General features: G+C 70.7%; 92 protein-coding genes, 5 pseudogenes and 1 riboswitch (1 of these 98 running past the window's edge). Of the genes and pseudogenes, 51 read left to right on the top strand and 46 right to left on the bottom strand.

Annotated elements, in window-relative coordinates; genetic code table 11:
- Positions 1-74 precede the first annotated feature (74 nt).
- The 3 genes from MDN94_RS26705 (at position 75) to MDN94_RS26695 (ending at position 12,601) form a co-directional block, all read left to right on the top strand.
- On the top strand, positions 75-5,345 hold the full coding sequence (locus MDN94_RS26705) for a DEAD/DEAH box helicase (protein ID WP_482728451.1): 5,271 nt from the start codon (positions 75-77) through the stop codon (positions 5,343-5,345).
- 123 nt (positions 5,346-5,468) lie between these two features.
- Positions 5,469-8,435, top strand: coding sequence for a helicase-related protein (locus MDN94_RS26700; RefSeq protein ID WP_482728450.1), 2,967 nt, complete (start codon positions 5,469-5,471; stop codon positions 8,433-8,435).
- Positions 8,432-12,601 (top strand): Eco57I restriction-modification methylase domain-containing protein, encoded by a 4,170-nt coding sequence (locus MDN94_RS26695; RefSeq protein WP_482728449.1) that lies wholly within the window; start codon positions 8,432-8,434, stop codon positions 12,599-12,601. The genes MDN94_RS26700 and MDN94_RS26695 overlap by 4 nt, the downstream gene beginning before the upstream one ends.
- 24 nt (positions 12,602-12,625) lie before the next feature.
- On the opposite strand, the gene MDN94_RS26690 is transcribed toward MDN94_RS26695, so the two are convergent.
- A complete protein-coding gene (locus tag MDN94_RS26690) occupies positions 12,626-12,826 on the bottom strand; it encodes a DUF397 domain-containing protein (protein WP_482728448.1) in 201 nt (66 codons plus the stop codon).
- The gene (locus tag MDN94_RS26685; RefSeq protein WP_482728447.1) at positions 12,823-13,698 is read right to left on the bottom strand and encodes a helix-turn-helix domain-containing protein; all 876 of its coding nucleotides are present in this window, start codon (positions 13,696-13,698) and stop codon (positions 12,823-12,825) included. Before MDN94_RS26685 ends, MDN94_RS26690 begins: the two co-directional genes overlap by 4 nt.
- Positions 13,699-13,861: 163 nt before the next feature.
- Between MDN94_RS26685 and MDN94_RS26680 the strand changes: the two genes are divergently transcribed.
- Genes MDN94_RS26680 through MDN94_RS26670 form a run of 3 tightly spaced genes read left to right on the top strand, consistent with a single transcriptional unit; the run spans position 13,862 to position 16,061 of the window.
- On the top strand, positions 13,862-14,410 hold the full coding sequence (locus MDN94_RS26680; protein ID WP_482728446.1) for an ATP-binding protein: 549 nt from the start codon (positions 13,862-13,864) through the stop codon (positions 14,408-14,410).
- Complete coding sequence (locus MDN94_RS26675) at positions 14,371-15,516, top strand: ParA family protein (protein WP_482728445.1); 1,146 nt, start codon at positions 14,371-14,373, stop codon at positions 15,514-15,516. Before MDN94_RS26680 ends, MDN94_RS26675 begins: the two co-directional genes overlap by 40 nt.
- Positions 15,513-16,061, top strand: coding sequence for a hypothetical protein (locus tag MDN94_RS26670; protein WP_482728444.1), 549 nt, complete (start codon positions 15,513-15,515; stop codon positions 16,059-16,061). The genes MDN94_RS26675 and MDN94_RS26670 overlap by 4 nt, the downstream gene beginning before the upstream one ends.
- Positions 16,062-16,312: 251 nt before the next feature.
- Here MDN94_RS26670 and MDN94_RS26665 read toward each other — a convergent pair whose 3' ends face one another.
- Together MDN94_RS26665 and MDN94_RS26660 are read right to left on the bottom strand one after the other, a co-directional pair.
- A complete protein-coding gene (locus MDN94_RS26665; RefSeq protein WP_482728443.1) occupies positions 16,313-18,916 on the bottom strand; it encodes a GmrSD restriction endonuclease domain-containing protein in 2,604 nt (867 codons plus the stop codon).
- Between the two features lie 78 nt (positions 18,917-18,994).
- Positions 18,995-19,693: a hypothetical protein gene (locus MDN94_RS26660; RefSeq protein ID WP_482728442.1), complete on the bottom strand. Its 699-nt coding sequence runs from the start codon at positions 19,691-19,693 to the stop codon at positions 18,995-18,997.
- 128 nt (positions 19,694-19,821) lie between these two features.
- Between MDN94_RS26660 and MDN94_RS26655 the strand changes: the two genes are divergently transcribed.
- Positions 19,822-21,978, top strand: coding sequence for a UvrD-helicase domain-containing protein (locus MDN94_RS26655; RefSeq protein ID WP_482728441.1), 2,157 nt, complete (start codon positions 19,822-19,824; stop codon positions 21,976-21,978).
- A 26-nt stretch (positions 21,979-22,004) separates the two neighbouring features.
- Here the strand turns inward: MDN94_RS26655 and MDN94_RS26650 are convergent, their stop codons facing one another.
- Positions 22,005-23,765, bottom strand: a complete 1,761-nt coding sequence (locus tag MDN94_RS26650) for a sigma-70 family RNA polymerase sigma factor (RefSeq protein WP_482728440.1) — start codon at positions 23,763-23,765, stop codon at positions 22,005-22,007.
- A gap of 202 nt (positions 23,766-23,967) precedes the next feature.
- Here MDN94_RS26650 and MDN94_RS26645 point away from each other — a divergent pair, with 202 nt between their 5' ends.
- Together MDN94_RS26645 and MDN94_RS26640 are read left to right on the top strand one after the other, a co-directional pair.
- Complete coding sequence (locus MDN94_RS26645; protein ID WP_482728439.1) at positions 23,968-26,958, top strand: hypothetical protein; 2,991 nt, start codon at positions 23,968-23,970, stop codon at positions 26,956-26,958.
- 81 nt (positions 26,959-27,039) lie between these two features.
- A complete protein-coding gene (locus MDN94_RS26640) occupies positions 27,040-31,734 on the top strand; it encodes a DEAD/DEAH box helicase (protein WP_482728438.1) in 4,695 nt (1,564 codons plus the stop codon).
- A 2,116-nt stretch (positions 31,735-33,850) separates the two neighbouring features.
- Here the strand turns inward: MDN94_RS26640 and MDN94_RS26635 are convergent.
- From MDN94_RS26635 to MDN94_RS26620, 4 genes are all read right to left on the bottom strand, one after another.
- Complete coding sequence (locus MDN94_RS26635; protein WP_482728437.1) at positions 33,851-34,561, bottom strand: hypothetical protein; 711 nt, start codon at positions 34,559-34,561, stop codon at positions 33,851-33,853.
- Positions 34,545-34,832, bottom strand: coding sequence for a hypothetical protein (locus MDN94_RS26630; RefSeq protein WP_482728436.1), 288 nt, complete (start codon positions 34,830-34,832; stop codon positions 34,545-34,547). The genes MDN94_RS26635 and MDN94_RS26630 overlap by 17 nt, the downstream gene beginning before the upstream one ends.
- Before the next feature lie 398 nt (positions 34,833-35,230).
- Positions 35,231-36,370: a PP2C family protein-serine/threonine phosphatase gene (locus MDN94_RS26625; protein WP_482728435.1), complete on the bottom strand. Its 1,140-nt coding sequence runs from the start codon at positions 36,368-36,370 to the stop codon at positions 35,231-35,233.
- Between the two features lie 302 nt (positions 36,371-36,672).
- The gene (locus MDN94_RS26620) at positions 36,673-37,290 is read right to left on the bottom strand and encodes a TetR/AcrR family transcriptional regulator (protein ID WP_482728434.1); all 618 of its coding nucleotides are present in this window, start codon (positions 37,288-37,290) and stop codon (positions 36,673-36,675) included.
- Between the two features lie 96 nt (positions 37,291-37,386).
- Here MDN94_RS26620 and MDN94_RS26615 point away from each other — a divergent pair, with 96 nt between their 5' ends.
- From MDN94_RS26615 to MDN94_RS26600, 4 genes are all read left to right on the top strand, one after another.
- The gene (locus MDN94_RS26615; protein WP_482728433.1) at positions 37,387-38,088 is read left to right on the top strand and encodes an SDR family oxidoreductase; all 702 of its coding nucleotides are present in this window, start codon (positions 37,387-37,389) and stop codon (positions 38,086-38,088) included.
- A gap of 43 nt (positions 38,089-38,131) precedes the next feature.
- Positions 38,132-38,947, top strand: a complete 816-nt coding sequence (locus tag MDN94_RS26610) for an oxidoreductase (protein ID WP_482728432.1) — start codon at positions 38,132-38,134, stop codon at positions 38,945-38,947.
- 581 nt (positions 38,948-39,528) lie between these two features.
- On the top strand, positions 39,529-39,912 hold the full coding sequence (locus tag MDN94_RS26605) for a hypothetical protein (RefSeq protein WP_482728431.1): 384 nt from the start codon (positions 39,529-39,531) through the stop codon (positions 39,910-39,912).
- A 70-nt stretch (positions 39,913-39,982) separates the two neighbouring features.
- Positions 39,983-42,187 carry an ATP-binding protein gene (locus MDN94_RS26600; protein WP_482728430.1) on the top strand — a complete coding sequence of 735 codons (2,205 nt, stop codon included), beginning with the start codon at positions 39,983-39,985 and terminating at the stop codon, positions 42,185-42,187.
- 193 nt (positions 42,188-42,380) lie between these two features.
- Here the strand turns inward: MDN94_RS26600 and MDN94_RS26595 are convergent, their stop codons facing one another.
- Positions 42,381-44,282, bottom strand: a complete 1,902-nt coding sequence (locus tag MDN94_RS26595) for an ATP-binding cassette domain-containing protein (protein ID WP_482728429.1) — start codon at positions 44,280-44,282, stop codon at positions 42,381-42,383.
- Positions 44,283-44,491: 209 nt separating this feature from the next.
- On the opposite strand from MDN94_RS26595, the pseudogene MDN94_RS26590 reads away from it, so the two are divergent.
- Positions 44,492-45,141, top strand: a pseudogene (locus tag MDN94_RS26590) (GlxA family transcriptional regulator); the annotation flags it as partial.
- Here MDN94_RS26590 and MDN94_RS26585 read toward each other — a convergent pair.
- A pseudogene (locus tag MDN94_RS26585) lies at positions 45,102-45,374 on the bottom strand (dihydrofolate reductase family protein); the annotation flags it as partial. The pseudogenes MDN94_RS26590 and MDN94_RS26585 sit on opposite strands and share 40 nt — an antisense overlap.
- 248 nt (positions 45,375-45,622) lie before the next feature.
- The gene (locus tag MDN94_RS26580; RefSeq protein WP_482729091.1) at positions 45,623-46,444 is read right to left on the bottom strand and encodes an endonuclease/exonuclease/phosphatase family protein; all 822 of its coding nucleotides are present in this window, start codon (positions 46,442-46,444) and stop codon (positions 45,623-45,625) included.
- A gap of 445 nt (positions 46,445-46,889) precedes the next feature.
- On the opposite strand from MDN94_RS26580, the gene MDN94_RS26575 reads away from it, so the two are divergent.
- Positions 46,890-47,255, top strand: a complete 366-nt coding sequence (locus tag MDN94_RS26575) for a hypothetical protein (RefSeq protein ID WP_482728428.1) — start codon at positions 46,890-46,892, stop codon at positions 47,253-47,255.
- Positions 47,256-47,473: 218 nt separating this feature from the next.
- Here MDN94_RS26575 and MDN94_RS26570 read toward each other — a convergent pair whose 3' ends face one another.
- Positions 47,474-47,653 (bottom strand): hypothetical protein, encoded by a 180-nt coding sequence (locus tag MDN94_RS26570; RefSeq protein WP_482728427.1) that lies wholly within the window; start codon positions 47,651-47,653, stop codon positions 47,474-47,476.
- Between the two features lie 247 nt (positions 47,654-47,900).
- Between MDN94_RS26570 and MDN94_RS26565 the strand changes: the two genes are divergently transcribed.
- Positions 47,901-49,244, top strand: a complete 1,344-nt coding sequence (locus MDN94_RS26565; protein WP_482728426.1) for a TrkH family potassium uptake protein — start codon at positions 47,901-47,903, stop codon at positions 49,242-49,244.
- The gene (locus tag MDN94_RS26560) at positions 49,237-49,923 is read left to right on the top strand and encodes a potassium channel family protein (RefSeq protein WP_482728425.1); all 687 of its coding nucleotides are present in this window, start codon (positions 49,237-49,239) and stop codon (positions 49,921-49,923) included. Before MDN94_RS26565 ends, MDN94_RS26560 begins: the two co-directional genes overlap by 8 nt.
- 398 nt (positions 49,924-50,321) lie before the next feature.
- Here MDN94_RS26560 and MDN94_RS26555 read toward each other — a convergent pair whose 3' ends face one another.
- Positions 50,322-50,729: an SHOCT domain-containing protein gene (locus tag MDN94_RS26555; protein ID WP_482728424.1), complete on the bottom strand. Its 408-nt coding sequence runs from the start codon at positions 50,727-50,729 to the stop codon at positions 50,322-50,324.
- A gap of 508 nt (positions 50,730-51,237) precedes the next feature.
- Between MDN94_RS26555 and MDN94_RS26550 the strand changes: the two genes are divergently transcribed.
- Both MDN94_RS26550 and MDN94_RS26545 read left to right on the top strand, forming a co-directional pair.
- Positions 51,238-51,690: a DUF7144 family membrane protein gene (locus MDN94_RS26550; protein ID WP_482728423.1), complete on the top strand. Its 453-nt coding sequence runs from the start codon at positions 51,238-51,240 to the stop codon at positions 51,688-51,690.
- Positions 51,691-52,254: 564 nt separating this feature from the next.
- Positions 52,255-52,524 (top strand): LapA family protein, encoded by a 270-nt coding sequence (locus MDN94_RS26545; protein ID WP_482728422.1) that lies wholly within the window; start codon positions 52,255-52,257, stop codon positions 52,522-52,524.
- A 134-nt stretch (positions 52,525-52,658) separates the two neighbouring features.
- Here the strand turns inward: MDN94_RS26545 and MDN94_RS26540 are convergent, their stop codons facing one another.
- Complete coding sequence (locus MDN94_RS26540) at positions 52,659-55,217, bottom strand: GH32 C-terminal domain-containing protein (RefSeq protein WP_482728421.1); 2,559 nt, start codon at positions 55,215-55,217, stop codon at positions 52,659-52,661.
- 221 nt (positions 55,218-55,438) lie between these two features.
- The gene (locus MDN94_RS26535) at positions 55,439-56,401 is read right to left on the bottom strand and encodes a carbohydrate kinase family protein (protein WP_482728420.1); all 963 of its coding nucleotides are present in this window, start codon (positions 56,399-56,401) and stop codon (positions 55,439-55,441) included.
- Between the two features lie 277 nt (positions 56,402-56,678).
- On the opposite strand from MDN94_RS26535, the gene MDN94_RS26530 reads away from it, so the two are divergent.
- From MDN94_RS26530 to MDN94_RS26515, 4 genes are all read left to right on the top strand, one after another.
- A complete protein-coding gene (locus MDN94_RS26530; protein WP_482728419.1) occupies positions 56,679-57,689 on the top strand; it encodes a substrate-binding domain-containing protein in 1,011 nt (336 codons plus the stop codon).
- A gap of 101 nt (positions 57,690-57,790) precedes the next feature.
- On the top strand, positions 57,791-58,786 hold the full coding sequence (locus MDN94_RS26525) for an ABC transporter permease (RefSeq protein ID WP_482728418.1): 996 nt from the start codon (positions 57,791-57,793) through the stop codon (positions 58,784-58,786).
- A complete protein-coding gene (locus tag MDN94_RS26520) occupies positions 58,783-59,619 on the top strand; it encodes an ATP-binding cassette domain-containing protein (RefSeq protein ID WP_482728417.1) in 837 nt (278 codons plus the stop codon). Before MDN94_RS26525 ends, MDN94_RS26520 begins: the two co-directional genes overlap by 4 nt.
- Before the next feature lie 74 nt (positions 59,620-59,693).
- Positions 59,694-60,737, top strand: a complete 1,044-nt coding sequence (locus MDN94_RS26515) for a LacI family DNA-binding transcriptional regulator (protein ID WP_482728416.1) — start codon at positions 59,694-59,696, stop codon at positions 60,735-60,737.
- Positions 60,738-60,921: 184 nt separating this feature from the next.
- Here MDN94_RS26515 and MDN94_RS26510 read toward each other — a convergent pair whose 3' ends face one another.
- From MDN94_RS26510 to MDN94_RS26500, 3 genes are all read right to left on the bottom strand, one after another.
- Entirely contained in the window at positions 60,922-61,323 is a 402-nt protein-coding gene (locus tag MDN94_RS26510) for a hypothetical protein (protein WP_482728415.1), read from the bottom strand.
- 142 nt (positions 61,324-61,465) lie between these two features.
- Positions 61,466-61,921, bottom strand: a complete 456-nt coding sequence (locus MDN94_RS26505; protein WP_482728414.1) for a CBS domain-containing protein — start codon at positions 61,919-61,921, stop codon at positions 61,466-61,468.
- A gap of 95 nt (positions 61,922-62,016) precedes the next feature.
- The gene (locus MDN94_RS26500; RefSeq protein ID WP_364589450.1) at positions 62,017-62,241 is read right to left on the bottom strand and encodes a hypothetical protein; all 225 of its coding nucleotides are present in this window, start codon (positions 62,239-62,241) and stop codon (positions 62,017-62,019) included.
- 423 nt (positions 62,242-62,664) lie between these two features.
- On the opposite strand from MDN94_RS26500, the gene MDN94_RS26495 reads away from it, so the two are divergent.
- A complete protein-coding gene (locus tag MDN94_RS26495) occupies positions 62,665-63,150 on the top strand; it encodes a cupin domain-containing protein (RefSeq protein ID WP_482728413.1) in 486 nt (161 codons plus the stop codon).
- A 76-nt stretch (positions 63,151-63,226) separates the two neighbouring features.
- On the opposite strand, the gene MDN94_RS26490 is transcribed toward MDN94_RS26495, so the two are convergent.
- Complete coding sequence (locus MDN94_RS26490; protein ID WP_482728412.1) at positions 63,227-65,866, bottom strand: AfsR/SARP family transcriptional regulator; 2,640 nt, start codon at positions 65,864-65,866, stop codon at positions 63,227-63,229.
- A gap of 245 nt (positions 65,867-66,111) precedes the next feature.
- Between MDN94_RS26490 and MDN94_RS26485 the strand changes: the two genes are divergently transcribed.
- Both MDN94_RS26485 and MDN94_RS26480 read left to right on the top strand, forming a co-directional pair.
- Entirely contained in the window at positions 66,112-67,038 is a 927-nt protein-coding gene (locus MDN94_RS26485) for a Crystal protein ET79 (RefSeq protein WP_482728411.1), read from the top strand.
- A gap of 8 nt (positions 67,039-67,046) precedes the next feature.
- Positions 67,047-67,553, top strand: coding sequence for a hypothetical protein (locus MDN94_RS26480; RefSeq protein ID WP_482728410.1), 507 nt, complete (start codon positions 67,047-67,049; stop codon positions 67,551-67,553).
- A 223-nt stretch (positions 67,554-67,776) separates the two neighbouring features.
- On the opposite strand, the gene MDN94_RS26475 is transcribed toward MDN94_RS26480, so the two are convergent.
- The 4 genes from MDN94_RS26475 to MDN94_RS26460 form a co-directional block, all read right to left on the bottom strand.
- Positions 67,777-68,286: a DinB family protein gene (locus MDN94_RS26475; RefSeq protein WP_482728409.1), complete on the bottom strand. Its 510-nt coding sequence runs from the start codon at positions 68,284-68,286 to the stop codon at positions 67,777-67,779.
- A 116-nt stretch (positions 68,287-68,402) separates the two neighbouring features.
- On the bottom strand, positions 68,403-69,185 hold the full coding sequence (locus MDN94_RS26470; RefSeq protein WP_482728408.1) for an ABC transporter ATP-binding protein: 783 nt from the start codon (positions 69,183-69,185) through the stop codon (positions 68,403-68,405).
- On the bottom strand, positions 69,182-70,147 hold the full coding sequence (locus MDN94_RS26465; RefSeq protein ID WP_482729090.1) for a FecCD family ABC transporter permease: 966 nt from the start codon (positions 70,145-70,147) through the stop codon (positions 69,182-69,184). The genes MDN94_RS26470 and MDN94_RS26465 overlap by 4 nt, the downstream gene beginning before the upstream one ends.
- 44 nt (positions 70,148-70,191) lie before the next feature.
- A complete protein-coding gene (locus MDN94_RS26460) occupies positions 70,192-71,172 on the bottom strand; it encodes an ABC transporter substrate-binding protein (RefSeq protein WP_482729089.1) in 981 nt (326 codons plus the stop codon).
- 86 nt (positions 71,173-71,258) lie between these two features.
- Positions 71,259-71,455: riboswitch (cobalamin riboswitch) on the bottom strand.
- A gap of 104 nt (positions 71,456-71,559) precedes the next feature.
- On the opposite strand from MDN94_RS26460, the pseudogene MDN94_RS26455 reads away from it, so the two are divergent.
- The 5 genes and pseudogenes from MDN94_RS26455 to MDN94_RS26435 form a co-directional block, all read left to right on the top strand.
- Positions 71,560-71,801 (top strand): annotated as a pseudogene (locus MDN94_RS26455) (iron chelate uptake ABC transporter family permease subunit); the annotation flags it as partial.
- A gap of 138 nt (positions 71,802-71,939) precedes the next feature.
- A complete protein-coding gene (locus tag MDN94_RS26450) occupies positions 71,940-72,386 on the top strand; it encodes an SRPBCC domain-containing protein (protein ID WP_469644570.1) in 447 nt (148 codons plus the stop codon).
- Complete coding sequence (locus MDN94_RS26445; protein WP_482728407.1) at positions 72,383-72,745, top strand: ArsR/SmtB family transcription factor; 363 nt, start codon at positions 72,383-72,385, stop codon at positions 72,743-72,745. Before MDN94_RS26450 ends, MDN94_RS26445 begins: the two co-directional genes overlap by 4 nt.
- 388 nt (positions 72,746-73,133) lie before the next feature.
- The gene (locus MDN94_RS26440) at positions 73,134-73,553 is read left to right on the top strand and encodes a DUF6153 family protein (protein WP_482728406.1); all 420 of its coding nucleotides are present in this window, start codon (positions 73,134-73,136) and stop codon (positions 73,551-73,553) included.
- Positions 73,554-73,641: 88 nt separating this feature from the next.
- Complete coding sequence (locus MDN94_RS26435) at positions 73,642-74,277, top strand: DUF305 domain-containing protein (protein ID WP_482728405.1); 636 nt, start codon at positions 73,642-73,644, stop codon at positions 74,275-74,277.
- Between the two features lie 137 nt (positions 74,278-74,414).
- Here MDN94_RS26435 and MDN94_RS26430 read toward each other — a convergent pair whose 3' ends face one another.
- Positions 74,415-75,311: an RNA polymerase sigma-70 factor gene (locus MDN94_RS26430; RefSeq protein WP_482728404.1), complete on the bottom strand. Its 897-nt coding sequence runs from the start codon at positions 75,309-75,311 to the stop codon at positions 74,415-74,417.
- 285 nt (positions 75,312-75,596) lie between these two features.
- Here MDN94_RS26430 and MDN94_RS26425 point away from each other — a divergent pair, with 285 nt between their 5' ends.
- Together MDN94_RS26425 and MDN94_RS26420 are read left to right on the top strand one after the other, a co-directional pair.
- Positions 75,597-76,037 carry a hypothetical protein gene (locus MDN94_RS26425; RefSeq protein ID WP_482728403.1) on the top strand — a complete coding sequence of 147 codons (441 nt, stop codon included), beginning with the start codon at positions 75,597-75,599 and terminating at the stop codon, positions 76,035-76,037.
- Positions 76,038-76,728: 691 nt separating this feature from the next.
- Entirely contained in the window at positions 76,729-77,319 is a 591-nt protein-coding gene (locus tag MDN94_RS26420) for a class I SAM-dependent methyltransferase (RefSeq protein WP_482728402.1), read from the top strand.
- Between the two features lie 117 nt (positions 77,320-77,436).
- Here MDN94_RS26420 and MDN94_RS26415 read toward each other — a convergent pair whose 3' ends face one another.
- The gene (locus MDN94_RS26415; protein ID WP_482728401.1) at positions 77,437-77,853 is read right to left on the bottom strand and encodes an arsenate reductase ArsC; all 417 of its coding nucleotides are present in this window, start codon (positions 77,851-77,853) and stop codon (positions 77,437-77,439) included.
- Positions 77,854-78,052: 199 nt separating this feature from the next.
- Between MDN94_RS26415 and MDN94_RS26410 the strand changes: the two genes are divergently transcribed.
- The 6 genes and pseudogenes from MDN94_RS26410 to MDN94_RS26385 all read left to right on the top strand — a co-directional run bounded on the left by MDN94_RS26410 (position 78,053) and on the right by MDN94_RS26385 (position 82,462).
- Entirely contained in the window at positions 78,053-78,361 is a 309-nt protein-coding gene (locus MDN94_RS26410) for an ArsR/SmtB family transcription factor (RefSeq protein WP_482728400.1), read from the top strand.
- A 194-nt stretch (positions 78,362-78,555) separates the two neighbouring features.
- Positions 78,556-78,780: pseudogene (locus MDN94_RS26405) on the top strand (arsenic resistance protein); the annotation flags it as partial.
- Entirely contained in the window at positions 78,777-79,835 is a 1,059-nt protein-coding gene (locus tag MDN94_RS26400; protein ID WP_482728399.1) for an ArsO family NAD(P)H-dependent flavin-containing monooxygenase, read from the top strand. The pseudogene MDN94_RS26405 and the gene MDN94_RS26400, both read left to right, overlap by 4 nt.
- 144 nt (positions 79,836-79,979) lie before the next feature.
- Complete coding sequence (locus MDN94_RS26395; RefSeq protein WP_482728398.1) at positions 79,980-80,162, top strand: hypothetical protein; 183 nt, start codon at positions 79,980-79,982, stop codon at positions 80,160-80,162.
- Positions 80,159-80,998, top strand: coding sequence for an aldo/keto reductase (locus MDN94_RS26390; protein ID WP_482728397.1), 840 nt, complete (start codon positions 80,159-80,161; stop codon positions 80,996-80,998). Before MDN94_RS26395 ends, MDN94_RS26390 begins: the two co-directional genes overlap by 4 nt.
- 342 nt (positions 80,999-81,340) lie before the next feature.
- A complete protein-coding gene (locus MDN94_RS26385; RefSeq protein ID WP_482728396.1) occupies positions 81,341-82,462 on the top strand; it encodes an amidinotransferase in 1,122 nt (373 codons plus the stop codon).
- A 16-nt stretch (positions 82,463-82,478) separates the two neighbouring features.
- Here MDN94_RS26385 and MDN94_RS26380 read toward each other — a convergent pair whose 3' ends face one another.
- A complete protein-coding gene (locus tag MDN94_RS26380) occupies positions 82,479-84,602 on the bottom strand; it encodes a SpoIIE family protein phosphatase (RefSeq protein ID WP_482728395.1) in 2,124 nt (707 codons plus the stop codon).
- A 584-nt stretch (positions 84,603-85,186) separates the two neighbouring features.
- On the opposite strand from MDN94_RS26380, the gene MDN94_RS26375 reads away from it, so the two are divergent.
- Positions 85,187-85,564, top strand: a complete 378-nt coding sequence (locus MDN94_RS26375; protein ID WP_482729088.1) for a hypothetical protein — start codon at positions 85,187-85,189, stop codon at positions 85,562-85,564.
- Here MDN94_RS26375 and MDN94_RS26370 read toward each other — a convergent pair.
- Entirely contained in the window at positions 85,512-86,438 is a 927-nt protein-coding gene (locus MDN94_RS26370) for a LysR family transcriptional regulator (RefSeq protein ID WP_482728394.1), read from the bottom strand. The two genes, MDN94_RS26375 and MDN94_RS26370, sit on opposite strands and share 53 nt — an antisense overlap.
- Positions 86,439-86,539: 101 nt before the next feature.
- Between MDN94_RS26370 and MDN94_RS26365 the strand changes: the two genes are divergently transcribed.
- Both MDN94_RS26365 and MDN94_RS26360 read left to right on the top strand, forming a co-directional pair.
- Positions 86,540-87,547 (top strand): NADP-dependent oxidoreductase, encoded by a 1,008-nt coding sequence (locus MDN94_RS26365; RefSeq protein ID WP_482728393.1) that lies wholly within the window; start codon positions 86,540-86,542, stop codon positions 87,545-87,547.
- 162 nt (positions 87,548-87,709) lie between these two features.
- On the top strand, positions 87,710-88,780 hold the full coding sequence (locus tag MDN94_RS26360; protein ID WP_482728392.1) for a zinc-dependent alcohol dehydrogenase family protein: 1,071 nt from the start codon (positions 87,710-87,712) through the stop codon (positions 88,778-88,780).
- Between the two features lie 52 nt (positions 88,781-88,832).
- On the opposite strand, the gene MDN94_RS26355 is transcribed toward MDN94_RS26360, so the two are convergent.
- Positions 88,833-89,972, bottom strand: a complete 1,140-nt coding sequence (locus MDN94_RS26355; protein ID WP_482728391.1) for an isoafricanol synthase — start codon at positions 89,970-89,972, stop codon at positions 88,833-88,835.
- Positions 89,973-90,329: 357 nt separating this feature from the next.
- Between MDN94_RS26355 and MDN94_RS26350 the strand changes: the two genes are divergently transcribed.
- Complete coding sequence (locus MDN94_RS26350; protein ID WP_482728390.1) at positions 90,330-93,290, top strand: ATP-binding protein; 2,961 nt, start codon at positions 90,330-90,332, stop codon at positions 93,288-93,290.
- 20 nt (positions 93,291-93,310) lie between these two features.
- Here MDN94_RS26350 and MDN94_RS26345 read toward each other — a convergent pair whose 3' ends face one another.
- A complete protein-coding gene (locus MDN94_RS26345) occupies positions 93,311-94,261 on the bottom strand; it encodes a GNAT family N-acetyltransferase (RefSeq protein ID WP_482728389.1) in 951 nt (316 codons plus the stop codon).
- Positions 94,262-94,439: 178 nt separating this feature from the next.
- On the opposite strand from MDN94_RS26345, the gene MDN94_RS26340 reads away from it, so the two are divergent.
- The 4 genes from MDN94_RS26340 (at position 94,440) to MDN94_RS26325 (ending at position 98,493) form a co-directional block, all read left to right on the top strand.
- The gene (locus MDN94_RS26340) at positions 94,440-95,444 is read left to right on the top strand and encodes a glutathione S-transferase family protein (protein ID WP_482728388.1); all 1,005 of its coding nucleotides are present in this window, start codon (positions 94,440-94,442) and stop codon (positions 95,442-95,444) included.
- Positions 95,445-95,676: 232 nt separating this feature from the next.
- Positions 95,677-95,880: a cold-shock protein gene (locus MDN94_RS26335; RefSeq protein ID WP_005320750.1), complete on the top strand. Its 204-nt coding sequence runs from the start codon at positions 95,677-95,679 to the stop codon at positions 95,878-95,880.
- Positions 95,881-96,001: 121 nt separating this feature from the next.
- Positions 96,002-97,132 carry a PP2C family protein-serine/threonine phosphatase gene (locus MDN94_RS26330; RefSeq protein ID WP_482728387.1) on the top strand — a complete coding sequence of 377 codons (1,131 nt, stop codon included), beginning with the start codon at positions 96,002-96,004 and terminating at the stop codon, positions 97,130-97,132.
- 305 nt (positions 97,133-97,437) lie between these two features.
- The gene (locus MDN94_RS26325) at positions 97,438-98,493 is read left to right on the top strand and encodes a maleylacetate reductase (RefSeq protein WP_482728386.1); all 1,056 of its coding nucleotides are present in this window, start codon (positions 97,438-97,440) and stop codon (positions 98,491-98,493) included.
- 64 nt (positions 98,494-98,557) lie between these two features.
- On the opposite strand, the gene MDN94_RS26320 is transcribed toward MDN94_RS26325, so the two are convergent.
- The 3 genes from MDN94_RS26320 to MDN94_RS26310 all read right to left on the bottom strand — a co-directional run bounded on the left by MDN94_RS26320 (position 98,558) and on the right by MDN94_RS26310 (position 102,146).
- The gene (locus tag MDN94_RS26320) at positions 98,558-100,003 is read right to left on the bottom strand and encodes a glyceraldehyde-3-phosphate dehydrogenase (RefSeq protein WP_482728385.1); all 1,446 of its coding nucleotides are present in this window, start codon (positions 100,001-100,003) and stop codon (positions 98,558-98,560) included.
- Between the two features lie 81 nt (positions 100,004-100,084).
- Positions 100,085-101,266: a low temperature requirement protein A gene (locus MDN94_RS26315; protein WP_482728384.1), complete on the bottom strand. Its 1,182-nt coding sequence runs from the start codon at positions 101,264-101,266 to the stop codon at positions 100,085-100,087.
- 661 nt (positions 101,267-101,927) lie between these two features.
- Entirely contained in the window at positions 101,928-102,146 is a 219-nt protein-coding gene (locus tag MDN94_RS26310; protein ID WP_482728383.1) for a heavy-metal-associated domain-containing protein, read from the bottom strand.
- A gap of 152 nt (positions 102,147-102,298) precedes the next feature.
- Here MDN94_RS26310 and MDN94_RS26305 point away from each other — a divergent pair, with 152 nt between their 5' ends.
- Together MDN94_RS26305 and MDN94_RS26300 are read left to right on the top strand one after the other, a co-directional pair.
- Positions 102,299-102,607, top strand: coding sequence for a hypothetical protein (locus tag MDN94_RS26305; protein WP_482728382.1), 309 nt, complete (start codon positions 102,299-102,301; stop codon positions 102,605-102,607).
- 43 nt (positions 102,608-102,650) lie between these two features.
- Positions 102,651-103,514 (top strand): class II glutamine amidotransferase, encoded by an 864-nt coding sequence (locus MDN94_RS26300; RefSeq protein WP_482728381.1) that lies wholly within the window; start codon positions 102,651-102,653, stop codon positions 103,512-103,514.
- Positions 103,515-103,579: 65 nt separating this feature from the next.
- Here MDN94_RS26300 and MDN94_RS26295 read toward each other — a convergent pair whose 3' ends face one another.
- From MDN94_RS26295 to MDN94_RS26245, 11 genes are all read right to left on the bottom strand, one after another.
- Positions 103,580-104,068, bottom strand: a complete 489-nt coding sequence (locus MDN94_RS26295) for a flavin reductase family protein (protein WP_482728380.1) — start codon at positions 104,066-104,068, stop codon at positions 103,580-103,582.
- Positions 104,069-104,475: 407 nt separating this feature from the next.
- Positions 104,476-105,264: an Fpg/Nei family DNA glycosylase gene (locus tag MDN94_RS26290; RefSeq protein ID WP_482728379.1), complete on the bottom strand. Its 789-nt coding sequence runs from the start codon at positions 105,262-105,264 to the stop codon at positions 104,476-104,478.
- 449 nt (positions 105,265-105,713) lie between these two features.
- The gene (locus MDN94_RS26285; RefSeq protein WP_482728378.1) at positions 105,714-106,916 is read right to left on the bottom strand and encodes a D-alanyl-D-alanine carboxypeptidase family protein; all 1,203 of its coding nucleotides are present in this window, start codon (positions 106,914-106,916) and stop codon (positions 105,714-105,716) included.
- 680 nt (positions 106,917-107,596) lie between these two features.
- Positions 107,597-108,484 carry a cytochrome c biogenesis CcdA family protein gene (locus MDN94_RS26280; protein WP_482728377.1) on the bottom strand — a complete coding sequence of 296 codons (888 nt, stop codon included), beginning with the start codon at positions 108,482-108,484 and terminating at the stop codon, positions 107,597-107,599.
- Between the two features lie 12 nt (positions 108,485-108,496).
- On the bottom strand, positions 108,497-109,087 hold the full coding sequence (locus tag MDN94_RS26275; protein ID WP_482728376.1) for a redoxin family protein: 591 nt from the start codon (positions 109,085-109,087) through the stop codon (positions 108,497-108,499).
- Between the two features lie 88 nt (positions 109,088-109,175).
- Positions 109,176-109,328: a helix-turn-helix domain-containing protein gene (locus MDN94_RS26270; protein ID WP_482729087.1), complete on the bottom strand. Its 153-nt coding sequence runs from the start codon at positions 109,326-109,328 to the stop codon at positions 109,176-109,178.
- A complete protein-coding gene (locus tag MDN94_RS26265) occupies positions 109,325-109,843 on the bottom strand; it encodes a Crp/Fnr family transcriptional regulator (protein ID WP_482728375.1) in 519 nt (172 codons plus the stop codon). Before MDN94_RS26265 ends, MDN94_RS26270 begins: the two co-directional genes overlap by 4 nt.
- Positions 109,840-109,989: a hypothetical protein gene (locus MDN94_RS26260; RefSeq protein ID WP_482728374.1), complete on the bottom strand. Its 150-nt coding sequence runs from the start codon at positions 109,987-109,989 to the stop codon at positions 109,840-109,842. The genes MDN94_RS26265 and MDN94_RS26260 overlap by 4 nt, the downstream gene beginning before the upstream one ends.
- Positions 109,990-110,102: 113 nt before the next feature.
- Complete coding sequence (locus MDN94_RS26255) at positions 110,103-110,894, bottom strand: class I SAM-dependent methyltransferase (RefSeq protein ID WP_482728373.1); 792 nt, start codon at positions 110,892-110,894, stop codon at positions 110,103-110,105.
- Positions 110,891-112,459, bottom strand: a complete 1,569-nt coding sequence (locus MDN94_RS26250; protein WP_482728372.1) for a radical SAM protein — start codon at positions 112,457-112,459, stop codon at positions 110,891-110,893. Before MDN94_RS26250 ends, MDN94_RS26255 begins: the two co-directional genes overlap by 4 nt.
- Before the next feature lie 155 nt (positions 112,460-112,614).
- The gene (locus MDN94_RS26245) at positions 112,615-113,073 is read right to left on the bottom strand and encodes a MauE/DoxX family redox-associated membrane protein (RefSeq protein WP_482728371.1); all 459 of its coding nucleotides are present in this window, start codon (positions 113,071-113,073) and stop codon (positions 112,615-112,617) included.
- A gap of 259 nt (positions 113,074-113,332) precedes the next feature.
- Between MDN94_RS26245 and MDN94_RS26240 the strand changes: the two are divergent.
- Positions 113,333-113,551: pseudogene (locus MDN94_RS26240) on the top strand (DUF3179 domain-containing (seleno)protein); the annotation flags it as partial.
- Between the two features lie 58 nt (positions 113,552-113,609).
- Here the strand turns inward: MDN94_RS26240 and MDN94_RS26235 are convergent.
- On the bottom strand, positions 113,610-114,179 hold the full coding sequence (locus MDN94_RS26235) for an SRPBCC family protein (protein ID WP_482728370.1): 570 nt from the start codon (positions 114,177-114,179) through the stop codon (positions 113,610-113,612).
- A 144-nt stretch (positions 114,180-114,323) separates the two neighbouring features.
- Between MDN94_RS26235 and MDN94_RS26230 the strand changes: the two genes are divergently transcribed.
- Positions 114,324-114,992, top strand: coding sequence for a CDP-alcohol phosphatidyltransferase family protein (locus tag MDN94_RS26230; protein ID WP_482728369.1), 669 nt, complete (start codon positions 114,324-114,326; stop codon positions 114,990-114,992).
- A 140-nt stretch (positions 114,993-115,132) separates the two neighbouring features.
- Here MDN94_RS26230 and MDN94_RS26225 read toward each other — a convergent pair whose 3' ends face one another.
- Positions 115,133-115,343 carry the 3' portion of an Rv1733c family protein gene (locus MDN94_RS26225; RefSeq protein WP_482728368.1) on the bottom strand. The gene runs 410 nt beyond the window's last position, so the window shows 211 of its 621 coding nt (coding positions 411-621); the start codon falls outside the window, past its right edge; its stop codon occupies positions 115,133-115,135.

Raw genomic sequence — 115,343 nt, 5'->3', positions numbered from 1 at the left:
GCGGGGCGGTTCGTCCCGTGCGCCTCACCCACTACGGTGATGCGTGGATCGCGTCGGGAGCTAGTGAGGATCACGTGGACGTCTTCGAGGTGCACCGTCGGCTCATCCGGGACTACAAGGAGTACACGTCCGGATCGGTGGTGATCGACGACCCGCGGATCGGCGACAAGGTGTCCAAGTCCCTTGCCGACGGCGACCAGTGGCCCGACCCCTGGCTCTCGCTCAACCCGAGCTTCGCGAGCGGCGGCACCGTCGACCACCTCGCCGACGACCTCGGCCTCCTCCATCCCGAGTGCAAGCGGATCTTCCGCACCGGCAAGGACAAGCGGGGCGCGACGATCCGTCCCATCCGCTTCCACCGGCACCAGCGCGACGCGATCGAGGCCGCCGACTCGAAGGACTCGTACGTCCTGACGACCGGCACCGGCTCAGGAAAGAGCCTCGGCTACATCGTGCCCATCGTCAGCCGGATCCTGAGCGAGAAGCGGCCCGGAGACCCCCCGAGCATCAAGGCGATCATCGTCTACCCGATGAACGCGTTGGCCAACAGTCAGCGGGGCGAGCTGAGGAAGTTCCTCACTGCCGGATACGGCGAGGGTGACGAGCCCGTCACGTACGCCCGTTACACCGGCCAGGAGAAGCAGTCCGAGAAGGACGCGGTCCTCGACACCCCCCCGGACATCCTGCTCACCAACTACGTGATGCTGGAGCTGATGCTCACCCGCCCCGAGGAGCGCAAGCGGCTCATCGGCCGGGCCAAGGGCCTGCGCTTCCTCGTCCTGGACGAACTGCACACCTACCGCGGTCGCCAGGGCGCCGACGTCGCCCTGCTGGTCCGGCGCGTGCGTGAGGCGTGCGAGTCGCCCGCCCTGCAGTGCGTCGGCACCTCCGCCACCATGTCCACCAAGGGCACCCCCGCCGCCCGCCGCCGTGAGGTCGCCGAGGTCGCCTCCACCCTGTTCGACACGGAGATCTCCCCGGACCGGGTGGTGGGCGAGACCCTGGTCCGCGCGACCGGCGACACGATCCCCACACGTGCCGAACTCGCCACCCGTGTAAGGGAGAACAACCCTCCGCTGGAGTACGACGCACTCAAGGCCGACCCGCTGGCCCGTTGGGTGGAGACGGCCTTCGGCCTCACCGAGACCACAGACGAGGACGGCACCCGCCTGCTGGTGCGCGCCAAGCCCACCACCGTGGAGCTCGCCGCGCGCGCCCTGCGCGAGGACGCCTTCGAGATCCCGCGCGACGCACCCGAGGACGAGCCGTACACCGCCTGCGCCAAGGCCATCCGGTCCACCCTCCGGGCCGGCACGCAGGTCCGCGACGCCGAAGACCGCGCGCTGTTCGCGTTCCGCCTCCACCAGTTCCTCTCCAAGGGCGGCTCGGCGTACGTCTCCCTGGAGCCGGCGGACAGCCGCCACATCACCCGCACCTACCAGCAGCGGGTGCCCGGAGAGCCGGAGAAGCTTCTGCTGCCGCTGTCCTTCTGCCGTGAGTGCGGCCAGGAGTACCTCACCGTGGCCCGCGAGCAGAGCGACGACGGCAAGGTCTCCTTCCGCACCCGTGAGGACGCGGACGACGAGCAGGGCTATCTCTACCTCTCGGCCGCCAACCCGTGGCCCGAGCGGGTCACGGACGCGATCGACCAGCGCCGCTTCCCCGACAGCTGGCTCACCCTCGACCCGAAGAAGGGCACGCCCGCCCTCACCACGAGCCGCAGGAAGCGCGCCCCGCAGCCTGTGTGGGTGAGGCCCGACGGCACGGCGGTGAACAAGGACGGGGAGGGCCTGTACGCCGCCTACGTGCCCGCCCCGTTCCTGTTCTGCCTTGAGTGCGGGGTCAGCTACGAGGAAGTGCGGGAGCGGGATTTCGCCAAGCTGATGACGCTCGACCAGGAGGGCCGGTCCACGGCCACGTCTGTCGTCAGCGCTTCCATCGTGCGCCACCTGAAGAGTCTGCCGGAGAAGGAACTCGGCGAGGACGCACGCAAGTTGCTCACCTTCGTCGACAACCGGCAGGACGCCAGCCTGCAGTCCGGGCACTTCAACGACTTCGTGATGGTCACCCAGCTGCGGGGTGCGCTGTACCGCGCGATGCTGAAGGCGGGGGGGAAGGGGCTGCGCTGGAAGCGGCTGGGCGAGGAGGTCGTCGAGGCCCTGGGACTGGCCCCGCACGAGTACGCCAACAACCCCACCGAAGTGGAGGCGCTCGCCGAGGAGACGCGGGACGCGCTGGCCCAGGTGGCCGAGTACCGGCTCTTCCTGGACCTGGAGCGCGGCTGGCGGATCACCATGCCCAACCTGGAGCAGACCGGCCTGCTCGGCCTGGAGTACGCGGGGCTCGACCAGATCGCCGAGGACGAGGAGCGCTGGCAGCGGGCGGCCGGGCCGCTGCGCACCGCCACTCCCGCCACCCGGCTCGATCTCGCCCGGGTCCTCATGGACGAGCTGCGCCGCCAGCGGGCCGTGGACACCCCGTACTTCACCGAGGCGAAGTTCAACGAGCTCCGCAAGGAGTCGGCGAAGCTCAACGACGCCTGGGGGATCGCCGACACCGAGGCGGCGCCCCCCACACCGACCGTCGCCCTGCCGCGCGCGGGGCGGCCCGGCCGCAGCCGCAGCGAGAAGAACCTCACCGGCCGCGGCGCCTTCGGCCGCCACGTCCGCAAGCCGGACACCTTCCCGGGCTGGGACCACGACCTCTCCCTCGACGACGCCCAGGACGTGATCCGCGACCTGCTGGAGATCCTCGCCGACGGCGGTGTCCTGAGCCGGATCACCCAGGGCCGGGGCGAGGACCCCGGCTACCAGATCCACCACCCGGTGATCCGCTGGCACGCCCGCGACGACGAGCACGGCACGGTGGACCGGCTGCGCCGCACCTACCGCACCGGCCAGGGCCCCCGCGTCAACGCCTTCTTCAAGGGGCTCTACAAGGAGGTCGCGTCCACCTTCGCCGGACTGCACGCCGCCGAGCACACCGCCCAGGTCCACCCCGACGTCCGCGAGGAGCGGGAGAAGCTGTTCAGCAAGGGCCTGCCGCTGCCCCTGCTGTACTGCTCGCCCACCATGGAGCTCGGCGTCGACATCGCCAGCCTCAACGCCGTCAACCTCCGCAACGTCCCGCCGACCCCCGCGAACTACGCCCAGCGCTCCGGCCGCGCGGGCCGCTCCGGCCAGCCCGCGCTGGTCACCACGTACTGCGCGACCGGCAACAGCCACGACCAGTACTACTTCACCCGCTCCGACCAGATGGTCGCGGGTACCGTCGCCGCGCCCCGCCTCGACCTGGCCAACGAGGACCTGCTCGCCTCCCACGTGCACGCCATCTGGCTCGCCGAGACCCGTCTGGAACTCGGCCGCACCATGACCAAGATCCTCGACACCCACGGCAAGACCCCCTCGCTGGAGCTGCTGCCCGAGGTGCGGGAGCAGATCGGCACGCCGGCCGCCCAGCAGCGCGCCCTCGTGCGGGCCCGCACCGTCCTCGCGGGCTGCGTCGACGCCCTGCGCGAGACGTCCTGGTGGCACGAGCAGTGGCTGGAGGACACCGTCGCCAAGGCCCCTGGGCTTTTCTACGAGAAGTGCGGACGGTGGCGGGACCTCTACCGCAAGGCCCTGGAGGAGCGGGAGATCCAGCACGACAACATCCGCAACCGCACGGCGACCGGCCGTTCCCAGGCCCAGGCCGTCCGCCGCCGCGCCCAGGCGGAGAACCAGATCGCCCTCCTGGAGAACAGGCAGGGAGGCGAGCGCACGGTGCTGTCCGACTTCTACCCGTACCGCTACTTCGCCTCCGAGGGCTTCCTGCCCGGCTACTCCTTCCCCCGGCTGCCGCTCGCCGCGTACATCCCCGGCACCGGCCGCACCAGCCGCGGCTACGACGGCGACTACCTCCAGCGGTCCCGCTTCATCGCGATCCGCGAGTTCGGGCCGGGCGCGCTGATCTACCACGAGGGCAGCCGGTTCAAGGTGGACCGGGTGCAGCTGCCCCCGGACACCAGCGGCGAACTGACCACCGAGAGCGCCAAGGTGTGCCAGGGCTGCGGCTATCTGTCCCCCGAGGAGCGGCGCGAGGACACCTGCCTGGGCTGCGGCAGCGCGTACGGCGACCCCCGCACCGGGCTGCTGCACCTGCACACCGTCTTCACCCACCGCCGCGACCGGATCTCCTCCGACGAGGAGGAGCGCCAGCGCACGGGCTACGCGGTGGAGATCTCCTACCGTTTCAAGCAGCGCGAGGACGGCCGGGACGGTTCGCTGCGCGCCGAGGCGAAGGCCGCCGCCGGCCGTCTCCTCGCCGAACTGGCCTACGGCGACAGTGCCACCGTCCGGCTCACCAACCTGGGCTACCGCCGCTCGGTCGCCAAGGGCGACATCGGCTTCTGGCTCGACCCGGCCACCGGCCAGTGGCTGGCCGGCTCCACCGGCAGGCCGAGCACGAGCGGACCCGGCCGGGAGACCCCGGTGGAGGACGAGGGCCTTGCCGACGCGGAGAAGGTCGTGCGCAAGGTCCCCGTCATCCCGTACGTCCAGGACACCCGCAACATCCTTGTCCTCAAGCTCGCGGCCCCAGTCGACAAGGACACCGCGATCACCCTCCAGTACGCGCTGGAGCGGGGCATCGAGGCGGAGTTCCAGCTGGAGGACTCCGAGCTGGACACCGAGGAGCTGCCGCCGCACGACGGTCCCCGCGAGCGGCTGCTGTTCATCGAGAGCGCCGAGGGCGGCGCGGGCGTCCTGCGCCGCCTCCAGGCCGAGCCCGACGCGCTCGCCCGCGCCGCCCGCCGGGCCCTGGAGATCGCGCACTTCGACCAGGTCGGGCGCGACCGGGGAGCCGAGAAGCGCAATGGCGACCCGTGCGAGAAGGGCTGCTACGACTGCCTGCTCTCCTTCGGTAACCAGCGCCACCACCGGATGATCGACCGCCACCTGGTGAAGGAGCTCCTGATGGACTTCGCGGGCGGTGAGGTCGGCTCCAGCCACGCGGGCCGCACCCGCGACGAGCAGGCCGCCGCGCTCATCGAGGGCGCCGACTCCTCCCTGGAGGAGCGGTTCGTCGCCTACCTGAGGACCCACGGCCACCGCCTGCCCGACCACCAGCAGGTGAGGCTGAGCGCGGCCCTGTCCAAGCCGGACTTCGTCTACGACACCTCCTTCGGCCCCGTCGCGGTCTTCGTCGACGGCCCGCACCACGACCACGCTGAGACGACGCTGCGCGACGAGGAGGCCGCCGAGCGGCTGAAGGAGATCGGCTGGGAGGTTATCCGCATCCGCTACGACGACGACTGGTCGAAGGCCGTGGCCGACTACCCTTCGGTGTTCGGCGAGGCGCGCCGCTGATCTCAGGGACCGGGCGGACTGCTTCGGTCCGCCCCGGTCCCACGGCCTGCACGCGCTCCGCCCGGCCACCGCCCCGGCCGACCCGCCCGAACGACCCCTACCGCCCCGACCCGGAAGGCCCGCATGACCACCGCCGCCCAGCCGACCCGGCAGTACGCCGTCGGCTCCCTCGTCCATGCCCGGGGCCGTGAGTGGGTCGTGCTGCCCGACTCCACACCCGAGCTGCTGGTCCTGCGCCCGCTCGGCGGCGCCGACGACGACATCGCGGGCGTCCTGCCCGGCCTGGAGACCGTCGTCCCCGCCACCTTCGCCCCGCCCACCCCCTCCGACCTCGGCGACCAGCAGGCCGCCGGGCTGCTGCGCACCGCCCTGCGCATCGGCTTCCGCTCCGGCGCGGGCCCCTTCCGGTCGCTCGCCTCGATCGCCGTCGACCCCCGCCCCTACCAGCTGGTCCCGCTGTTGATGGCGCTGCGTCAGGACACCGTCCGGCTGCTGATCGCCGACGACGTCGGTATCGGCAAGACCGTGGAGGCCGGGCTGATCGCCGCCGAGCTGCTGGCGCAGGGCGACGCCCGAGGGCTGGTCGTGCTGTGCTCGCCCGCCCTGGCCGAGCAGTGGCGGGCCGAGCTGTACGGCAAGTTCGGCGTCGACGCCCGTCTCGTGCTGCCGTCCACGATCGGCCGTCTGGAGCGTGAGACCCCGTACGGCCAGTCGGTGTTCCGCCCGGACGGCGCGTACGTCGTCTCCACCGACTTCATCAAGTCCCCCCGCCACCGCGAGGACTTCCTGCGCCACTGCCCCGACCTGGTGATCGTCGACGAGGCGCACTCCTGCGTCTCCGACACCACGGTCGGCGCGTCCGCCCGCTCCTCCCAGCAGCGGTACGCGCTGCTGCGCGCCCTCGCCGACCGGACCGACCGCCACCTCCTGCTGGTCACGGCCACCCCGCACAGCGGCAAGGAGGAGCCCTTCCGCCGCCTGATCGGCCTGCTCGACGACCGCCTGGCTGCCATCCCCCTCGACACCGACGCGGGCCGCAAGCTGCTCGCCGAGTTCTTCGTGCAGCGCCGCCGCGCCGACATCCGCGAGGATTTCCAGGACGGCGCGCACTTCCCGTCCTCCCGGGACACCGCCGAGACCGCCTACACCCTGCACCGCGAGAACAAGAAGCTCCTCGACGAGGTCCTGTCGTACGCCCGCGAGACCGTACGCGCGGCCGACGGCGCCCTCCAGCAGCGCCAGCGCTGGTGGTCCACCCTCGCCCTGCTGCGCACCCTGTCCTCCTCCCCGGCCGCCGCCGTGCAGTCCCTGAACACGCGCGCCGGCGTCGAGGAGGCGGATACCCCCGCCGAGGCGGACCGCACCGGGGAGCGCACCGTCTCCGACCCGGCCGACAGCGAGACCCCCGAGTCCGCGGACGCTGTACCGGGCACCCGCCTGCCCACGGCCACCGGCACCGAGGCCACCAGCACCGACGTCGACGCCGAGGCCGACGACGAGGAGAAGGCCCGCCTGGTCGCCATGGCCGAAGCGGCCAAGAAGCTCTACGGCCCGACCCGCGACGCCAAGCTGAAGAAGCTGATCACCACCGTCTCCGACCTCCTCGACCAGGGCTACCGCCCCATCGTCTTCTGCCGCTATATCGCGACCGCCGACTACGTGGCCGACCACCTCAAGAAAATCCTCAACAAGAAGGGCACCGAACACCCGGTCGCGGTCGCCTCCGTCACCGGCGAACTCTCGCCCGACCAGCGTGTCACCCGCATCGCCGAGCTGACCGGCACCGACGAGGAGGGCAACCCCGCGCCCGAGCGCCGCGTCCTGGTCGCCACCGACTGCCTCTCCGAGGGCGTCAACCTCCAGGAGTCCTTCGACGCTGTCCTCCACTACGACCTCGCCTGGAACCCGACCCGCCACGAGCAGCGCGAGGGCCGCGTGGACCGCTTCGGCCAGCGCACCGACGTCGTCAAGGCGCTCACCCTGTACGGCGCCGACAACCCCGTCGACGGCATTGTCCTCAACGTTCTGCTCCGCAAGCACGAACGCATCCGCCGCGTCACCGGCATCTCCGTGCCCGTGCCGAAGGAGTCCGAGAGCGCCATGCAGGCCGTCTTCGAGGGACTGATCCTGCGCGGTGAGCGGTCGCCGTACGAGCAGGAGGGGCTGTTCGCGCAGGAGGAGGTGGCCGAGCAGCTGGAGATCGCCTGGCAGTCCTCCGCTGACCGGGAGAAGCGCCACCGCTCCCGCTACGCCCAGCTCACCATCAAGAAGGACGAGGTGGCTGCCGAGGTCGACGAGGTCCGTGCCGCGCTGGGCACCGGCGAGGAGGTGCGGGACTTCACCCGCCGCGCCCTGGGCGCCCTGCGCGGTATGCCCGCTCCCACGAAGCAGGGCGGCTTCACCGCGCACACCGACGCCCTCCCGCAGGGCCTGCGGGACACCATCGCGCACGCGCTCGGCCCCCGCCACCCCCGCCCGGTCGTCTTCCACGACTCCCCCAGCGCTCCGCGCGGCGAGGCCGCCCTCACCCGCACCGACCCGGTGGTCGCCGCCGTCGCCCGCTTCGTCCTCGACGCGGCCCTCGACGACGCCGGCAAGGTCCCCGAGTGGCAGCGCCCGGCCCGCCGCTGCGGAGTCGTCCGTACGAAGGCCGTGGAGCGGAACACCACGCTCCTGCTGGTGCGCCACCGCTTCCAGCTGAACCTGCCCGCGCGCGACGGCTCGGTGCGCGAGCAGCTCGCCGAGGACGCCCGCGTGGTCGCCTACCGAGGCCGGCCCGACGCACCCGAGTGGCTGCCGGAGAAAGAGGCCGTGGCCCTCCTCGAAGCCCGCGCCACACAGAACACCGACCCCAGGTTTGCCACCGAGCACATCGCCGAGATCCTGGCCGCCCTGCCCGCGATCATGCCCGAACTGCGGGACCAGTCGGCCGAGTTGGGCCGCACCCTGGAGGCCTCGCACCGCAGGGTCCGCACCGCCTCCCGCGCCCGCCTCGCGGGCCTGAAGGTCGTCCCCCAGGGCGACCCGGACATCCTGGGCGTGTACCACTACCGCCCGGCCCCGACGTTCCCCCAGGGAGTGGGCGCATGAGTACCGCCAGGACCCTCGTCACCGACTCCGTCGCCACCGTCGGCGGCCTCCTGCCCTACGACCTCCTGGTCCGGATCAAGGAGGGCAAGGAGCAGACCGGCTCCAAGCCCGCCGACTACCGCCTGTACGCCAGGGGCGACTCGGTACGGGACGCCGCCGAACGCTCCTGGGGCTATCTGCGCGGCGTGTGGGCCTCCTACCAGGACGCCCTGGCCCGCGACGGCGCCGACGCCGACCCCGGCGTGCACGCGGTCGGCGTCACCACCGAACGCTGGCTGCTGCCCCTCTTCGAGCAGTTCGGCTTCGGTGCCCTCACCCCAGTCCCCGCGCCCGGCCTGCCCTCCCACGACGCCGAGAAGGACTTCGAGGTCAGCCACCACTGGGCGCACGTCCCCGTCCACCTCACCGGCTGGAACGTCCCCCTCGACACGCGCACCACCGAACTGGCCAAGCAGGCCCCGCAGTCGATGGTGCAGGAGTACCTCAACCGCTCGGCGGACTCCACCCTCTGGGGCGTCCTCTCCAACGGCCGCCAGCTGCGCCTGCTGCGCGAGTCCGCCTCCCTCACCGGCGCCGCCTTCATCGAGTTCGACCTCCAGGCGATCTTCGACGGCGACCGCTCCGACGACTTCGTCCTCCTGTGGCGGCTGCTGCACCGCACCCGCTTCGAGCCCCGCGCCGAGGGCGAGCCGGCCGCGACCTGCCCGCTGGAGAAGTGGCGCACCGAGGCCATCGACAGCGGCACCCGCGCGCTGAAGGAACTCCGCAAGGGCGTCGAGAAGGCCCTGACCGTGATCGGTACGGGCCTCATCGCCCACCCCGACAACGCCGACCTGCGCGACGCCCTGCGCACCACCCGCGACAAGAACGTCCGCGACGACCTCCACCCGGCCCTGCTGCGCCTCGCCTACCGCCTGCTGTTCCTCTTCGTCACCGAGGACCGCGACCTGCTCCTGCACCCCGACGCCACCGAGCAGGCCCGCGAGACGTACGAGAAGTACTTCTCCACGGCCCGCCTGCGCCGCGTCGCCCGCCGCACCGGCACCCTCCACGGCGACCAGTGGCAGGCGTTGCGGCTGGTCATCGAGGGCCTCGGCACCCCCGGCGGCCGCCCCGAACTCGGACTCCCGGCGCTGGGCGGCCTGTTCGAGCCCACCGCCACGGACGCGATCCTGGACGGCCTCAGCCTGTCCAACCAGTCCCTGTACGAGGCCGTACGCGCCCTGTCCGAGGTGTACGACGCCAAGCTGGGCCGCCCCCGCAAGGTCGACTACCGCCACCTCGGCGCCGACGAGCTCGGCTCGGTCTACGAGTCCCTGCTCGAACTGGAGCCGCGCCTCGGCGAGGGCAACGAGTACGTCCTGGCCAAGCTGGACGGCAACGACCGCAAGACCTCCGGCTCCTACTACACCCCGTCCCCCCTCATCGACTGCCTCCTCGACTCCACCCTCGACCCGGTCATCGACCAGGCCGTCAAGTCCGGTACGACGCGGAAGGAGCGCGAGGACGCCCTGCTCGCCCTGACGGTGTGCGACCCCGCCTGCGGCTCCGGCCACTTCCTGGTCGCCGCGGCCCGCCGTATCGCCCGCCGCCTCGCCGAGATCCGCACGGACGACCCCGAGCCGAGCGCCGAGGACGTACGGCACGCGCTGCGGGACGTCATCGCGCGGTGCGTGTACGGCGTCGACCTCAACGAGATGGCCGTGGAGCTGGCCAAGGTGTCGTTGTGGATCGAGGCGATGAGGCCGGGCCGTCCGCTCACGTTCCTCGACGCCCACATCAAGCACGGCAACGGGCTGCTGGGCACCACGCCAAAGCTGCTGGCCGAGGGCCTGCCCGACGACGCGTTCAAGCCGCTGGAGGGCGACGAGCCGAAGCACGTCACCGATCTGAGGAAGCGCAACGCGGCGGAGCGGATGTCGTGGAAGATCGCGCTGCGCCACGGGGCGAACCAGGACGCCCTGTTCGCGGAGGAGGAGGTGCTGGCCGAGTCCAACGCGGAGTTCGGTGAGACGGTCTCGGCGATCACGGGGACGGACTCGCAGGAACTGGAGGACGTCCGGAACCAGGCCAAGGCGTATCGGGAGCTGACCACCTCCCCGGACTACATCCGGGCACTGGAGCTGGCCGACGCGTGGTGCGCGGCGTTCGTCTGGAAGAAGACGAAGACGGCGACGCCGCCCGCGCTGACGACGAAGTCGCTGCTGACCCTGCACTCCGAGGACGGCGGCGCGAGCCTGCCGCGCGGGACGGTGGAAGAGGTCGTGCGGCTGCGGGAGGAGTATCACTTCTTCCACTGGCACCTGGAGTTCCCGGAGGTGTTCCGGGTCCCGGCGGATGCGAAGGCGCCAGGGGTGGACGAGCGGACCGGGTGGAAGGGCGGGTTCAGTTGTGTGCTGGGGAATCCGCCGTGGGAGCGGGTCAAGCTCCAGGAGCAGGAGTTCTTCGCCACCCGTGACGAGAAGATCGCGAACGCCGCGAACAAGGCGGCCCGCGAGCGCATGATCGACGCGCTGGCCGAGAGCGAGGAGGAGACGGACCGCACGCTGCACACCGAGTTCATCGATGCCCGCCGCCTCTCCGAGGGCATCAGCCATCTGCTGCGCGACTCGGGCCGCTTCCCGCTGGCCGGACGCGGCGACGTCAACACGTACGCCGTCTTCGCCGAGGCCGCCTCCTTGGGCATCGCGCCGACGGGGCGGCTGGGCCTGGTCCTGCCGACCGGCATCGCCACCGACGCGACGACGGCGCCGTTTTTCTCGGACCTGGTGCGTACGGCCCGCCTCGCGTCGTTCCTGGACTTCGAGAACGAGGCGTTCATCCTCAGCCGGGACGTGCACCACTCGGTGCGTTTCTCCCTGTTCACCGTCACCGGCGTCGGCGCGCGCGTCGACGAGGCGTCCTTCGCCTTCGGTACCCGGTACATGGAGGACCTGGACGGCCGGCGGTTCGCCATGCCCCCGGAGGAGATCCTGCTGGTCAACCCCAATACGGGCACACTTCCGGTGTTCCGCACCCGTCGGGACGCCGAGATCACCCTCGGGATCTACCGCCGGGTCCCGGTGCTGATGAAGGAGCCGGACGAGAACGGCTGGGGCGGGACCAACCCGTGGGGTCTGACGTTCATGCGCATGTTCGACATGTCCAACGACTCCCACCTGTTCGAGGGCAAACAGGAATTGGCGGACGAGGGCTGGCAGTTGACCGGCAACGTCTTCACGCGCATCGACGAAGAGGGGAAGACGCGCCGCTATCTCCCGCTGTACGAGGCGAAGATGCTCCACCACTTCGACCACCGCCTCGGCACGTACGAGGGCCAAACCCAGGCCCAGGCCAACGTCGGCACCCTCCCGCGCGTGACGCCGGAACAGCACGACGATCCCGACTTCGCTCCGATGCCCCGGTACTGGGTGCCGGCGCAGGATGTGGACTCCGGCAAGCGGGACAAGAAGGGCAACCGGATCATGTGGGCGGGGGTGGAGACGCGGCTGGCGGAGCGGGATTGGTACAGCCCTTGGTTGATGGGCTTCCGTAAGATCTGCCGGTCCACCGACCGCCGGACTGTGCTCTCGTTCCTTTTCCCGGCGGTGGGACTTGGCGACTCGGCGAACCTAATGTTGCCGACGGCCGAGGGCCACGCTGCTGCTCTCTACGCCAACACCACATCGTTCGTACTGGACTACGTGCTGCGGCAGAAGCTCGCCGGGACCAACCTGAACTTCTTCCAGTTTCAGCAGCTCGCCCTCTTGCCTCCGAGCGCATACGAAGAGACTGCCCCGGATGGCGCCGGGTCGGTTGGCGACTGGCTTGACCAGCGCGTGTTGGAGCTCACCTACACGGCGACCGACATGGCGCCGCTGGCGCGTGCCCTCGGAGACCAGGGCGCACCGTTCCAATGGGGTGAAGGGCGCCGTGAGCTCCTGCGCGCCGAAGTGGACGCTGCCTTCTTCCACCTCTACGGGGTCAGCCGGGCGGACGTGGAATACATCATGGACACCTTCCCCGTGGTCAGGCGCGAGGACGAGGCCGCCCACGGCGGCGCCTACCGCACCAAGGACCTCATCCTCGACATCTACGACCGAATGGAGGAGGCCCGGGTGACCGGCGACGAGTACCGAACGGTGCTGGACCCGCCGCCGGGCAAGGGCCCGCGCCACGAAGCCTGAGTACCGCCACCTCGGGCACGTCGGTCAGAACCCGTCCCGCCCGAGGTCCGTGACGAACCCGGCCCACGCGCCCCGCGTGAACGCGAGCTGCGGGCCGCCCCGTTCTTTGGAGTCCCGTACGCGGACGGCGGCCATGTCGGCGGCAACCTCGACGCACGCACCCCCTTCGCCGCTGCTGTAGCTGCTCTTGAACCAGTCCAGCCGTGTGGGCTGTTCGGCGTTCATCGGTCTCCCAGCATCTTCTCGATCAGGGTCAGTGACTCTTCTGGCGTGAGCGCCTGCGCCCTGATGCTGCCGTAGCGTGCGGCAAGGATACGGACCTCGTCCGGGTCGGTGATCAGACGGCTGATGTGCTGCACCTCCAGATAGGCCACCTGTGGCTTACCCTTCGGTGTGAGCATGATGAACGGCCCGCCCAGGCTGGGGTGTTCCTTTCGGTCCATCGGCAGCACCTGGAGTTCGACGCTGCGCAGTCTGCCGAACCTCAGCAGTGCTTCAAGTTGCTCGTAATGAACGTCCCACCCACCGAGCGGGCGGCGCAAGACTGATTCCTCGATGGTGAACGTCGTGAACGGCGGCGGCCAACGCTTGAAGATCTCCTGGCGGTCCAACCGTGCGGCCACGCGCTGTTCGACGGTCTCCTCGTCCAACAGGGGTTGCCGCGTCCGGAACACCACCTGAGCGTGCGCCTTGGTCTGCAAGAGCCCGGGAACGGCGAGCGCGCTGTAGTCGTGGAGCTCAACCGCCTCCGCCTCCAACCGCGCATAATCCCTGAACCACTCCGGATGCCGCACCCTCCTCCGCGCCCGCGCCCGCTCCACATCCTCCGCAGCCGAAGCCAGCAGCCCTCCGCACTCCAGCGACTCATCCACCGCGACCAGCAGTTCAGGCTGAGGCGTCCGACGCCCCCGCTCCACGGACGAGATCGTCTCCTCCCCGTACCCGAGCTGGTCGCCCAGCTCCTTCTGGCTCATCCCGGCCCGTACCCGCGCGACCTTGATCTGCCGCCCGAGCGCCCGGAACAGGTCGGCCACCTCGTCCGTACCGTCCGCCTCACCGCCGGTGGGAACCCCCGAACCGCCCGCCTGTGCCGCCATCCCGCACCACCGCCCACTTCCGTCGCACCAGGGGCGAACCGCCGAACGTCCGGCCAGGTCATGGCCGTACGCCCGGACATCCCGCCCTCCGCCCCGGGACAGTCACCCTCCGTACCGTCCCGCACCCTCCCCACGGTAGAAGCACTCCGTCACTCTCGGTGAGGTGATCCAGCAAACCGTCACCGTCACCGGTGAACCGACCGCCACCACCCACCACTTCCGCGTCACGTTCCCCACCAGCAGACACGGCGCCCACACCGCCCGCCACGCTGCCGAACGCTGGCTCGCCGACCAGCGGGACTGCCCGGAGGCCGCAGTCGGCGGCGAGGACGCGGCCACGGCCTCCCTCCTCATCGCGGAACTCACTGCGAACGCCGCCCTGCACGGCCGCGTACGGGGCCGCCACGCCCGCCTCGCCCTGACCCTCACGTCCGGCACCCTGGGCATCGAGGTCACGGACGCCCGGGGTGACCGCCTGCCCGAACCGGCACCGGGCAGAGACGGCTACGGGGATGGGGACGGCGAGTTGGGGCGCGGCCTGCTCCTCGTCGCCTCGCTTGCCGATGCGAGCCCCACCATCCCGGCGGCAAGACAGTCTGGGCCGAGTGCGGCCGGCGTGAACCCGCGCTCAAGGGGGGCGCGTGAACTCAACTATGCATCCATTCGCAGGAGTTGGGGATTGACGGTGATCGTGAACAGCCTTCACGCTTAACAGGTAATCGTGAAGGCCGTTCACGGGGAGATGTCATGGAAGGCATACCCGAGGCGGATGACCAACTCGTCGGACTGTTCGAAGTGGCGGAGATGGCGGGGGTCGGTCGGACGGTCGTAGCGAATTGGCGCGCCCGTGACAAACACTTCCCCGCTCCCGTCGCGGACCTGCGGAGCGGGCCGGTTTTCCGGGCGAGTCAGATTCAGCGCTACCTCAAGCGGAGGAAGAAGCACATGGCCCCAAAAGCCCATGTCATCTCGACCATCAATCTGAAGGGCGGTGTCGGGAAGACCACCACCACGGCCGGACTCGCGGAGTTCCTCTCCGCGGAGTTCCGCAAGCGGGTCCTGGTGGTCGATCTCGACCCGCAGACCAATCTGACCACGGTCCTGATCGGGGAGGAGAAGTGGGAGGAGCTCAACGACGAGGGGTACACCCTGGCGACCCTGTTCAAGGACGCACTGCGGCCCGAGGACGAGCCTCTCGAGTTCGACCTGGAGAAAACACTCCAGCGCAATGTCTCATCGGTCGATGCGGTGACGAAGGTGGACCTCCTGCCTTCTTCGCTGGACCTCATCGATGTTCAGGACCGCCTGGCGTCCATGCCCAGGGGGCGTTTCCACGCCAACAACCCCACCGATCTCCTGCGCAAGGCGATCCGAAAGATCATTGATGATTATGACTACGTGCTCGTCGATTGCCCTCCCAACCTCGGCATCGTCACTCTGAACGGTCTGCGCATCTCCGAGGGATATATCATCCCGACCATTCCCGATGTCCTGTCCACCTACGGAATCCCTCAGATCCAGCGGCGTGTGCGGGCCTTCGCGGAAGACCTGGGGGAGACCATCAAAGAGATCGGCATCGTCATCACGAAATACAAGGCCAATTCGACGGTCCACTGGAACACCGTCAGGCGACTTCAGGGCGACAAGAAGCTCCCCGCCGTGCTGCCGACCTTCATCCCCGAGAAGAACGACATCGCCGGTTCGGCGGAGTTCGTCGGTCGCGGTACCCTGCGGCAGAAGTACGGCTACCAGGGCGGGTTCGACGCTTTCCGTGGCATGACGCAGGAGTTCATCGAACTGGTCGAGGAGAAGGCGTGACCGAGCAGAGCGACAGTCGGCCCGACGAGAACGGTCTCCTGAATGCCCAGGTGCGGCAGGCCGAAGAAGCCCTGACCAAGCTCGGCGCCTCCGACCCGGAGCTCGCGGCGACGCTCGCACGTGTCCTCGGCGTGGTGGCGTCCGAAGCCGCACGCACGACACGCTTCGCCCGAGCACTTGCCAAGGCGCTGACGCCTCCCGATGCGCAGACCGCACCTCGGCCGGCAGAACGCCCGAGGCGTAGCCGGCGAGCTCCGGGAGTGATCGACCCGTTCGCGGTGTTCGCCGAAACCGGCGAGACGGGACTCCGTTCGAGCCTGAGCGAGCTCGGCCTCGAACAATTGCGGGACATCGTCTCCGAACACGGCATGGACCACGACCGGCTGGCGCTGAAGTGGAAGGACCCTCAACGGGTCATCGACCGCATCGTGGAACGCGTCGAATCGCGGACAGCCAAGGGAGCCGCCTTCCGGGGGCGGCCGGAACAGCCCGCTCTGCGGCACGATGAGGCCGCCGGCCCGGCGGCCGAGGACTCGTCGCCCTGAGGCAACCGGGCGCGATGCGGCAAACGCCTCGCGGCCGCCGCCCATGCCAAGGCCATCCGCATCGAGCGCCGTGTCGAGGACCGGACCATCCTCCTCTTCGACGACCTGTTCACCACCGGCCAGCAGCTGCAGGGCGTCGCCCGCCTGTTACGCGGGCTGAGGTAAGGGCTCTCGTCCTTGCTCGCGCCCCTTGGCGAGGGGCGGACCGCCAGGGGGGCACTGTTCGACTCGTGACGATCAACCTGGGCCCCTCAGTCCGTGCCCCAACTCTCCCAGCGGTCCCGGAACCACGTCAGAGTCTCGACGAGCAGCTCACGGTTGCGGTCCTTCTCCAGCACGGACAACTGGAAGCTGGGGTCCGGCCCCGGCTTTCTCTCCTGGAGGTCGACACCTTCAAGTTCGTTCAGGCGCCTGAGAAATTCGGCACGCAGGGCGTGGTCGGTGAAAGGCTCATGTACGGCCAGAGCCTGGAAGGCGACGTGCGCCGAGCCGGCCCACCCACTGCCCGGCATGAGGCTCATCGGCGAGGTCCAGCGGTTCGGGGCGATCGTTTCATCCAGTGTGAGGAACGCGCTGCTCATGGTGTCGTTTCCTACCCATTGGATTGAGCCGCCGAGTTCCTCCCAGTGGGCGAAGAGCGCGCGCACCGCATCCACGGTCTCGGGGGAGTCGTGCGCCGCGAGCCGCCGGAAGAACCGCCTCTCGTCGGAGTTCTCCGCCACGAGCTGAGCGTAGAACTGGTCGGCGCGCGTCTCCTCACCCTGACTCTCCGGGGCGCGCTGCGCAGCGTCCTCCTCGCCGTCGGCTTCCCCGACCAGCGAGGCAAGCTCGTCGGCGGAGAGACGCTGCGCCGGATCGGCGGCCCCGTTGGCCGTGAAGCGCACGCCGTCGGCGCTCAGCCGGGCGCGGACGTCTCCTCCCGCGTCCTGAGGCGTCCAGCGGAAGCCGTCGGAGACCTTGCCCTCGGCAGTGAGCACCCGGTACGCGTTGGCCACCCCCGGCGTATTGGCCAGATGATTGCCCACGGCCTGGGCGCCGGAGCCGATGAACGCCGCGAGATCGCCGTACGACGTCCAGGTGCCGTGGGGGAGCGCGGCGAGCACCTGGTGGGCCAAGTTCCAGTCCCGGCTCCGCTCCGCTCGGCCGACTCCGCGCAGCGGGGCCGGCCACAGCGCGATCGCGCGGTCGGCGAGTTCGTCGGCACGGGCGCGGATCTCGTCCGCGCCCCACCGCTCTGTGGTGGCGATGCGGCGGTTCATCTCCAGGTGGCTGCCCTGAAGCAGGCCCTGCTTGCGCTCGAAGGGGTGATTGGACAACTCCGCGTTGACCGCGGTGAGCGTTAGGTTCCCGAGCGTGTGCTGGAGTCGGGAGTGCAGGTCCTTCGCGCTCTCGCCGTCGACCACGTCCTCGCTCAACATCCGGAGCCACTCGTCGCCTGGCGACTGCGGCATGACGTGCTCGATGGTGAGCTGCGCGGTGGCGAAGTCGACCGGTTCGGGATGCTCGTAGCTCTCCTCCAACCGCTGGAGCACCATCTTGCGCTGGTGCCCGCGGCCGAACTTGTAGAAGGGCGCCGTCCGGACCTTCTCGCGCAGCTCGTCGTCATCGGGCCAGAAGCGGTTCTCGGCGGAGAGGAGCTGGTGCAGCCCGTCGGCGACAGCCACGTCCAGCGGGAGCTGTCCGGGCACTGCCTGGAAGATCCTGTTGAGGTTGTTCGTCGGCACCCGGCACATCATCCGGCGCACCAGGAAGCTCTCGACGTACGACATCGCGCGGGCCGTATCCGTGGAGTCGAGCTCCCCGCTCTCGCGCCGGTCGAGCAGCAGCATCAGCGCGGGATAGGTGACCTGGGCCTGCCAGGTGTCCAGCCGGTGCAGATGGGCGCGGACCGCTTCGTTCGCCTCCTCCTCGGGGTGGAGCAGCCGACGGAAGAGGGCGCCGCGCCGGTACAACTCCCTGATGTACGCCTCGATCTCCGCCTCGCTGACCTCACCCCGCTCGAAGCGCTGCTGCTGAGCCGCGTACAGGTCCTGGCGGCGGACCCGGTCGTCCCCGTCGAGCACCAACTGAAGCCACATGAGCTGTTCCAGCTCGTCGTTGCTCAGACTGTCCTGCAGCGGAAGCCAGTAGGTCTCGTAGATGTGCTCACCGCGGGTGGGCAGCCGCATGAACAGGTAGTTGCGCAGCAGGTCGGCCTGGCTCAGCTTGAGGCCGGTGTTGTTGAGGGACTCGAAGATGCGGTGCACGTTGTCCGCGCGCTCGGCTGTCACCGCCACCAGCGTGAGCCGGGAGGTGATGGCCTCCTCGATGCGGAGCACGTCCTGCGGGGCGGCCGGATCGGCGGCCTCGACGAGCTTGCGGCGGAAGAAGCCGTAGGCGGCGGCGACGGCTCCGCCGGCGGCCTGCTCCGAGAGCGGCCCGCGAACGTATGCCGCGAACTGCGCCCGGTCAGCCTGGGTCGGCAGTAGCCGGAAGCGATCGCTGCCGTTCTTGCGCTTGTTGATGAGGTATTCCTCATCGATGCGCTCGGCCTCGTCCGGCTCGCCGTCCGCTATGTGGTCGCGGATCGCGGCCAGGGCGAGCGACAGCGTGGTCAGCCGCTGCTGACCGTCGACGACGAGCCAGCGGGGGAACGTCGCTTCATTCTGCGGCGACGGCGCGAGCACCACGGACCCCAGGAAGTGTGTGCTCGCCTTCTCCCCGGACTCCAGCAGCTCGGCCTGCTCCAGGATGTCGGTCCACAACTGTCTGAGCTGCTTCTCCGTCCAGGAGTACGTCCGCTGATAGAGCGGCACCTGGAACTGCTGTGCCCTGCCCTGGACGAGATCGGCGAACAGTGTCTCCTTCGCCTGCACGGCGTCCCCCTCGGTGATCGGTCCGGTCGTAGCGCGTGAGAAGGACCTTAGGGCTTCCCGCTGACAGCCAGGGGCGCTTCAGCCCTCGTCCAGGCCCGCACACCACAGCGCGTAGGCCCGGTCCATCTCCTCCAGTGCCGCCCGGGTGAACCGGGCGTCCAGGAAGGCCCGGTCGACGATCCGCTCCGCGAGTGCGACCAGATGCGCCGCGACGTGCTCCACCCGCTCCCCGCGCACCCGGTCCTGAACCCGCTCCAGGCGCTCCTGACGCTCCCACAGGTCGGCGAGGCTCGCGCCCGGCTCCTCCTCGTCGTCGTACACGGACGGCACGCGGGGCAGCAGGTCGGCGGTGAGAGCGGGGACGGAGTCCAGGGCGGCCGGTTCGTCCGGTCCGCCGTTGCCGAGGATGCGGTTGGCGATCGTACGGACGGCCTCGGAGCGTTCGACGCGCGCCGCCTGGGCCCGCAGGGCGCCGAGCAGTGCCGGGACCTCGGCCCGGGCACGGCGCCGCAGGGTCTCCGCGAGAGCGGTCGTCAGGTCCTCGCCCAGGTCCGAGGCGTCGTCCAGTACGTCGTTCGCCGCGCCGACCTCCTCGAAGGCGCGCTGCGCGGTGCGAGCCGCCTCGGTGAGCATGGCGATGTCCTCGGCGGTCGGCTTCACGCCCGCCTGCAGCCGGGCCACGGCCGCGTCCAGAGGGTCACCGGCCAGATCGAAGAGGTCCACGCAGTCGTCTTCCAGGGCGAGTTGGCCGTCCGTATCGGGTTCCAGCAGTGTCATCTCCCCAACAACCCCCGCGCTCGCGATGCCGCTGTGTCGTGCGGCAACTCCTGCGACGCATCATGGAGGTTTTCGTAAACTGAGTCAACAGATAGTCTGTCGGTCGGTGTTGTCGAAGGGTGGGGAACATGCCGCAGATCGCGATCACCAACACGTTCTGGGAGGGCGTCGACCGGCTGGACAAGCCGGCCCGCGCCCGCGTCCACAAGGCGATGGCCAAGTTCCAGCAGCTGACGGTCCCGCAACTCCACGCGGACAAGGGGCTGCACCTGGAGTCGGTGGTCAGTTCGCGTGACCCGCGGATGCGGACCATCCGTGTTGACGACGGCCTGCGCATAGTGCTGCTCGCGCCCGACGACGGCAGCGACCTCTTCGTCTTCGTCCACGTCGTCCCCCACGACAAGGCCTACTCCTGGGCCCGCCGACGGCTCTACACGGTCAACTCCGTGACCCGCTGCCTCGAAGTACGCGACCTGACCGCCATGGAGCAGATCACCCCGCTCTTCGCGCAGGAGGCCGCCGCGGCCCCCCAACTCCTGTTCGCCCCCTGGTCGGACACCGTCCTGCGGCACCTCGGCGTCGACGACGTCACCCTGCGGGCGGCCCGCACCGTCACCAGTAAGGCGCAGCTTGAGGCGTTCGGGTCGCTGATGCCGGAGGACCAGTACGAGGCGCTGTGGCTGCTCGCCGAGGGCCTCGACCCCGACGACATCTACCGGGACCTCGTCGCCGTACGCCAGAAGACGACCGTCGCCGAGAGCGCGGCGAGGGAGGACACCGCCGGGGACGACCTGGCCTCTGCCGTCACCCGCACCCGCAGCCGCATCGCGCTCGTCACCGGCCCCGACGAACTCGCCGACATCCTGACCAAGCCCTTCGCCGCCTGGCGGATCTTCCTCCACCCCACCCAGCGGCGCATCGCCTACCGGCCCGCCTATGCCGGTCCCGCCCAGATCACCGGAGGCCCCGGCACCGGAAAGACGGTCGTCGCCCTGCACCGGGTCAAGCACCTCCTGGACCGGGCACCCGACACGCGCGTCCTCCTCACCACCTACACCGGAGCCCTGGCCCGCTCCCTGCAGAGCAGCCTCGCCCTGCTGCTCGACCACGACCCGGCGCTGCTCGCCCGCGTCGACGTCACCACCATCGACGCCGTCGCCCACCGCGTAGTACGGCAACTGCGCGGCAACCCGGGGACCGCGCTCGGCGACCGGGACGAGCGCACCCGCTGGCAGCGCGTGGCCCGCCGCCTCGAACTGCCCTGGAACGAGGCGTTCCTGTCCCAGGAGTACCGGCACGTGGTCCTCGCCCAGGATTTGCGGAGCGAGGAGGAGTACCTGGCCTGCGAACGGCGTGGACGCGGCAGCGCGCTCGGGCAGACCCAGCGGCGGCGCGTCTGGCAGGCCGTGACCCTGTTCGAGGAGGGCCTGACCCGTGACCGGGCGCACACCTGGCTCCAGGTTTGCGCCGAGGCCACCCGGCTGCTGCGCGACAAGCCGGGTGCGGGACCGTCGTACGACCATGTCGTCGTGGACGAGGCGCAGGACCTGCACCCTGCGCAGTGGCGCCTGCTGCGGGTCCTGGCCCCCGACGGACCCGACGACCTGTTCGTCACCGGCGACCCGCACCAGCGGATCTACGACGCCCGGGTCTCGCTGCGCTCCCTCGGTATCTCCGTCGCGGGACGCAGCGGACGACTGCGCGTCAACTACCGTTCCACCGAGGAGATCCTGCGCTGGGCCCGCGGCCTGCTCGACAGTGAGCCCGTCGCCGACCTGACCGGCGACGCCCACGACACCCTCACCGGATACCGCTCGCTGCTACACGGCGCACAGCCCGTGTGTGAGGGTCACGGGAGTGAGAACGACGAGGCCGACGCCGTCGTGCGCCGAGTGCGCGACTGGATGGACGCCGGCGTCGCGCCCTCGGACATCGCCGTCTGCGCCCGCTTCAACACCCTGGCGGGCAAGCTCGGCGACCGCCTCGCCGCGGCCGGCATCCCCGTGGTGCGGGTGCGGGACGGGGAACCGGAGAGCGCGGTCGGGGTACGGGTGTCGACGCTGCACAGCATGAAGGGCCTGGAGTACCGGTGCGTCGCCGTCGCCGGGGTCACCCGCTCCGCCTTCCCGTTCGCACCGGCCGTCACCCCGGCCGAGGTGGACCGCATCCAACACACCACCGACCTGGCCGCAGAGCGATGCCTGCTGTTCGTCGCCTGCACCCGGGCGCGGGAGGCGCTGTACGTGTCGTACAGCGGGCGGGCCAGTGAGTTCCTCGCGGCGTGATGCCGAGTGTGGGCTCCGGCACCGCCTCAGTCCGGAGCCCCATGGATCTTGTCGACCCCCGTGCGGCGGCGACGCACCGTCGTGATCTCGCGCCCGTCGTGAACCACTCGGAACCACTCGTCCGCCACCAGGACGGTGACGGTTCTCGCGTGCCATTGCAGGCCCACGTGGATCGTCTGATGGCCGACCACGATGAATCCTCCGGGCCGGTAGACCCTTCGGCGCACACAGGGGGCGTCGGAAGCGAAGCCGGTGGGAGGCCCCTCCACGCCGCTGGGATGCCCGTCCATGTCACTCGGTACGGCGCGCGACGGCTCGCGGACCGGACGGGCGGCGCGGATGCGGTTCTCGTCGATCCGCCCCCGCAGCTTGCCCAGGGCCTTGGACTCGATCTGGCGGATCCGCTCCCGGGTGCGGTTCAGCTCAGCCCCGATTGCTTCGAGGGTGAGCTCAGGGCCGTCGTCGAGTCCGAGCCGGAGGGTCATCACCTGGCGCTCTCGTTCGGAGAGGCAGCTGAGCAGATCACGGACTTCTTCCGGAGACAGGTCACCGTAGTAGAAGTCCGGTTCGGTCCAGTGCGGTCCCTGAATGCTCCGGTCCGCTTCCTCGTGCAAGGCGTCGTCACCGATGGACTCGGTCAGGTCTTCCAGGGGGAGTACTCGGCGGACCCGGGCCAGTAGGACCTGCGCCTCGTCGACGGTGACACCCGCGCGGGCGGCCACCGAGGGGAGGGCGTCGGTGGGTGACTCGTGCCCCGACTCCCGTGCCGCCTTCCGCAGCGCGGCCAGGGTTTCGTACGCGTGGACGGGGATCCGTATCGTGCGGCCTTTGTCCGCCAGGGCCCGTGTGATCGCCTGCCGGATCCACGGGACGGCGTACGTCGAGAACCTGTGCCCCTTGAGGTGGTCGAACTTCTCGATGGCGCGCAGCAGACCGAGGTTGCCCTCCTGGATCAGATCCATGAGGTCCACCCCGCGGCCCGTGTACCAGGTGGCCATGCTGATAACCAGCCGGAGGTTCGCCTGGGCGAAGTCCGTGAACGCCAGTTCCCCGAGCCGGACCAGCTGTTCCAGCTCATGCCGCAGCTTAGGAGCGACCTTCCGGCCGGCCTCGTCCAACTTCTCGCGAGCCAGTAGTCCCGCCTCGATGGTCTGGGCCAGTTCCGCCTCCTGTTGCCGGGAGAGCAGCGGGAACCTGCCGATCTCCTTGCGGTAGTGCGTGAAAGAGTCGCCCACGGCCTGACGTGGGGAAGCGTCTTCCTCCGGGGACTCGGCGACGGGCTCGGGGCGGGGGCGGGGCAAAGGCGGCACGGTGAGTGCGGTGGTAGGACCGACGGGCGTTTCGTACGGCTTCTCGGCCCGCAGGGGCGGCCGGGACGCGGAGGGAACGCCGGGACCGAGCGCTCGCACGGTCAACGCGGAAAGGTCCAGCCTGCTGCCCTGCTCCAGCTCAAGGGTGAAGCGCGGTGGTCGGTGTGGTTCCGGCTCCGGCCCCGCCGGAACGCTGCGTTCACCTTGGGTGTCGCTCAACGGCTCGGCCGTCGCGGGAAGCTCTGGCGCGGCCGGGACCGCCGAACCGCCTCCCAGGCCGAACGCGGCCACCGCGGCCGGAGGCAGTGCGACCCCCTCCGCCATCACCCGGCCCAGCACCTCGGCCACCACCGCGGGGTCCACGCCGGCCAGCAGTCCCCGCAAGGCCACCGGGGTCAGGGCTCGCTGTGGCCCCGCGGCAGTTACCAGCGCCTCGCGCAGCACGGCCGGCGTCCCGGCCTCGGTGTCCGTCGTCATCAGCGTGCCCCCATGTGCCGTACTGCGGTGCAACGAGCCTCTGGCATTGCACCACCCACCACTGACAGTCAGTCACGCCCTGGGTGGAACGCGCCGTTCACTTGCGGATTCCCCCTGCTCCTTATGTGAAGGAATGGTAGAACGTACAACGATGGTCGGTCCCGGGCGAGATCGGTACGTCCGAGACGGGGAGGGGCGGGGCATGCTGGTCGATCCCACACAGTTGCTGGACGACTGCGAGCGGGCCTGGCGCGAGGCGGGGGAGCCGTCTGCCGGCGCGGTGGAGTCGGCCGCCGTACGTACCGCGCTCGTCCTGGAAGCGTTGGTGGCGTACCGGCTGCTCGCGGACCACTCCGACCTCCCGCGCGACACGGTCTTCGCACGCTGGCCCGCCTGCGCGGTCCACACCGTGGCGCTGGCCAACGGTCCGGAACTCCCGCGCCTGGTGGCTGAAGCCCGCGCGCGCGTGCTCGCGGCGCGCCCCGACCTGGGGTCACACGGAGCCACCCCGGAGAGCGCCGACGAATGGAGTCGCGCCGCGCAGGAGGCCGCCCGCTCGCTGGGCTGGACATGGCGCGTGCCGACCGCGGCGGACGGTTCGGTCACTCCGTCCCGCGGCGCTACCTCCGCTCCCGAGGTCCGTCTCGGGCCCGGCGCGGGCAGCGTGCTCCTGACCCTGCCCGGCGAGCCGGACGCGGGGGGCTGGCAACTGTCCGCCGACGGTGAGGTGTTCGCAGCCCTGCCGCCCTACTGGGTATTGCCGGGCCCCGTGCGCCGTGTCGAGGCGACAGACCCGACGGGAACCACTCATGTCTCGGCGATCGCGGACCCGGACGACGCCCTCCTGGCCTTCGGCGCCGACGGCCACCGCATCCCCCCGGACGAGCCCCTGCCCGCCGCCGAGATTTGCCTTCTCCACGCCGGCACCCTGCAGACCGAGGGCGCCGACCCCGGCATCGTGGAACTGCCCACCCCGTACGGCTGGAACGGCTGGACGCTGAGCAGGGTGTCACTGACCGGGGTGACGCGGGTGCGGGCCGCCGCCGCGGTTCCGGGAAACTGGCTGGACGTAGCCGCCGGACGGCCGCTCGGGTGGGAGGGCGGTGCGACGCTGCCCTGGATCACGGGCGACGACGGGGCACCCGTGTGGCACCGTCCGCCCGCTCTCCGGCTTCCGCGGCGCGCCGGTGAGCCGGACGCGCGACTCTGGCAGGCCGAAGTGCGCCGCCGCGGCCACGAGAAGCCTCTCGCCCGTCAGACCGGTGCTCCCGGGGCGCTCCTCGATCCCTGGAAGGACGTACCCCGCCCGCTTCTGGGACCGTACCAAATCCTCGTCCACCGCGTCGGTTCCCGGAGCAGCCGCCGACTGGCGGCCTTCCTCGCCGAGGGCATCACGGCCGAACCGACCGCCGAGTGGCGGCTGCTCGCCCCGCACGGAGGCCTGGCCCACGCTCGGCTGACGCTCGGCGCCGGCGGACCGGTCACCGCCTCCGAGCGCGTCGTCGCGTTCTCCCCGTACGAGATCACCAAGGGGCTGGTGCTGGGCGACGGGATCCGTCAGTTCGCCGTCGAGGCGTGCATCCCGCACTCCGAGGTCCGCCTCGAACTCGGCGGCCACCCCCTGACCTGGTCCATCCGGCCGCTCGACATCAACGCGGCTGACCTGGTCGGCGAGAGCGCCCTGACCGTTCGCCTGCCGGAACAGGCGGTGGCGGTGACACCCTTGCTGGCACTGGTCGTCGAAGGGACGACCCTGCTCACGCTGCGTCCAGAACGCCGCACTCGCACGCGCAGAGGAGACCTCCGGTACTCACTGGCGGCCCTGGCGGACACCGTGCGCGACTGCGTGAAAGCCGAGATACGGCTGCTGGTCGCGGGGGAGAGCGTCCATGTCGCGACCGCGCGCACCCAGCCCATCGCGGAAAACGTCGTACCCGACGGCGGCGGACTGCTGCTGCGGGGGCTGCGCCACCCGGGCGAACTGACCGCCCGCCTGCACGCCGTCTTCGCCCCGTGGGAACAGCCGTTGACGGCCACCGTCGACCAGAGCGGCCGTATCCAGCTGCCCGCGGCCTGGCGGTCGCTCGGCCCCCTGATCGTGCACCTGAACGCGGGCGCCCCCACACCCACAGCTCCCGGATGGCCCCGCCTGCGCGATCGCGACACCCTCGTGCTGCGCCGCTCCCCGTGGACCTCCGCCGCCGGCCACGGATCCGGCGCCAGGGTCTCGGAGTACCTGGCTGGGCACGGCGCGCTGCCGCGCGACACCGACGCGATCCCCTACCAGTGGATCGTGGCCGCCCGCGGACGCGACCTGCAGGCGTGCGGAGCCAGAGAGACGGCACCGGCGGAATGCCGCAGCGCCCTCGTGGACGCCGGGCCCACCGCCCTCACGGGAGCGGCCGACAGCGCACTGCGCTCCGGCGAACTCGCCTCCGTGCTCGCGGGCAGCGGTCTCGCCGCCCTGCGGATACGGGAGGTGGCGGACCCTGCCACCGTACGTCGCATCTGGCGGCAGGCTCCTTTGTGTGCGCTGCTGCTCACGGCCCCGTTGCTGCCGTATCTCTCCGGTCACCCCGCTTATGACGTCGGCGAGCTCTACTCGGGGGAGGCGGAACTCCTCGGCGAGGTCGGCCAGTTTCTGGGCGACGCCAGCGCGGCGTTGCTGGCGGGGCAGGCGGATCCGAGCGGCGCGGTCGGCCGGTTCGACGCCCAGACCCGTGCCCTCGACCAGCTCCCCGAACTCCAGCAGCAGGCCGTGTGGCGCAGCGCCCGTGTCGTCCCTCGGGGCCTTCTGGACCCCGACACCCGTGCCGACGCCGCCTGGCAGGCGTTCCGTGCCCGCAAGGACCTCCAGTACCACGCCACGCGTGAGGAGTTCTCCGAAGCACTGGACGCCGTATCGATCTTCCTGGACGACGGACACCCCGACCTGGCCCAGGCCTTCCGCGGACGGGACCCAGGCCGGTTGCACGGGCCGGGCGAAGCCTGGATGCGGTTCCCTCACCTGTCTCTGGGATGCGCGCTGATCGCGAGGCTCGCCGCCGCCGGTGACGCCCGTGCCGCCGGCCTGGAACGGGGACTTCGCCACCTCTGGGCGCCCGTCGCGTCTCACGCACCGGATCTCACCGCCGTCGACATCGCCCTCGCGGAATGCCTGGTCACGGCGGAGGCCGTGCACAGCACCGGCTGACCACCGATTCCCGTCCAGCCCGTACCGCAGCGTTACCGCCCCGCCGCTCGTCCGAAGCCGACCGTCACATCGGAGCCTCCCGTGCACAGCCTCGACCCGCTCGCCACCTCCCGCATGATCAGCGACACCTACCGCCGCTATCTGCGTTCCCTGCTGCCCCTGCGCGAGCCCCGCCTGGCCGAGGCCCTCGCCCAGGCCATCGACACCAGCCCGCTGCTCACCAAGGGTCCGCTGTTGGAGACCACCCCCGCCTACGCGCCGGGCGCCACCCTGAACGAGCTCGTCGCAGAGGGCGTACTCGACGCCGCGTTCCAGCAGCTGACCGGTCCCGCACTGCCCGCCGACCGTCCCCTGTACCGGCATCAGGAGCAGGCGCTGCGCAAGGCCGTCGCCGGACGCAACCTCGTCGTGGCCACCGGCACCGGCTCCGGCAAGACCGAGAGTTTCCTCCTGCCCGTCCTCAACGCCCTCGCCGCCGAACACACCCGCGGCACCCTCGGGCCCGGCGTCCGCGCCCTGTTGCTCTACCCGATGAACGCCCTGGCCAACGACCAGATGAAGCGACTGCGCCGGCTGCTCGCCGACACCCCCCACATCACCTTCGGCCGCTACACCGGCGACACCAAGGACGATCCCCAGCGCGCCGCCGACACCTTCGAGCAGCTCAACCCCGGCGAACCGCGCCTGCCCAACGAACTGCTCAGCCGACGCGAGATGCGCGCCACACCGCCCCACATCCTCCTCACCAACTACGCCATGCTGGAGTACCTGCTGCTCCGCCCCCAGGACATGGACCTCTTCGAGGGAGAGCAGGCGGGTTCCTGGCGGTTCGTCGTCGTCGACGAGGCCCACGTCTACGACGGAGCACGCGGCGCGGAACTCGCCATGCTGCTGCGCCGCTTGAAGGACCGGGTGGGGCAGGGGCGGGAGATCCAGGCCATCGCCACCAGTGCAACCGTCGGCGCGGAGGAGAACCCGGCCGCCGTCACCGCCTTCGCCCAGGCCCTCTTCGACGTTCCCTTCCGCTGGGACGCGAGCGACCCGGCCGCCCAGGACCTGGTCACCGCCACCCGGGTCGCCACACCCGATGGCCCGCACTGGGGGCCGCTGCCGACCACCGAGTACCTGCGCCTGGCCACGACCGCCGACCCCGAACCGGAGATCGTGTCGGCCGCGCGCATGCACGGCCTGCCCGCCGGCACGACCGCGGCCACCGCCCTCGCCGCAGAGGCCGGCACCGCGGCTCTGCGCCGGGCTCTCGCCGACGGACCCCGGCCCGTGAACGAGATCGCCCGCGACGTCTTCCCCGGTGACCCCGTCGGACCCGCGGCGGTCACCGCGCTCATCCAACTCGCCAGCCAGATGACCGACACCGACGGCGCTCCCGTGCTCTCCGCCCGTTACCACCTCTTCGCACGCGCCACGGAAGGCGCCTTCACCTGCCTCGATCCGACAGGTCCCCACCTCGACCTGGCCCGCCACGAGACCTGCGCGCGGTGTGCCCGCCCTTCCTTCGAGCTGGGTGCCTGCCGCCGCTGCGGTGCCGTACACCTGCACGGCACCCTCACCGGCAAGGGGGCACAAGCCCGCCTCGCACACCGTAAGTCTCCCGACAGCCCCCACACCTGGCTGCTGCTCGACGGGGACGGCTCGGACACCGGTGCCGACGAGGACGACGAGACACTCGGCGACAGTGCCAAGGGCGGCCTCAAGGAACGCAGACTGTGCACCCGCTGCGCGGCCGTGCACCCCGCGGCCACGGCATCCTGCACCGCTCCCGGATGTGATGGCACCGAACTGCGCCGCGTCCACCAGCTCGACACCCACGAGGGCACCCCGGCCGCATGCCTCGCCTGCGGAGCGCGCGGTCACGGCATGATCCGCCTGTTCGAGGCGGGCAACGAGGCTTCGGCTGCCGTTCTCAGCACCGCCCTCTACCAGGCGCTGCCTCCGGTGACCGACGGCCCGGCCGCCGCACTGCCCGGACAGGGCCGCAAGCTGCTGTTCTTCAGCGACAGCCGACAGGCCGCCGCGTACTTCGCGCCCTACCTGGAGGACTCCTACACCCGCATCCAGCACCGGCGCCTGATCACCCAGGCCGTCCGGCAGGGTTGCCCCGACCCTGACGAGCCCCTGCACATCGACGACCTCGTCGCCCATACCATCCGCGCCGCCGACCGTGCCGGAGTATTCCGACGCAACGACTCCCGCCAGGCCAAGCAGCGCGAAGTGGCCCTGTGGGTGATGCAGGAAGTGCTCAGCCTCGACGACCGGCAGTCACTCGAAGGCCTCGGCCTGCTCCGGATCGACATCGACCGCGAGCCCTTCTGGCAGCCGCCCGCCGCCCTCACCTCACTCGGCCTCACGGACGACGAGGCATGGCTGCTGCTGCAGGAACTCCTGCGCACGCTGCGCAACCAGGGCGCGCTCACCATGCCCGAGGACGTCGACGCTGGCGACGAGGCGTTCGCCCCGCGCAAGGGGCCCATCTGGGTCCGCTCCCAGGGCTCCGAGGCCAAGCGCAGGGTGATCAGCTGGCTGCCCAGAGCCGCGAGCGCCTCGAACCGGCGTGTCGACTACCTCGTACGCGTACTCGACGCCCTCGGCCACCAGGGTGAACGACGGGCCGCTGCTCTCGACGTCCTGAACCGCCTGTGGACCGACCTCACGACAGGTCATCTCGCCGACTGGCTGCCGTCCGAGAGCCAACCGGGGATCGGCGTCGTCCGCCGACTCGACCACGCCTGGCTGCGGTTGCGACCGGTGACGGCGGACGGCGATCCGCTGTACGCCTGCGACCGCTGCCGCCGCATCACCGCGGTGTCCGTGCGCGGTGTGTGCCCGACGCTGCGCTGCACAGGACGCCTGGAGGACTTCAAGCCGTCGCCCGAGACGGACGAGCATCTGCGGCGCCTCTACCTGACCTTCGACCCCGTCCCGCTGCGCGCTCAGGAGCACACCGCGCAGTGGACGGGGGAGAAGGCCGCCGAGATCCAGGGGGAGTTCGTCCGAGGGCAGGTCAACGCCCTGTCCTGCTCCACCACCTTCGAACTCGGTGTCGATGTCGGTGAACTTCAGGCCGTCGTCCTTCGCAACATGCCGCCCTCCACCGCCAACTACGTCCAGCGCGCTGGCCGCGCCGGCCGCCGAGCCGACTCGGCCGCGCTGGTCCTCACCTACGCACAGCGGCGCCCCCACGACCTTTCCCGGTTCGCGGAGCCCGAGCGGATGATCGCCGGGGAGGTGAGGGCCCCGATCGTCCCCGTCGACAACGTCCGAATCGACCGCCGCCACGCCCACTCCATCGCGCTCGCCGCCTTCTTCCGTGCCATGAAGGACGAGCGGGGCCGGATCTGGCGCAAGGCGGGAGAGTTCTTCCTTCCCGACGACACCACCGGTGAGATCGCCGCCCACACGGTCTGCGACTGGCTGACCCCCGTCCCGGACAGCGTCATGGCCTCCCTGCGCCGGGTTCTCCCCGGCCAGGTCCAGAAAGAGATCGGCATCGACTCCGGCGACTGGGTCGGCGAACTGGACCGGCTCCTGCGTGCCGCACAGCAGATCCTCGACCAGGACGTCACCTCGTACAGCGAACGCCGCGACCACGCCGCGGCCGCCCGCAAGTACCGGCAGGCGGAGATGTACGAGAAGGTCATCCGCAACCTCACCCAGCGCGAACTGCTCGGTGTCCTCGCCAACCGCAACGTGCTGCCCAAGTACGGCTTCCCCGTGGACACCGTTGAACTACGCATTCCCCAGGAGGGTGGTGCCGTCTCGGGACAACTCGAACTCACCCGTGACCTGAGCGCCGCCGTCTACGAGTACGCCCCGGGGTCCGAGATCGTGGCGGGTGGCCACCTGTGGGCGTCAGCCGGCGTCTACCGGCTGCCGGACCGCGAACTGATCAGCCGCCACTACGCCGTGTGCGCGGCCTGCGGCCGCTACCGGGAGGCCACCGAACCCGTGGACCCCTTCTGCGCCGCCTGCGGCACGCAGTCCGCAGCCGCGCAACGTCGGTACGTCGAACCGGTCTACGGTTTCGTCGCCGCGCGCGGCACACAGCGCCGCCCGGGGCAGACGCCGCCACGAAGGTCCTGGTACGGCGACGTCCACATGTCCACCGACACTGCCGACCTCCAGGAAGGCGCGACCGCCTTCGTCTCCGGCCACACCACGCTCTGGTCGGCGGGCACCAGGGGAGAGATGGTGGTCGTCTCCGAGGGACCGGCCGGCGCCGGATACCAGATCTGCGACTGGTGCGGCTGGGGCCGTCCGCACGCCCAGGCCGGGCCTCCACGCGGCGGGCACCCGCATCTGCTGAAAGACACCCAGTGCACGGGCCCCCTCCGTGTCGTCTCTCTCGCTCACCGATACCAGACCGACTTCCTCCAGATCCATCTGGACCCCCTCACAGCCCTGACCGCCACCGCGGCCCGTCTGCGCTCCGGCCTGTACGCACTGCTCGAAGGCGCTGCCGCGCACCTGGAGATCAGCCGCGACGACATCGACGGAACGGTGCACACCGGCACCGACGGCATGCCGTCCCTGCTGCTCTTCGACACCACTCCGGGGGGCGCGGGCAACGCCGTGTCCATGGGCGAGCGGCTCGAACCGGTTGTCTCTGCCGCGCTTGCCCGGGTGCATGCCTGCGAATGCGGCCCGGAGAGCAGCTGCTACGCGTGCCTGCGGAACTTCCGCAACGAGCGCTTCCACGAGCTGCTGAGCCGCCGTGAGGCCGTCACACTCCTCGACGCCCTGACCGGCAAGGTGAGCTGACGGGATGGGACAAGTTGGACAGTCACGGAATCAGGAAGTCAACCGTTTGACGCCTGGACACCGGTGCCCTTGCTGCTGCGCTTTGGGCGGAGGACGAATGCCGGTGCCGGTTCTTGGCCCGTCCAGGGTGCGACCGGTGCGGCGGGCCGGGGGCTTCGATCGCACGGTCATGCCGTCACTTCTTCATCAGCTCGGCGTACTCGCTCAGCTCGGTCGGGATCTCGCCGAAGGCCTCTATGAAGTGCACCCACGAGTGGATGACGGTCGGCGGGCCGAGACGAGTCGACAGCCAGGGTCAGGCGAGGGTGGCAGACATGGTCAGCTTCTCCGACGGGTCCGGGCCGGCGCCTTCGGCCGTGTACGTGGAGCGCGAACTGCCGCCGGGAGGCACGCCCGCGTACCCTGCGGCCCGGGGCGGCGGGGTCCGTTCCTTCGCCCTGTGCGCCGACGATCAACGCCGGGAGCGGGTGGCCACCGTGGTGACCCTCTCGGCCGGCGGCGGCGTCACGGGGTTTCGGTGGTGGCTCTTGCTGCCCCTGAGCACCGTCGTCCTCGCAATCAGTGTCTTCGACAGCGTCCCTGGCAACGAGGGCGGCTTCGCACGCGCACCCCGGCGCATCCGGTGGCGCGCGAACGGGCAGGTCCCGCTGGAGTTCAGATCCGGGGCGACAGATTGCACGTACACGCACCGGTGTGGACTGGCGGCTCGGGGCCGTCCTGATCGCCCTCCTGCGCAGCTTCAACGCCGGTGCGTGGGACTCGGTGAAGTAGAGATCCGGGGAACGACGCTCCGGTGCGTGCTGTGGCGGCGGCAGTCGGTGTTCCGAGGCCGCGCACCGTAGAAGTGGGCCGCATGTCTGATCAGCGGCTGGCCCGACGCCCGGCGCCAAGGCCGTTGCCCGGTCCGCCCGGCGGGTGCGGGCGGCCGCGGTTCTCGTAAGGCAGTGCCGGTTACCGGCGTCGGGCCGGCAGCCTGCTCCGGCTCGCGATCGCCGTCGCGGTTCTCATGGTGGTCGCTTTCGAGGCCGGCATCGTGTTCTTGGTGAAGGCGGACGCGGACGTGGACCCGCTCATCGGAGGCAACCCCGTTGCGCAGTAGGTGGGTTTCCGGTGGGAGGGGCTACTCGACGGCGGCAACGGCGATGCGGTCAACGCGCCGAACCGCGACTACACCTGGACGATCGAGGCCAAGCCCACGAACGGCATCGGACCGGCCGCGACCGCGTCCGGCAACTTCACGTGTCCGCAAACCGGCCCCCACAACTACAGCGACAACGGCTCCCCGGACCTGCTGGCCGGGACCCCTCGGGGCGCTTGTGGCGGGAGGACACCGCCGCCTCCTCGCCCTCAGCGAGACGCACCGCACCTCGTGGGCAGCGGCTGGCAGCAGTTCAACAGCATCGAAGCCGCAGGCAGCCTGGCCGGCGGCGCGGCTGGGGATCTGGTGGCGCGGACAAGGCCGGTGTGCAGTGGCTCTACCAGGGCAAGGGTGACGGCACCTTCATCACACGGTCAGGATCGGTGGCGTCGGCAATGCCCTACAACCACCTCGTCGGCATCGGCGACGCCAACCGCGACGGGCGCCCCGACCTGTATGCCGCGGGACCGGACGGCAGGACCTGGGTGTACGAGATCACCGGAACACTGTCGCACCCTTACGAACATGAAGGTCCACCCACGTCCTCTTCGGCACCGCACCGACCTGCAACCACATAAGCCTGACGCACCCGGTTCCGACCCCCGCCGCACCCTGCGAAAGGGGCACGTTGTACCGTATCGGAGGAAGTCGCGTTCCGCCGCCGACTGTTCGCGCCCCAAAGGCATCCAGGCGCACCGTCCGCGATGCTCTCAACGAGACGACGGACGTGCAGGAGAGCGAGACCGCGACCGTACTCACCGGCACGCGATCGTGACCACCGCTGCCTTCCGTCGACACCATCGGTGGAGGACGCCCGCGCCCGGTGCCCCAACTCTTGAACGGACTCACCACCGCGGCCAGGCGCAGGCGGAGCGCACCACGTGGAGCGGGCCACTCAGGTGGACACCAGTCTCACCCGTGCGGCCCGAGGAAGCGGATGCAAAGCGTCATTCCCGTCCCCATCGACTGACTTCACCATCAGCTCCGCGTCAGCGGATCCCGCACCGCCGCTGCTGCCTCGTGGTGCAGTGGTCTTGGAACCGAAGGTCCTCTATGAGGAAGCGCTGTAGCGCAGCGAGACGCCGGTCCGGACATCGTGTCGTCGTGCCCGCATCTGCAGAGACGTTCGGACAAGATGCCCACGGATCGGTAGGCCCGCTGGCGGCCTCTATGGAAGGCTGTCGTGTACAGAGTCCGGCCACGGCTCGAGGTGTCCTGCCCACGGGTCATGGTCGCCGTGAATGACGGTCTGGTTATCCACACCGGCGAAAAGGTTCGGGTCCGGTTGTGAGGGCTCGGGTAGCGGGAGGTGTCCTGGCCCCAGGCGGCGAGTCGGTCGATGGCGTACCAGCGGTGGGGAGTATGGCGGGCGGCGAGTTCGTGAACTGCGTCGGTCAGGGCGGGGATGTGGTGGGCCAGCGCCGGGTCGGCCCGCAGAGGCAGGATCGCAGAGAGGGCGGCGTCGCGGACCTGCTGCGCACTGTCGCCGAGGAACGGGTGCACCGCGTCGTAGAGGGCTGGCCGGGTCGCAAGGAAGGCGTCGATGTCTTCCTGCTCGCCGGGCGGCCACTCGGGCGGATAGTCCGTGTCCTGGGCGGTGTCCCCGAGCCAGTGGAGCAGAAGCACGCGCAGCGAGGACGGCTTCTCGCCGTGCTGGTCGATCTCCCAGGGCCTATGCTCGGTCACCATTGCCCAGGGTCCGCGGATCGCCCAGGATCGCTGCGACGAACAATGCGGCCGGCGCCATGGCGCTGTAGAAGGTTTCCTGGTGCGTCACCGCGTCGAACAGATCTCGCACCGCGGTGCCCTGGCCTCGCGGATCGTCATCGAGCAGTTGCCGAAGGATCACCGGCGTCATCGGCGCCACATTCGGGCAGCAGTGCTCCACAGCATTCCAGTCCGTCCGCAGCAACAACGCCCGCACGTCCACAAAACCCGCTCTCACACCCTCGTTCGTCATCCAGCAGTGCGACAGCCACCTCGGACACGCGAGCTCTGAGGCTGCGATACGAGAAACCAGCACGGGAACAGCGCACGCTTGGAATGACGCTCCCGCCAGGTGGAACCTCCGCCTGGAGCGGGCGAGCGGGGGGCTCCCGTACGCGGCGGCCCGGATCAGCGGATGCCGCCCCGGCTGCGCTCGACGAGCCGGGTGCCGCCGGCGGTCGCCGGCGTAAAGCGGGGTCGCTGCCGATGTGCCGGGCGACGTCCCGCGGAAGTGACCGGCGGGGTCCGGCTGAGGGCAGCGAGTCCGTTGCGGTACGTCCCACGACGAGCCCGCGACCATGAGGGAAGCTGCCGGTATGAGACCTGGGGGTTTGAGACGGCGGCCGGCTGCTCTGATCCACCTGCGCGGATCTACGCGCCGGTCTCGCCGTCGAGTCGGTCGATGAGGATCATCGCCACATCGTCCGCGAGGTGGCCTTCGGTGTGGCGGAGCAGTTGCTGGTGCAGCCCGTCCATGAACGCGGGCGGGGTGAGCGCGGGGGCTGCTTCCATGGCCTCACCCAGGGGGAAGAAGTTGTTGTCCCGGTTGCGGGCTTCGATCACGCCGTCGGTGTACAGCAGCAGACGGTCACCGGGTACGAACGGGTAGGTCTCGGGCTTTTCGGCAGGGCCGGTGACGAGGTCCTCCAGGCCGAGAGGCGGCAGCGGCGAGGCGGGCATCAGGGCCTGGACCTTGCCCTGGTGCAGCAGCAGCGGAGGCGGATGCCCTCGATTGACCAGGTGCACCACGGGTTCGTCCGAAACCTGGGCGATCAGCGCAGTGGTGAATCCCTCCATCCGTACTTCCTGATTGTAGGCACCGGGCAAGGCGGCTTCCCGGCGCAGCGCCGCCGCGCAGAGGTCCATGACCACCACCAGGTCGTCCTCGTAGTGGGCGAACTGCCGGAACGCACCCAGCGCCACGGCTACCGCGCGGATGGCGTTCAGTCCCTTGCCGCGGACGTCGCCCACGATCATCCGGACGCCGTACGGGGTCTGCACGGCTTCATAGAGGTCTCCGCCGACCTGTGCGCCGGTCCCGGCCGCGAGGCACAGGCTGGCCGCCCTCAGCGGGCCCAGCCGGGCGGGGACAGGCCGCAGTATGACGTCCTGTGCCGCCACGGCGATGCGGCGCACCTGGTCCAGCTCGCTCTGCTTACGAGACTGTGCCGCGCTGCTCAGGATGAAACCGGCCGTGGTCACCAGGCCGAGGGCCAGAAAATTGGTGTAGACCTGCAAGGTGCCCCAGGCCTGGTTGTAGGAGGCCGTGGTCGTGCTGATCACCAGCGCTAGAGCCGCCGCCGACAGTGTGCCCCTGGGGCCCACCGTCACCGCTGCCAGCGCCGGTATCGCGGTGAGCAGCGGACCGGTATAGATGAAATGCGCGGGCGTGAGTTCGATGACCAGCACCGCCAGCCCGAGCGCGAACGGTACGCACTGCGCCAGCGTGAACCGGACCGGGCCAAGGTCGCCTGCCCTTGGCCGAGCGGGCGAGTGGAAGAGCCACTGCATGGGTCCAGCCTGCCTCGCGGAGACTCTTGTGGCCTCTCGGGAGCTTGTGACCGGGACCGGGACCCCGTGGCGCTACTGTGTCCGCCGTGTCGACGGCGCCCTCATCACGGACGCCGACCGTGTGCCCGGTGGGGGACGGCAGGGCTTGACCAGCGGCTCATTCGCCTGTGAACGTTGCCCTTGTCCGGCGCTGCGCGCCTCTTTCATCCTGTGACGGTTCGCGACCAGGCCTTCCCGTCGGGGCCGCCTGCGACGCGCTGGTACGCGACTCCGTTCGCCCCGCCCGGGCTCGGCGGCCGGTGTCAGCCGGACCCTGCCCGTGTCGTGCCTGTGATGCCTGCCGTGTCGAGGAGCGTGGTGGCCATCGAGATGGCGAGGCCGTCCGTACCGGTGCCCTGGACGACGCCCCATGAGTTGGCCCCGTCGAAGACGACCGTGAGATGTCGTGAAAGTGTCGCGGGGTCGTGGGCCCCGCCGGCCTCGGCCTCGTTGCGGAAGTAGCCGACCAGCGCGTCCTTGTGGCGGCGCGCGGCTCTGCTCCCCGGATGCTCGGGGTGTTTAAGCTCAACGGCAGCGGCAACGAACGGGCAGCCGTGGAAGTCGGTCTCCGCGGACAGCTCCTCCAGGCGTCGGAAGACGTGGAGGATCCGTTCCCGGGCCGACCGCCCGTCGTCGGCTGCGGGGAACAGGGCTGCGCGGTAGGCGGTCGCCGTGCGTTCCAGACTCGCGGCGATCACTTCGTCCTTGCTGTCGAACAGCTGGTACATCGAGCGCTTGGACACGCCCGCGGCGCGGCACAGCGCCTCGACGCCGATGTGCATGCCTTCCCGGTAGAAGAGGTCCGCCGCGGCGTCGAGGAGGCGGTCGCGGGTCGAGGGTGCTGCGGGAGCTGTGACGGGGGCGGAGGTCGCTTCGGTCATGCGGCCAGCTTACGTCTCCGCTTGCCTTGTGGAAACCGATCGGTTTACCGTGCGGAAACCGATCGGTTTCCATTGCTGTTTGTGAAAGGTCTCTCAATGACTCACATCAAGAACTCGGTCGCGCTCGTCACCGGCGGCAGCCGCGGCATCGGCAAGGAGCTTGTGGAGCAGCTGCTCGAGCGCGGTGCGAGCAAGGTCTACGCAACGGCCCGCGACCCCCGCACCGTGACTCACCCCGACGCCGTGCCGCTGGCCCTGGAGGTCACGGATCCGGCGTCCGTAGCGGCCATGGCCGAGCGGGCACCGGACATAACGCTCCTGATCAACAACGCCGGCGCCTCCGTCGGCGGCTCCCTCCTTCACGCCCCCGTCGAGGGCATACGCCAGGACTTCGAGATCAACTTCTACGGTCCGCTGCTCGTGACCAGGGCCCTGGCCCCGGCCATCGAACGCAACGGCGGCGGGCACGTCCTGAACGTCCACTCCGTGCTCTCGTGGCTGGGCATCGCAGGCTCCTACAGCGCCTCCAAGGCCGCCCTGTGGCAGCAGAGCAACGCCCTGCGGCTGGAACTGGCCCCGCTTGGCATCACGGTCACGGGCCTGCACGTCGCCTACGTCGACACGGACTTGACGGCCGGCGTGGAAGCCCCCAAGTCCAGCCCCCGCGATGTCGCCGCGCAGGCGCTCGACGGCATGGAGCAGGGCGCTTACGAAGTCCTCGCCGACGGCATCACGCGGCAGGTCAAGGCCGCACTGGCCGGCGATGTTGCCGCGCTGTACCGCCAGTTCGCGGCGTGAACGATCAACGCCCGATCCCCCGTCAATCTGCAAAGGAGCCCTGATGGCGACGACTCGACCGGTGGCACTGGTGACAGGTGCGTCCTCCGGCATCGGCGAAGCAGCCTCACAAGCGCTGGCCAAGGCGGGTTACGAGGTGATCGGAACCAGTCGCAGCACAGCGAAGATCATTCCGTGCGGCGGCGTGACCTTCCTCGACCTCGACGTGACCAGCGACGAATCCGTCACCACCGTGGTCAAGCAGGTGATCGACAGGTTCGGCCGGATCGACGTCCTGGTCAACAACGCCGGCATCGGCTCCTCGGGTGCCGCCGAGGAAAGCTCCGTAGCGCAGGCGCAGGGCGTCTACGACGTCAACGTCTTCGGCGTCATCCGCATGACGAACGCCGTTCTGCCGCACATGCGGGCCCGCAACAGCGGCCGCGTCATCAACATCTCGTCCGTCCTCGGGTTCGTGCCGCAGCCCTACATGGCTGTCTACGCATCCACGAAACACGCCATCGAGGGCTACTCGGAGTCCCTGGACCACGAGGTCCGCGAGCACGGTGTACGGATCCTGCTGGTCGAGCCGGCCTGGACCAGCACCGCGTTCGACGCGAACAGCGCGCAGCCGGACCAGCCACTGCAGGTCTACGCCGGGCAGCGGCAGGTCTTCGAGGAGTACATGGCCCAGGCGGTCAAGGACGGCGACGACCCCACCATCGTCGCCAAAGCGATCATCGCCGCGGCGACCGACTCCAAGCCGAAGCTGCGCTACGCCGCCGGCGCGCTGACCGGACGCGTCCGCACCATGCGGCGCCTCGTCCCCGCTCGGATGTTCGACCAGCGGCTGCGCAAGCTCAACAAGTTGCCCGCCTGAGGCCCCGCCTCCGCGCACCGGGGCCCAGCGGCAAGAGAGCGAAGGTCGTCATGAACTCCCGCACGGCAGGCGCGTGCGAGAACCTTTCCGTGGACGGTCCCTCCGCGAAGTTCGCCTACCGGCCCACGGCCCGCGGGGAGACAGCCCGCTGGTCCTGATGAACCGTGTCCGCACCACCACCTCACTGGTAACGAGAGGTGCCCGATACGGCGGCTCCAACGTTCACTGCTTCAGACATGACAGGCAACACAGCCGGTACCACTCCGCCGGGGCCTGGCCGTCGACGAGGCGGAACTCGACGCGCTCAAGACCTTCGCCGACGGCCCTGTGAGGAGACAGTCATCGACACATCACCCAGTGGAGTAGAGCTCCAGCACCGTCAGGCCGTGCGGCGGCGGCTTTCTGCACCACCGAGCGAATTCCACCTGCCGTCAAGGCGCTCAAGGTCCGCGTGCGGTTCCGGTGCCGCAGGGGCAGGCTCCCGTGGTTCCGCGAGGAGCACCGCGGGCCTTGTGCTGTGTTCCCACGCCGGCCGGGGCCTGGAACACTCGAACCACCGGGACCACGAGAGGAGTTCCGCTGTGGCGCGAACGGTTCGGTGGGCAGTGGCGGCAACGGCATCGGTCGTGGGCTTCGGAATCGGCCTGTGGCTGGCCGGATCGGTGTTCTCCGGCTGGCTGCCGCGCGGTGAGGCCGAACGCTGGGCGGTCGCCGCCGCGTTCGCCACCGTCGCCGCGGGTGCGGTTGGGGCGCCGCTCGGCTGGTGGGCCGGGCGCGAAACGCGGACAGGAGGCCGGGTGGTCCAGCGGGCGACGGTGAGGGGCGCCTCGCGGACGACACAGATCGGCGGCAGCCTGGGTGGCTCGGCCTCCCGGCCCTCTGGGGATGTGGAGCAGCAGGCCGAATCGTCGGGCACTGCGCGCATCACCCAGATAGGCGGCGATCAGCACACCGGTGGGCGGTAGCCGGATGGCGGGGGAGAAGCGGCGTACCCTCCGCGCAGAGCAGCACGCGCGCGCCCAGGGAGCGGGACGCGTGGACCAGTTCGCCGGCGACCAGTACAACATCATCTCCACGGGCTCGGGCCCCGTACCCCAGGCAACGGCGGCGCTTCCGGCCCCACCGGCGCACCTCGTAGGCCGCACGTCCGAGGCCGAACAACTGCTGGAACTCCTCGATCCCGAAGGGCAGGGCCCCTCGGCCGTCGTGGTCTCCGCCGTCTCCGGGCTCGCGGGGATCGGCAAGACCGCACTGGCGCTGCATGTTGCCCACGAAGCAGCGATCGTACGCAACTGGTACCCCGGCGGGGTGCTGTTTGTGAATCTGCGCGGTTACGACCCAGAGGGCCAGGTCACGGGCGGGCAGGCACTTGCCGCGATGCTGCGGGCACTCGGCGTGCGGGACAAGGACCTGCCGTCCGCGACCGACGAACAGGCGGCCGTCTACCGATCCGAGCTGGCCCGCATGGCCGACCAGGGCCGACGCGTGCTGCTGGTGGCGGACAACGCCTCAACGGCTGCGCAGGTGAGCCCGCTGATTCCGGCGCGTCGCGAACACCGGTTGGTGGTGACCTCACGGGACATCCTCGCGGCCCTCCCCGCGCGTCAGCTCGCCCTCTACGAACTGGCGCCCGGCCCGGCCCGGGAACTCATCAGCGACAGCCTCACCCGCGCGCGCCCCGACGACGCCCGTCCCTCGCGCGAGCGTGAGGCACTGGACGAGGTCGTGCGCCACTGCGGCAGGCTCCCGCTCGCCCTGGAGATCGCCGCAGCCCGCCTCACCGGCGACCCGGGCCTCTCCCTCGCCGCTTTCGCCGCCGAACTTGCGGACACCCGCAGCCGCCTGGAGCACTTGCGCTACGACGACGGCGGCCACTCCCTCGCCGTACGGGCCGCCTTCGAGGGCTCGTACCGTCGTTTGGACCCCGCACAGGCCCTGCTCTTCCGTCTGTTGTCCGTCAACCCCGGCCCGGACCTGGCCACGGACGCGGCGGAAGCCCTGATCGGCCGCCGGGCCCGGGGCCTGCTGGCGGACCTCGCCCGCACGGCGTTGCTGAGTGAGCAGCCGGTGGGTGCAGGGCGGTGGCGGATGCACGACCTGATCAGGCTGTACGCGGCGGAACTGGCGGAGGGGGACGACGCGGGGGCTCGGGCGGAGGCGGCGGACCGGCTGCTGGAGCACTACTCCACGACGTTCGAAGCCGCGACCGCGCTCCTGGTGGACCTGCCGGAGGAGCGTATCCGTCAGCGGTTCGTCAGCCGCAGTGAAGCGCTCGGCTGGCTCAAGGACGAGCGCGCGAACCTCACCGCTGCCGCCCGGACCTTCGCCGGGAGCCACCCGGACATCGTGGTTCGCATCGCTTTCGACCTCGTGTATCGCCTCTTCCAGTGGCGCTATTTCGATGACGGAACCGCTGTGGCGGAAGCGGCGCTGGCAGTGGTCGACGGTCACGGAACGACGAGCGACAGGGGCGGGCTCCACACCATCCTCGGTATGGCGCTGTTCGGGGCCGGGCGGCGGGCAGAGGCTGTCGCCGCGACACAAGAGTCCATCAGGATCTACCGGGAACTCGCCCGGTACCAGCCTGATGCCGAACCCCTGGTAGGACGTTCCCTTGCGAACCTCGCCATTCAGGAGCGCGATCCGGAAAGGCGCCGGGTGGCCGCCGAGGAGGCCGTGTCCATCGGACGCCGATGGGCACGCGGGGACGACCCCGCACTCCCCAATGTGGAACTCGCGGGAGCACTGCACAACCTCAGCGTCGCGCTCGCGGACCTGGGCCGGCACTCGGAGGCCGTCGCCCCCGCTCAGGAAGCCATGGAGATCCGCAGACGCCAGGCGCAGGCGGCCCCGGGAGCCTTCCAGAGGTACTACGCCGATCTGTTGATCCACCTCAGTGCCAAGTTGTTGGAGGCGGGCAGACCGGAAGACGCCGTGCTGCGGGCCTCGGAGGGCGTGGAGGTCTTCAGGCAACTGGCCGAAGAGGACCTCAGGGCGCACGAGCACGCTCTTTGCGACGCCCTCGCAAGGCTCGGGCTCGCTTTCGTCGCCGTCGGGCGCACCGAGGAGGCTCGCGAACTCCACACACAGGCGCTGGCTTTGGCGGCGCGGCTCGATGGGGATCCCGAGGTAACCGCGGTGCTGACCGAAATCACCCGTGCTCTGGCGACCCCTGCCGACAGAGGCGGACCATGGCACCGCATTGCCAAGATGCGCCGAGGCAGAGGACGGAGTACGTGATCCTCACCGATCCCCATGGGCGTCACCGTGCTCGGCACAGGGACGAGCTCGTCGAATTCGAAGCCGTAGCCGCCTTGCTCGACTCTTGAGACCCATTGACACACCCCCGGAATCACCGACGTGCACGTTGTCCTCGGCGGGTACGGCTTCGTCCGGTCCCAGCAGCCGGAGTCGATCTCCCCGTACGGAACACCTAGCGGTCCTGGGAGAGTTCCAGGAGCTCTGCGAAGGTCCCGCCTGCGTTGACCAAGTCGTCGTAGTGGCCCTGTTCGGTGATGCGGCCCTGTTCCATGACCACGATGTGGTCGGCGACCTTGGTGTTCTCGAGCCGGTGGGTGACCACGATCGTGATGCGGTCGCCGGCGATGGCCTTGATCTCCTCGAAGATCCGGTGTTCCCCGCGCGGGTCCATCTGTGAGGTCGGCTCGTCCAGGATCAGCAGCGCCGGGCGGCGGTACAGGGCCCTGGAACAGGCCAGCCTCTGCCACTGGCCGCCGGACAGTTCCGCGCCACCGAAGATCTCGCGGGCGAGGAGGGTGTCCAGGCCGGCCGACAAGTCGGCAATGGGCTCTCGCATGCCGACCGCGTCGACGGCTTCCCACACGGGCCCGTCGTCGAGGGTGCGGGGCTGGCCGAGGGTGATGTTCTCGCGGACGCGCAGCGGCCATTGCGCGAAGATCTGCGGGACCAGGCCGGTGGCGTTCCAGACGGTGGCCGGGTCGACCTCGGCCAGGTCCGAGCCGTTCCAGCTGACATGGCCCTTGTCGGCCAGGTAGATGCCTGTGATCAGACGCGTCAGGGTCGACTTCCCGGAGCCGTTGACTCCGACGATTGCGAGAATCTGCCCCCGCCTCAAGGTCAGGGAGACGCCGTCGACGGCCGGCTGCTCCTTGCCGGGGTACTGGTAGACGACCTCATCGAGGCGGATCTCCTCCACGGGCGGGCTGATCGGCACACTGCCGCGCCTGGGCGCCCTCGCGCCGGCATCGTCGAGGAACGTCTGCATGTCGGTGAGGTAGAGGCTGGTGTGGAAGACGGCGGCGCCGTTGATGACGACCTGGGACAGGGCCGCGAGCGTCGTCTGGACCGCGACGACCGCGGTCGCGGCGATGGCGAGCTCGATCCGGCCGGTCACGGCCAGCCAGGCCAGTGCGGCCCACGTCGCGACGAGGAATACGCCGCCGGCCAGTGAGGAGAGCAGGGCGATGCGGAGGGTCCGAGGGGCAGCGGAAAGAGTCCGGCGGTCGCACCGTTCGGACAGGGAGCGGTACCAGAACAGGAGGTAGTCCGTCATGCCGTTGGCCCGGACCTCGTCGCCGTACTTGGGGGTGGTCGACCACCAGCGCATCATGCCGCGCACGTTGCGGTCGGCGACGTTCGCGTAGTGGATCTCGTAGTCGACGCGGGCGCTGAGGACGGCGCCGACCCCGGCCGGCAGGACGGCGAGCAGCAGCAGCGGCAGCATGAGGACGTTCAGTACCGACAGGACGCTTCCGGCGCTGATCATGCGGATCAGGGCCGACATGAAGCGTTGGGCGTCTGTGACCATCACATGGGTGCGGAGCACTCCCATCTCAGCGGCTTCCTGCCGGTCCGCGAACCCGTCCACCGCGTATGCCGACGCCTCGACCCGGCAGACCGCCTCGACCAGGGCGACGTCCGTCCGGGTAGTGAGCTTGGGGGTGATCCGCCGTTCGGCATAGGTGGCCACGGCAACCGCACCGCGGGCGAACGCGGCTGCCACGGCCACGACCACGAGCGCCGGCAGCGCCGTGCGCAGCCGTTCGCTCACGGCACCGGCGCCGAGGATCGGTTCCATCGCCCGGGCGGTCGCGGCCAGCAGGATCGCCGCGGCCACGCCTGTCACCACCTGGCAGGCCACCAGCAGTTGAACCCCCCGGCGGTCGATGTCCCAGGACATCCGGGCGATCCGTCGCAGTACGGCGGGAATCCGGGCGCCCATCTTCCGCAAGGACGCTTTGCCGAGCGGGTTCACCGAGTACTGCCCGCTGTACGTGATCTCGGCCGGTGGCGGTGGCGGTGGCGGTGGGGGAGGGGCGGTGTTCTGTTTGCTGTGAGTGTCGGCCGAGGTCAACTGGTCCCCCTGGATGTCGGTTGCCGATCGGGTGCTGTCGCGAGGTCAACGACAGGGCACGGAATTTCGAACACACGTGTTTCGGACGCGACGAAATCCTTATGACCACGGGAGATACGGAGCATGCGCGATGCACCGACCCGCGCCGTGCACGGGTGTCGTCCAGGGAGTGGATGGCCGAAACGCCGAGTCTCCACGCTGCGTCAGACCTGCTGGTCACAGCGGGGCTGGAGGCGGTGGGACGCGGACACCGTGCTGATCCCCGGCCGGCAGCAGGCGCCCGGCACCGAAGTGCCGTCGGTGGTGGTCGAGGTGGTCCGCCGGGCCCACCGGCGCGGCGCGCGGATCGTCGGCATCTGCTCGGGTGCCTTCGTGCTCGCCGCCGCCGGGCTGCTGGACGGCCGACGGGCCGCACCCACTGGGCCCGTCCGCCGAGTTGGCCTCCCTGTTCCCGCTGGTCCGGGTCTATCCCGCGGTGCTCTACGTGGACCAAGGCGACGTCGCCACGAGTGCCGGATCGGAGGCCGCCGTGGACCTCTGCCTCCACCTGGTGAGCGCCGACCACGGCGCCGCGTACGCGATGCGGATCGCCCGGCAGATGGTGATGCCACCGCACCGCGAGGGCTGTCAGCTGCCGTACACCGAACAGCTGGGCATCAGTCCCGGACGCTGGCTGCTCGCCCGGCGGATCGCCGCCACGCGCGCGCTGCTGGAGGAGACCGACCTGCCGGTGGAGTCCATCGCCCGCCGGGTCGGCCTCTCCTCGGCAGTCAACCTGCGCAGGCGCTTCCATGAGGCCCTGCGCACCACCCCCGCCGCCTACCGGCGCGCCTTCCGCGTGGACACCGGCAACTCCTGAGGCGCGGCCCGGCGCGCCACGCGGTAGCGCAGGTAGACGACTCGAGAGCTGAAGGTACGGGTCTCGACGAGTTCGAGATCCACCCGGCGCTCCCGCTGGGGAAAGAAGGAAATGCCACCGCCGACCAGCACCGGGTGGACCATGGCCCGGTACTCGTCGATCAGACCCGACGCGGCCGCCTCGGCCGCGAGCGTCGCGCCGCCGATCGCGATCTCACCCTCCCCCGGCTCGGCCGCTGCGCATCAGCAGTCCTCCTCTGTAACGGTTTCGACAGTACGACCGCCGGCTACCGGGGAATCATCACGGCTCGCGGGTTCCTGTCCGATCTCCCTGCCGCACGTGCGGGCATTCGAGAGCTCGATGTGTCGACGTCGGTGCCGCCCGGCGTGGATCGAACGGCGGGGCGGCGGCGACGGGTTGCCGTGGTGTCACCAGTTCTTGCACTGGATGTCGCCGAGGCCGGGCCCGCGGGGATGCCGCTTCAAGCGAGGTCCAGGTCGGCGTGCAGCAGGTGGTGGTCCGAGTGCGCGGTGGGATGCACACCGTGCTCGAGCGAGGTGATGCCTCGCAGGAAGACGTAGTCGAACTTGCGCTGCCAGTCGGTGGTGGCCTCGCAGGCGCCGGGGGACGAGGGAAGGCACTCAGGGTCCGTATCCGAGGCGAGTGCCTGCATCCCGGTGATCTCGGGCGCGTCCGGCACGGCGTTGAAGTCGCCGAGAACGATCGCGCGGTCGTGCCGGGCCACTTGGGCGGCGATCACGCCGGTCTGATCTGCCCGGACTGCCTCTTGACGTCGTTCGGCGAGGTGTGTGTTGAAGACCCGGACCGGCTTGCCGCCCACCATGGTGGTGACCGCCATGTACCCGCGGTCCTCGGATCCCCCGTCGGGATATTCCACGCTGACGCGGTCCGTCATCGGTGCCGCAGAGAGGACCGCCTGGCCGTAGGCCCCCGGGCTCCACGGCACTCCACCGCAGCGGCCCCAGTTCTGGAGAACCGAGCCGTACTCGACGTGGTACACCAGCCCGTGACGGCGCCTCAGATGGTCCCGGATGCTCTCGACGTCACGCACGCACGCTTCTTGCAGGCCGATCACCTGGGGCGCGTACGTGGCGATCTCCGCTGCCCGGTCGACGTTGCTCGTGTCGCAGGGGTTGCAGATGTTCCACGTCATGACCCGGTTCGGTACGACGTCCTTGACGGCTTCGGCGGGCGTCGGCCCGGCGAAGAGGGTGCCACTCGGTGCACCGAGGCCGATGAGCACCGCGCAGGCCACGATCGCGGCGCCCGCGAGCAACCGCATGCCCCTTCCGAGCACCCTTGCCTCCTCGCAGTGGATACACAGGGCATCTGACGTCTTCACCCAAAGGTTATGGGACAGGGGTTGTCGGCAGTGCATGAGTGTCCCGCATGTCCTGCGCCCGGACGAAGCAGCCACCTCGAACAGGTCGGGCGGTCCGTGCCGCAGCCCGTGCGCACGGGTCGCTGCGCTTTCCGTGCGGCGCGACCGGCCGGATTCCGCACCGGTCGGTCCTGTGATCGCCACGCCACCATGAACGGCCGTGCCGTTCCCCACCACCATGCCGCGGGCTTCCTCGGTCCTGGTGCCCATGTCGTCGAAACGGGCTGTGCGGAAGGCGAACCCGGCCGTCACGGTCTCTTGGTCCTGGAGCCCGCCGCTCCGCTGCGGACCTCCGCCTGCTTACGCTGGGACCACAGCGTCTCGTGGCAAACGCAGGAGGCACTTCATGGCGCGCGGCTGGCGCTTTCACCTGGACCAGGACGGCCACTCCGTCACGGTTCAGGTCCGCCGCGCACATGGCGAGGCCGAAGTGCTGGTGGACGGCAAGGTGGTGGCGTACCGGAGGAGACTCGGCAAGGACACCACGGCGCTCACCGCCGAACTGCCCGGCGATCCGGCGCGTCCGTTCCGCATCCTGCTCGCCCCCGTGGAAGGCGCCGACGGAGCGCCGCTCTGCGCGATGGAAAGTGCCGGCATGCGCTACCTGATGCCGCTGGTGCCGCTCCGCGGCACCGACCGCCCGCCGCAGCGGGACCTGTCGCACGTCCCCTTCCTGAAGCGCCTCCGCAGAGGACTGCTGCGCGGCCGCTAGGGCCCTGATCCGGAGTGGGCGAGCCGAGAGCCGGGCGCCGCCCCGGGCCGTGCTGCTCCGCGGCTCGCCCGGCCGGGCCATGCCCTGCCGCCCCGGGCCGCGAGCCTGCCGCTGACCGTCCTCGCCGTGCCCGACGGCATGCCGGGCAGAACCGCGCCGCCCGGCTCGTGCGACTCGCACGGTCCGAGCCCGGTCCGCGGCGCGCCGCCCCCTTTCGGTCACCGCTCGCCCGGATACCGTCCCGGCCGGTAGATCATTTCGAGCAGGAAGGCAGCGATCACCAGCCAGGCGCCGATGCCGATGAGCCACACGGTCCGGGCGAGAAAGCCACCGATGATCAGGGCCGTCGCGGTCAAGGTCAGCGCGAGAACGGCCCATCGGATGCGGCGGTCGGTCACGGACACTCTCTCCGGGGACTTTGCCGAACCCCTTGGCCGTGGGACGTCACCGGAGGGTCTGCGGTCTTCGGCCGGGTGTGCGAACGAGGCATGACGCAACGGTAGGGGCGGCACCACGCACACGGTGGCGCTACGACGTCAGGGCCGCGTATGAGAGTGCGGCGTTCGCGTAAAGATCGCGTTTGGATGGCTATCGTCGTCCGGTGCGAGCGATCGAACCGTGTTCCGGCGCCGGTGTGGAGCTGCCGTGGTGAGTCGGCGGTGGCCGCGTCTGCGGCATCCCGCACAGGTCGTCGTGGCCGGGTTCGCGGTCGCGGCCGGCCTCGGTACGGCGCTGCTGATGCTCCCGGTGGCCAGAAGAGGGCCCGGCGGCGCGAGTCTGCTCGAAGCCCTGTTCACGTCGGTTTCCGCCGTGTGCGTGACCGGGCTGAGCGTGGTCGACACCCCGGGGCACTGGACCGGGTTCGGGCAGGTCGTGATCCTCGGCCTGATCCAGCTCGGCGGCCTGGGCATCATGACGTTCGCCTCCTTGCTGGTGGTTCTCGTCTCCCGGCGGCTCGGGCTGAGGGCCCGTCTGACCGCGGTGGCCGAGACCAAGACACTGGGGCTGGGAGAGGTCAGGTCGGTCGTCCTCGGCGTGGTCAAGGTCAGTCTGCTGCTGGAGGCGGTCACGGCCTTGGTGCTGGTGCTGCGCTTCGCCACCGGCTACGACAATTCGTGGCCGCGGGCCCTGTGGCTGGGCGTGTTCCACGCGGTCTCCGCGTTCAACAACGCGGGCTTCGCCCTCTACTCGGACAGCCTGATGGGGTTCGTCACCGACCCGTGGATCTGCCTGCCGATCGCCTGCGCGGTCATCGCCGGCGGTCTGGGTTTCCCTGTGCTGTTCGAGCTCCGGCGCCGCTGGCGCAGGCCGATGTCGTGGTCGTTGCACACCAAGATCGTGATGTGGGCGAGCGCGACCTTCCTGGTCGGCGGCAGCGCGTTCATCACCGGGATCGAATGGACCAACCCGGCGACCCTCGGACCGCTCGACGTTCCCGGCAAGCTCCTGGCCGGCTTCTTCCAGGGCGTGATGCCCCGTTCCGGGGGCTTCAACAGCATCGACACCGCCCAGATGAATCCCGCGAGCTGGCTCGGCGTGGACGTCCTGATGTTCGTCGGCGGCGCCAGCGCCGGCACTGCGGGCGGCATCAAGGTCACCACCTTCGCCGTGCTGTTCTTCGTCCTGTACGCCGAAGTACGCGGTGAGAGCGCGGTCAACATCTTCCACCGGCGTCTGCACGGCGACACCCAGCGCCAAGCGCTGACGGTGGTGCTGCTGTCGGTGGCCGCCGTCGTCGGATCCACGGTGGTGTTCATGGTCTTCACCGACATCAACCTCGACCAGTCACTGTTCGAGGTCATCTCCGCCTTCGCCACTGTCGGCCTGTCCACCGGTATCACCGCGGATCTGCCCTCCGCCGAACAGGTCCTGCTGATCGTGCTGATGTTCATCGGCCGCCTCGGACCCATCACGGTGGCCTCCGCGCTCGCCCTGCGCCGGCGCGTCCGCCTGTACGACCTGCCCGAGGAGCGACCCGTCATTGGCTAGGAAACGCAGCCACCTCACCCGCCGCGCCCACAACGACTCCGTCGTGGTCATCGGTCTGGGCCGCTTCGGTCGCGCCCTGGCGCTCGAGCTCGTCGACGAGGACGCCGAGGTCCTCGGCATCGACGAGAACGGCGAGGTCGTCCAGCAGTTGTCGGGGTCCCTCACCCATGTCGTTCGGGCGGACTCCACCAAGGAGGACGTACTGAGGCAACTGGCCGTCCACGAGTTCAACCGCGCCGTCGTGGCCATCGGCGGCGACCTCGAGGCCAGCATCCTGACCGCCTCGCTGCTCGTCTCCTTCGGCATCCAGGACGTGTGGGCCAAGGCGATCAGCGACGCCCACGGCCGCATCCTCACCCAGCTCGGCGTGCACCACGTCGTCTACCCCGAGCACGACATGGGCCAGCGCGTGGCGCACCTGGTGCGTGGCCGCATGCTCGACTACATCGAGTTCGAGGACGACTTCGCCATGGCCAAGACCAATCCGCCCGCGGACGTCATCGGCAAGCGGCTCGGTGACAGCGCCATCCGCAGCCGCTTCGGCCTGACCGTCGTCGCCATCAAACGCCCGGGCGAAGGCTTCACCTACGCGACGGCTGACACCGTCGTCCGTGCCGACGACACCATCATCGTCGCGGGCCGCACCCGGGACACCGAACGCTTCAGCGAACTGCAATAACTGCCCCAGCCCGGCCTGCTCCTCGGCGCGGTCCCCGGGGCGGCGTCGCTCCACGCCGGACCTCGTCGCCACCGTCGCGGCCCCAGTCACCCGTTGACGGGCGGTACGGGCGACGCACCGCTCTCCCGGAGCTCGCGCTTGACGCCTTGCCAGTGGTGTCGGCGGGCACAGCGGGCCGCGGAAACCGCTGGAGGCCGACCGGATCAGCGGGTGGGGTTCGTCCGGTCGGCCGACCCTGGCGCCGCTCCCGTAGCGGGACCCGAAGGGAGCGCTTTGCCGGACGGTCCACGACGGCGCCGGAGCCCCCTCCCCACAGCCGCGGAGTCCGACGAGGCGGAACGGCTGCGGGACCTCCTGCGTACGCCGGCGTACAGCAGGGTCCTGCGGCCGACGCCGCGTCAGTGCAGGATCTTCTCCTTGGCCTTCTGGAACTCCGACTCGGTGATGTCTCCCTTTGCCTTGAGCTCGGACAGCCTGGCCAGCTCGTCCGTGCTGCTGCGGGCTCCCGCAGTCTCGCGGATGTAGGCGTCGACGGCGGCCTTCTGCTCCCGGGTGTGATGCAGCTCCCGCTCGCCCATACCCCTGCCTCGGACGATCACATAAGCCAGCGCGCCGAGGAAGGGCACGACGAGCACGAAGATCAACCAGGCCGCCTTCACCCATCCGTTCATCCTGTCGTCGCGGAAGACGTCGACGATGATGCGGAACAGCAGCAGCAGCCACATCACCCACAGAAAGATCCACATCACGGTCCAGAACGCGCCGAGCACCGGGTAGTCGTACGCCAGGAACAGATGGCTGTCCATCGTCACTCCTCGTGGCCCTGCGGTGCCTGCCGGAGTGCGGCACCGGTCGTTGCCCCAGCTTCGGCACGCACACCGGCGACGCCATCACCCGCCCCGGGTGATTCACGAACCCCACCGCGGCCATCAGGGGCCGCGCACGCGACGCCCCCGTAGCTCGGCACCCTTGCGAACGCCTCGTCTCTGTATGGCTCGTCGCGCCGGCTCTGCGACGTCCTGGGAATTCGTGATCGGAAAGGGCGCGTCGCCGGTGGGGCGGGACCGCTCCGCGGTGAACACCGGGCCACAGTGCCGGGGTCACAGGTCGTTGTCCCATCACTCACCCCTTGCGGGTGAAGCGCCTTCGCGCCCCACGCACCATGATGACTGCACGTGAGCCGGCATCGGCTCGCGCGGCGGATCTCGGACAGGTCCACCGCCAGGAAGGCGATTCGGCGCTGACTCCCGGTCGCCGCCACGCCGGGCCGTGTGCTCAGCACCGATCGCCGGCGAGAACCCGAATCGAGGCACCATGACCAGTACTCTTCAGCGGGACACCCACAGGTCGACAGCGGTGGCGAGCGGACTGGTGGTGTTCGCCGCCGTCCTGCTGCTGATCGCCGGAGTCCTCGATGTCCTGCGCGGCATCATGGCCGTCGCCGAGGACGAGGTCTTCGTCAACACCCCGAACTACGTCTTCGAGTTCGACCTCACCACGTGGGGCTGGCTGCATCTGATCATCGGTGCACTGGCAATCATCGTCAGTCTCGGCCTGTTCAAGGCCGCCGCCTGGGCGCGTGTCCTCGGTGTGGCACTGGCCGGCCTGCTCATCATCGCCAACTTCCTGTCGCTGCCGTACTACCCGGTCTGGTCGATCGTGGCCATCGCCCTGTACGCCCTCGTCATCTGGGGACTGTGCACGGTCCACACGGACGACTTCGGCCCGACAGGGGGCACCGGCGGCCGCAGCACTCACCACATGTGACTCCGGTACGCGGTGAGCAGCCGACGAGGAGCGAGAAGACGTCGATCCCGGGCGGGAGCCGCGCGAAGTCGCTGGTTGAATCGGGATCCGACCCGTGCCGCCGGCCCTCCCCGCCGCAGGCCGGGGCGGGGCCGGCGACCTGCGGTTCCGTTTGCGATCGCGCGACGGCGGGGTGAGCATCAAAGGGTGAACTGCGACCCGTCACGCGCGACGGCCACCAGCGGGTCCCCTGGGCCGGGTGATGCCGGGCCCGCGGGCGCGCGAGCAGTCCGTACAGGTGCGCTTCGTCGGTGACGGGGCCGATCAGGACCGTCTGTTGAGGCGCGAGTCCGTCCGGCGGCCGAGCACGCCACAACCGCCCTGCCGCACCTTCCCCGGCGGTACTTGCCCTGTGTCCGAATGACCCTCTGCGGGTGAGGCCGCCACGGTCGCCCGGGGCGAACCTCTGAGAGAGCAAGGGAGCCCGTTGCCCGACGTGCCGTGGCACGCGTCCCGACCCCTTGCGGCAAGCAACGTGCCGCAAGGGGAAGCCGGTGACGGAGCCACCTGATGGAGAGGGATCTCATGGCTCGGAGCAGAACAGACGACCAGCAGCCGCATACACCGTTCCTTTCCCGCCCCGGCGTCCGCCGCCTCGCACCGTTCGCTCTGATCACCGCGATCGCGCTGGTCTTCATCTTCGAGAACCGCGAGAGCGTCAAGATCCGCCTGCTCGTCCCCGAGGTGACCATGCCGCTGTGGGGCGCCCTGTTGATTGCCTGGGTCCTCGGCATCCTGGCTGCTGTGATCATCCTGCGTCGACGCACGGACCGGCACCCACCACGACGGCGGTGACGGCGAGGTACGCAGGCTCGAACTCATCGATGTCGGCGACGAGGCAAAGGCCTTCCCCTTCACGGGCCAGGCACGGGCCGGTGCGACGGGAAGCGGGCGGGGCGGTCGCCGCCCCGCCCGCTTCGCCGTGAGCGTCAGTCGCGGTAGGACCGCAGCTGCCAGACCTTGATCCGGTCCACGCCGACGGAGCCGCCTTCCGCGAAGACCTGGATGCCGTCGCTGTCCGGAGCGGGGAAGATCTGGTCGGTGATCACGGCCTGGCCGTCGCCGCCGAACACCTCCACCGACGACCAGTCGACCAGGATCCGGAGTCTGACCTTGCCGTCCTCGGCAGCCAGCGGCGCGCGCTGGACGCCGGGGAAGTCGTGATGGAAGTCCACCGCGCCCGACTTCGTGCGGTCGACGTACAGCTCCTGGGTCTTCGTGTCGTACCCGATGACGGTCTCCTGCCCTTCACCGGTACGAACCTTGAGCCCGAAGCGCTCCGCGTCGCCGACGGAGAAGGTGGCCTCGAGGTCGAGGGACTTTCCGTCCGCCCGACCATCGGCCAGCGGCGTGGAGCCGTCGGTCACGGTGAGCCCGCGGACACCGACAGCCTGCCCGGTACGGAGCGATCGGACGGACGTCACCGGCTGCTGCGTCAGCCGGATCCGCCGGTCCACGGTCCGCAGCGCCATCTCTCGAGGGATGCTCTGCGCGCTGCGCCAGGGAGAGGTGGGGATGCTGTTGCCGTACTGCCAGTTGTTCATCCAGCCGATCATTCGGCGCTTGCCGTCCGGCGCGTCCTCCCAGGAGACGGCCGCGTAGTAGTCCTTGCCGTGGTCGACCCAGTGGGCCCGCTGGACGCTGGAGGTCGCGGGCTCGTCCGCGGCGACGAAGTGGTCGGCCATGATGTGGCCCCAGCCGCCCTTGTTCATGTCGACCAGCTGGACGGCGGCCTGCTCGCCCTGGTGGGCGCGGAGGTCGAACGACGCCCAGTCCAGGCTTCCGCTGTCCGCACCGGACACGCTCTGGACGACCTTGCCGTCGACGACGAGATTGACCGCCGTCTCGGTCGAACGCGGCCGTGCCGGGCTGTCGGAGAGCATGACCTGGTCGAGCAGGATGTGCCCCCAGCCGCCGGTGTTCTCGTCGACGACCTCGATGTGCGCCTTGCGGCCGGTGAGGTCGCCGACGTCCCAGGAGGCCCAGTTGAGCGCCTCCGAGTCGGCGCCGGTGGCGCTGCGTACGGTCCGGCCGTCGACGACGAGGCGTACGGCGGTGGGCGCTTCGGCTCCGGACGGGTGCCTGCCGCCGCCGACGAGGAAGTTGAGGTACTTCGCCGTGACGGTGAACTCGGGCGAGGTGAGCGTGCCCGTGGTCGAGTCGCCGCCCAGGAAGCTGTTCACCAGCCGGTCGCCGGTGTGCCCGGACACCTGCTGCTGGCCGGGGAGCGTTCCCGCGGCGGGGCCGTTGCCGAAGGCGGTGCCGGTGGCGGTCCAGGATCCGTAGCCGTCCTGCTCGAAGTCGGCGAGGACCGTGCCCTCGGGCGCCGGTGCGTCACCCAGGACCGAGCCGGGGACGTGCGGGTGACGGCCGCCGGCCACCTTGAAGTTGAGGTACGCGCTGTCCACGGTGAACGGCTGTGAAGTGAGCGTGCCGGTCTCGGCGTCGTCACCGTGGAAGCTGTCGACGAACGCCCGGCCCTCGACGCCGCTCGTGCCCGAAGAGCCGGGTGCCGGCGCGGGGACCGGTCCTCCACCGAAGGCCGTACCGGTCGTGGTCCAGCTTCCGTAGTCGGATGACTCGAAGTCCTGTACGACATGCCCGGGGGGAGGCGTGTACGAGCCGTCGTCGTCCGGGGTGAAGCGGGTGCCGTCGAAGTCGCCGACGAAGTACTGGGCGGCCGAACCGCCCGCGATGCCACCGGGGTTGATGTTCACCACCAGGACCCACTTGGTGCGCCCGCTGTCGCCGTCGACGGGCAGCGGGAACAGGTCGGGGCACTCCCATACGCCCCCGACGGCGCCGGCCGGGCCGAAGTCGCTCAGGTGCGTCCAGCTCTTGAGGTCCTTCGAGGAGTAGAAGCGGACCTTGTGCTCGGTGGACAGGGACACCGTCATCAGCCAGCTCTTCGTCGGCGCGTACCACTGCACCTTCGGGTCGCGGAACTCCTTCGAGCCGATGTCGAGGGCCGGGTTGCCCTCGTATTTGGTCCAGGTGCGGCCCCGGTCGGTGCTGTACGCCAGCGACTGTGCCTGCCTGCCGTCCTTCTTGTAGGCACTGGTGTAGACGGCCACCATCGCGGGGTCGTCCCTGGTCCCGAAGCCGCTGGTGTTCTCGTTGTCGACGACCGCGCTGCCGGAGAAGACCATCTCCTCGTCGTCGTGCGGGATGGCGAGCGGCAGCTCCTCCCAGTGCACCAGGTCCGTACTGACCGCGTGGCCCCAGGACATGTTGCCCCAGGTGTTGCCGCTCGGGTTGTACTGGTAGAAGAGGTGGTACTCGCCCTTGAAGTACACCAGCCCGTTGGGGTCGTTCATCCAGTTCTTCTCCGGTGAGAAGTGGAACTGGGGCCGGTAGATCTCGGTGTGGGGCGCCGTGCCGGTCGCCGCCGCCGGGGGGACTACGGCGGTGACGGCGAGCGCGCATGTCGCGGCTGCCGCGGCGGCAAGGCGCAGCCGGGCACGTCGGTACGCGGGGCCTGGGCTCATGGTCTCTCCTGCGCTGTGGGCGGCGGCGTCCTGCCCGCGTCCGCTCCGGGGCCACGACGCCGAGGGGATTCGCAGTGCCGGGCGGCGAAGTGGCCCGGAACCTCGGTGTCATCGCTGACATATGTCAGCGATGACACCCGCTGGCGAGTGATGATGGGCGCGCTCGGGGCGGTCCGTCAATGGTTCCGGCAGAGCCGCCGAAACGGGAAAGGATCACGGCCCTACGTCCCGACCGAAGCCGCCGCCTGCCGCAACTCACGTTCCCACGGCGGGTTCGGGCCGCTGACCGAGCAGGTCAGGGCCGCGACCCTGGCCGCGTACACACACGCCAGCGTGACATCTTCGATGCACAGGTCCGTCAGTCGGCCGCCGAGCAGTCCCTTGGCCCCGAGGTGGTGGAGAAGTCCCGCCGTGAAGGAGTCGCCGGCTCCGACGGTGTCGACCACGGCGGTCGGCGGCGCCGGGACCGTCACCCGCTCACCGTCCAGCGAGGCGATCGCGCCGCGTCCCCCGAGGGTGACGACCACGAGCCGGGCGCCCGCCGCGTGCCAGATGTCGCATGCCCGGTCGATCGGGTGACCGGGCAGCAGCAGCTCCAAGTCGTCCTCGCTCACGCGCAGGACGTCGGCGAGCGCGCACCAGCGCGGCAGGCGTTCCCGGTAGACGTCGGGCGCCACGAGCAGCGGCCGGACGTTGGGGTCGAGGGAGATCGTGGCGGTGGCCGAGGCGCGGGCCAGGAACTCCTCGACGGCCGGGCCGCCGGGTTCGCGGACGAGGGCCAGCGATCCGGAGTGCACGCAGGTGGTGGTCGCCAGGTCCGTCGCGGCCAGTTCGTCCGCCGTCCACTGCCAGTCCGCGGTGCCCTGCGCGTGGAAGGAGTACGCCGCCCGGCCCGCCGCGTCGAGCTCGGCGACGGCCAGGGTGCTCGGCTCCCCGGCGCGTACGGCCTGCGACAGATCGACGCCCGACGATTCCAGGCGGGCCCGGAAGAGCCGGCCGAACACGTCGTCCGACAGCCGGGCCAGCAGGCGGGCGGGCGTGCCCAGCCGGGCGAGGGCGACAGCCGTGTTCGCCGGGCCGCCGCCCGGCAGAACCCGCAGGCCGAGCTCGTCCGGTGCGGGTGCGGGGACGGTGAAGGCGTCGGCGACGCATTCACCGAGGACGGTGATCTGAGGCAGGCGCATGACTGCTTCTCTCCGGGTAGGGCGGCGCGGGGGCGGCGTGCCGCGGAGGGGGAGCCGAGGGCCGGCGCCGCCGAAGTGCGGTGGCCGGCTCTGCTTTGCGGATTTGTGACGGCGTCAAGGCATTGACGTTGCCGGGAGCCGGAGTCCATCATCCTCCGCAAGTAGTGTCAACGATGACATAGGTCAACGATGACACCGCCGAAGCAAGCAATCTCCTCGCGCCGCAGAGCCTTTGGGCAGCGCGGCCGCTCCGCCCCGAACCAGCAGGAGTTCAGTCATGCCCAGAAACAACCGTGCCGTTACCACCCTGATCAGAGTCGCAGCCGGCACCACCGCCGCGACCCTCGCACTGACGGCCTGCGGCTCCGGAGCACAGGGCGGCTCCGGCGGCGGGGTGAAGGTCGGCCTGATCACCAAGACGGACACCAATCCCTTCTTCGTGAAGATGAAGGAGGGCGCGGAGCAGGCCGCGAAGGAGAGCGGCGTCGAACTGGTCAGCGCCGCGGGCAAGTTCGACGGCGACAACGCGGGCCAGGTCACCGCGGTCGAGAACATGGTCAACTCCGGCGTGAAGGGCATCCTCATCACGCCCAACGACTCGAAGGCGATCGTGCCGGCGCTCGAGAAGGCCCGCGCCAAGGGCGTACTGGTCATCGCCCTGGACAGCCCCACCGAGCCCCAGGACGCCACCGACGCCCTGTTCGCGACCGACAACGTCAAGGCCGGCGAACTCATCGGCCGGTATGCGAAGGCAGCCATGGCCGGCAAGGAGGCGAAGATCGCCACACTCGACCTGGCCCCGGGAGTCGCGGTGGGCGTGCAGCGGCACGAGGGCTTCCTCAAGGGCTTCGGCGTCCCCGAGGGAGACCCTTCCATCGTGTGCAGCCAGGACACCGGCGGCGACCAGGCCAAGGGCCAGACCGCCATGGAGAACTGCCTCCAGAAGGCACCCGGAATCAACGTCGTCTACACGATCAACGAACCGGCCGCGCTCGGCGCCTACACGGCGCTGAAGGCCAAGGGCCTGGAGAAGAAGGTTCTCGTCGTCTCCGTCGACGGGGGCTGCACCGGCACCGAGGCAGTCAAAGCAGGCAAGATCGCCGCCACTTCGCAGCAGTACCCGCTCAAGATGGCGTCCCTCGGCGTCAAGGCCGTCGCGGACTTCGCCGTGGACGGCAAGAAGGCCTCCGGCTACACCGACACCGGCGTCACCTTGGTCACCGACCAGGAGCAGACCGGGATCGACGCCAAGGACACCGCGTACGGCCTGGAGAACTGCTGGGGCTGAGCCCCGCAGCGGCACCACGCACCGGCGACGACTTCCAGCACCCGCCTCGCGTACCGGCTTTCGGCACGCATCCGCGGCACCCATCACCGGCAAGGACCACCATGACTGCCACGACCACACCCTACGGCCAGCTGAAAGGACCGACCGCGGTCCGCCGGCTGATCGCCACACCTACCGCGGGCCCTCTGGCCGCGCTCCTGCTCGCCTGCGTCTTCTTCTCACTGACGACCGAGCAGTTCCTGTCCGGCGGCAACTTCTCCCTGATCGTCCAGCAGGTCATGGTCGTGGGCACCCTCGCCATCGGCCAGACCCTCATCATCCTGACCGCCGGCATCGACCTCTCCTGCGGCGCCGTCATGGCGTTCGGCAGCATCGTCATCGCCAAGACGGCAGCTCATGGAACGCTTCCCCCGCTCGCCGCGATCGCCCTCGGACTGGTGGTCTGCGGCGGCTTCGGGCTCCTCAACGGCCTGCTCGTGCAACTGATCCCGCTGCCGCCCTTCATCGTGACGCTGGGCATGCTCAACGTGGCGTTCGCGCTGACGCACATCTACTCCGCGGAGCAGACGGTGACCGATCTGCCCGCCCCGCTCACCGCCCTCGGCGAGACCTTCCCCCTGGGCGGGACGGACATCACCTACGGCTCCCTCGTCACCATCGCCCTGTTCCTCGCCTTCGCCTACGCACTCAGCAGCACCTCATGGGGCCGCCACGTCTACGCCCTGGGCAACAGCCCGGAAAGCGCGCGGCTGAACGGCATCCGCACCTCCCGGCTGACCATCGGCGTCTACACGCTCGCCGGGCTCGTGTACGGCGTCGCGGCCCTCCTGCTCGTATCCCGTACCGGCGTGGGCGATCCGCAGGCCGGACAGACCGACAACCTCGACAGCATCACCGCTGTCGTCCTCGGCGGGACCAGCCTCTTCGGTGGCAGGGGCGCCGTCCTCGGCACCTTCATCGGCGTTCTGATCGTCGGCGTCTTCCGCAACGGGCTCCAGCTGATGGGCGTCGCTTCGATCTACCAGACGCTGATCACCGGAATCCTCGTCATTCTCGCCGTGACCGTCGACCAGATCTCCCGGAAGAAGGCGCGATGAGCACCGATACGTCCGCGACGCCCGTCCTCCAGGCCCGCGGCCTGGTCAAGAAGTACGGCCATGTGACCGCCGTCGACGGCGCCGACTTCGACCTCATGCCCGGCGAGGTCCTCGCCGTCATCGGTGACAACGGAGCCGGCAAGACCAGTCTGATCAAGGCGCTGACCGGCGCCATCGTCCCCGACGAGGGCGAGATCAGACTGGGCGGGAAGCCCATCCGGTTCAACGGCCCGCAGAGCGCACGCGAGCACGGCATCGAAACGGTCTACCAGGACCTCGCTGTCGCGGCCTCCATGGACATCGCCTCCAACATGTTCCTCGGGCGCGAACTGCGGCGCCCCGGCGTCCTCGGCAGTGCGTTCCGCCTGCTCGACAAGAAGCGGATGCGGGAGGAGGCCGCCGCACACATGGCCGATCTGAAGATCGGCCTGCGGTCGCTCACCCAGGCGGTGGAGACTCTCTCCGGCGGCCAGCGCCAGGCCGTCGCCGTCGCCCGCGCCGTGGCCTGGGCAAGGAGCGTCGTCGTGATGGACGAGCCCACAGCGGCGCTCGGCGTCAGGGAGTCGGGACAGGTGCTCGACCTCATCCGCCGGGTCCGCGACAAGGGCATGCCCGTGGTCCTGATCAGTCACAACATGCCGCATGTGTTCGAGATCGCCGACCGGATCCATGTCCACCGGCTCGGGCGGCGCGAGGCACTGATCAAGCCCTCCGACCACTCCATGGCCGAAGTGGTCGCCATCATGACCGGGGCTCTCACGGTGAAGAGCGACGGAGGTACCGTCGTCACCGACGCCGACGCCGCCAAGGCGGCAGGCGTGTCGGCCCACTGAGCCGACAGGTCACCGAAGACAGCCGGCCCGGCCCGGACGGGCCGGGCCCGGCGAACGCACAGGAACGGTGGTACATGGCCGCGACCCGCCGCCCCACACTGGCCGACGTCGCCCGAGAAGTGGGCGTCAGCGCCAAGACGGTCTCACGGGTGCTCAACGAGGACGGTCCGAGTTCCCCGCGGACCCGGGAGCGCGTCCTCGCGGCGGTGGCGAAACTCGGGTTCCAGCCCAACCTGATGGCCCGGAACATCCGCGTCGGAGGCCCCGACACCACCGTGGGCCTGGTCGTGCCCGACCTCGGCAACCCGTTCTTCGGAACCGTCGCCGGTGGAATCGAGGACGCGGTGCGTACCCGTGGACTGACCCTGCTCATGGGATCGTCCGCCGAAGACCCCGAACGGGAACGAATGCTGACCGAGACCTTCCTGGCCCGCCGTGTCAGCATCCTGATGGTGGTCCCGGCGTTCGGAGCGGACCACCGCCACCTCAAGGTGCCACGCGCGGCCGGCCTGCCGGTGGTGTTCCTCGACCGCCCCGGGGTCGGCCTGTCCACCGACTGCGTCGTCAGCTCCAACCGGAGCGGTGTCCACGAGGGCGTCTCGCACCTCATCGCGCAAGGCCACCGGCGTATCGGGTTCATCGGCGACCTGCCCGCGAAGCTGTACACCCGGCGTGAGCGGCTCGCCGGCTACACCTCGGCGCTCGAGGAGGGGGGTCTGCCCCACGACCGCGCTCTGGTGACCGGCGCTCACGGCCAGGAGTCGGCCGCTGCCGCGACCACCGCACTGCTGGGCCTTCCCGATCCGCCCACCGCGCTGTTCGCGGGCAACAACATCGTGGCCATGGGTGTGGTCGCCCAACTGACCCGCGCCGGCCGGAAGGACGTCGCCCTGGTCGGCTTCGACGACCTCCCGATGGCGGAGGTGCTCGAACCGGCTCCGACCGTCGTGGCGCAGGATCCGGCAGCCATCGGTGAAGCGGCGGCCAGGACCGCGCTCGCCCGCCTGGACGGCGACCGCTCCCGGGCCCGTACCGTCACCGTCCCCACGCGCCTGGTCGTCCGCGGCTCCAGCAGGCCGCCACGGCGGGCCCGTACCTCGGCGGAAGCGGGCACCTGAACAAGTGCGCGGCCGACGGGGGAGTACGCGGGACTGCCACGGAGGCGGCCGGACTCGCGGGAGGACCGGATCCGTCGACCCGGCCCTCCTGGGGCTGCCCGCTGATCCGGTTGTCACCTGTGTGAGCGTGCGTCGGTGTCCAGGCGCCGGCGGCGGCAGATTGCCCGGCCCGTCCGGGCGCCGACTACGCCCGAGGCGACGTGGTGAAGCGGTCGAAGCCCGCGATACGGGGAGAGTACCTGAGCGCGCCATGCTCGCCGAGCGCTGAGCGCAGTCCGGCCGCCACGTCGGCGTCCGGCTCACCGAACACCTCGAAGTGCTCCACCCGGCAGTGCTCCATGACCTCCTGGATGTACGGGTCCGCGAGCTTCCAGTGCAGGCGGACCGCGTCGGAGTCCCGATAGAGCTGGAAGCTGTGCGCGAGCATCCGCTCCTCGTCGACGAACGTCTGGACCGTCAGTTGCGGTCCATGCCGCTCTGCGAAGTCCACGGCTCTGGCGATGGCGCCGCGGAAGCTCTCCAGGTGGCCGTCGGTGATACGCATGGTGTTGCGGAAGAGAAGGATTCCATCGTCATGTCGGCTCATGGGTCGATCCTGGAACCTCAACCACGCTCGAGGTCAAGTGGTCCGGCCCGCCGCTGCACGTCGAGCGGGCGCACCGGCGGTGGCGCAGCGGGCGCGATGCGGACGGTCTCCACGCGTGCGTGAAAAGGCCCGTCCGTACGGTTCACATGTCCCCGATGAAGTGCGCCATGAGACGCGCCGCAGTGACCGTGCCCAGCAGGCGCACGCCCTCGGCGTCGCGCTCGATGACCGCGACCAGCGGGCTTCGCGTGCGGGCCATCAGCGCGGCGACCTCCATCGGCCGGGCGTCAGGTCCTACGACCGGCGGCGGGAACGCACTCCGGGGTGCCCATTCCGCGGCGGTGAGCCCTGCCAGCCGCTCGGCCACATCGACGTCGGACCGCTCGTTGACGGCCGCGAGCCGCGGATCGTCGAGGATGTAGGGGGGCACGAGCTGCCGCACGAGCTGAGAGCCGGGCACGATGGCGTAGGGATGCCCGTCGGCATCGAGGACGAGCAGGGCCGGCAGTACCCGCTCGGCCAGCATCCTGGCCGCGTCCATCGCGCCGTCGTCGGTGGTCACGAACGGATACGCCTCCGCAAGATCCCGCGCACGCACGGCCGTCCTCCTTCGCCCTTGCCTGCGAGTCGAGGCCGTGTCCGAATCTCTCGGAGCCGCGTCCGCCTCGCAGTTCCAGGTCAGCGGGCTGTGGGTCAGGCGGCGGTCCACTCGTGGGCCCGGCCGCCGCGCCACTCCACCATGCCCGGGTCGTCGATCACCGTGTCCGGGTCGTCGATCCCGGCGGCCTCGAGGAAGACCACCAGATCGTGATCGGAGTAGGCGGTGCCCAGGATCTCGTCCCTGCCGGACAGGTGCACCGTCACTCGCCGGCCGCCCGACGGCGACGGCCGGTGCACGACGATCGGCGCTCTACCCACACCTCAAGACTGCCGTCTCGTGGGCACGGCAGCCACTCACAGCGGGCAATTTTCTGCTCGTTGTTGCTGAGCGTCGCTGTCGGTCGCCGCGTGACCCGGAAGGAGCCGGTCCGCTCACCCGGAGCGCGGCGTGGAGCGGCAGTTTGAGCGGTCCAAGGCTCCCGGTCCCGACGGTCGTGCGGACGTGGTCGGCGAGTGTCCGCGAGGGGCGGCGCCTTCTCCACATCACCGGTCGCCGAGCGGAGTGGACCGGAGCGTGATCGCGGGGCCCCGGACACCGAAACGGCTTGATCATTTACCCGGGCGGCGTCCGCGCCGTCCGGGACGGCGGGGCACCGGTCCGGTGCGTCTGTCACGGTCCCGGGCGTGCGCGTATGGTCGAGGTGGACGGCCCGAGGGTCCCTTCGAGAGGGAGTGGGCGCCATGATCCAGCGCCGGATTCTGGCTCCTGAAGCCGGCGAGCTCTATCAGCCGGAGCGGGCGTGCGGTGACCGCTTTCTGATCAACAGCCGCGACTGGGGCGGTCGTTTCGCGCTGGTCGAACACCGTCTGCCTCCGAAGGTGCTCGCGGCCCCCGTGCACAAACACACCAAGGAGGACGAATTCAGTTTCGTCCTCGAGGGGTCGGTCGGTGCGAGGTTCGGGGACGAGGAGGTTGTCGCCGGGCCCGGCCACCTCGTCTTCAAGCCACGCGACGAGTGGCACACGTTCTGGAACGCGGGGAACACCCCGGCCCGGTTGCTGGAGATCATCTCCCCAGGTGGCTTGGAGGAAATGTTCCGGTGGCTCGACCAACTGGGCGGCGAACCGAGCCCCGAGGACTTGGAGCAGAAGATCGGTCCCTACGGTTGTGAGGCGGACATGGCGGCGACCATGGCGCTCGTCGCACAGCACGGGCTGATCTTCTGACGAAGCGCCGCGGGTCCTAAGACCGTGTCCTACGTGATGAGGCGGACGTATCGCTTGTCGACGAGTGCTCGTACGGCTACCGCCAGGTCGCCGGTGCCCGGTGAGAGCCGCCGTCCTGGTCCAGGCGGGCCTTCGCACCGCGGCCGAGGGCGCGCAGGGCCTTGCCGCAGGTCTCGAGGAGCAGGGTACGGCGCTCGTCCGAGAGCTCGTCCGAGGCGAGTGCCAGGCCCCGTTGGCTGTGGGCCATCGCCTCGGCGGGGCGCCCGGTGGTGAGGCAGTGGGCGGCCAGGTGGTAGAGGGCCAGGGCCTCGGTGTGGGGGTGACCGAGGTTCTGGGCCATCCGGGCGGCCTGTTCGCGGCGGTCCCCGGCGGCGGACAGGTCACCCGCGCGCTCCAGCGCGACCGCCCAGTTGATCAGGGCGATGACCTGACCGAGCGGGTCCCCGGCCCGTTCGGCCAGCTCCGGTGCGCGGCGCAAATGCTCCAGCGCCTCGAGGTGCTGCCCGTTCTCGGTGAGGACCCAGCCAAGCAGCGAGCGCAGCCGCGACTGCGCGTCCGGATCGCCGAGGCCGATGGCGGCGGTGAGGGCGTGCTGGAGGACCGACTCCCATCCGTCGTGCACCTGCCGCACGACGAGCGGCCACAACTGTACGGCGATGCGCCAGGCCAGCTCCGGGTGCCCGGCCCGAGCCGCGGCGGCGACCGCCGCCGTGAGGTTTGCCCTCTCAGTACCCAACCAGGCCATCGCCTCGGCGCAGTCGGCGAACACGGGCGGCGGTCCGGGCGGGAACACATCAGAGGGAAGGGTGCAGCAGGGCTGGCTGCCCGGTTCGGCCGCCGCCGTTGCCGCCTGGGCGGCGCACAGATAATGCACCAAGAGCCGCCGCAGGCCGGCGCTGTCGGCCCGGTCCGCGAAGGAACGGGCGTACAGACGGGTCAGGTCGTGCATCAGGTACCGGTCGCTGGTCCGCTCCTCGACGAGGTGGGCCGCGGCCAGGACCTCCAGGGCGCCGCGGGCGGCCAGCGGCGGCAGGCCGCTGAGGGCGGCAGCAGCCCGGTCGTCCAGCTCGGACCCCACGTGCAGGGCGAGTTGACGGAAGAGCAGCTTGGCGTCCGGCGGTAACTGCTGCGCGCTCATCCGCAGCGTCGCCTCGACACCGATGTCCTCGCCGTCCAGCAGCGAAAGCCGCTGCTGTTCGTCGACCAGGTCGTCGGCCATGGCGCGTAGCGCGAGCCGGGGCCGTGCGGCGAGCCGGGCGGCGGCCAGCCGCAGGGCCAGCGGAAGGCCGTCGCACAGGACAGACAGTTCTGCTGCGGCTGCGGGCTCCGCGTCCACCCGGCCATCGCCGATAACGGTGCGCAGGACCCGCACCCCGTCCGCAGGCGCCAACCGTTCAAGCGGCAGCAGCCGCGCGCAGTCCGTGGCCACGATCCCTTCCAGCCGGTTGCGGCTGGTGACCAGCACTGTTGTGCCGGGCGTCCCTGGCAGCAGCGGGCGCACCTGGCCCGAGTCGCCGACGTTGTCGAGCAGGATGAGGGTGCGGCGGCCGGTCAGAGTGGCGCGATACAGGTTCTCGGTCGCGCGTGCTGTCGGCGGCAGGTCTTCCTCAGGGACACCAAAGGCCTGGAGAAAGTCGTGCAGGACACCGGTCGTCCGGGAGCCCGTGCCTTCCGGTTCACCGGCCCGCAGGTCGGCGTAGAGAACACCGTCCGGGAAGTCGGCGGCGTGGGCGTATGCCCAGTGGACTGCGAGCGAAGTCTTGCCGACGCCGGCCGGGCCGGTGAGCACACTCAACGGCGCCCGGTCCGACAGCGCGGTCGAGGTGAGCCGCGCCAGGTCGTCCTTGCGGCTGACGAAGCCGACTGGGGCGCGCGGCAGCATGAAGGGCGAGGGCGGCGCGGGCTCTTTTGCGGCGATGGAGGGCCGGTGGTCCGAGGTTCGCGGCGCCGTGGTACGGCGGGCGGCGGTCTCGGCGGGGTGCTGCGGGGGCCGGGCGCGCAGCAGCGCCAGGTATGCCTCGGAGAGCGCGGCGCCGGGGTCGACGCCGAGTTCCTGGGCGAGTCGTCGCTGCGTGCGGCGGTAGAGCGCGACGGCGTCGGCCTGACGGTCCGCGTGATGCAGCGCACGGATGACGGCCGCGATCAGGGACTCGCGCAGGGGGTTCCGTTCCGCGGCGCGCCGCAGCATCGGCAGGGCCTCCACGCCCCGTCCGCACGCGTGCAGGGCGGCGGCGAACTGCTCCAGTGCGGCCAGGTGTTCCTCCCCCAGCTGAGCGGCGGCCGAGGTTATCAGCGGTGTGTCGCCCGCTCCATCGAGCGCCCGTCCGCGCCACAGCTTCAGGGCCTGTCGCAGCAGTGCCGCCGGCTGCTCCCCCGACGCGGGGGCCCCGGCCCGGCGCACCAGCTCGCGGAAGCGCCACAAGTCCGCCGCGGCCAATGCGGCATCCAGGGCGTACCCGCCGTTTCTCGTAACGACGTTGGTCTCCGGCTCGGAGCGCAGCAGCCCGCGCAAGGCGGACACATGGCCGTAGACGACAGTCCGGGCGTGCGTCGGCGGCCGGTCGTCCCACAACGCCTCGATGATGCGATCGGCACCCACGGGCGCGCCGTCCGCCAGCACGAGCAGCGCCAGTAGAGCGCGGCGCTTGGGCGGTCCCAGCAGCACCTCGGTCCGCCCCGAGAAGGCCGACACCGGCCCGAGCAAGCGGAAGTCCATCGCATGCCCCCTGCGTACGTCGCTCCTGGCCGCACCTTACGAGGCCACAGGGCCGTATTCCCGGGGCAATCCGAGTAAAGGCCGAAAACGGATCAAGAAGGACGCCTGCCTGATGACGGCGCGCACTACCGCGGCGGCCTGACGACCCGGCCGTTAGGCCGCCCGAAGTTCGCGTTAGATCGCTGTTAGGCCACGTCGGCAGGCTCTGTGCTGCGAAGCCAGGAACGAGGAAACAGGAGACGAACATGCCGACCAACTCGGGATTCCGTGGGGGAGCGTCCACTCCCTCATCGGCGCGTAGGACCGCCTCCGTGCGCGCCGCCGCCGTATTGGCCGTGGCCGCCGCCGCGCTGCTCGCCCCGGCTGTGACAGCTACCGCCGCGACAGGACAAGACACTTCACAGCAATCCGCGGCGGTGGCGCAATCGGCGCGCAGCACCAGGGTGACCGTCGTCAACGGCACCACGACGACGATGTACCGCAACTACACCGCGCTCTCGCACGGCGTCTGGGACGACGCCACGCCCCCCGAGTCGATCGGCGGCGGCTCCACCGCCATCTGGGGATCCCACTCCTCGGGGCTCATGACGGGGACGGAGGGGGATGCGCGGTACGCCCTCGGAACGGACGGCGAGGTCTCGATCCACTGGAACAACCCCTACGCGGGCAGCAACGGCTACAGCTGCCAGGTCCCGTCGGGCTACACCTGTTCGCGCAGCGGTGGCGGCGGCAACAACGCCAGCGTGACATTCACCATCGGCCGGAACGGGCTGAGGGCGGCCGCTGCCGACGACGGAGCGCAGAGTGCTACGAGTGCCGCGGCACCGGCTCGCAGCACGCACGTCACTCTGCAGAACCGCACCCCGAACGAATTGGTCCGCACGTCGTCCAGCCTGGTGCACGGCACCTGGAGCGAAAACATGGTCCCGCCGGACCGCGTGTACCCGATGTCCAACAGCACGTGGCAGTCGGAGTCGAACGGCTTCATGACAGGGACGGAGGGGACTGCGGTCTACAACATGTACGAGGTCGGCAACGTCGTCGTCCGCTGGAACAACCCCTACGTGGGCAGCAACGGCTACAGCTGCGACGTCCCGTGGGGCTACACATGCCGGCGTGACGGCGGCGGTGGCGACAACGCTGCCGTCACCTTCACCGTGACGAAGGGCTGACGACGACCATGAACCGACACACCATAGCGCTGGCCTGCGCCGCCGCACTGACCGTGATCACCGCCGGATCGGCCTCGGCTGGCCCGGCCCCCGCCACCGCTGCCGCGCAGCCGACACCGGGCCAGACGTACGTCATCGCTCCCCAGGAGAGGGCGGACCAGTGGGTCGGCGACGCCAACTACTACGGTGCCCTCGTGTGCCAGGCCAGCCGGCTCTGGTACGGCAGCCGGCACGACGACGCCGTATGGCGGGTCAGCAGCAACAACGACGGCTCCATATCGCTGCTGAACATGGACGCGGAACAGTTCGGCCAGAGCCTTCGGGCCGCGGGCGACTCGATCCTCATCACGCAGGGCCAAGGTGACGCCTACCACTGGTACACGGTCGTCGGCCCCGGAGGGACCGTTGCGCTCCGCAACAAGGTGACGGGACGCTACCTCATGACCACCGCCGCCGGCGCGGTCGTCTCGGCCGCCAACGCCTACTGGTTGTACATGGTCAACACGCGCCCCTGAGGACACACATACAACGGCGGCCCCGCCTCCCGCCGGGAGACGGGGTCGCCGCATGGAGCCGCCGGCGGCCGCCCTGCGGACGCTTGACCTCGGTGGGCGGCACCACCCGCCGGAACAGCACCCACAACTCGTTCGGCACCAAACGCTCAACCAGATTCAACGACGATCAAGCGATGAGAAACGAGGTCCATAAGACGTCGGGAGGGCGGTCGCCGCTGCGGGCTCAGGCGCCCACGGTCCCGTCGACACCCTCACGCAGAAAGTCCGCGTGCCCGTTGTGACGCCCGTACTCCAGAAGCACATGCAGCATCACCATCCGCAGCGACACCTCCTTGTCCCATCTGGGCTGATATCCGGCCCGGTCCAGGGAGTTGGCCTCCCGCTCGATACGGCGGGAGTTCTCCACCTCGGCCTCCCAGGCCGCGAACGCCTCTTCTCTGGTCGAGGCGCTCGCGTCGTACGCCGCCTGGAAGTCGATCTTGTCGGACCAGACCATGGGCGCGTCGTTGTCCTCGAAGACCCGACGGAACCACGCACGCTCCACCTCCGCCATGTGCCGCACCAGTGCGAGCAGCGACAGCGTGGACGGGGGCATCGACTGCTGCCGCAACTCCTCGTCGGTGAGCCCTTCGCACTTCATGGCGAGGGTGTCACGGTGGTAGTCGAGAAAAGCGCGCAGCATGTCCCGTTCGCTGCCGAAACCGGGCGGTTCTGTGCGGTGGTCGCCGGTCACTCGGCTGCTCCTCATCCGTTCCTGCGTGGAGGGCCAGTATCTGCCTCCGCCGGCCGGCCCCGTGCGGAGACCGTCGATCCTGCCTGACAGCCACCGTAGAGCCGCGGCGCCGTCGGTCATTCGGGGCGCCGCGTCAGGGTGCCGAGGACGCGTATGTGCGGGCGGCCGTCCGGCTCGGGGGCGGTGACGGCGACGCGTACGCCGTAGACGTCTGCGATCAGCGTCTCGGTCAGCACCTCCTGCGGGGTGCCTGCGGCGACGACACTTCCTTGCCGCAGGACCACGACGTGGTCGCAGTACATCGCGGCGAGGTTGAGGTCGTGCAGGGCGACCACGCTGGTCACGCCGAGCCCGCTGACGAGGCGGAGCAGGTCGTGCTGATGCTGGATGTCGAGGTGGTTCGTCGGTTCGTCCAGGAGCAGTTCGCGTGGCTCCTGGGCGAGGGCCCGGGCGATCTGCAAGCGCTGGCGTTCACCTCCGGAGAGCGTGTGCCAGGCGCGGTCGGCCCGGTCGGTGAGACCCGTGCGGTCGAGGGCGTCGCGGACGGCCCGCTCGTCGGCCGGCGACGGCTGGGCCCAGGCGCGCCGGTGGGGAATGCGACCGAGCCGTACGACGTCGACGGCGGTCAGCTCGACCGCCGTTTCCGCCTGCTGCTCGACGACGGCCACCCGCCGGGCGACGTCCCGCCGGGGTATGCGCTCCAGGGGCCGGCCGTCCAGCGTGACCACTCCGGAGGCAGGGGCGAGCACGCCGCAGAGGATACGCAACAGCGTGGACTTCCCCGAGCCGTTGGGACCGAGCAGGGCGGTCGTCGCACCGGGTCCCGGTGCGACACTGACGTCGCCGAGGATCAACTGCCCGCCGGCAGTGCGGGAGACGCGATCGGCGATGAGGGTCATCGGGCCACTCTCCGGGTGCGGTACAGAACGAGCACGAACGCGGGCACGCCGATCAGGGAGGTCATGACACCGACCGGCACTTCCTGGGGTTCGATGACGGTCCGGGCGACGGTGTCGACCCAGATCAGGAAGACAGCTCCGCCCAGGGCCGTGGTGGGAAGCAACCTGCCGTGTCCGGGCCCGACGAGGGCGCGGGCGGCGTGGGGGAGCACCAGGCCGACGAAGCCGATGGCACCCGCCGAGCTGACCAGGGCGGCCGTGAGCAGGGCGGTGACGCACAGCAGCAGGAGTCGGGCGCGGCCGACGTTCACGCCCAGGGTGGCCGCCGCGTCCTGCCCGAAGGCGAAGGCATCCAGGGTCCTCGCGTGACCCAGGCAGACGGCCAGAGCGGCCCCCAGGGTGGCGAGGCACAGCCACACGTCGGTCCAGCCGGCCCCGCTCAGCGAGCCGAGCAGCCAGAACAGCACGCCGCGGGTGGTCTCCGCGTCGGCGGACGTGACGACGACGAACGAGGTGAGCGCGGAGAACAGCTGCATCGCCGCGACGCCGGACAGCACGACCCGGTCGGTGGTGCCGCCGAGGGTGTGGCTCAGCAGAAGCATCGCGGCGAACGAGCACAGAGCACCGGTGAAGGCCCCTGCCGAGACGGACAGTACCCCGCCGCCGGCGCCCAGGACGACCACGGCGACGGCACCGGTGGAAGCTCCGGAAGAGACGCCCAGGACGAAGGGATCGGCGAGCGGGTTGCGCAGCAACGACTGCATCACCGCCCCGCACAGCGCGAGCCCCGCGCCGCACACGGCCGCCAGAAGCGTGCGCGGGAGGCGGAGGTTCCACACGATGCCGTCACGGATCGGGGTGAGACCGGAGGCGTCGCCCCTCAGGTGCGAGGCGACGACGGACCAGACGTCACGGACGCCGATATCCGCCGGCCCGATGGTGATGGCGAGGGCGACGGACATCGCCAGCGCGGTGAGCCCGGCCGCGCCGCGCAGCAGCGCCGAGGTCACTTCGCGAGTCCGAATCGGCGCAAGGCGTCGGCCACTTGCTCGACTCCCTCCACCGTGCGGATCGTCGGGTTCATGGCCTGGCCGCTGAGCAGGACGTACCGCTTGTGGCGTACGGCGTCCATGTTCCGCGTGACCGGATCGGTCTCAAGGAACCGGATCTTGTTCGCGGCGCTCTCCGCGGTCTGCGACTTGCGGGTCAGGTCGCCGATCACCAGGACGTCCGGGTCGCGGTCCACGACCGTCTCCCAGTTGATCTGCGGCCATTCCTCCGTGGTGTCGTCGAAGACGTTCTTCGCACCCGTCTCACGGGTGATGACGCCGGGGGCGCCGCAGCATCCCGCCATGTACGGGGACTCGGCGTTGGCGAACCAGTACATCAACGTGACGTCAGAGGCGTCGAGTCCCGCGGTGGCCTTGCGCACGCGGGCCTCGAGTTCCGCGACCAGCTCGTCGCCGCGTTCCTCGACGCCGAACACGCGGGCGAGGTCACGTACTTCACCGTGGACGGTGTCCATCGTCAGCGGGCTGGTGCGCACGCCGTCCCCGTCACCACTGTTGTCCTTGCCCACGCAGTCCGACGGCGAGAGGTATGACGGCACGCCGAGTTCCTCGAACTGCTCGCGCGTGGCCACACCGCCCTTGCCGAGGGTGGAGGCGAACGAGGCCGTGACGAAGTCGGGTTCGGCTGCGAGGACCTTCTCGAAGGACGGGTTGTTCTCCGCGAGACGCTCCACACCGGCGGCGGGCTTCTCCAAGCCCTTCATGACGGGGTCGGTCCAAGTGGCCGTCCCGGCCATCCGGTCGGCGAGGCCCAGAGCCAGCAGGATCTCGGTGGTGCCCTGGTTCAGGGAGACGGCGCGCTGTGGGCCGTCTCCCTGGATCTCCACTTTCTTCCCGCAGTTCTCGATGACCCGCGCACCGGCCTGCGGAGCGGAAGAAGGGCGGGGCGAGGTCCCACACCCCGTCAGCAGCAGCATTCCACTGAGGAGCACTGCGGACGAAGCGGTCGGGCGGTTGAAAGACACAGCGTCGTTCCTAGCGTCGAGGGCCCATGCGCGGGGCCCGTCCCTACGATGTGCCAGCAGGTCTTCGGACTCGGGGTCAACCGGACGAGGCGCCTTCCCGGGCCGGTGTCCCGGCCCAGTGGCTGTGTGCCACGCCCGTCGCCCTCACCGCTGCGCGTCAGTTCCGGATTCGCACCGGATTCCCTGACCCACGTACACACACGTACGGAGTTCGACTGGCTCGCGGAAGCTACCACAGGGGTCGAAGTCCCGGCCGTCCACGGGGGTGTGGGGCGCCGGTCGCGCGGAGCGTGTGAACTCGGCCGGTTTCGGCCTTGTGCCCAAGGACCGAGACCCTTTGCAGTGGCCGCCGCCGGCACGATCGGCTTCGTGGGGCTCGTGGCACGCACGCGGTCCGTGCCCTCGTGGGCCGGCACGCACGGGTGGTGCCGGTCGCGGTGCTCCTCGGCGCCGTGCTCGTCTGCACCGCCGGTCCGGTGTGTCGCACGGTGATCGCGCCGGTCCAGCTCGGCGCGGGCCTGATGACCGCCGTGATCGGGACTCCGTACTTCCTCCATCTGTTAGTACGCAGCCGCAGGTAGCACGCACGCCGCCTCGGCGGACCGCCGGCCCGGGCAGCAGGGCTGGCATCGCATGGTGCAACCTGTGGGTTGCACGTCAAAGCCTGATGTGCAACTCTGGGGTTGCACTGATGGTGGAAGCGAACAAGGAGTCTCCTCATGAGCGAGGACCGGATCGAAAGCGAAACCCTCATCGCAGCGCCGCTGGAGCGGGTCTGGTCGCTGGTCGCGCAGCCCGGGTTCTGGGTCGCCGACAAGGCGAGCCTGCCCGGAACCGTGGCCAGGGAGGGCGAGTCGATGGTGGCGAAGAACCCCGAGCACGGCGACTTCCCCGTGCGGGTGGAGAAGGTCGAGCCACCCACGTACCTGGCGTACCGCTGGACCAGTGCGTTCCCCGGAGAGGAACTGCGCGAGGACAACAGCACCCTCGTGGAGTTCACGTTGACCCAGGAGGGCGAGCAGACCCGGCTCCACGTCGTCGAGAGCGGGTTCGCCGCACTGGCCGGGTCCCAGGAGCTGCGCAGCCAGAACAGGAAGGACCACAGCGAGGGCTGGCCCTTGGAGCTCGACGCACTCAAGACGCGCGCCGAGCAGTCGTCCGCGTGACCGACGGGGCTCACGGCGCCGGCGAGACCGTCGACAGCGTGCTCGTCGCGCTGGCAGACCCGACGCGGCGTCAACTGCTGGAACTGCTTGCCGCGAAGGGCGAGGCCACCGCGACGACGCTCGCCGAGCCGCTTCCCGTCTCGCGGCAGGCGGTGGTCAAACACCTCGCTGTCCTGGACGCGGCCGGACTGGTCTCGGGGACCCGGGTGGGTCGCGAGGTGCGGTACGCGGTGAGGCCCACGGCGCTGGACACGACGGCCCGCTGGATGGCCGCGCTCGCGGCCGACTGGGACCGGCGCCTGGCGAACATCAAGCGCGTCGCCGAGGCAGCGGAGGAAGCGGAGCGGGATCCGGGTTGACGCGCCGATCTTGCTCCCGCGTGAGGCTGTTCGAGCACGCGTGGGCCGACAAGACGGTCGGCTCACGGGGCGCCGGTCACGCAACCGGAGCCGCTGCCGCCGCGGCGCGGTGAGCGACTCGCTCGCACCGCGCCGCGGCGGCGCATGCCTCAACGAGGGCGCCGCCGCTCTTGCCGGACGGCGTCCGGCGGACTGCGGACGATGGTGTTCCGCCACACCTCGTCGGCGCAGAACGACTGCCGATGGTGCTGTGCCCGACCGCAAGGCGCGGCGGTGCGGTGCTCAACGGTTCGGTGCCCGACAATTGCCGGCGGTGCCCGATGCTGCGATGCCCCGGCCGTGCGGTGCTCGACGGGGACGGCGCACGCCTGCTGGTTAGGATGCGGGCATGAGTCAGCACACCCGCCGCGAGGCCCGCCCCTTCAGGGCGCGCGTCTACGTGATGCTGGTGCTGGCCCTCCTCGTGGGCGTCGTGGCCATGCATGGACTGGCGCCCGGTACCGCCTTCGCCGACACCGGCACGGTGTCGGCCACCGCCGCTCCGGCTGCGCCCGCCGAGGCGCACGACGACTCGGCCCCTTGCGACTGCGTACACGGGGACCCCCACGACGATGGGGGCGGACATGTCTCGCACGCCGACCAGACGTGCGCCGCGAGCGGTACGAGCGCGGCCCCCGCGCTTCCCGCCCCTGTCCTCTCCGCGGTCTGCATGCCGCCGGACGCGGACCCTCCGGCATCCGCCTTCGAGGCGGCCCCGGGCGTGCGCGCCCCGCCGTCACTGAGTCAACTGCAACTCCTGCGCATATAGGGCACCCCCGGCGCGCCCGGCCTTTCTGGGCCGGCGCCGTCGTGCGAGCCATGCCCGATCGAACGCACATCACAGGAGTAGCACCACTATGTCCGCAGACCGTTCCACGATCCGCCGTGCCGCCGCTGTCGCTGCCTCGGCGACCGCCGCCGTCCTGCTCGCCGCTTGCGGTGGGGGAGACGACAGCTCCTCCGGCCACGGCGGCCACGCGCCCTCGGCGCCCAGCGCCTCGGCGTCGGCCTCCGCCCAGGGGGGTGAGCGCACCGCCGCCGACGTGGCCTTCGCGCAGGGCATGATCCCGCACCACCGGCAGGCGGTGGAGATGGCCGACCTGGCGGCGACCCGCGCGGGTTCCGCGGACGTCGAGGCGCTGGCCGCCGAGATCAAAAAGGCACAGGACCCGGAGATCAAGACGCTCTCCGGGTGGCTCGCCTCGTGGGGCGAGGACGTCCCCGAGGAGGGCGAGGGCGGCGAGCACGCCGGTCACTCCATGTCCGGGATGATGACGCCCGAGGAGATGACGGAGCTGGAGAAGGCGTCCGGGGAGGCCTTCGACACCGCCTTCCTCGAGATGATGATCAAGCACCACGAAGGTGCCGTCGACATGGCGAAGACCGAACAGGCCGACGGCTCCTACCAGCCGGCCAAGGACATGGCCGGCGACATCGTCACCTCTCAGAGCGCCGAGATGACGCGCATGAACGAGCTGCTCGGCAAGAACTGACGGCGCGGGTCCCCGGAGCGGAGGCGGCGCTGCCGCCTCCGCTCCGGGGACAGGTACCGACGGCACGGGCCGCCCCGTCCTGGTCCGGCGCTGCCCGGGCCGGGCCCGCTACCACGGCACGGCTCCGCCGCCGGTGTTCACCGCAGGGTGAGCTGGGTCTCGGCTTCGACACGGTTCAGCTTCTCGGGGTTGCGGACGTAGTAGAGGCCGGTGATCCGGGCGTTCTCGAGGCTGATCGCCATGACGCCGTCGATCTCGCCGTCCACATGGACGAGGAGTGCGGGGCTGCCGTTGACCATGGTGGGAGAGACGGCGAGCGGGAGCCTGTTCTTGCCGAGACCACCGATCATGAAGCGGGCCACCTTGTCGGCGCCGATGATCGGTCGCGGCGCGGCCTGCTTGATGCCGCCCCCATCACTCATGAGGACGATGTCGGGGGCGAGGACGTCCAGGAGTTCTTGCGGGTCGCCGGTTTCGAGGGCGCGCCGGAAGGACTCCAGTGCGGCCCGGGTCTGGCCGGGGGTGACCGCCTGGCGGGGGCGGCGGGCGTCGACGTGCCGGCGGGCGCGGTGGGCGATCTGACGGACGGCCGCGGGGCTCTTGTCGACGGCGGCCGCGATCTCGTCGTAGCCCACGTCGAAGGCCTCGCGCAGCACGAAGACGGCGCGTTCCGTCGGCGACAGGGTTTCGAGGACGAGCATCATCGCCATCGACACGCTCTCGGCGAGTTCGACGTTCTCGGCCACGTCCGGTGCGGTGAGCAGGGGTTCGGGGAGCCAGGGACCGACGTAGGCCTCCTTGCGGCGTTTCATGGTGCGCAGCCGGTTCAATGCCTGGCGGGTCGTGATCCGGACCAGGTAGGCGCGCTGGTCGCGGACCTGTTCCAGGTCGACCTTGACCCATCGCAGCCAGGTTTCCTGGAGGACGTCCTCGGCGTCGGCTGCCGATCCGAGCATCTCGTAGGCGACGGTGAAGAGCAGGTTGCGGTGGGCGAGGAACGTGTCGGTCGCCGGGTCGGCGGGGTGGTCGCTCATCTCTGGGCCCTTTCCTTCGCGGCCGGGCCTGGTCGCCGACGGCCTTCGAGTGTGCATCCACACCGGTAATCAAGACACCGGGCGGCCGATCGCTGTGACAGCGTGTGCGGCAGATCACTCCACGGGCACGAGCCCGCCCTTACGACACCCCCCTGGGCCCTGCGCCGGCTCACGCACGCGGGCGCGTGCGCCGGGGCGCGCAGTTGTCCGCAATCTGCTGCCTGTGCTCCCCACAGGGAGACAGCGGAAGCTTTCTGCGCGCAGGGTCCGGGCAGTCTGGACGGCATGACAGAAGTCGCGGACAGACCGAGCGGACACGACACAGAGCGCACTCCGACGCCCGAGGAGCACCTGCTGCCCACGCAGCTGGTGGAGCGGATCTGCCACGTGGTGCGTCTGGCCGGCCTTCCTCTGGCGGTGGACACCGGCGACGGCGGGGTCTTCCTCGAGCAGGGGAGTACGCTCTCCGCGCCCGCCGACCATGTGGTGATCAGCTGGCATGTCACGAACCGGCTTTTCGAGGACTCCGAACATCACCCGACACGGCGCTCCGCCGACAAACTGCTGCTCGCCGCCTACCCGGCGATAGAGGACGCGCTGGAGACGATCCTTTCCGCCGCGGGTCTCGCCGTAGCCAAACACCCGCGGACACACTCGCTCGCGGTATGGGCCGCTCCCTCGGACGAAGGCCGTTTGCCGGCACGCCGCGCTCGACGTACGGGGTGACGGCTGCGAGGAGGCACCGGCGGTCACCGAACACCGCGGGCCGAACCGCTACGGCAGCGCCGCCAGTGCGTACTCGTGAACAGCGCTCCGGCGATCTTCGCCAAGGGCGTACCGCGCGTGGCGAGCAGTCCTGACGGCGCACCAGCTCCAACAGCGGTGCCTGGTGCGGATCAGGATCCTGCACGCCGGTCCGGGCACGCGGCCCCCGCGGGCCCCGGGCAAATGCCTTGCCGGGGTGGCGCCCGGCGGGCGATGCTGGGCCCGTGCCAGGGCAACGGAAGAGGAAACGCCGACAGCAGGACGCGACTCGACGAGTCACCGCTCCTGGCGCCGGCCGCTGGGACATGGTGTTCGAGACCCAGGACGCCTCGGAGTTCCGTGCTCACCTGCGCCGTCTGCGTTCCGCGGACGTGGGGATCGACTGGGCTACGGCCCGGATCGATACGCTCTGCGGACGACTGGTGCATCCGACGACCTACCGGCTGAGCCTGTTCGTGCCGGACCCTGAAGTCCCCGGTTCCGCCTCGGGACGCGTGCCCCGGTGCTGCCCCGACAGGGGCGCCGTGGCGGGCGGGGACGCGCCGGTCGTCCCGTCGAGCGCATGCTCAGAGATCTGATGCACGAGCAGGGCCCCGCGCAGGCCGATGACCAGCGTATGCACTGGCAGGAGACGTAAGCGGCCCATCCCGCCATGTACGGGGGCCGGCCCTCGGCCGCCGCTGTCCACGCGCTCGACCGCTTCCGTGCCGCAGGGGCCCGTCAGGTGCTGGAGCTGGGCGCCGGCCACGGCCGGGACACCCTCTATTTCGCCCGGGGCGGCCTCGCGGTCCGGGCCACCGACTTCAGCGATACCGGTATCGATCAGCTGCGCGCCGCCGCGGACCGGGCGGGCCTGGCCGACCTGGTGAGCACCACGGTCCATGACGTGCGCCGACCGCTGCCGCTCGGCGACGGCTCGGTGGACGCGGTCTTCGCGCACATGCTGCTGTGCATGGCTCTGTCGACCGATGAGATCCACGCCGTCGTCGCCGAGGTCCGCCGCGTGCTGCGGCCCGGCGGCGTCTTCCTCTACACCGTCCGCCACACGGGCGACGCGCACTACGGGAAAGGCACCGCCCAGGGGGACGACATCTACGAACACGGCGGCTTCGCTGTGCACTTCTTCCCGCGCAGCCTCGTCGACGCGCTGGCCGAGGGCTGGGAGCTCGAGGAGGTCCAGCCCTTCGAAGAGGGGGAACTGCCCCGGCGCCTGTGGCGCGTCACCCAGGTCGCACCCGCCTGAGCGTTCGGCGGCATATCCCGTGCGCCCGCACCGACCTCGGCATCGCGGGATGCGCCGTTCACGAGGTGGGCGGGGCAGTGGCACCCGGCGCCGTGGAGTCGCTGGGCGGTGCAGGGTTCACGCCTCGCGAGCGTCGATCTCGGCGACGAGGGCCTCGATGCGGGTCCTGATCTCGTCGCGGATGGGGCGGACCGACTCCACGCCCTTGCCCGCCGGGTCCTCCAGGGCCCAGTCGAGGTACTTCTTGCCGGGGAAGATGGGGCAGGCGTCGCCGCAGCCCATGGTGATGACGTAGTCGGACGCCTGCACGGCCTCCGTCGTCAGCACCTTGGGCTTCTGGCCGGCGATGTCGACGCCGACCTCGTTCATGGCTTCGACGGCGGCCGGGTTGACCTGGTCGGCGGGGATGGAGCCGGCCGAGCGCACCTCGATCCGGTCGCCCGCGAGGTGGTGGAGGAAGCCGGCGGCCATCTGGGAGCGGCCCGCGTTGTGAACGCAGACGAACAGCACGGAGGCGAGCGGGGCGGCGGGCATGGGCTCTTCCTTCACGGAGTGAGGCAGTGGTGCGAGGGGCAGGTCCGGGCGGACGGGCCGCCGGACCGGTGGTGCGGTGTCTTCACCGGCGCGGTTGCCGTCGCGGTCGTCGTGGATCCGCCACGGGGCGAGGCGGCGCGCGCCGGGCCAGATCAGCCCGGACTGGTATCAGCTGGAGGTGATGTGACAGTATCAGTCCATGATGACGTCAGTCGACACTGATCTCCTACGGGTGCTGGCCGACCCGCTCAGGCTCAGGATCGTGACCTTGCTCGCCCGCGAGACCCTGTGCACCACCCATCTTGTGGACGAGACCGGCGCCCGCCAGACGAACCTCTCCAACCACCTGAAGGTGCTGCGTGAGGCCGGGGTCGTGGAGACCGAACCGTGCGGCCGTTTCACGTACTACAAGCTCCGTCCGGATGTCATCGCCCAGCTCGCCAATCAGTTCGCCGACCTGGCCGAATCCGCCCGCACCGCCACCGGCGACAAGAGGGCCTGTCCGTGACCCGCACCGACGGACCAGCGTCGACCCGCACCGCAGGACCCGCGACGCCCGGCACCGACGTATCCCCGACGCCTGGCACAGACGGACCCGCGGTCACCCGCGCCGGGGGACCCGCGACCGACGAAAGCCGGTCGGTCGTCGCGAGACCGTCGACACTCGACCGTTTCCTCGCCGTCCGGATCCTCATCGCCATGGGCCTCGGCCTCGGGCTCGGCCGCGACACCGCGACGTTGGCCTTCACCGCCGGGGGAAACGACTTCGAGCTCGCGATCGTCGCCATCGCCACCTTCGGCGTCACCTCCGGCCAGGCACCCTCCGGTGTCGTCGGCCCGCTCATCGAGGTCCCCGTCCTCGTCGCCCTGGTCCACGCCTCCCTGGCCTGGCACAAGAGGTTCACCACCTCGCAGCCGGTCTCATGACGCAGCGCGCCGACGTGGTGGTGGTCGGCGGCGGCCAGGCAGGGCTCGCCGCCGGCTACCACCTGCGCCGCCTCGGCATCGACTTCGTCGTCCTCGACGGCGGGGCGGTGCCGGGCGGCGCCTGGCAGCACACCTGGGACTCGCTGCGCCTGTTCTCCCCTGCCGCGTACTCGTCGCTGCCGGGCCGCCTGATGCCGCCGCAGCCGGGGGCGACGTACCCGGACGCCGGCCATGTGCTCGAGTACCTCGCGGACTACGAGAAGCGGTACGAGCTGCCCGTCCGGCATGGCGTCCAGGTCCGGGCGGTGCGTCGGGACGGTGACCGGCTCCGCGTGGAGACCGAGGAAGGGGACTGGTCGGCCCGAGCGGTCGTCAGCGCCACGGGGACCTGGTCACGCCCGTTCCTGCCCGCCGTCCCGGGCGGCGGCGACTTCGCCGGCCGGCAACTGCACACCACCGACTACCGCCGCCCGGCCGACTTCGCCGGGCAGCGTGTGATCGTCGTCGGCGGCGGCAATTCCGGCGCCCAGATCGCTGCCGACCTCGCCCTGGCCGGCGTGCGTCTCACCTGGGCGACCCGGCGTCCGCCGCGCTACCTCGCCGACGACATCGACGGCCGTGTCCTCTTCGACGTCGCCACCGCACGGCGCCGTGCCCTCGACGAAGGCCGCGCCGACAGCGGCGGCGTCGCCTCTCTCGGCGACATCGTCGCCGTCCCGCCGGTCCGCGCCGCCCGCGACGCCGGACTGCTCGACGCCCGGCCCCCGTTCACCCGGCTCACGCCCGGCGGCGCCGAGTGGGCGGACGGCACCCGGACCGAAGCGGACGCCGTCATCTGGTGCACCGGCTTCCGTCCGGCCCTCTCCCACCTCGCCCCCCTGGGGCTGCGCGGGCCGCACGGCCACGTTCCGACCGAAGGCACCCGTGCCGTGGACGAGCCGCGCCTGCACCTCCTCGGCTACGGCGACTGGACCGGCCCCGCCTCCGCCACCCTGATCGGAGTGGGCCGCCCCGCCCGCGACGCGGCCCACCGGATCGCCCAGCTGCTGCGCTGAGGGCGCGGCCTGCCGCTCCACGGTCGGGCGCGGACAGGCGGCCGGACCGAGGGGCGTACCCGCGCGAAGTCCCCGCGGCCCGACGCCGACGGCCGGCCACTGCCGCTGCTCGGACGAAGCGGGCCGACGGACGACATGGCAGGCATGACGCAGCTGCCGCTCGACGGGCTGATCCTGGACGCGGGAACGGCCGGCCCGACCCTGGCAACGCAACTGCGCGCGTCCGGTGCCCTGTTCAGGATCACCGACCGGCACCTGTACGGCCGCCCGTGGCCGACTGCGCTGCTAGCGTTGTCTCCGGAACAAGGGGGCGAAGGCAGCCGATGACATCGAACGCGTTCCGTATCGGGGGCGATCTGACCGTACGGCGGCTGGGTTTCGGGGCCATGCACCTGCCGACGGAGCCCGGTCCTGCAAGGGCATCGTCCGTCGCCGTCGCCCGGCGGGCCGTCGAACTGGGCGTCACGCTGATCGACACCGCGTACCTGTACGGCGGTGGAGCCAACGAGGAGCTCCTCGCCGAAGCCCTGCACCCCTACCCGGACGGGCTGGTCATCACCACCAAGGTCGGCGTCGCGCGATCGGGTCCCTCGGACGAGTGGCGGCTCGACGGGCGGCCGGGCGTTCTACGCGACCAGGTCGACGAGGCACTGCGCCGACTGCGCGTCGAGCGGATCGAGCTGCTCCAACTGCACCGTATCGACCCGGAGACGCCGCTCACCGACCAGGTCGGCACGCTGCGGGACCTGCGGACCGAGGGCAAGATCGGCCGGATCGGACTGTCCGAGGTCACCGTCGCCCAGCTCGAGCAGGCGAGAGGGATCGTCGACATCGCGAGCGTGCAGAACCGCTACAGCCTGCTCGACCGTGAGCACGAACCCGTGCTGGCGGCGTGCGAGGCGGCCGGGATCGCCTTTCTGCCGTGGCGGCCGGTCGCCTGGGGAAAGTCGGGAGCGACGGCCGAGATCGCCGCCGTGGCGGCCGAGCTCGACGCCACGCCCACGCAGGTCGTGCTCGCGTGGCTCCTCGGGCACTCGCCCGTCGTGCTGCCGATCCCGGGCACCACGCGGATCGACCACCTTGAAGAGAACCTCGCCGCCGAAGGTCTCCGACTGCCGCCCGCCCACCGCGACCGCCTCGACCGGCTGCCCGCGCCGGCATAGGGCCACGGCTGTCGCGTCTTTGACGACCGCTCCTCGGCTGTCGCGACCCGCCGGTTCTCCTCGCGGGAATGCGGCAGCCTGCTCCGCCCCTCTTCGGCATGAAGCAGGCTGCGGGTTCACTCGCCGGACGCCTGACGCCGGACGCCTGACGCCTGACGCCTGACGCCTGACGCCTGACGCCGGACGACAGAGCCCCTATGGGCCTCAAGGTAACGTGAAGAGTGCGGGTGGTCACCGAATCTGCGGTGAGGAGCGGTTGAGCATGACGGTGTTGCGGAGGCCCGGCATTCGGAAGGTATCGGCCGGGAACCATGACCGAATGCGGACTGTGGAGCACCCCTGATGCCGGCGCCGTCGGAACCGGTCGCCGAGACGGCGGGTCCACTCGTGTCGCCGGTCAATTCGCACAACGAGTGGGATCCGCTGGAGGAGATCATCGTCGGGCGTCTGGACGGCGCGACGATTCCCTCCGACCATCCGGTCGTGGCGTGCAACATCCCCCCATGGGGGGCACGGTTGCAGGGGCTGGCCGCCGGCTTCAGGTATCCGCGCAGACTGATCGAGCCGGCGCAGCACGAACTCGACCAGTTCGTCGCCCTCCTCGAAACCCTCGGCGTCACAGTCAGGCGCCCCGACGCGGTCGACCACAGGCAACGCTTCAGTACACCTGACTGGTCGTCGCGGGGATTCTGCAACACCTGCCCCCGGGACAGCTTGCTCGTGATCGGCGACGAGATCATCGAGACCCCGATGGCCTGGCCGTGCCGGTATTTCGAGACGCATTCCTACCGCGCGATCCTCAAGGACTACTTCCGGCGCGGAGCGCGGTGGACGGCGGCACCGAGGCCGCAGCTCACCGACGCGTTGTTCGAGGCGGATTTCCGCACTCCTGGGCCCGGTGAGTCCATGCGCTACATCCTCACCGAGTTCGAGCCGGTGTTCGACGCCGCGGATTTCGTGCGCGCGGGACGCGACCTGTTCGTCACCCGCAGCAACGTGACCAACCGGACCGGCATCGAATGGCTGCGGCGCCATCTCGGGCCCACCTATCGCATTCATGAGATCGAGAGCCGCTGCCGCACGCCCATGCACATCGACACGACCTTCCTGCCGCTCTCGCCCGGCAAGGTACTCGTCAATCCCGAATACATCGACATCGACCGGCTGCCCGACGTCCTGAGTTCGTGGGACATCCTGATCGCGCCCGAGCCCGACCCGATCGGCGAGCACCTGCTCAAGATCACCTCGATGTGCGGCAAGTGGCTGAGCATGAACATTCTCATGATCGACGAGAAGAGGGTGATCGCGGAGCGGCACCACACCGGGATGCTGCGCGCACTCGAGAAATGGGGGTTCGAGCCGATCCCCGGCAACCTGCTCCATTACGCGCCGTTCGGCGGTTCGTTCCACTGCGCCACGCTCGACATCCGGCGTCGCGGCACGCTCGAGTCGTACGTCGACTGATCAGGAGCGCGACTGGTCAGGGCTGCGGCCGGACCACGATCAGAGCGATGTCGTCGGTGCCGGTGGTGGAGCCGTCGGCGTGGTGGACGAGGCAGTCGGTGATGGCGTCCACGTCGTGGTCCTCGCATTCCGCGAGGCGCCGGGCGAGACCTTCCGTGGTGTCGGTGATGTCGACGCCGGGGACCTCCACCAGTCCGTCGGTGTACAGGGCCAGAACGGCGCCCGGCGGGAGAGCGATCTCCGTCGTGGGGTATTCGGCGCTCTCGTCGATACCGAGGAGCAGCCCCGGGGGAACGTCGAGGATTTCGGTCCGCCGGTCGGGGTGGCGTAGCAGCGGCGGCGGGTGCCCGGCGGTGGCGAGGTGCGCCCGGTGGTGGGCGAGGTCGAGCTTGGCGATGAGGCAGCTGGTGAACAGGCCGGGGTCCAGATCGGTCAGCAGGCGGTTGGTCCGGGTGAGGATGTCGCCGGGTGACGTGCCTGCGGTGGCATGGGCGTGGACGGCGGTGCGGACCTGGCCCATGAGGGTCGCGGCGATGGTGTTGTGCCCCTGGACGTCGCCGATCGCGGCGACCGCCGTGGTCGCCGTACAGCGGATCAGGTCGTAGAAGTCGCCGCCGATGTCCATGCCATGGCCGGCGGGCCGGTAGCGGGCGGCGACGTCCAGGCCGGAGACGGGAGGCAAGCGGTGGGGCAGCAGCCCTGTCTGCAGGGTGTGGGCGAGGGTGTGCTTGGCGTCGTAGAGCCGGGCGCGGTCCAGGGCCTGGGCGATCAGCCCGGACAGCGAGGTCAGCAGGGCTCGTTCCGCCGGAGGGAAGGGGCGCGGCCGGTCGTAGGAGAGGGCGAGGGACCCCACCGGGCGGCCCGAGGCGGTCAGCGGCAGGAATGCCCACGCGCTCCTCTCCTTGTAGCGAGGAGCGTGGGGATGGGCGAGCCGGAAGTCGTCGAGGCTCGGGAAGAACTCGGCCGCACCCGTCGTCACCACGTGCACGCCGGCGACGTCAGAGGTCAGGGGCGTGCCGTCGACCTGTTCGAGGAACTCGTCGCTGTAGCCGCGGTGGCCGACGACCCGCAGCCGCCCCTCGTCCACCGTCATGAGGACCAGGCCCTGGGGGCCGAGCGCGGGAACGATCTGGTCGGCGGCGAGGTCGACCACGTCCTGCACACTCACCGCCTCGGCCAAGGAGGCCGCCAGATGGGTCAGTTGGTACAACGCCATGACGTTGACGGCCTCGGCCGGAAGCGTCGGGTGCTGTGCCGCGGGTACGGTCCCGTCCTCCGCGGCGGGCGTGATGTGCACGCTGAGGCCGGTCTCGTCCGGGTACAGCTCGAAGGACAACGGTGCTTCCGGCGCGCGGACGGCAACGAAGGACGTCGGCTTTCGGGAGACGACCGCCGCCCCGTAGCGCTCTTCGAACTCGGGGTCCTGCAGCCACAGCAGGATCTCCCATGGGCGTTTGCCGATCAGAGACGCCGCTCCGGCGCCGACCAGCTCGGAGCCGGCCGGATTGATGTACGTGATCCGGCCCTCCAGGTCCAGCGCACAGCAGCCGACCGGCAGGCGTTCGGCGAATCGGTGAGCGGCCACGGCCTGCGCCGGGTCGGTCTCCTGAGGACGTGGCGGCGCCACGATCCGCGGTTCGCCTTCGGGCAGCAGCCGGTGACCGCTGTCGGCCGCGTGCCGCAGGATGTCCCCCGCGCGGTGGCAGAAGCCGTCGACGGCGTCCCGCTCGTGGGCACTGAGCCGCGGCGGGTGCCAGATCGGCCACAACAGCACGATCCCGCCCCATGCACGGTCCCCGCCGACCAAGGGAGCGGCCCCGAGCATGAAGTCGTACGGGAGCACGATCCCCAGACGCGGATAGCGGCGGGCGATCTCCTCCCGGCTGCCCAGCCACACCAGCTGCTTGCTGCGCATCGCGTCGGCCACCGGGATCGACGTGTCCAAGGGGATACGTGACCACGGCGCGGTTATCCGCTGGGACGCCCCCGACACCAGCGCCAGACGCAGCATGCGCTCGTCCGGCTCCAGCAGGTAGACCAGCCCGACCGATGCGCCGGTGTCCCGCACGACATCGCCCATGACACGGGCGAGTTGCTCGAGGTCCGGCGCGGAGGGCGCGTCCGTGTCGGCGGGCTGCATAATCCTTCACCCGGCCACGATGTGCGAAGTGATGTCGCCGCGGCCTCCGCGGCGGCTACGCGCCTCGCCGTTCACGGCCGGTCGCGCGCCGCCGCCGGCCCGGTGGGCTCCCGTCCGCCGGTGCGCCGCGACCGCCGAAGGCGCCACGGGCCCGGCCGGACCCGGTGGCCCGCTTCGATCACACCCTTCATCGACCATATATGGACAATACGTCCGCCCTGGTGTATCGGCACAGGGAGCGGCGCCGCCCACACACCGGTCCCGGACGAGCACACCCGGTGCCTTCCGGGGTGGCGAACTGTACCCCTGCGCGGTCACCCGGCCCGCCGCACCGGCAGGCCGACCCCGCAGCGTTCCGACCCGCGGTCCGGGGCGGCACCTGACTTTCGCGGTCCGGGCCCAGCGGGGCGGCGGCCCGGCCGTCCGGGCGGGCACGTCGGCGGGTCACCGCGGGGCGCCTCTCCGCGCATTCGCCCCCATAGGCGTGCCGAAGGGCGGATATCCCGTTGTAGGGCCAGGGGCACGGCCATAGGGTCACCCGCATGTCTCTGCGTATCCGTATGCGTGAATCCCTGCCCCAAGCCATGCGCGCCCGCGACAAGGTCGCCGTGAGCGCTCTCCGCGCGACGCTCGCGGCGCTGGACAACGCAGAAGCGGTGCCCATGGGTTCAGCCGGCATCCGTGGGGCGGCGTCCCTTGAGGAGTCGCCGGTCGGCGCCGGCGCGACCGAGGTGGCGCGGCGAGAGCTGAGCGAGCACGCCACCGCGGCCATCGTGCGCGCCGAGATCGCCGAACGGCTGGAGGCGGCGGCGGAACTGACCGCGCCGACTCACGCGGACCGGGCCGCGCGACTAAGGGCGGAGGCCGCCGTGCTGCTCGGATTCCTTGACGGGCCCGGCGCAGCCCTGGTCACCCGGTCCGGCCCCGCCGGACCCCGCGCCGCACACCGGAAGAGCCGGTGAAGTCCGGCCCGCCCGGCGCTCGCAGCTCCCGGATCAAGGCCCGGACGGCAGCCGATGCCGCCAGCTCGCGGGTGGTGACATAGCCGACCGACCGCGTGGGGCGCTCCGTGCCGAGATCAATGATCTCGACGGTGTCCGGTGCTCCGGTCAGGGACAACATCGGCATGACAGCCATGCCGAAACCGCTGCTCACCAACGAGAGCACTGCTCCGTCGTCCTGGGCCTCGACCGTTGCCGGCGGCAGCCATTCCTGCTCCTGCCACCAAGTACGCGTGTACGAGGTGCAGTTCTCGGCCCAGTCGACCAACGGAAGTGTGCGTGGTGACGGATGCCCGGCCGGGTGCACCAGCGCGTATCCCTCCTCCAACAGGACCGCTCCGATCAGCTCCGGCGGTACGGGCGAAGTCGTACCGATCGTCGCGATGCCCAGGTCCGCGCGCCCGTCCAGCACTTCACCCGCCGTGCCGCGCCCTACCTCCCGTACGATCCGCACTTCCGGCACCACCTCCGGATGGCTCCTGGCCAGAGCCTCCAAGGCGCGCGGCAGCAGGTGGAGCGCGGCGCTGCGGAAGGCGGCGATGCGCAGTGGTCCGGCGGCCGAGCGGCTCTCCGCCCCACGCACTTCGGCACCCATCACCTCGAGCAGTCGCAGTACCCGCCGGGCGTGGGCGACGGCCTTCTCGCCCGCGGCCGTGGGCACGGCCCCGCGACGCCCCCGGTCGAAGAGCACCGCCCCGAGCTTGCGTTCGCTGCCGCGCACCGAGTGCGAGACCGCCGACTGGGTCATGCCGAGCACGGCGGCTGCCGCCGAGAAGCCGCCCTCGTCGCCCACGGCGACGAGCACCCGCAGTTCCTGCGGGGCGAGATCGGACATCGAGGCGCTGACCTCCAGGTATGAGAGACGTTCATGGATGCAGTGGTTCCATCGACGCACCCTACTGCCCGGCCCGCCACAAGCTCCCTACGGTCTCGATCATGACGACTCAGACCTCGCTCACCGTCCACCAGACCGCCCGCCCCGAGGGCTTCCCGGCCTCCCACCAGTTCAGGTTCGTCGAATCGCCCGTACCGGCGGCCGCGCCCGGTACGGCACTTGTGGAGAACCTCCACTGGTCCGTCGACCCCTACCACCGCGAGATGATGGACGGCGACTTCGCGCTGAACGCACCGCTGGAGGGCCGCACGATCGGCCGGGTCGTCGAATCCCGTGACCCGGGACTGAGCGAAGGCGACCTCGTCCTCCACCGCAGCGGATGGCGCACCCACGCCCTGGTGACGCTCGGCACGGCCGGAACACGCAAGCTCCGGCGGTATGACGGCGTCCCGCTCTCCGCACACCTGAGCATCCTCGGCGGCACGGGCCTGACCGCCTATGTGGCGCTCACCCGCACGCTGCGGCTGGAACCGGGGGAGGACCTGTTCGTCTCGGCGGCCGCAGGCGGGGTGGGGACGGCGGCCGGCCGGATCGCCCGGCTCATGGGCGCCGGCCGGCTCGTGGGCAGCGCCGGCTCCGCCGCCAAGGTCGCGCACCTCACTGGACGGCTGGGCTTCGACGCCGCCTTCGACTACCACGACGGCCCGGTCGGCGAACTGCTCCGGAAGGCCGCGCCGGACGGGATCGACGCTTACGTGGACAACGTCGGCGGAGACCATCTGGAGGGCGCCATCGAGGCCCTGCGCGATCACGGGCGGATCGCCTGGGTCGGGGCGGTCGCCCAGTACCACCACGCGCGGCCGCCGGCAGCGCCGCGCAATCTCTTCGACATCGTCGGCAAGAGCCTGCGCCTGGAGGGCCTACTCGTCCGCGACCACGCCCACTTGCAGGAGGAGTTCGAAGACTTTCTGGTGCCGCATCTACGCAGCGGCCGGATCACGCCGGACCAGACAGTGGTCATGGGGTTCGAGAACATCGTGGAGGCGTTCCTCGGCATGCTGAGGGGCGAGAACACCGGGAAGATGCTCGTGACCCGGCCCGAAAAGTGAACCGGTGGGGCGAACCGGACGGGGGGCCCTCCGGGAGCGCGAGGGCCGGCAACAGGACTTGCGGTGTCGCGGGGCGGCGGGACCCTGGAAGAGACCGGCGGTGACCGGCCCGGACGCACGCCGTGCGGCCGCCGGCGGAGCGGCACCGGAAAGGACGACGTCATGAAGGCACTGGTGTTCCAAGGCCCGGGACAGACGTCCTGGCAGGACGTTCCGGACCCCGATCTCAAGGACGCCGCCGACGCGGTCATTCGCGTCGACGCCGTCACCATCTGCGGCACGGACCTGCACATCATCAAGGGGGACGTCCCCGAAGTGGCACCCGGCAGGGTCCTGGGCCACGAAGCCGTCGGTGAGGTGGTGGAGGTCGGCAGCGAGGTGCGTACGGTCCGTCCCGGTGACCGGGTGCTGGTCTCCTGCATCGCGGCGTGCGGCCGCTGCGTCTTCTGCCGGGAGAACCGCTACGGACAGTGCCGTGGGGGCGGCGGCTGGGTGCTCGGGCATCTGATCGACGGTACCCAGGCCGAGTATGTCCGTGTGCCCTTCGCCGACCTGTCGGTGCACCCGCTTCCCGGGGCTGTTGACAGCGAGGACGCCGTGCTGCTGGCCGACATCTTCCCCACCGGGTACGAAGTGGGCGTGCTCAACGGGCGGGTGCGGCCCGGCGACACCGTCGTCGTGGTCGGCGCCGGGCCGATCGGGCTCGCCACCATCGCCACCGCCCAGCTCTACAGCCCGGGACGGATCATCGCCGTCGACCTGGCGGAATCCCGGCTCCAGGCGGCACGGGACATGGGCGCCGACGCCACCGTCGGTGCCGACGAAGGCCCCGAGGCACTGGTCGAGGACCTGACGGAAGGACTCGGAGCCGATGTCGTCGTCGAGGCGGTCGGCGTGCCCGAGGCGTTCGAGCAGTGCACCCGGATGGTGCGCCCCGGAGGCCATGTCGCCAACGTCGGCGTGCACGGCAGGCCCGCGGCGCTCCATCTCGAGAAGCTGTGGATCAAGGACGTGACGATCACGACCGGACTCGTCGACACGCACTCCACGCCGATGCTGCTGAGGATGATGGCGGCCGGGCGGCTCCCGGCGGCGTCGGCGATGGTCACGCACCGCTTCGAACTGGGGCAGATGGAGGAGGCGTACGACGTCTTCGCCCGCGCCACGGACACCGGGGCCCTCAAGGTCGTGCTCGGCGGCCCGCGGCACGACGAGGTCAGTGTGCCCGCCTAGGGCTTCTCGTCCCGATCAGGCAGGATCCCAACGAGAGAGCCCCGGCTGGAATTCACGGCGCCGCGCGGCGGTCGCCGGAGCTTGCCGTGGTGCCGGGCCGGGGCCGGCCCGTCGTCGTGGTGAGACCGTCCCAGGGGCGCCGGCGTCCGCCGCTCACCGCGGCGACACCGGTCTCGTCGTAGCGGGACGTCGCCAGTGACCAGGTCAGGTTGCCCGCCATCACATGGCGCATGCCGTCCACGTAATGGCTGACGTGTTCGCGTGTCACGGCGGGCACGCCCTGCTCGGCGAGCGTCGCGGGGAGGGAGGCGGCGAGCCGGGCGAAGCGGGCCGTCCGGGCGTTGGCGAGCGCGGTGATGTGCTGGACCGACTCCTCCAGCGTGCAGCCCTTGTGCTCCCGCTCTATGACCACGCTGTTGTTGATGTCTCCGGCCGCCAACTCCTTGACGAGCGAGACGATGTCGTTGACGAAGATCACCACATCGCCGGTGATCTCGCGCATCTCCCGCAACGGGAAGGACCGGTGCAGGTCCTCGGGCAGGGCATAACCCCCGCACCGCTCGGTGAAGTCGAGGCACGGCTGCACCCCTATGGAGTGCCGCCGCACTTCCAGGAACCGTTCGAGCGAGGGCAGGCGGTCGGCATTGCGATGGTGTGCCTCCCCCACATGCGCGGCGAGGTACGCCTGCCAGTGGTCACGGAAACGGAGCAGCCACTCCTTCGGAGCGTCTGCGGTGGACCGCCGCCAGATGTCCCGGAAACCCCGCACCAGTGGTGTGTCCCGGTCGTCGGACGCCTGCGGCGCGCCGTCCGTCGTCATGGTCGCGACGAGGGCGTCCACCACGCCGCGGATCTCGTGGGGCCGGGTGCCCAGCCCTCCGTCGAACTGGTCGTCGAAGATGAAGAACCAGGCGTTGAAGTCCGCGGCCAGCTCGAGGTCGGCGGCCGTGGCGTCGGGGTAGAAGTACGCCATCAGCCGCTCCAGCCGCAGCGCGTCGTACTCCGCCGCCGCGACGTCGCCCGCGAGCAGACCCGTTTCCTGCACCCACTGGAGCGTGTGCTGCCGGGCGCGTTCCGCGTAAGGGCTCAGCCGCGCCGGGAAAGGGATCCTGATGGCCGCGGTGCGCCGAGTGGGGTCCGAGGGGCGCGCGGGGCCCGGGAGCCGGTGGCCGGAAACCGTCTCGTGTGCCATATGCCCCCCTGGGGTGTCGCGGCGCTCCGGACCGGTACGTGGTGCGTGTCCGACGCGTCCGAGTGCCGTTCCGAGACTAGGCGTTGTGCAGGTGGAAGGACCGTGGTCGGCGGTGGGGACGGGGTGCGCGCCCCGCGCACACTGCCACTTGTGCGCCCCCTGAACGCGCCCCCTCTTTCAGTGAGGGATGAGAGTACCTGGATCCGGCCATGCTGTACCGCGTTCACATCATCCCGAGAGAAATAGCCGTGCGGAGGACCACATATCGTGCTCGCCTGCGTACGCTTTGCGCACTCGGTAGTTGGGATCCCGGGACGAGGCCCGGAAACAGGGACGACACGCGTCGAGGGAACGGACATGGCTTACATGGGAGACCGCCCGGGGCGGCCGCAGCGGCTGCTGCTGGAGCGCGAGACGGAAACAGCGGCGCTGGAGGGCCTGTTGGCCGAGCTGAGCGGCCCCTCCCAGGGACTGACGGCGGCCGGCACCGGCGGCCTGCTGGTGTTCGCCGGGCCGGCCGGGCTCGGTAAGACCACCCTCCTCAACGAGGTGCGCAGAAGGGCCCTCGCCCGCGGCTGCACGGTGCTCTCCGCACGGGGCGGAGAGCAGGAGCAGGGCGTCGCGTTCCATGTCGTACGCCACCTCGTGCAGCCGGTGCTCGCGGCCGGCAGCGAGGACGAGCACCGCAGGACACTGGGGAGTTGGTACGACATCGTCGCTCCCGCGGTGGGGCTGGTGGCGGGAGCCGGCAACAGCTCTCCCGATCCGCAGGGAGTGCGGGACGGTCTGGACTGGGTCGCCACGCGGTTCGCCGTCCAGCACGCGCCGCTGGTGGTCATGCTCGACGACGCCCACTGGGCGGACGCCGAGTCGCTGACCTGGCTGACGGGCTTCGCGCCGCGGGTCACCGAGCTGCCGATGCTCCTCGTCGTCGCCTACCGCCCCGACGAACTCCCCGTCGACGCACTGGCGTTCGGCAAGCTGGCCGAACGGCACGGGTCGCGCCCCTTCGACCTCGCGCCGCTCACGCCAGGCGCGATCAGCCGCATCGTCAGGGACGCCCTCGGGGAGGACGCCGACGACGCGTTCTGCCGGGAGACCTGGGCGGTCACCGGAGGGAACCCGTTCGAGGCGGTCGAGCTCGCCGCCAGGGTCGCCGACCGCGGGCTCAAGCCCCAGGTCGCCCACCTGCCCGAACTGCGGGAACTGGCCTCGGCGGTGAAGGGCGGCGGCCTCGTCGAGCGACTGGAGCGACTCGGCACCTCCGCCGTCCGGTTCGCCTGGGGCGCCGCCGTGCTGGGCGCGGAGGCGTCCCGCAGCCGGGCCGCGAGCGTCGGTGGACTGGGTGACGCCGAATCCGCCGACGCCGTCGCGAAACTGCGCGAGGCCCGCATCCTCGCCGACCCCGCCCGCGACGGGAACGACGAGGAGTCCGACCGCCTCGAGTTCTTCCACCCCCTCGTCGCCACAGCCGTCTACCGGGCGATACCGGCGGCATTCCGCGTCGCCATGCACGGGCAGGCCGCCGCGGTCATCTCCCATGCGGGTCTTGGCGCCACCGCCGCAGCCCGGCACCTGCTCGAAACGCATCCCGAGAGCGACCCGTGGGTGGTGCAGCAGCTGTCGGAAGCCGCCGGCGACTACCTCCGTGCAGGCGCTCCCGACGCCGCCCGGCGCTGCCTCAGCCGGGCGCTGCGCGAACCACCGGCCATGGAGGACCGCGCCCAGGTCCTGTTCGACCTCGGCTGCTCCGCGCTGCTGACGGAACCCGCGATCACGGTCAACCACCTGCGGGCCGCACTGGACGAACCCGTCCTCGACCCTGCCCTGCGGGAGGCGATCGTCTACCGGCTGGCGCAGGCTCTCGGCCACTCCGACCGGATGGCGGAGGCCGCCCGGACGGTCGCCGAGGGGGCCCGCTGGGCCACAGACGCCAAGACCCGGCTGCACATGCAGGCGGAGCAGTTCATGTGGAACGCCTTCCGGGCCGACGAGCAGGACTCGCCCGCCCGTTCACGCAGGCTCGCCCGGCTCGCCGACCACCTCACCGGCGACGGCACCGCGGAGCGCTACATCATGGGCCTGCGGGCCTGGGACGCGATGGTGCGCGGCGAGCCGGCCGCGACGGCGCTCGAGTGGGCGGAGAAGGCCCTCGGCGACGGACTGCCGTGGACGGACGAGCAGTGGGGCTTCGAGGTTCCGGTCCTGGTGGCCCTCACCTTCATGTACTGCGACCAGCCAGGACGGGCGGAGGAACTGTTCCAGAAGGGCATCGCGGAGTGCCAGGACAGAGGCTGGCGCGGCGCGCACCTGTCATTCGGCTACACGCTCCTGGGTTACATCCGCTACCGCCGTGGACGCCTCGACTCCGCGGAGACGCTGGTCCGCGACGGTCTGCGGATCGCGGACAGGGTCGGACACCGGGTGCCGGCGCAGTACTTCGCCATCGGCATCCTCATCGAGATCCTCCTCGCCCGCGGCCGCACCGAGGAGGCAGAGGAGCTCGCCACCACCTACCACTACGGCGACATCGTGCCCAGCGCGGTGGTGTACCCCGACGCCCAGACCGTTCACAGCGAGCTGTTGCTCGCCCTCGGCAGGCGCCGCGAGGCCGAACAGCAGCTCGTCCGGGTCGGCGAGCGCCTCGAGCCCCGCGGCATGCGCAACCCGGCATGGTGCCCCTGGCAGCTCCACCTGGCCCGGACCAAGGCCGGAACCGACCCCGAGCAGGCCCGGGAACTCGCGGCCGAAGGCGTCCGCAGGGCGCGGCGGTTCGGCACCCGGTCCGCCGTCGGACAGGCGCTGCACGCGATGGCGGTGGTGACGCCCGGCCCCGAGCGGGTCGCGGTCCTCGCCGAGGCCGTCTCGCACCTCGAGCGCTCTCCGTCCGGCCATGACCTGGCGAGCGCGCTGATCGACCACGGAGTGGCACTGCGCCGCAGCGGGCTCCCGCAGGACGCGGCCGAGCAGCTGCACCGGGGGCTGGAGGGGGCCGTGCAGTGCGGGGCCGACGCGCTGGTGGCGCGGGCCCGCGAGGAGCTGGACGCGACGGGGATGTGGCCGCTCCAGCCGCGCACCGCGGCAGCCGACTCACTCACGGTGCAGGAGCGCACCGTGGCCGAATGGGTCGCCCGCGGCTGGTCCAACGCCCGCATCGCGGAGGCGCTGGGCACCGCGAACCCGGTGGTGACCCGGATGCTGTCCGACATATATCTGAAGGCCGGCTGCGATCAGGCGGGACTCCCACGGCTGCTCGCGGGACCTGACTCCGACGCGCACACAGGTTCCGGCCTCCCGGGCGGCCCCATGGGGTCATGACCCAGCGGTGTCGTGACGGGTCACGGCTTCGGCGGCTGCTCCAGGACCAGGCGGATCTCCGTGACCTCGTAGCCGGCGCGGTCGAACGCGGCGGCCATCGGCAGATTCACGGTGTCCGTGGTGGCCGTGATCCGCGCCGCGCCGGCTGCCGCCTGGAAACGGGTGATGTGGGCCAGGACCTCGTCGATCAGCCCGCGGCCGCGGAACTCCGGGACCACGCCCAGGTATCCGACGTTCCGGTTGTCGCCGCCGGTGCTGGACGGTATGGCAAGGCCCGCGAGCGTGCCGTCGGCCGTGTACGCGAGCCGCCACCAGTCCCGTTCGCCGGGCGCGTCGAGATAGAACTGCATGTCCTCCCGGGCCTGGACATCTGCGTCCTTGACGGCCAGTTCACGCCCGGTCCGGACGTCGAGGCTGCCCTGGGCGAGACGGCGGAACGCGTCGAGGAACGCGGCGTCGTCACCCGGTGCGAAAGTCAGCCTGGTGCCGGCCGCGGGCAACCCCGCCTGCGGCGTCCACTCGTAACGCAGTCTCTCGACCTCCTCGATCAGCCCGGCGCGTCGGGCCGCGAGGCGCCGCCACTCGACCGCGGACGCCGTGCCGGCGTCGCCGCGCCAGCCCCGGGGAAGCGCGAGGTTGTAGAGCGGATCCCGCTCGGCACCACGCTCCCGGAACGCGCGGTGGCCGGCCTCGAGGAGCGCCACGGCCACCGCCGCGCGGTCCGGGACGCCCTCGCGGACATGGAGGCAGTCCAGAGCCACCGGAAGCTCCCCGTCCGTGCGGCCCCACCACAGGGCCCGACCGAGCAACTCGCCGTGGGAGTCCTCGGCCGTCCACGTCCATTCGGGCCGGTACTGCCGTGTCTCCCAGTCCGCGCGGAAGCGGTCCGCGCTGATCCAGTCGAGCGGCGGCTCTGCGAGGAACGTGGCGACGCGTTCCGATTCTGCGGCGGTGATGGAGCGGACGAGCACAAGGCCTCCGGGGGCATCGGGTGCGTCACGGTGTGCGGCGCCCCGCGATGATCACACAGGCGGCCGTCGGTACACAGCGCTTTTCGTAACGCCCGGGCCGCGGCCGGCGTCACCGGCTCCCTCGCGTCCGCCGGCGTTCGCCGCGTTCGCCACTGCCGGGCCTGGGTAGGGGGAGGGCGTGAGTTATGTGAACCCTGGCGGGGAGTATGCGCGTGACAGCCGGTACATCACCACCCGCGTCACCGCGGACGGACGCGACGGCTTCCCCGTGGAACCCGACCGCTACCGCTTGGTCGTCAGCCGGGCCTGCCCTTGGGCCGGCCGGGCGGTGATCGTACGGCGGCTGCTCGGGCTCGAGGGCGTGCTGTCGATGGGCATAGCCGGGCCCACGCACGACGAGCGCAGCTGGACCTTTGATCTCGACCCGGACGGCCGTGACCCGGTGCTCGGCTTCGAACGGCTCCAGGAGGCGTTCCTGGCCCGCGATCCCGGCTACGACCGGGGCATCACGGTGCCGGCCCTCGTCGACGTGCCGACCGGCAAGGTCGTGACCAACGACTTCCGGCAGATCACGATCGACATGTCACTGGAATGGAAGGCCCACCACCGCGACGGGGCACCGGAGCTCTACCCTCCCGAGCTGCGGCCGGAGATCGACGCGGTGAACGAGGTGGTCTACAAGGACGTGAACAACGGCGTCTACCGGGCGGGCTTCGCCGGCTCGCAGGAGTCGTACGCCGAGGCGTACGAGCGCCTCTTCGCCCGGCTCGACCTGCTCTCGGAGCGGCTCGAAGGGTCCCGCTACCTCGTCGGCGACACGATCACCGAGTCGGACGTACGGCTGTTCACCACGCTGGTGCGCTTCGACGCCGTCTACCACGGCCACTTCAAGTGCAACCGGCAGAAGCTGTCCGAGATGCCGGTGCTCTGGGCGTACGCGCGTGACCTGTTCCAGACGCCCGGCTTCGGTGACACGGTCGACTTCGACCACATCAAGCGGCACTACTACCTGGTGCACAGCGACATCAACCCGACCGGGATCGTGCCCGTCGGCCCGGATCTGTCGGGCTGGCTCGAGCCGCACGACCGTGCGGCGCTCGGCGGGCGGCCGTTCGGCGACGGAACGCCGCCGGGGCCGGTCGCACCGGGGGAGGAAGTGCCGGCCGTTCCGGGAAGGTCGTAGGCCCGATGAAGGACAAGCTGTGCGCCGTGAGGATTTCCGCAGCCGCGTTCTGTGGCCGGGCGGTCACTCATGGGGTAGTTTCAGGTACAGCAGTCGTGGTTCCGAAGTCTCGTGCGCTCACGGGGAGTTCCCGTGGGCGCATTTGCTGTTCAGCAGTCCGAGGACCAGGGCGATCACCTCACCCAGAGGGCATCGGACAGCCGGTGCCCCGCGTCCGAAATTGGAGAGCAGCATGGCTTCAGGCACCGTGAAGTGGTTCAACGCGGAAAAGGGCTTCGGCTTCATCGCCCAGGACGGCGGCGGCCCCGACGTCTTCGTCCACTACTCCGCGATCAACGCCTCCGGCTTCCGTTCTCTCGAGGAGAACCAGCAGGTGGAGTTCGACATCACCCAGGGCCCGAAGGGCCCGCAGGCCGAGAACGTCCGTCCGGTCTGACCTGACGGCACTCGCGGACAAGCGCCCCCGGCACCATGTGCCGGGGGCGTCGTCGTGCCCGGACACGCCCTACCCGGGTGCCGCGCGGGTGCCGGGCCCGGTGCGGGTGTATCCAGGAGGCATGGGTCAGCGGCCGCCGCGCGGGATTCACACCCGGCCATGGGAGACGGGCCACACGCTGCTGGCCGTTGTCCTCGCGCTGATCGTGACGGTCACGGTGGTGGACATCCTCGCGCCCCCCGAGGTCCACCTGGGCCCCTTCCTGGCAGCCGCCCCCGCCGTCACGGCCTCGTTCGCCGGCCCGCGGATCACCGCCGGCATCGGCGCGGTCGCCGTCCTGGCCCAAGCCGTGGTCGCGATCGTCCGCACCAGCCTCATCGACCTGAACCACAGTTTCCAGCTCATCGCACTGATACTGATCTCGGTGTTCGTCACCTTCTTCGCCCACCTGCGGGAACGGCACGAGAAGGAGCTGGTCCAGCTGCGGTCCGTGGCAGAGGCCGCGCAGCAGGTCGTGCTGAGACCGCTGCCGCACCGGATCGGCCCCCTGCGCATCGCCTCCGTCTACCTGGCCGCCGAGGCTGAGGCGCAGATCGGCGGCGACCTGTACGCGGCCGCGCGCACCGCCGTCGGGACCCGGCTCCTCATCGGTGACGTCCGTGGCAAGGGCCTGGAGGCCGTCGGGGACGCCGCCCTCCTTCTCGGCGCCTTCCGGGGTGCCGCCCACCGGCAGGCCGACCTTCCCTCGCTGGTCGCCTATCTGGAGGGAACCGTCTCCTCCGACCTAGACGACCCGGGTGCGGCCGGGCCCGGCGGCACGCCCACCGAGGCGTTCATCACCGCGGCCGTGCTCGACGTCCCCGACGACGTGCCGTCCCTCGACCTGGTCAATTGCGGTCACCCACCGCCCCTGCTGCTGCGCGACGGCGAGGTCGTCGCTCTGGAGGTCCGCCATTCGGTCCCGCCGCTCGGGCTGACCGAGTTCGTGGGGCCGGCCTTTACCGCCGAGACCTTCGCCTTCGAGCCCGGCGACACCCTCCTGCTGTACACGGACGGTGTGATCGAGGCCCGCGACGGGGCCGGTACCTTCTTCCCGCTCATGGACCGTCTCGCCGACTGCGCGGGCCGGAACCCGCACGACCTCCTCAGCCGCCTCCGCCAGGATCTGCTCGACCACGCGGCCGGTGGGAGCCTGGGCGACGACGCCGCGATGGTGGCCGTCTCGCGTGCCGCGACGACCCGAGAGATCTGAGCCGCCGGCCCAAGAGATCTGATGAGGAGTGGGCGGCCGGTGGCCCGCGGCGGACCGCTCTCCCGGGACCCGAAGAGCCGGGCAACGACCGGAGATCGTCGACAGGCCTGCCCCTTCGCACGTCGGTCGGACCGCCGTAACCCCGGGTACCGCCGTAACCCCGGGTACACCGTCGTCCGGGCCGATTCCGCCGGCGTGGGAAGCTCGTGACCCGGGGGCGAAGACCCGAACGGCACGGTCCTCGTGGCAAGCCGCGGGCGTTCGTCCTCGCACGTCCGAGTACGGCAACGCGGAGGCACCGACCGATGTCCGAGAACCCCGTCGATCCCGTGACCGTCCACGAGACGCCGCCCTCCCGCGTCCTGGTGGGTCCGGGCGCACGCCACCGCATTCCCGGAGAGATCGAACGGCTCGGTGCCCGGCGGGTGCTGCTGGTCGCGACCGGGTCGGCCCGGACGGCGGCCGACGAACTCGCCGGGGCACTCGGCCCCCGGTCGGCGGCACGCTTCGACGGAGCCGTCGTGCACACCCCGGTCGCCGTGACCGACAAGGCGATGGAGGTCGTGGGCAGGACGTCGGCGGACGTCGTGGTGGCCATCGGCGGCGGCTCGGCCGTCGGGCTCGCCAAAGCGCTGTCCGCGCGGACGGGGATGCCGCAGGTCGCCGTCCCGACCACGTACGCCGGCTCGGAGGTGACGCCCGTCCTCGGCGAGACGGAGAACGGAGTGAAGACGACGCGACGTGACCCGGCCATCACCCCCGGGACGGTCGTCTACGATCCGGAGCTGACGCTGACGATGCCCGCGGGACTCACACTGACCAGTTCCATGAACGCCCTGGCCCACGCGGTCGAGGCGCTCTGGGCACCGGACGCGACCGCCCTGAGCGACGCCCTCGCGACGGAGGCGGCCGACGGCATCCTGACCGTGCTCCCGCACGTCCTCGCCGACCTGACGTCACTTCGGGACCGCCAACGGCTCCAGGAGTCGGCCTGGCTCGCCGGCCTGTGCCTGGCCCGGACCCGGACGGGGCTGCACCACCAGCTCGCGCACGTCCTCGGCGGGATGTTCGACCTGCCGCACGCGGAGCTCCACGCCATGCTGCTGGCGCACGTCATGGCGTTCAATCTACCGTCGGCGCCGAAGGCCGCCGCCCGCTTGGAGCGGATCACCGGCGGCGACCCGGTCGAGGTCGTCGGCCGTCTTGCTGCAGGCCACGACGGCCCCACCACGCTCCGGGCCCTGGGAGTTCCGCGCGACGCCCTGGGCGCGGTGGCGGAGCGGGTCGCGGACCGGCCGTATCCGAATCCGCGGCCGCCGGAGACCGAGGCCGTGACCCGGCTCCTGCACGGCGCCTGGTAGCACAGTGTCCTCACCCCCTGCCGCCTCGCAGGGGGTGAGGACACAGCTTCTTCGGCAGCCTGGCTCAGACCGCCGGGGCCGGGTAGGTCGGGTACTCCACGCCGGAGACGTGCTGGACGACGCGGATGACCTGGCACGAGTAGCCGAACTCGTTGTCGTACCACAGGTACAGGATCGCGTTGTCGCCGTCGACCTTGGTGGCGCCGGCGTCGACGATCGAGGCGTGACGCGAGCCCACGAAGTCCATGGAGACCGCGTCGGGAGCCGTGGTGAAGTCGATCTGGCGCTTCAGCGGCGAGTGCAGCGAGACGTCGCGCAGGTAGTCGAGGACCTCGTCGCGGGTGGTCTCGCGGCCCAGGCGCAGACTCAGGATGGCGATCGAGACATCGGGCACGGGCACGCGGATCGAGCTGCCGGTGATCGGCGCCTTCAGGTCGGGCAGTGCCTTGGCGACGGCGGAGGCTGCGCCGGTCTCGGTGATGACCATGTTGAGCGGCGCGGAGCGGCCGCGGCGGTCGGCCTTGTGGTAGTTGTCCAGCAGGTTCTGGTCGTTGGTGAACGAGTGGACGGTCTCCACGTGGCCGCGCAGGACGCCGTACTCGTCCGCCATCGCCTTCAGCGGCGGGACGATCGCGTTGGTGGTGCAGGACGCGCAGGACAGGATCTGCTCGTCCGGCTTGATCGTGTCGTGGTTGACGCCGTGCACGATGTTGGGGACGTCGCCCTTGCCCGGAGCGGTCAGGACGACCTTGTCGATGCCGGGCCGCAGGTGCTTCGACAGGCCCTCGCGGTCGCGCCACTTGCCCGTGTTGTCGATCAGGATGGCGTTGTCGATGCCATGCGCCGTGTAGTCGACCTCGGACGGGTCGTCGGCGTAGATGACCTTGATCTCGTTGCCGTTCGCGACGATCGTGCTGTTCGCCTCGTCGACGGTGATCGTGCCCTGGAACTGGCCGTGGATCGAGTCGCGGCGCAGGAGCGAGGCGCGCTTCACGAGGTCCTGCTCACCGCCGCCGCGCACCACGATCGCGCGCAGCCGCAGGCCGTTGCCGGAGCCGGACTTCTCGATGAGGAGGCGTGCGACGAGGCGGCCGATGCGGCCGAACCCGTACAGGACGACGTCACGGCCCTCGCCGCGCTCGATCTTGTTGGCGCCGGTGGCGCCCGCCACGGCCTCGGCCGTGAAGCCCTCGACGGTCAGTCCGCGGTCGTCGGCCTTGTACGCCTCCGCGAGCAGGGCGAGGTCGATCTGGGAGGGGCCGAGGTCGAGCGTCGTAAGGGCCTGCAGGAACGGCATCGTGTCGGTGACGGAGAGTTCCTCACCGGCGATCTGCCGGGCGAACCGGTGGGTCTTGAGGATGCTGACCACCGACTTGTTCACCAGGGAGCGGCTGTGGAGCAGGACGGTGACGTCCCGCTCCCGGTGCAGCTTCCCGATGATCGGGATCATCGACTCCGCGATCTCCTCGCGGGTCTTCCAGTTGGTGAACGCGTCTTCGTTGACAGTCACAGGTTTATCTTTCGAGCTAGGTGGCGCTCATATGCTAACCCCCCGTCCTTTCGATCTTGACAGGGGGCCACCCGGGCGCGATCACGCTGCCGCGGCCTTCTCCGCGCGCCACGCCAGCACGAGCGTCGCGGCGACGAGAGCGGAGGTGACGATGCCTGTCACCAGGACCGGGGCGGGTGTGAAGACGGAGGCCAGGACCGCGAGCACGGCCGCCGGGTGGACCAGGTCCGTCCGGCTGCGGAGCTCGGCGGCCCGGTGGTGCAGCAGCCACACCATGGTGAGGAAGACGGCGACCGGGACGGTGTACGCCAGGGCGGCACCACGGTCGGTGAGGTGGCTGTGGCCGGTGGCATGGGCGACGTTCACGGCGAGGCCGGCGCCGACGGCGGCCGCGGAGGCGAAGACCGCGTAGTGGCCGTAGCCCCAAAGCAGCGCGGTCCTGAGGGCGGTCAGCCGGCGCGGCGCGTTCTGCATGAAGTAGAGCCACCACAGGGCGAAAACCGTCAGCACCCCGCCGACGACGATGGTCGCGATGTCGCCGAGGGCCGCGTCGGTGTCAAGGGCCGTGCGGACGGCGGTGGTGGAGGCCGTGATGGTCTCGCCGAGGACGATGATGGTGAACAGTCCGTACCGCTCGGCGATGTGGTGGGGGTGCCAGGTGGTGGTGACCGCGCTCTCGGCCCAGACAGGGACGGCGAGTTCGGCCGCCACCAGGACCAGGAAGGTGGCCAGCCTGCCGTCGTCGGGGAGAGCCAGCCGGGCCACCCAGCCGACCTGCACCACCAGGACGCCGACCGCGTAGCGCAGGCAGCTGCGCCGCCGTTCGGGATCGGAGTACGCGGCGCGCAGCCACTGGGTGACCATCGCGAGCCGCATGATGACGTAACCCCAGGTGATGACGGTGAAGTCGTCGTGCTCGAGGGCTTCCGCGACTCCGGCGGCCAGGACGAGCGCGCCGGTGATCTGAACGAAGGTCAGGAGCCGGTAAGGGATGTCGTCCGTGTCGTAGGCGGAGGCGAACCAGGTGAAATTCATCCAGGCCCACCAGATCGCGAAGAACACCAACGCGTATCCGAGGACGCCGTGGCCCACGTGCCCTTCGGCGAGCTCGTGCTCGAAGGCCGCGGACGCCTGGGCGACGGCCACGACGAAACACAGGTCGAAGAACAGCTCCAGCGCGGTGGCGGTGCGATGGCTCTCGCTCGCCAGGCGGGCGACCATCGGCCGGTGCCATGCACCGGCGGTGGAGTGTGAGTGGCTCATGGGGAACGTTCTCAGCCGTGAGGGGGCGGGATGAAGCGGTGTCCAGTGAGTACCACACGGGTGGCGGACAGATGGTGGGCCGCGCCGCGGCCCGCCACCTCTCGGCGGAGGGCTTCCCCTCGGTGAGTCCCAGTTCAAGACCGGCGTCGCGTGGTGTGCGACCGGGTCCTCGATCCCGGCGGCGCGGCGGGCGGCCCGTTCTGGCGCTCGGACGCCCGCGGAGGACTGCTCCTTCGCAGCCGCCCGGAAGAGCCGGCATCGCGCCCGCGGCCTCACGGACCGGCAGCGACGTGACGAGCGTCCTGCCCTCCAGGTTGCCGACGACGACGTGCCACTGGTTGCGCGGCCCGTTGGCGTTGATGTGGTCCGCGGTGGCGGACGTCTACAGCGTCTTGGCTCGGGCTCCCGGTCGGTTCATCTCGGCACGGAAGGTCTCCTCGGTCCACGGCGTGCCGTCGGCGGTGCCGCACATCCGCTACCGCGGGTACTCGGCGCCTCCTGCGCGGTCGGGGCAGGTTCCGCGACCGGAACGTCGTGCGCGCGAGGCCGGTGGACGCGATTCGGCCAGTCTCGCCGCGGCTGCCTGAAGCAGCGCCACCGCGACGGCCCGGACCAAGCGGGTGGGCCGCCGCGCTGCGCAGCGCTTCGAAGTTTCGGGCGCTCACCGCTCCTGGCGGCCGGTGAGCTCGTAGCCCGCCTCGTCGACGGCCGCTGCGACGTCGTCGTACGCGAGCTGCTGCTCGCTCGCGACAGTCACCTCGCCGGATGTGAGGTCGACCTGAACGCTCTCCACTCCCGCGAGTGCTCGCACCTCCGCCGTCACGGCGCTGACGCAGTGGCCGCACGTCATGCCCTTGACCTCGTAGACATCTTCGACCATCACGGTGCTCCTTCCGGAACGGGGACGTCGTCAGGCTCAGTGTATACCCCCTGGAGGTATACGGGACGGCTGCCGGCGTGCGCAATGCCGCCCGACCACCCGGACCAGCACGACGGACCGTCGCCCGCGCCACGGCCACCGTGTTCCCGGTCGTGTGCACAGCGCTGACCACCGCGCCCCAGGGCACGGCCGCCGACGGAAAGGCCGGCGCTCCGGCGTCCGCCGGAGCCGGCGCGGCAGCGGCCGGATTCCCGCCCGCACGCGACTTCTTCGCCGCGGTCGACGTGGAACCCGCCGCCTCCATAGGCGCCCCCGCGATCGGTGACGAAGAGAACCGGCCTCGACCACGACTGCCCCACTGGTCTTCGCGCCGGACCTGCACCCGCGAGTCATGCTCCCGCCACGTGTCAGGCGCCGTCCCGCTTCCGTCCCGCGTGGCGATCAACGATATCGACGCGTGATGATGGAAGGGCCCGCGTGCCTCGAGCAGGGGAGAGGGTCCAGATGTGCCGATGGGTGGCCTATACGGGAACGCCGGTGCTCCTCGACTCGCTGCTCTACCGCCCCGCACACTCGCTGATCGATCAGAGCCTGCACTCCCGCATGGGGGTAGAGACGACCAACGGCGACGGGTTCGGCATCGGCTGGTACACGCCCGACGGCGGCACTCCGGCGGTGATCCGGGACACCGGACCCGCGTGGAACAACCGCAATCTGCGGGAGATCTCGGCGCACATCCGCTCCCACCTCTTCTTCGCCCACATCCGCGCCTCGACCGGCTCGGCCATCCAGCAGACGAACTGCCATCCGTTCCGGCACGGGCGGTGGCTGTGGATGCACAACGGCGCCATCGCCGACTTCCACCGGCTGCGCAGGGACCTCTGCATGGTCATCGACCCGTCGCTGTTCGCCGACATCGAGGGCTCGACGGATTCCGAGGTGATGTTCTTCCTGGCGCTCACCTTCGGCCTTGACCAGGACCCGCCGACGGCCGTCGCCCGCATGGCGGGCCATGTGGAGTCCCTGGGCCGCCGGCACGGCGTGGACTGCCCGCTCCAGATGACCGTCGCAGTGGCCGACGGGGAGCGGCTGTGGGCCTTCCGCTACTCCAGCGAGCACCGCTCACGCTCTCTGTACTACAGCGCAGAGGTCGAGACCCTGCGCGCGCTGCACCCCGACATGAAGTTCCTGAGAGGACTCTCCGAGGACACCCGTCTTGTCGTGTCGGAGCCGCTGAGCGGGCTGCCCGGGGTGTGGACCGAGTTCCCCGAGAGCAGCTACGGCGCGGTGGGCGCGGAGTCGGACTTCGTGCGGCCCTTCGTGCCGATGGAGGCCGACGGGGTGCTCACGCACAGCGCCGTGCGATGAGGCGGCGCGGTGCCCCGGTGGCCGGGGCGCGGTCTCGCCCGGCCACGGCGGCGCCGCCGCCGTGATCAGGGTGCCGGGTGCCCGGGGCTCAGATCGAGGACATCGCTCAGGCGCAGTACCGCGCCCCGGGGCAGCGGTTTTGCCGACGTGTCGACGGGGGTGAGGCAGAACCCCACATGGTCCCCCCAGTCGGCCCGCTCCTCGACCCGGCCGATGAACCAGGCGCAGGCGTCCGCCAGCACGGGAACGCCGTGCGCCCCGGGCTCCCACTGCGTCGGTTCGAACTTGTCGACGCGGTCGCCGCTCTCGCCGCCGAACAGCCGGGCCAGCCCGTGCTGTTCCCGGCCGAGCAGATGTACGCCCAGGTACGTGGCCCGGCGTGCCACGCGGTAGGTGTGGTTCACCTTGGACAGCCACACCACGAACCGCACCGGGTTCAGCGAGGACTGGGAGGCGAACCCGACCAGGCAGCCGGCCCGCCGCCCGTCAGCGGCCGCCGTGACGAGGTACACGGGAGGGTCCAGCAGGTCAGTGAATCCGTTGACGTCCACCATGGCGAAACCCTCCCGGACATTCCCGCAGGCCCCGTACCGGCGCGCCGTGCCGTGCGGCCGTTACCTCCCGGGTGCCCTGCGCACCGGCGCGCGACACGGGAGGCGGGGGAGGACACCGTGCTGTGCGGGACCGACGCCGTACGAGCCCCGGCTCCGGCCGGGCCCGTACGGCCACGCAGGCCGGGGACCGTCGAGCGGCGGGAAGCGGGCCGTTGGTGCTCGGGCAGCACGCAATCCCGCTTCCGGCGAAGCGAGTCGGCCCAGCGCTCATCGGCCCACGCGCCGGGCCCAGCTCCGGCACGGTGACCCGGCCGGCCGTGTCGGAGTCGACCAGCAGGGTGTTTTCGGCGCGGTGGTGGTCGTACGAGGCGTGCACGGACAAGTCCCCGGCCCGGCCGGCGCGTGGGTCAGGAACCGTCCGGCTGGCAGCGCGGACACCACACCGTGCCGCGCCCGCCGACGCGTTCACGGCTCAGCGGCCCGTCGCACCGCGGGCAGGTGGGGTCGCTGTCGTCACGGCGGCCCGTGAGCCAGGACTTGCGCGGCGGAACGCGCCCGGCACGCACCGATGAGCGCAGCGTGCGCCGCATCTCGGTGTGCAGCCGCCCGAGTTCGTCGTCGTCGAGCAGGTCCGCCCGGCGGGTGGGACGCAGGCCGGCGCGCCACAGGATCTCGTCGGCGAGCAGATTGCCCAGCCCCGCCAGCACGGACTGGTCGGTGAGGGCCGCCTTGACGCGGCCGCGCCGCCGGGAGAGCAGTTCCGCGAAAGCGGCCCTGTCCACCGACAGCGCGTCCGGCCCCTGGTCGTGCAGGATCCGCGCCACATCGGCGTCGGGGTCGTCGGCGAGCCACAGGCCCTGCAGTTTGCGCTGATCGCGGAAGCGCAGCTCCTCACCGTCCACGGTGAGGACGACCCGGTCGTGCGGATCCCGCGGGTCGCCCGGGCGGCAGCACACCAGTCGTCCGGTCATGCCGAAGTGCATCATCAGGGTGGGCCCGTCGGTGCGGGCCAGCAACCACTTCCCGTGCCGGGCCGGTTCGGCGAACCGGCGGCCCCGCAGCGCCCGGCGCAGCCGCGAGACGGTGACGCCGTGCAGCACACCGGCGTCGTGCACCTCCACCCGTTCGATCCGCTTGCCCCGCGCACAGGAGGCCAGGACCTCCCGGAACCCTTCCACATCAGGCAGTTCCGGCACGGCGTCCTCCGACCGTCTCGTCCGTCCGGAGCCGGTGCACCACGGTCAGCGCCCGCGCCCCGGGCCCTGGGCGCCCCCTCGAGAGCCGCGCAGCCCGCGGCACCGGCGAGCTCCTCGCGGCAGCCGGTTCCCCGAGCCGACAGGCCTCGTACCCTCCCGGTCCGGCGCCCACCGGCCGTCGGGTGACGGGGCCTGACCCTGACGTTCCGCGTGCGCCCGGACCTCGTAGTAGGACTCATGGGCGGTCACCCGGAACGCCTCGTCGTGCGAGGCCGACGCCTCGCGGACGGCCGTGCCGACGGACGTGGACCGCGATTCACGCGAAGAACCCCATGGTGGCGGCGAGGCAGGCGGCGAACGCCGGCAGCGGAGGCAGGTCACCCGTGCACCGAGCCCACGCCCGGGTGGAGGAGCCGACAGGCGCCCGCGGCGCGGCGGCTGCCGGAGCATCAGGAACCCGCCGGCGGACGGTGCCTGCGACGCAGCCGCAGGATGAGGACGGTGGCCACACCGGAAGCGCTTACGAAAGCACCCAGCCAGGCGTACGCGATGCCGGTGCCGGTCTCCTTTGAGACAGCGGCGGCCCGAGCGGGCGGCACGGCGGCCGGGGTGACGGGGCCGGGCCCGGCCGGTGGGGCCTTCTGTACGGCCGGCGGCTCCAGCGACCCGACGGGCTCGGCACGGCCCGCGGCGGCGAATCCCCAGTCGAGGAGCGAGCGCGCCTCCTCGTAGACAGTGTGACCACCGCCCGACTGAGGGTTCAGCACGGTCACCACCAGCGTGCGTCCGTCCCTGCGGGCGGCGGCGACCAGGGTGTTGCCGGCGTGGGAGGTGTAGCCGTTCTTGACGCCGATGATCCCCGGGTATCGCTCCACCCCGTCCGCGCCGGTCAGCAGCCGGTTGGTGTTCCTGATGCCGTACGTCCAGCTGTGGCTGCCGTCGTCGTAGGTGTCGCCGGGGAATGCGGCGTCGACGGTGGATGCGTACGAAGCGAACTGCTGGTCCGTCAGGCCGGCCCGCCCGAACACCGCCAGGTCGAAGGCGGAGGAGACCTGCCCGGGTTCGTCGTAGCCGTCGGGGGAGACCACCTGCGTGTCGTACGCGCCCAGCGCACGGGCCTTGGCCTGCATCTGCTCCGCCGTGGCCGTCCAGCCGCCGTTCATCTCGGCGAGGACGCGCACGGCGTCGTTCCCTGAGCTCAGGAAGACCCCACGCCACAGGTCGTCCTGCTTGTACGTGCGTCCGGCCGCGATGCCGACCAGGCTGCTTCCCTCACCCACTCCTTCGAGTTCCTCCTCGGTGACCGTGTGCGGCGGGGCGTCGGCCAGATTCGGGATCGCGGTGAGGGCGAAGAGGGTCTTGATGGTGCTGGCGGGCGGCAATGGGCGGTGCGCGTCGTGAGCGGCGAGCACGTCGCCGGTATCCGCGTCGGCCACCAGCCAGGAGAGGGCGGAGACGTCTTCGGGGAGGTCGGGGGCCCCGTTGAGAGGCCCGACGTGGGTGCCCGGCCGGTGCAGCGGGGACGCGTCGGCGGAGGCGGGTCGAGGCGTGGGTTCGGTCTGCGCGGCGGACACCGGCAGCAGGCCGAGTGCGCCGGCGGCGACGGCCGTCGCGCAGCAAAAGGCCAGCCGTGCAGTAAATCTGATGATCATTCGGTCAGCGTAGGAACGGGCAACCGGACGCGCAGTTCCGCTGAGCCGACCGGAGGAAGCACCCCGGCCATGGGCAGGCGCCTTGGCTGCAGCCCTGCACCCGGCCCCTGCTCACTCCCTCGGCGCACCGGCCGCTCCGCACGTAACCCCGAACGGCCAGGGCGACCTGGACAGCCCTGACAAGCCCGACGAGCGCGGCATGTCAGGCCCTGAGGTAGCGGAGGACGGCCGGCATGCGGCGGTGTCCCTCCTTTGAACGGGACGGTCCGAGCTGGGTGGAGATGCCGGCCGTGTGCTTCTCCACCGTCCGTCACAAGATGTGGAGGGTCGAGGCGATCACTGGACCGAACGGGGCCGTCAGTTCCTGAAGTCCGGCCGTGGCCGCCCGTTGTGACGCAGCCGGAGTCGACTCGGGGGCTGCGAGCGCAGCAACGGCCGGAGGTCCCGGCCCCGCTCCACCTCCCACGCTCGCGGCGTCGTCGTGCGGTGTCTGCCGCCACATGGACCGGCAGACGTTCCCGCTCATGTGGTCCGGCGTACACCGGGGTGAAGTACCGGACCTACCTCGCGGCGTCCATCCGCCGCCTGAGCGTCGCCGCGAAGTCCTCGGCGGCCGCCGACTGGGCGCGCAGCTTCTCGCAGCGAGCGGCGTCGCCGAGCCCCGCCCGCACCGGCTCGGCTCAGGCCGGGCGCTCGGGGACGGCCAGGCTGTCCGCAGGGGCGGGCCGGCGGGTGCGCCTGCGGTGGCGAATCAGGAGTGCCGCAAGGAGGAGAACTGCCACGAGGGCGGCGATCACAGCCGGGCCGGCGGTGTCCAGGGTGTCGGCAAGAGCGTGCTGGACGGTGGCTGCCGTGTCGATGATCGGGTCGGTCGCAGCGGGATCGCGCTGTGCGCGGATTTCGTACCAGCCGTAGTGGGCGACGTAGGCGCCAGCGAGGAGGAGCAGTGCGCCGCCGAGGCGCGGGGCGATGGCGCCGAGGCGGCGCAGGCGGCTGACGGCGGTGGTGCGGGTGAGCGCGACGGCCAGGGACGCAGCGCCGACGATCAGCCCCATCCCGGCCGCGTAGGCGGCGAAGAGGGCGATGCCCTCGCCGGTGGAGCCGCTGCGGAGGGCGGAGACGACGATGGCGAGGAAGGGGGCGATGGTGCAGCCGAGGGAGGCGGTGGCATACGCAGCGCCGAACAGCGCCATCGAGGGTAGGGAGCGGGTCACTTTCGGTGCGCGCCGGAGCTTCGGGGCCATGCTGGGCAGTTGCCGGCCCGCGAGCAGCCAGGCGCCGGCGGCGGCTATCAGCAGGCCGAAGGCGATGGTGAACCAGGGCAGGTGCTGCTGGACCTGCCCGGCGACGGGCTGGATGGCGAGGCCGAAGACGGCGAAGAGGGCGGCGAACCCGGCGGTCATGGCGGTGGTGGCGGTCAGGGCCCGGCCGACGGCGACGGTGCGGCCGGGGGTGTCGTCGCCGAGGACGAGCAGGGAGAGGTAGGCGGGGAGCAGGGCGAAGCCGCACGGGTTGACGGCGGCGAGCATCCCGGCGCCGAGGGCGAGGGCGAGGGGCAGGTCGGCCATGGCGGGTGCTGCTCAGCCGGTGAGTCCGGCGACCTTGTCGGCGAGTCCCCTGCCGCCGGGCAGGACGCCTTCGTAGACGGTCTTGCCGGACTTGTCGAGGATCACGTAGTGGCTCTGCTGGGTGACCTCGAACCGCTTCCACACCTCGCCGTTCTCGTCGGACAGGTGGGGGAAGGAGCCGGTGCCGGTGTCGGAGACGAAGTCGCGCATGGCGGCGCTCTTGTCGAGGCCGGCGACGCCGACGACGTTCACCTTGCCCGCGTTGTCGGCGGCGACCTTCGCGGTCTCGGCGGCCTGCCCCTTGCACGTGGGGCACCACGGTGCCCAGAACCACAAGACCGTGGGCCTGCCCACGAGCGTCTTCGCGTCGAACGGCTTGCCGTCCACGGTGGTCGCGGTGAAGTTCAGCACCTGCGGCACCTGCGCCTCCTCCGCCCCGCTGCCGTTGCCGTTCGAGGCGGCCGGCTGAGCGGGGGATGACGCCTCCGGCGTGGCCGCAGTTCCCGATCCGCTGTCGGATGTGGAGCCTTCGCCGGATCCGCATGCGGTGAGGGTGAGGAGGGCGGCGGCCAGCGTGGCCGGGAGGAGGGTGCGGGTGCGCAAGGAGTACTCCTGTGGGTAGAGGGTCGTGGCGAACGTAGTTGCCGGGAGCTCGGGCGGGCAGGGGCTCGCTTCTTACGGTTCGGTGACGTCAGCCCGCGGCGTCCTTGAGCCGCTCGGGGTCGAGGACGGTGATCCGCCCGCGAGCCAGGCGGAGCAGGCCGTGGTCGGCGTAGTCGCGCAGCACCTTCGTGCGGGTCTCGCGAGAGGTGCCGGCGAGGGCGGCGAGCTGCTCGTGGGTCAGGGCGATCTGCGGGTGACGTCCGACCCGGCCGCAGTGGTCCGGCCGGGGGGCTGGGCGCTGGTGAGGGTGGTCAGGGTGCCGGCGACGCGCTGGGCGACGGTCTTGAAGTCACTGTCGGACAGGCGCTGCTCGAGGTCGGACAGCCGCCTGCCCAAGATCGCGGTGATCCGGGCGGCGATCCGGGCGTCCGAGAGCAGGAACTCGTGTACGTCCGCGCGGCTCATGACGCATACGACGATGTCGTCGAGGGCTTCGGCGTAGTTGTCGTACATGTGCTGTCCGAGCAGGACCATCTCGCCGAAGATGGTGCCCGGGGAGATGATCGCGGTCATCCACAGCGCGCCGACGGTCCACCACACCGCGCCGTAGGCGAGGCCGAGGGCGACGGCGGGCGCGAGGCGCTGAGCGAACTGCCCCAGCACAACGCCGAAGGTGATGCCGGCGAAGGTCGCGACAGCCAGGTGGATCGGCCAGCCGGCGAAGGCGTTCGTGGAGCCCAGGAGCCCCGCGATCATGGTGATATGGCGGTGTCCATCATCGGCCTCGACATCGACATCCAGATGCCCATCCCGACGCCTCCGACGAGCCCGGCCGCGGCGCCCCACACCGCGTACACCTGGATCGCGGCTGTCTTCGGGGATGCCTGCACGGTGGTGGCCATGGTGATCGTCCTCCCGCTTGCGGTGACTTCCGTTCTCGTCGCTGACGCTAGGACGCAGGCACATGCAGGTATGTGAGGGCGCTTACGTACCCGGCGGTAGATCGCCGCGGCCGTCAGGGTGATGACTTCACGGCGGTCAGCAGGGCGTAGCCCAGTACGCCGTCGGTGACGGCGCAGCGGGCCGCTTCCAGAACGGCCGGGGCTGCGTCGAGGTCGACGCCGGCGTCGGCGAGGCGGTCCGAGGCAGTGATGCGCAGCAGGTCCAGGCGGGCCTGGATCTGGTCGATCATGCGGATCATCGCCTCGTCATGGCGTTCCGTGGTGAGGATGCGAAGCCCGGCCGCGGCGAGGAGCTCGGCGTAGTCGTCGAGCGGACGGGCGTCGGCGATGCAGGCGACGCGGGCGGTCAGTCCGCGCAATTCGGGCGGGAGGCGGTCGGTGTCGGCGGTGACGTCGGTGATGCCGAGGCGTCCACCGGGTTCGAGGACGCGGGCGAACTCGGCTGCGGCCCTGGGTTTGTCGGGGAAGGTGCACAGCGCGCACTCGGACACCACGGCGTCGAAGACGCCGTCGTCGTACGGGAGATGCTCGGCGTCGCCGGTGGTGAAGGCGGCCAGGTCGGTGAGCCCTGCGGCTTCGGCGGCTCCCTGAGCGAGGGCGGTGTTGGCCGGCGCGTAGTCGACGCCGTCCGTCCGCACCCCGTAGAGGTCGGCGAGCAGGAGCGCGGTGGTGCCGCGGCCCGAGGCGACGTCGAGGACCCGCGCGCCGGGAGTGAGTGAGAGCCGGTCGGCGAGGCGGCGGGTGAGGGCGGTGCCGCCGGGGTGGTAGGAGTCTCCGAGCAGCAGCGCGACGATGTCGTTGGAGTACGCGTCCGCGCAGCAGGACTTGATCTCCTCGTGGTTCACGGCCGGTGCTCCTCGCTCTGGGTGCGGGTGGTCTTCGAGCCGTACGGGGTGGTCGTCAGCCGGCCCGCGAGGGGCAGCGCGTTCGGAGCCACCGGGGCGACGGGAACGCCGGACATTTCGGCGCGGACCTGCTCGCGGTAGCCGACGGAGTTGTAGGCGCAGAACGGGATGAGGCGTCCGTCGGGGGTGATCTCCTCGACGCAGCACTTCATCAGCTGCTTGACGTTGAGGGTGTAGGGGTCCTGGAAGTCCTGCACGACGATCATGAAAGTCTTGTCGCTCAGGTCCTTCACGGCCTCCGGCAGGTCGATTCCGCAGGCGTCCGCGCAGTCCAGGGCCTCGGCGGTGGCCCGCAGCTTCTCCTCGGTCGTCTCGGTCCCCATGAAGGCGGAGGCGGACCAGAGCTTCTCGAGCGCCTCGCGGATGCCGGTGTCGGGCATGACGCGGTTGGTGACGTAATCGAGGTAGTCCTCGACGTTCAGCAGCCGCGGGATCGGTACGACGGTGCGGTTTCCCGGTTCGCCGTCCACCAGTAGGTAGGTGATGGAGCGACATGTCGGGAAGCAGCACGGTACGGGGAAGAAGTCGCCCTTCTGGAACCAGCGAGGGCGCTGGGCGTTGATCAGCCGGATGACGTCGGGGTTTGTGAGCCGGTTGAGCGGGTCGAATTCGACGTGCCGGCCGGAGTGGGTGACCGGCTGGAACGCCACGGACCGTACAGCAGGATGGTCGATGCCGTACTCGATGATCGCCCCGAGCTCGTGCTCATTCAGGCCGCGCTCGACCGCCGCGACCAGGGTGACGGTCAGCCCGGCTTCCGCGCAGTTGTCCAGCGCCCGCTGCTTGAACGTGCGCAGGTCCCGGCCCCGGATCTCCAGATGGGTGCGCTCGTCGAAGCCGTCGAACTGGAGATAGACGTTCACCGAGCGGTCCGGGACCTGGTTGCGTCTGCCGAGTTCGGCGACGAAGTTCTTGTCGGTGGCCAGGCGGATGCCGTTGGTGTTGAGGTTGACGTTCTTGATCGGGCGGGCCTGGGCGAGCTCGATGAAGTCGAGGATGTACTTGTGGATGGTGGGCTCTCCGCCGGAGAACATCACCACCTCCGCCTCGCCCTCCGAGGCGACGAAGGCGTCGAGCATAGTCGCGCACTGCTCAAGGGTGATCGAGTAGCCGTCGGGCTGGTGCCCGGAGTCGGCGAAGCAGATCGGACAGTCCAGGTTACAGCCGGTGTTGACCTCGATGATGCCCAGGCAGGCGTGCTGCTTGTGCTCCGGGCACAGCCCGCAGTCCGAGGGGCAGCCGTCCTTCACCTCGGTCTGGAACGTCAGAGGGATCGTGCCGGGCTTGTTGAACCGCGCCGAGGACAAGTACTCCTCCGCGTCCCCGTACACCAGCGCCTCGAACTCGCCGTGCTCACGGCAGCGTTTACGCAGGTATACCTTGTCAGCGCGGATGTTGACCTGCGCGTCGACCGGTGACTTGCACAGCGGACAGACCGACTTGGTGAACTCCACGAACACCTCGTCCCGGTCCGCCTTGCGCCTCGGCGCCGGTGCCTGCGTCATCGAGGAACTCCTCTGCCATGGGGGATTGGTTCAGCGGACGTCGCCGTCCGGATCGACTTCTTCGTGCGGCTGAGGCTCGGCCGGGACCCGCGCAGCACACCACCATCAGCAGCCCGGCACCTACGACCGCTGCGAGGCCGCCGAGACCGGACCGTTCACGGGAGGCGGACTTCACGGCTCGCCTCCTCCCCTTCGTCGGAGGGCAGCGGGGCGGGCGACCGGTGGGCGGAGCGGGTCAGGATGCCCGCGTAGAGCGGTGTCAGGGCGTCCTGGACGAGAACGAACCAGCTCAGCCGCTGCGTGAGGTGGATGCCGAAACAGCCGCAGTTGTCCACCGTCAGCCCCCGCGCGTACGCCTGTACGGCCAGCACCGTCCACACCACCGATACACCCGTGTACACCCACACCGGCGCCAGGGCCTTCGACCGCGGGCGCGCCAGGAACCAGACGCCGGCCACCAGCTCCCCCGCGATCAGTGCCACGGCCATCGCGGTCGCGGCGGCGACGTCCACCAGCCCGTACGCGGCCAGAATCCCGGGCATGTGCCCGAAGGAGGCGAGCTGGCCGATCGCCATCGCCGTGTACACCGTCCCGAGCACGATCCGCGGCACCATGATCCGACGGTAGGCCGCCAAGGCGGGCGAGGACTGTAAGCGCGCTCACCGAAGCGCCGCCCGGCACGGGGCACGATCGGCAGTACGAGTCCCAGTGGGTTCGGGAGGTGCCAGGTGAACGGTCAGAACGATCGGAAACCTCCGCGCCCTGCACGGCGACGGATGCTCAAGGGCGGGGCCGTAGTCTGCGCCATCAGCCTTGCGCTCGCAGGCGGGGGGATCCTCGGCGGGAACTGGCGTCCGACGGCCCTCCGACCCGGTGACGACCGTACGGCCGGGTCAGGACCCCTCACCGGAGGCGCTCGGCGGCTCTGCGGTGTCCGGTGGGTCCGGCAGGGACGGCATCCCCTCCATCGACAAGCCCCGGTTCGTCCATACGAGCAAGGCCGGCTTCCTCGACGACGACTATCCGGTCTTCGGCCCGGAGTACCGCGGCGAGGTGAGGGCGTACCCGCAGCTGGTCCTTGTGTGGCACGACATCGTCGCCGACCCGCACGTCACACCTGACGGCCGGCCGCTGCGGTCCGGTGAGCCGCTCACGTCAGGGCCGCGCGCCGCTCGGCCTCCTGCCGGACCGAGGCCAGGGACGCGGCAACCGCCGCCTCCCACCGGGGGGCGACCAGGCCGCCCCACCACTGCCCGGCCCGCCACAGATCGGTGGCGAGGTCACCCTCGTACACCACCCGCGTACCGGATTCGTGTTCGGTGAGGGTGAACGACTCGGTGACGGCGGGCACCGGCCCGCGCACCAGGCGGAAGTCGACCCGCTCGGGGCGGGTGAACCGCACCGTCTCCACCGTCGTCGCCGTCACCCGTCCGCCCGCGACCGAGGTGTGATGGGCGGCGAGCACCATGTCCGAACCCCGCTCCAGCACGAGCACCTTCTCCCGCATCGCCCGCGTGGAACGCCCCAGATACGGCTGGGCGATGACGTCGAACACCACCTCGCGCGGGGCCGCGACGTCGACGGTCTGCGGCCCGAGCGGGCGGGTGCGCCGCCCCACGCCCACGTCCAGCGGAAGCGCCCCTGTCACCAGCCCCAGATACCCCGCCACAGCGCCCGTGCCCGCCACTACCGCCCCTGTAAGAGCACCGATCCACACCATCGCCCAGACCTCTCCACGCGTCCGTCCTGTTCTCCTCACCGACGGTAGGACGGGTCTCCCGGGCGACCAGGGAGCACGCTCACCTTCCTCCGGGTGCGTCGGCCCGTACTGTCGGCGTCATCACCTTGTGGAGGAGGTAGGCGCGTGGAGTCCGTAGCCGATCTCGCCGACAGTCGCGCCGCTACGAACGTGCTGCTGGCGGATCTGCGTGCAGCGCATCTCGCACCGGCGGCCGTCGTCCGCTTCCTCGGCCGCGCTGCCCGCCGGTCCCTGCGCCAGGCCGCCCGGCGGCCAAGGGCGCTTGTCGAGCTCACCGCCCTGCACGGCGTGCTGTACGCGCTGGCCGACGGCCGCCGGCCCGGGCGGCGGTGGGTGACCACCAGCTGGGCGCTCGCCGTGCTCCACCTCGGGACGCTGGAGCACCGCACCCGCCTTACCACCGCGGACGCGTTGACGCTGCTGCGCGGCAACCTCCCCGCCCTGCCCGGCGGCGCCGGACGCGCCTCCGGGCTGCTGGCGATCGGCCTCGATCTCGCCGACGGACACCTCGCCCGCCACCAAGGCGCGGTCTCCCCCTTCGGGGAGTACGCCGACACCTTCGCCGACGCCGCGTACTGGATGTGGTTCACCCTGCGTCACGAACCCAGCCGCACCGTCCGGACGGCCGCGGTCGCCGCCTGGGCGCTTCCCATCGCCGCCGTCACCGGCCTTGCGCTGCGCCGCGGCACTGTGCCCGAGCGGCCACGCCCCGTCCTGCTGCGGCCGGCCGCAGCCCTCCAGGCGGTCGTCGCGTTCCGCCACCTCACCCGCTGACCGTCCTGTGCCTCGCGCGGGGTCGGATGCCACGGCACGGTGCCGTAGAAGTCGCAGACCTCGATGACCGGCTTGATCGCTCCGCGCACCCCTGTCGCAGTGCGGGACGAACCCCCTCAGGGCGCCTCCGTTCCGCATCCTCACGCCGATGCCGTCCACCGGGGAGCGGTGTCGGCCCAGGCCCTCTCCCATCCCGCGTCGCGCCGTCTGTCCAGCGCCGTCGCCACCACGCCGTAGGCGCCCGCGCCCGTGAGGGCGATCGCCACGCCCGCCGTGGCAGCCCATCCCAGCGCACGGCTGCGGATCTCACCCGCCGTCATGGGCGGATCGGCCAGCCGCCCCTCGGCGTCG

This window comes from Streptomyces sp. WAC00040, from assembly GCF_056835925.1.
The sequence above is the reverse complement of the archived record's forward strand: the minus strand, read 5'-3'. Positions and strand labels throughout refer to the sequence as shown.

Bases quoted from the DNA above. Each gene is read 5' to 3' on its own strand.
- MDN94_RS26700 (WP_482728450.1), top strand. From the start codon at position 5,469: ATGACCACCGCCGCCCAGCCGACCCGGCAGTACGCCGTCGGCTCCCTC.
- MDN94_RS26695 (WP_482728449.1), top strand. From the start codon at position 8,432: ATGAGTACCGCCAGGACCCTCGTCACCGACTCCGTCGCCACCGTCGGC.
- MDN94_RS26690 (WP_482728448.1), bottom strand. From the start codon at position 12,826: ATGAACGCCGAACAGCCCACACGGCTGGACTGGTTCAAGAGCAGCTAC.
- MDN94_RS26685 (WP_482728447.1), bottom strand. From the start codon at position 13,698: ATGGCGGCACAGGCGGGCGGTTCGGGGGTTCCCACCGGCGGTGAGGCG.
- MDN94_RS26660 (WP_482728442.1), bottom strand. From the start codon at position 19,693: ATGACACTGCTGGAACCCGATACGGACGGCCAACTCGCCCTGGAAGAC.
- MDN94_RS26655 (WP_482728441.1), top strand. From the start codon at position 19,822: ATGCCGCAGATCGCGATCACCAACACGTTCTGGGAGGGCGTCGACCGG.
- MDN94_RS26650 (WP_482728440.1), bottom strand. From the start codon at position 23,765: ATGACGACGGACACCGAGGCCGGGACGCCGGCCGTGCTGCGCGAGGCG.
- MDN94_RS26645 (WP_482728439.1), top strand. From the start codon at position 23,968: ATGCTGGTCGATCCCACACAGTTGCTGGACGACTGCGAGCGGGCCTGG.
- MDN94_RS26635 (WP_482728437.1), bottom strand. From the start codon at position 34,561: ATGGTGACCGAGCATAGGCCCTGGGAGATCGACCAGCACGGCGAGAAG.
- MDN94_RS26630 (WP_482728436.1), bottom strand. From the start codon at position 34,832: ATGACGAACGAGGGTGTGAGAGCGGGTTTTGTGGACGTGCGGGCGTTG.
- MDN94_RS26625 (WP_482728435.1), bottom strand. From the start codon at position 36,370: ATGCAGTGGCTCTTCCACTCGCCCGCTCGGCCAAGGGCAGGCGACCTT.
- MDN94_RS26620 (WP_482728434.1), bottom strand. From the start codon at position 37,290: ATGACCGAAGCGACCTCCGCCCCCGTCACAGCTCCCGCAGCACCCTCG.
- MDN94_RS26615 (WP_482728433.1), top strand. From the start codon at position 37,387: ATGACTCACATCAAGAACTCGGTCGCGCTCGTCACCGGCGGCAGCCGC.
- MDN94_RS26610 (WP_482728432.1), top strand. From the start codon at position 38,132: ATGGCGACGACTCGACCGGTGGCACTGGTGACAGGTGCGTCCTCCGGC.
- MDN94_RS26580 (WP_482729091.1), bottom strand. From the start codon at position 46,444: ATGCGGTTGCTCGCGGGCGCCGCGATCGTGGCCTGCGCGGTGCTCATC.
- MDN94_RS26575 (WP_482728428.1), top strand. From the start codon at position 46,890: ATGGCGCGCGGCTGGCGCTTTCACCTGGACCAGGACGGCCACTCCGTC.
- MDN94_RS26555 (WP_482728424.1), bottom strand. From the start codon at position 50,729: ATGGACAGCCATCTGTTCCTGGCGTACGACTACCCGGTGCTCGGCGCG.
- MDN94_RS26550 (WP_482728423.1), top strand. From the start codon at position 51,238: ATGACCAGTACTCTTCAGCGGGACACCCACAGGTCGACAGCGGTGGCG.
- MDN94_RS26545 (WP_482728422.1), top strand. From the start codon at position 52,255: ATGGCTCGGAGCAGAACAGACGACCAGCAGCCGCATACACCGTTCCTT.
- MDN94_RS26540 (WP_482728421.1), bottom strand. From the start codon at position 55,217: ATGAGCCCAGGCCCCGCGTACCGACGTGCCCGGCTGCGCCTTGCCGCC.
- MDN94_RS26535 (WP_482728420.1), bottom strand. From the start codon at position 56,401: ATGCGCCTGCCTCAGATCACCGTCCTCGGTGAATGCGTCGCCGACGCC.
- MDN94_RS26530 (WP_482728419.1), top strand. From the start codon at position 56,679: ATGCCCAGAAACAACCGTGCCGTTACCACCCTGATCAGAGTCGCAGCC.
- MDN94_RS26525 (WP_482728418.1), top strand. From the start codon at position 57,791: ATGACTGCCACGACCACACCCTACGGCCAGCTGAAAGGACCGACCGCG.
- MDN94_RS26520 (WP_482728417.1), top strand. From the start codon at position 58,783: ATGAGCACCGATACGTCCGCGACGCCCGTCCTCCAGGCCCGCGGCCTG.
- MDN94_RS26515 (WP_482728416.1), top strand. From the start codon at position 59,694: ATGGCCGCGACCCGCCGCCCCACACTGGCCGACGTCGCCCGAGAAGTG.
- MDN94_RS26510 (WP_482728415.1), bottom strand. From the start codon at position 61,323: ATGAGCCGACATGACGATGGAATCCTTCTCTTCCGCAACACCATGCGT.
- MDN94_RS26495 (WP_482728413.1), top strand. From the start codon at position 62,665: ATGATCCAGCGCCGGATTCTGGCTCCTGAAGCCGGCGAGCTCTATCAG.
- MDN94_RS26490 (WP_482728412.1), bottom strand. From the start codon at position 65,866: ATGGACTTCCGCTTGCTCGGGCCGGTGTCGGCCTTCTCGGGGCGGACC.
- MDN94_RS26485 (WP_482728411.1), top strand. From the start codon at position 66,112: ATGCCGACCAACTCGGGATTCCGTGGGGGAGCGTCCACTCCCTCATCG.
- MDN94_RS26480 (WP_482728410.1), top strand. From the start codon at position 67,047: ATGAACCGACACACCATAGCGCTGGCCTGCGCCGCCGCACTGACCGTG.
- MDN94_RS26470 (WP_482728408.1), bottom strand. From the start codon at position 69,185: ATGACCCTCATCGCCGATCGCGTCTCCCGCACTGCCGGCGGGCAGTTG.
- MDN94_RS26465 (WP_482729090.1), bottom strand. From the start codon at position 70,147: ATGTCCGTCGCCCTCGCCATCACCATCGGGCCGGCGGATATCGGCGTC.
- MDN94_RS26460 (WP_482729089.1), bottom strand. From the start codon at position 71,172: ATGCTGCTGCTGACGGGGTGTGGGACCTCGCCCCGCCCTTCTTCCGCT.
- MDN94_RS26450 (WP_469644570.1), top strand. From the start codon at position 71,940: ATGAGCGAGGACCGGATCGAAAGCGAAACCCTCATCGCAGCGCCGCTG.
- MDN94_RS26440 (WP_482728406.1), top strand. From the start codon at position 73,134: ATGAGTCAGCACACCCGCCGCGAGGCCCGCCCCTTCAGGGCGCGCGTC.
- MDN94_RS26435 (WP_482728405.1), top strand. From the start codon at position 73,642: ATGTCCGCAGACCGTTCCACGATCCGCCGTGCCGCCGCTGTCGCTGCC.
- MDN94_RS26430 (WP_482728404.1), bottom strand. From the start codon at position 75,311: ATGAGCGACCACCCCGCCGACCCGGCGACCGACACGTTCCTCGCCCAC.
- MDN94_RS26425 (WP_482728403.1), top strand. From the start codon at position 75,597: ATGACAGAAGTCGCGGACAGACCGAGCGGACACGACACAGAGCGCACT.
- MDN94_RS26420 (WP_482728402.1), top strand. From the start codon at position 76,729: ATGTACGGGGGCCGGCCCTCGGCCGCCGCTGTCCACGCGCTCGACCGC.
- MDN94_RS26415 (WP_482728401.1), bottom strand. From the start codon at position 77,853: ATGCCCGCCGCCCCGCTCGCCTCCGTGCTGTTCGTCTGCGTTCACAAC.
- MDN94_RS26410 (WP_482728400.1), top strand. From the start codon at position 78,053: ATGATGACGTCAGTCGACACTGATCTCCTACGGGTGCTGGCCGACCCG.
- MDN94_RS26400 (WP_482728399.1), top strand. From the start codon at position 78,777: ATGACGCAGCGCGCCGACGTGGTGGTGGTCGGCGGCGGCCAGGCAGGG.
- MDN94_RS26395 (WP_482728398.1), top strand. From the start codon at position 79,980: ATGACGCAGCTGCCGCTCGACGGGCTGATCCTGGACGCGGGAACGGCC.
- MDN94_RS26390 (WP_482728397.1), top strand. From the start codon at position 80,159: ATGACATCGAACGCGTTCCGTATCGGGGGCGATCTGACCGTACGGCGG.
- MDN94_RS26385 (WP_482728396.1), top strand. From the start codon at position 81,341: ATGCCGGCGCCGTCGGAACCGGTCGCCGAGACGGCGGGTCCACTCGTG.
- MDN94_RS26380 (WP_482728395.1), bottom strand. From the start codon at position 84,602: ATGCAGCCCGCCGACACGGACGCGCCCTCCGCGCCGGACCTCGAGCAA.
- MDN94_RS26375 (WP_482729088.1), top strand. From the start codon at position 85,187: ATGCGCGCCCGCGACAAGGTCGCCGTGAGCGCTCTCCGCGCGACGCTC.
- MDN94_RS26370 (WP_482728394.1), bottom strand. From the start codon at position 86,438: ATGTCCGATCTCGCCCCGCAGGAACTGCGGGTGCTCGTCGCCGTGGGC.
- MDN94_RS26365 (WP_482728393.1), top strand. From the start codon at position 86,540: ATGACGACTCAGACCTCGCTCACCGTCCACCAGACCGCCCGCCCCGAG.
- MDN94_RS26360 (WP_482728392.1), top strand. From the start codon at position 87,710: ATGAAGGCACTGGTGTTCCAAGGCCCGGGACAGACGTCCTGGCAGGAC.
- MDN94_RS26355 (WP_482728391.1), bottom strand. From the start codon at position 89,972: ATGGCACACGAGACGGTTTCCGGCCACCGGCTCCCGGGCCCCGCGCGC.
- MDN94_RS26350 (WP_482728390.1), top strand. From the start codon at position 90,330: ATGGCTTACATGGGAGACCGCCCGGGGCGGCCGCAGCGGCTGCTGCTG.
- MDN94_RS26335 (WP_005320750.1), top strand. From the start codon at position 95,677: ATGGCTTCAGGCACCGTGAAGTGGTTCAACGCGGAAAAGGGCTTCGGC.
- MDN94_RS26330 (WP_482728387.1), top strand. From the start codon at position 96,002: ATGGGTCAGCGGCCGCCGCGCGGGATTCACACCCGGCCATGGGAGACG.
- MDN94_RS26325 (WP_482728386.1), top strand. From the start codon at position 97,438: ATGTCCGAGAACCCCGTCGATCCCGTGACCGTCCACGAGACGCCGCCC.
- MDN94_RS26315 (WP_482728384.1), bottom strand. From the start codon at position 101,266: ATGAGCCACTCACACTCCACCGCCGGTGCATGGCACCGGCCGATGGTC.
- MDN94_RS26310 (WP_482728383.1), bottom strand. From the start codon at position 102,146: ATGGTCGAAGATGTCTACGAGGTCAAGGGCATGACGTGCGGCCACTGC.
- MDN94_RS26300 (WP_482728381.1), top strand. From the start codon at position 102,651: ATGTGCCGATGGGTGGCCTATACGGGAACGCCGGTGCTCCTCGACTCG.
- MDN94_RS26295 (WP_482728380.1), bottom strand. From the start codon at position 104,068: ATGGTGGACGTCAACGGATTCACTGACCTGCTGGACCCTCCCGTGTAC.
- MDN94_RS26285 (WP_482728378.1), bottom strand. From the start codon at position 106,916: ATGATCATCAGATTTACTGCACGGCTGGCCTTTTGCTGCGCGACGGCC.
- MDN94_RS26280 (WP_482728377.1), bottom strand. From the start codon at position 108,484: ATGGCCGACCTGCCCCTCGCCCTCGCCCTCGGCGCCGGGATGCTCGCC.
- MDN94_RS26265 (WP_482728375.1), bottom strand. From the start codon at position 109,843: ATGATCGCGGGGCTCCTGGGCTCCACGAACGCCTTCGCCGGCTGGCCG.
- MDN94_RS26260 (WP_482728374.1), bottom strand. From the start codon at position 109,989: ATGGCCACCACCGTGCAGGCATCCCCGAAGACAGCCGCGATCCAGGTG.
- MDN94_RS26250 (WP_482728372.1), bottom strand. From the start codon at position 112,459: ATGACGCAGGCACCGGCGCCGAGGCGCAAGGCGGACCGGGACGAGGTG.
- MDN94_RS26245 (WP_482728371.1), bottom strand. From the start codon at position 113,073: ATGGTGCCGCGGATCGTGCTCGGGACGGTGTACACGGCGATGGCGATC.
- MDN94_RS26235 (WP_482728370.1), bottom strand. From the start codon at position 114,179: ATGGTGTGGATCGGTGCTCTTACAGGGGCGGTAGTGGCGGGCACGGGC.